At 70.5% G+C, this 115,343-nt stretch carries 96 protein-coding genes, 1 other RNA gene and 3 pseudogenes (1 of these 100 running past the window's edge); 50 read left to right on the plus strand and 50 right to left on the minus strand.

Going from position 1 to position 115,343, the window contains the following annotated elements; all coding sequences use genetic code 11:
- Positions 1 to 76: 76 nt before the first annotated feature.
- From OO68_RS00005 to OO68_RS00025, 5 genes are all read right to left on the minus strand, one after another.
- Complete coding sequence (locus OO68_RS00005; RefSeq protein WP_033305981.1) at positions 77 to 577, minus strand: hypothetical protein; 501 nt, start codon at positions 575 to 577, stop codon at positions 77 to 79.
- A 633-nt stretch (positions 578 to 1,210) separates the two neighbouring features.
- Positions 1,211 to 2,875, minus strand: coding sequence for a recombinase family protein (locus tag OO68_RS00010; protein ID WP_033305982.1), 1,665 nt, complete (start codon positions 2,873 to 2,875; stop codon positions 1,211 to 1,213).
- A 131-nt stretch (positions 2,876 to 3,006) separates the two neighbouring features.
- Entirely contained in the window at positions 3,007 to 3,186 is a 180-nt protein-coding gene (locus tag OO68_RS00015; protein ID WP_033305983.1) for a hypothetical protein, read from the minus strand.
- A gap of 74 nt (positions 3,187 to 3,260) precedes the next feature.
- Positions 3,261 to 3,980, minus strand: coding sequence for an NADPH-dependent F420 reductase (npdG, locus tag OO68_RS00020; protein WP_033305984.1), 720 nt, complete (start codon positions 3,978 to 3,980; stop codon positions 3,261 to 3,263).
- 38 nt (positions 3,981 to 4,018) lie between these two features.
- Positions 4,019 to 5,092 carry a sialidase family protein gene (locus OO68_RS00025; protein WP_033305985.1) on the minus strand — a complete coding sequence of 358 codons (1,074 nt, stop codon included), beginning with the start codon at positions 5,090 to 5,092 and terminating at the stop codon, positions 4,019 to 4,021.
- Positions 5,093 to 5,210: 118 nt separating this feature from the next.
- Between OO68_RS00025 and OO68_RS00030 the strand changes: the two genes are divergently transcribed.
- On the plus strand, positions 5,211 to 5,813 hold the full coding sequence (locus tag OO68_RS00030) for a hypothetical protein (RefSeq protein ID WP_033305986.1): 603 nt from the start codon (positions 5,211 to 5,213) through the stop codon (positions 5,811 to 5,813).
- Positions 5,814 to 5,890: 77 nt separating this feature from the next.
- Here OO68_RS00030 and OO68_RS00035 read toward each other — a convergent pair whose 3' ends face one another.
- Entirely contained in the window at positions 5,891 to 6,124 is a 234-nt protein-coding gene (locus tag OO68_RS00035) for a hypothetical protein (RefSeq protein ID WP_031105401.1), read from the minus strand.
- 58 nt (positions 6,125 to 6,182) lie between these two features.
- Here OO68_RS00035 and map point away from each other — a divergent pair, with 58 nt between their 5' ends.
- On the plus strand, positions 6,183 to 7,040 hold the full coding sequence (map, locus tag OO68_RS00040) for a type I methionyl aminopeptidase (protein WP_033305987.1): 858 nt from the start codon (positions 6,183 to 6,185) through the stop codon (positions 7,038 to 7,040).
- 105 nt (positions 7,041 to 7,145) lie between these two features.
- On the plus strand, positions 7,146 to 7,793 hold the full coding sequence (locus OO68_RS00045; protein WP_033305988.1) for a biliverdin-producing heme oxygenase: 648 nt from the start codon (positions 7,146 to 7,148) through the stop codon (positions 7,791 to 7,793).
- Positions 7,794 to 7,853: 60 nt separating this feature from the next.
- On the opposite strand, the gene OO68_RS00050 is transcribed toward OO68_RS00045, so the two are convergent.
- Positions 7,854 to 8,498, minus strand: coding sequence for a PhzF family phenazine biosynthesis protein (locus OO68_RS00050; protein ID WP_033306410.1), 645 nt, complete (start codon positions 8,496 to 8,498; stop codon positions 7,854 to 7,856).
- A 145-nt stretch (positions 8,499 to 8,643) separates the two neighbouring features.
- Here OO68_RS00050 and OO68_RS00055 point away from each other — a divergent pair.
- Both OO68_RS00055 and OO68_RS00060 read left to right on the plus strand, forming a co-directional pair.
- Positions 8,644 to 8,835, plus strand: a pseudogene (locus OO68_RS00055) (iron transporter); the annotation flags it as partial.
- A 336-nt stretch (positions 8,836 to 9,171) separates the two neighbouring features.
- On the plus strand, positions 9,172 to 10,164 hold the full coding sequence (locus OO68_RS00060) for an SCO2278 family lipoprotein (protein WP_051814207.1): 993 nt from the start codon (positions 9,172 to 9,174) through the stop codon (positions 10,162 to 10,164).
- 6 nt (positions 10,165 to 10,170) lie between these two features.
- Here OO68_RS00060 and OO68_RS00065 read toward each other — a convergent pair whose 3' ends face one another.
- Positions 10,171 to 10,911, minus strand: coding sequence for a bifunctional DNA primase/polymerase (locus OO68_RS00065; protein ID WP_033305991.1), 741 nt, complete (start codon positions 10,909 to 10,911; stop codon positions 10,171 to 10,173).
- Positions 10,912 to 11,120: 209 nt separating this feature from the next.
- On the opposite strand from OO68_RS00065, the gene OO68_RS00070 reads away from it, so the two are divergent.
- The gene (locus tag OO68_RS00070) at positions 11,121 to 11,978 is read left to right on the plus strand and encodes a glycerophosphodiester phosphodiesterase (protein ID WP_033306411.1); all 858 of its coding nucleotides are present in this window, start codon (positions 11,121 to 11,123) and stop codon (positions 11,976 to 11,978) included.
- Here the strand turns inward: OO68_RS00070 and OO68_RS00075 are convergent.
- Positions 11,957 to 12,598, minus strand: a complete 642-nt coding sequence (locus OO68_RS00075; protein WP_033305992.1) for a TetR/AcrR family transcriptional regulator — start codon at positions 12,596 to 12,598, stop codon at positions 11,957 to 11,959. The genes OO68_RS00070 and OO68_RS00075 overlap by 22 nt on opposite strands.
- A 109-nt stretch (positions 12,599 to 12,707) precedes the next feature.
- Here OO68_RS00075 and OO68_RS00080 point away from each other — a divergent pair, with 109 nt between their 5' ends.
- Together OO68_RS00080 and OO68_RS00085 are read left to right on the plus strand one after the other, a co-directional pair.
- Positions 12,708 to 12,914, plus strand: coding sequence for a DUF6243 family protein (locus OO68_RS00080; RefSeq protein ID WP_209442525.1), 207 nt, complete (start codon positions 12,708 to 12,710; stop codon positions 12,912 to 12,914).
- A gap of 131 nt (positions 12,915 to 13,045) precedes the next feature.
- Positions 13,046 to 14,422 carry a S28 family serine protease gene (locus OO68_RS00085; RefSeq protein WP_033305993.1) on the plus strand — a complete coding sequence of 459 codons (1,377 nt, stop codon included), beginning with the start codon at positions 13,046 to 13,048 and terminating at the stop codon, positions 14,420 to 14,422.
- 70 nt (positions 14,423 to 14,492) lie between these two features.
- Here the strand turns inward: OO68_RS00085 and OO68_RS00090 are convergent, their stop codons facing one another.
- The 3 genes from OO68_RS00090 to OO68_RS00100 all read right to left on the minus strand — a co-directional run bounded on the left by OO68_RS00090 (position 14,493) and on the right by OO68_RS00100 (position 18,032).
- Positions 14,493 to 15,476 carry a small ribosomal subunit Rsm22 family protein gene (locus OO68_RS00090; RefSeq protein WP_033305994.1) on the minus strand — a complete coding sequence of 328 codons (984 nt, stop codon included), beginning with the start codon at positions 15,474 to 15,476 and terminating at the stop codon, positions 14,493 to 14,495.
- Between the two features lie 85 nt (positions 15,477 to 15,561).
- Positions 15,562 to 16,740 carry a serine hydrolase domain-containing protein gene (locus tag OO68_RS00095; RefSeq protein ID WP_033305995.1) on the minus strand — a complete coding sequence of 393 codons (1,179 nt, stop codon included), beginning with the start codon at positions 16,738 to 16,740 and terminating at the stop codon, positions 15,562 to 15,564.
- A complete protein-coding gene (locus OO68_RS00100) occupies positions 16,683 to 18,032 on the minus strand; it encodes a multidrug effflux MFS transporter (protein ID WP_033305996.1) in 1,350 nt (449 codons plus the stop codon). The genes OO68_RS00095 and OO68_RS00100 overlap by 58 nt, the downstream gene beginning before the upstream one ends.
- An 85-nt stretch (positions 18,033 to 18,117) precedes the next feature.
- Here OO68_RS00100 and OO68_RS00105 point away from each other — a divergent pair, with 85 nt between their 5' ends.
- Together OO68_RS00105 and OO68_RS00110 are read left to right on the plus strand one after the other, a co-directional pair.
- Complete coding sequence (locus OO68_RS00105; protein ID WP_033305997.1) at positions 18,118 to 19,140, plus strand: Gfo/Idh/MocA family protein; 1,023 nt, start codon at positions 18,118 to 18,120, stop codon at positions 19,138 to 19,140.
- A 51-nt stretch (positions 19,141 to 19,191) separates the two neighbouring features.
- Entirely contained in the window at positions 19,192 to 19,950 is a 759-nt protein-coding gene (locus tag OO68_RS00110) for an SDR family oxidoreductase (RefSeq protein ID WP_033305998.1), read from the plus strand.
- A gap of 306 nt (positions 19,951 to 20,256) precedes the next feature.
- Here OO68_RS00110 and OO68_RS00115 read toward each other — a convergent pair whose 3' ends face one another.
- Positions 20,257 to 22,176, minus strand: a complete 1,920-nt coding sequence (locus OO68_RS00115; RefSeq protein ID WP_245236862.1) for a CocE/NonD family hydrolase — start codon at positions 22,174 to 22,176, stop codon at positions 20,257 to 20,259.
- Between the two features lie 214 nt (positions 22,177 to 22,390).
- Between OO68_RS00115 and OO68_RS00120 the strand changes: the two genes are divergently transcribed.
- Together OO68_RS00120 and OO68_RS00125 are read left to right on the plus strand one after the other, a co-directional pair.
- Positions 22,391 to 23,965: an AbgT family transporter gene (locus OO68_RS00120; protein WP_078625109.1), complete on the plus strand. Its 1,575-nt coding sequence runs from the start codon at positions 22,391 to 22,393 to the stop codon at positions 23,963 to 23,965.
- Between the two features lie 20 nt (positions 23,966 to 23,985).
- Positions 23,986 to 25,080, plus strand: coding sequence for an ArsR/SmtB family transcription factor (locus OO68_RS00125; protein ID WP_033305999.1), 1,095 nt, complete (start codon positions 23,986 to 23,988; stop codon positions 25,078 to 25,080).
- A 21-nt stretch (positions 25,081 to 25,101) separates the two neighbouring features.
- Here OO68_RS00125 and OO68_RS00130 read toward each other — a convergent pair whose 3' ends face one another.
- The gene (locus OO68_RS00130) at positions 25,102 to 25,428 is read right to left on the minus strand and encodes a hypothetical protein (RefSeq protein WP_033306000.1); all 327 of its coding nucleotides are present in this window, start codon (positions 25,426 to 25,428) and stop codon (positions 25,102 to 25,104) included.
- Between the two features lie 172 nt (positions 25,429 to 25,600).
- On the opposite strand from OO68_RS00130, the gene OO68_RS00135 reads away from it, so the two are divergent.
- Positions 25,601 to 26,158, plus strand: coding sequence for a DoxX family protein (locus OO68_RS00135; protein ID WP_033306001.1), 558 nt, complete (start codon positions 25,601 to 25,603; stop codon positions 26,156 to 26,158).
- Between the two features lie 57 nt (positions 26,159 to 26,215).
- The gene (locus OO68_RS00140) at positions 26,216 to 26,581 is read left to right on the plus strand and encodes a MazG-like family protein (protein WP_033306415.1); all 366 of its coding nucleotides are present in this window, start codon (positions 26,216 to 26,218) and stop codon (positions 26,579 to 26,581) included.
- 39 nt (positions 26,582 to 26,620) lie between these two features.
- Here the strand turns inward: OO68_RS00140 and OO68_RS00145 are convergent, their stop codons facing one another.
- The 13 genes from OO68_RS00145 to OO68_RS00205 form a co-directional block, all read right to left on the minus strand.
- The gene (locus tag OO68_RS00145; protein ID WP_033306002.1) at positions 26,621 to 27,403 is read right to left on the minus strand and encodes an Rv1363c family protein; all 783 of its coding nucleotides are present in this window, start codon (positions 27,401 to 27,403) and stop codon (positions 26,621 to 26,623) included.
- Between the two features lie 48 nt (positions 27,404 to 27,451).
- The gene (locus tag OO68_RS00150; RefSeq protein WP_051814208.1) at positions 27,452 to 27,964 is read right to left on the minus strand and encodes an Rv1363c family protein; all 513 of its coding nucleotides are present in this window, start codon (positions 27,962 to 27,964) and stop codon (positions 27,452 to 27,454) included.
- Positions 27,937 to 29,214 carry an MCE family protein gene (locus OO68_RS00155; RefSeq protein ID WP_033306004.1) on the minus strand — a complete coding sequence of 426 codons (1,278 nt, stop codon included), beginning with the start codon at positions 29,212 to 29,214 and terminating at the stop codon, positions 27,937 to 27,939. The genes OO68_RS00150 and OO68_RS00155 overlap by 28 nt, the downstream gene beginning before the upstream one ends.
- Complete coding sequence (locus OO68_RS00160) at positions 29,211 to 30,518, minus strand: MCE family protein (protein ID WP_033306005.1); 1,308 nt, start codon at positions 30,516 to 30,518, stop codon at positions 29,211 to 29,213. Before OO68_RS00160 ends, OO68_RS00155 begins: the two co-directional genes overlap by 4 nt.
- Positions 30,515 to 31,630 (minus strand): MCE family protein, encoded by a 1,116-nt coding sequence (locus OO68_RS00165; RefSeq protein WP_033306006.1) that lies wholly within the window; start codon positions 31,628 to 31,630, stop codon positions 30,515 to 30,517. The genes OO68_RS00160 and OO68_RS00165 overlap by 4 nt, the downstream gene beginning before the upstream one ends.
- Positions 31,627 to 32,787 carry an MCE family protein gene (locus OO68_RS00170; RefSeq protein WP_245236863.1) on the minus strand — a complete coding sequence of 387 codons (1,161 nt, stop codon included), beginning with the start codon at positions 32,785 to 32,787 and terminating at the stop codon, positions 31,627 to 31,629. The genes OO68_RS00165 and OO68_RS00170 overlap by 4 nt, the downstream gene beginning before the upstream one ends.
- Complete coding sequence (locus OO68_RS00175) at positions 32,784 to 33,821, minus strand: MCE family protein (protein WP_033306007.1); 1,038 nt, start codon at positions 33,819 to 33,821, stop codon at positions 32,784 to 32,786. The genes OO68_RS00170 and OO68_RS00175 overlap by 4 nt, the downstream gene beginning before the upstream one ends.
- Positions 33,818 to 35,059, minus strand: coding sequence for an MCE family protein (locus tag OO68_RS00180; protein WP_033306008.1), 1,242 nt, complete (start codon positions 35,057 to 35,059; stop codon positions 33,818 to 33,820). The genes OO68_RS00175 and OO68_RS00180 overlap by 4 nt, the downstream gene beginning before the upstream one ends.
- 8 nt (positions 35,060 to 35,067) lie before the next feature.
- The gene (locus OO68_RS00185) at positions 35,068 to 35,871 is read right to left on the minus strand and encodes an MlaE family ABC transporter permease (RefSeq protein ID WP_033306009.1); all 804 of its coding nucleotides are present in this window, start codon (positions 35,869 to 35,871) and stop codon (positions 35,068 to 35,070) included.
- A gap of 3 nt (positions 35,872 to 35,874) precedes the next feature.
- On the minus strand, positions 35,875 to 36,645 hold the full coding sequence (locus OO68_RS00190) for an MlaE family ABC transporter permease (RefSeq protein WP_033306010.1): 771 nt from the start codon (positions 36,643 to 36,645) through the stop codon (positions 35,875 to 35,877).
- Between the two features lie 46 nt (positions 36,646 to 36,691).
- Entirely contained in the window at positions 36,692 to 37,621 is a 930-nt protein-coding gene (locus OO68_RS00195; RefSeq protein ID WP_033306011.1) for an ABC transporter ATP-binding protein, read from the minus strand.
- Between the two features lie 284 nt (positions 37,622 to 37,905).
- Positions 37,906 to 39,021, minus strand: a complete 1,116-nt coding sequence (locus tag OO68_RS00200) for an RNA polymerase sigma factor (protein ID WP_033306012.1) — start codon at positions 39,019 to 39,021, stop codon at positions 37,906 to 37,908.
- 54 nt (positions 39,022 to 39,075) lie between these two features.
- Positions 39,076 to 40,164 carry a lytic transglycosylase domain-containing protein gene (locus OO68_RS00205; protein ID WP_033306013.1) on the minus strand — a complete coding sequence of 363 codons (1,089 nt, stop codon included), beginning with the start codon at positions 40,162 to 40,164 and terminating at the stop codon, positions 39,076 to 39,078.
- Between the two features lie 504 nt (positions 40,165 to 40,668).
- Between OO68_RS00205 and OO68_RS00210 the strand changes: the two genes are divergently transcribed.
- The 5 genes from OO68_RS00210 to OO68_RS00230 all read left to right on the plus strand — a co-directional run bounded on the left by OO68_RS00210 (position 40,669) and on the right by OO68_RS00230 (position 52,364).
- Entirely contained in the window at positions 40,669 to 41,937 is a 1,269-nt protein-coding gene (locus tag OO68_RS00210; protein ID WP_033306014.1) for a serine/threonine protein kinase, read from the plus strand.
- A gap of 209 nt (positions 41,938 to 42,146) precedes the next feature.
- Positions 42,147 to 45,059 carry a DEAD/DEAH box helicase gene (locus OO68_RS00215; RefSeq protein WP_078625111.1) on the plus strand — a complete coding sequence of 971 codons (2,913 nt, stop codon included), beginning with the start codon at positions 42,147 to 42,149 and terminating at the stop codon, positions 45,057 to 45,059.
- Between the two features lie 82 nt (positions 45,060 to 45,141).
- Positions 45,142 to 50,388, plus strand: coding sequence for a hypothetical protein (locus tag OO68_RS00220; protein ID WP_033306015.1), 5,247 nt, complete (start codon positions 45,142 to 45,144; stop codon positions 50,386 to 50,388).
- 72 nt (positions 50,389 to 50,460) lie between these two features.
- Entirely contained in the window at positions 50,461 to 51,690 is a 1,230-nt protein-coding gene (locus OO68_RS00225) for an AAA family ATPase (protein ID WP_033306016.1), read from the plus strand.
- Positions 51,691 to 51,695: 5 nt separating this feature from the next.
- Positions 51,696 to 52,364 (plus strand): hypothetical protein, encoded by a 669-nt coding sequence (locus tag OO68_RS00230; RefSeq protein WP_245236864.1) that lies wholly within the window; start codon positions 51,696 to 51,698, stop codon positions 52,362 to 52,364.
- A gap of 25 nt (positions 52,365 to 52,389) precedes the next feature.
- Here OO68_RS00230 and OO68_RS43545 read toward each other — a convergent pair whose 3' ends face one another.
- From OO68_RS43545 to OO68_RS43550, 4 genes and pseudogenes are all read right to left on the minus strand, one after another.
- The gene (locus tag OO68_RS43545; protein ID WP_078625112.1) at positions 52,390 to 52,602 is read right to left on the minus strand and encodes a DUF397 domain-containing protein; all 213 of its coding nucleotides are present in this window, start codon (positions 52,600 to 52,602) and stop codon (positions 52,390 to 52,392) included.
- Positions 52,599 to 53,438, minus strand: coding sequence for a helix-turn-helix domain-containing protein (locus OO68_RS00235; protein ID WP_033306017.1), 840 nt, complete (start codon positions 53,436 to 53,438; stop codon positions 52,599 to 52,601). Before OO68_RS00235 ends, OO68_RS43545 begins: the two co-directional genes overlap by 4 nt.
- Before the next feature lie 144 nt (positions 53,439 to 53,582).
- The gene (locus OO68_RS00240) at positions 53,583 to 54,575 is read right to left on the minus strand and encodes a hypothetical protein (protein ID WP_033306018.1); all 993 of its coding nucleotides are present in this window, start codon (positions 54,573 to 54,575) and stop codon (positions 53,583 to 53,585) included.
- A gap of 335 nt (positions 54,576 to 54,910) precedes the next feature.
- Positions 54,911 to 55,062: pseudogene (locus OO68_RS43550) on the minus strand (transcriptional regulator); the annotation flags it as partial.
- Between the two features lie 245 nt (positions 55,063 to 55,307).
- Between OO68_RS43550 and OO68_RS00245 the strand changes: the two are divergent.
- From OO68_RS00245 to OO68_RS00295, 11 genes are all read left to right on the plus strand, one after another.
- Positions 55,308 to 57,089 carry a hypothetical protein gene (locus OO68_RS00245; RefSeq protein ID WP_033306019.1) on the plus strand — a complete coding sequence of 594 codons (1,782 nt, stop codon included), beginning with the start codon at positions 55,308 to 55,310 and terminating at the stop codon, positions 57,087 to 57,089.
- Between the two features lie 100 nt (positions 57,090 to 57,189).
- Positions 57,190 to 58,893: a hypothetical protein gene (locus OO68_RS00250; protein WP_033306020.1), complete on the plus strand. Its 1,704-nt coding sequence runs from the start codon at positions 57,190 to 57,192 to the stop codon at positions 58,891 to 58,893.
- A 252-nt stretch (positions 58,894 to 59,145) separates the two neighbouring features.
- Positions 59,146 to 59,568 (plus strand): hypothetical protein, encoded by a 423-nt coding sequence (locus OO68_RS43385; RefSeq protein WP_245236865.1) that lies wholly within the window; start codon positions 59,146 to 59,148, stop codon positions 59,566 to 59,568.
- On the plus strand, positions 59,565 to 61,637 hold the full coding sequence (locus OO68_RS48220; protein ID WP_033306021.1) for an Hsp70 family protein: 2,073 nt from the start codon (positions 59,565 to 59,567) through the stop codon (positions 61,635 to 61,637). The genes OO68_RS43385 and OO68_RS48220 overlap by 4 nt, the downstream gene beginning before the upstream one ends.
- Before the next feature lie 135 nt (positions 61,638 to 61,772).
- A complete protein-coding gene (locus OO68_RS00265) occupies positions 61,773 to 62,504 on the plus strand; it encodes a DUF3761 domain-containing protein (protein ID WP_157852638.1) in 732 nt (243 codons plus the stop codon).
- A gap of 109 nt (positions 62,505 to 62,613) precedes the next feature.
- Positions 62,614 to 63,840 carry a DUF262 domain-containing protein gene (locus OO68_RS00270; RefSeq protein ID WP_157852639.1) on the plus strand — a complete coding sequence of 409 codons (1,227 nt, stop codon included), beginning with the start codon at positions 62,614 to 62,616 and terminating at the stop codon, positions 63,838 to 63,840.
- A complete protein-coding gene (locus OO68_RS00275; RefSeq protein WP_033306023.1) occupies positions 63,833 to 64,972 on the plus strand; it encodes an AAA family ATPase in 1,140 nt (379 codons plus the stop codon). Before OO68_RS00270 ends, OO68_RS00275 begins: the two co-directional genes overlap by 8 nt.
- Before the next feature lie 144 nt (positions 64,973 to 65,116).
- Positions 65,117 to 65,971 (plus strand): hypothetical protein, encoded by an 855-nt coding sequence (locus OO68_RS00280; protein ID WP_157852640.1) that lies wholly within the window; start codon positions 65,117 to 65,119, stop codon positions 65,969 to 65,971.
- A 45-nt stretch (positions 65,972 to 66,016) separates the two neighbouring features.
- Positions 66,017 to 67,429 carry a CBS domain-containing anti-phage protein gene (locus OO68_RS00285; RefSeq protein WP_033306025.1) on the plus strand — a complete coding sequence of 471 codons (1,413 nt, stop codon included), beginning with the start codon at positions 66,017 to 66,019 and terminating at the stop codon, positions 67,427 to 67,429.
- Between the two features lie 115 nt (positions 67,430 to 67,544).
- On the plus strand, positions 67,545 to 68,057 hold the full coding sequence (locus OO68_RS00290) for an ATP-binding protein (RefSeq protein ID WP_033306026.1): 513 nt from the start codon (positions 67,545 to 67,547) through the stop codon (positions 68,055 to 68,057).
- 18 nt (positions 68,058 to 68,075) lie between these two features.
- Entirely contained in the window at positions 68,076 to 69,530 is a 1,455-nt protein-coding gene (locus OO68_RS00295; protein WP_051814213.1) for a hypothetical protein, read from the plus strand.
- A gap of 43 nt (positions 69,531 to 69,573) precedes the next feature.
- Here OO68_RS00295 and OO68_RS00300 read toward each other — a convergent pair whose 3' ends face one another.
- A complete protein-coding gene (locus tag OO68_RS00300; RefSeq protein ID WP_033306027.1) occupies positions 69,574 to 70,614 on the minus strand; it encodes a beta family protein in 1,041 nt (346 codons plus the stop codon).
- 260 nt (positions 70,615 to 70,874) lie between these two features.
- On the opposite strand from OO68_RS00300, the gene OO68_RS00305 reads away from it, so the two are divergent.
- Both OO68_RS00305 and OO68_RS00310 read left to right on the plus strand, forming a co-directional pair.
- Complete coding sequence (locus tag OO68_RS00305) at positions 70,875 to 77,927, plus strand: DEAD/DEAH box helicase (RefSeq protein ID WP_033306028.1); 7,053 nt, start codon at positions 70,875 to 70,877, stop codon at positions 77,925 to 77,927.
- Entirely contained in the window at positions 77,924 to 80,185 is a 2,262-nt protein-coding gene (locus OO68_RS00310) for a UvrD-helicase domain-containing protein (protein WP_033306029.1), read from the plus strand. The genes OO68_RS00305 and OO68_RS00310 overlap by 4 nt, the downstream gene beginning before the upstream one ends.
- A gap of 337 nt (positions 80,186 to 80,522) precedes the next feature.
- Here OO68_RS00310 and rnpB read toward each other — a convergent pair.
- The 4 genes and pseudogenes from rnpB to OO68_RS00325 all read right to left on the minus strand — a co-directional run bounded on the left by rnpB (position 80,523) and on the right by OO68_RS00325 (position 83,272).
- Positions 80,523 to 80,934, minus strand: an RNA gene (gene rnpB, locus OO68_RS42925) — RNase P RNA component class A.
- Between the two features lie 124 nt (positions 80,935 to 81,058).
- Positions 81,059 to 81,838: pseudogene (locus OO68_RS48565) on the minus strand (DMT family transporter); the annotation flags it as partial.
- A gap of 19 nt (positions 81,839 to 81,857) precedes the next feature.
- Positions 81,858 to 82,685: an AraC family transcriptional regulator gene (locus OO68_RS00320; RefSeq protein WP_033306031.1), complete on the minus strand. Its 828-nt coding sequence runs from the start codon at positions 82,683 to 82,685 to the stop codon at positions 81,858 to 81,860.
- Positions 82,686 to 82,708: 23 nt separating this feature from the next.
- Entirely contained in the window at positions 82,709 to 83,272 is a 564-nt protein-coding gene (locus tag OO68_RS00325) for a Uma2 family endonuclease (RefSeq protein ID WP_033306032.1), read from the minus strand.
- Between the two features lie 134 nt (positions 83,273 to 83,406).
- On the opposite strand from OO68_RS00325, the gene OO68_RS00330 reads away from it, so the two are divergent.
- The 4 genes from OO68_RS00330 to eda all read left to right on the plus strand — a co-directional run bounded on the left by OO68_RS00330 (position 83,407) and on the right by eda (position 86,299).
- Complete coding sequence (locus OO68_RS00330; protein WP_033306033.1) at positions 83,407 to 84,162, plus strand: MerR family transcriptional regulator; 756 nt, start codon at positions 83,407 to 83,409, stop codon at positions 84,160 to 84,162.
- The gene (locus OO68_RS00335) at positions 84,159 to 84,737 is read left to right on the plus strand and encodes a hypothetical protein (protein ID WP_033306034.1); all 579 of its coding nucleotides are present in this window, start codon (positions 84,159 to 84,161) and stop codon (positions 84,735 to 84,737) included. Before OO68_RS00330 ends, OO68_RS00335 begins: the two co-directional genes overlap by 4 nt.
- Positions 84,738 to 84,790: 53 nt before the next feature.
- Positions 84,791 to 85,573 (plus strand): peroxide stress protein YaaA, encoded by a 783-nt coding sequence (yaaA, locus tag OO68_RS00340; protein WP_033306035.1) that lies wholly within the window; start codon positions 84,791 to 84,793, stop codon positions 85,571 to 85,573.
- Between the two features lie 75 nt (positions 85,574 to 85,648).
- On the plus strand, positions 85,649 to 86,299 hold the full coding sequence (eda, locus tag OO68_RS00345) for a bifunctional 4-hydroxy-2-oxoglutarate aldolase/2-dehydro-3-deoxy-phosphogluconate aldolase (protein ID WP_033306036.1): 651 nt from the start codon (positions 85,649 to 85,651) through the stop codon (positions 86,297 to 86,299).
- Here eda and OO68_RS00350 read toward each other — a convergent pair.
- The 3 genes from OO68_RS00350 to OO68_RS00360 are packed head-to-tail and all read right to left on the minus strand — an operon-like array spanning position 86,274 to position 89,500.
- Positions 86,274 to 87,884: a bifunctional RNase H/acid phosphatase gene (locus OO68_RS00350; protein ID WP_033306037.1), complete on the minus strand. Its 1,611-nt coding sequence runs from the start codon at positions 87,882 to 87,884 to the stop codon at positions 86,274 to 86,276. The genes eda and OO68_RS00350 overlap by 26 nt on opposite strands.
- Positions 87,885 to 87,905: 21 nt before the next feature.
- Positions 87,906 to 88,649, minus strand: coding sequence for a zinc ribbon domain-containing protein (locus tag OO68_RS00355; RefSeq protein WP_033306421.1), 744 nt, complete (start codon positions 88,647 to 88,649; stop codon positions 87,906 to 87,908).
- On the minus strand, positions 88,646 to 89,500 hold the full coding sequence (locus OO68_RS00360; protein WP_033306038.1) for a Nif3-like dinuclear metal center hexameric protein: 855 nt from the start codon (positions 89,498 to 89,500) through the stop codon (positions 88,646 to 88,648). The genes OO68_RS00355 and OO68_RS00360 overlap by 4 nt, the downstream gene beginning before the upstream one ends.
- Positions 89,501 to 89,699: 199 nt before the next feature.
- On the opposite strand from OO68_RS00360, the gene OO68_RS00365 reads away from it, so the two are divergent.
- Together OO68_RS00365 and OO68_RS46660 are read left to right on the plus strand one after the other, a co-directional pair.
- The gene (locus OO68_RS00365) at positions 89,700 to 90,947 is read left to right on the plus strand and encodes a hypothetical protein (RefSeq protein ID WP_033306039.1); all 1,248 of its coding nucleotides are present in this window, start codon (positions 89,700 to 89,702) and stop codon (positions 90,945 to 90,947) included.
- A gap of 96 nt (positions 90,948 to 91,043) precedes the next feature.
- Positions 91,044 to 91,211, plus strand: coding sequence for a hypothetical protein (locus OO68_RS46660; protein WP_167345863.1), 168 nt, complete (start codon positions 91,044 to 91,046; stop codon positions 91,209 to 91,211).
- Positions 91,212 to 91,289: 78 nt separating this feature from the next.
- On the opposite strand, the gene OO68_RS00370 is transcribed toward OO68_RS46660, so the two are convergent.
- From OO68_RS00370 to OO68_RS00390, 5 genes are all read right to left on the minus strand, one after another.
- On the minus strand, positions 91,290 to 92,234 hold the full coding sequence (locus OO68_RS00370) for a 3-oxoacyl-ACP reductase (RefSeq protein ID WP_033306040.1): 945 nt from the start codon (positions 92,232 to 92,234) through the stop codon (positions 91,290 to 91,292).
- 11 nt (positions 92,235 to 92,245) lie between these two features.
- Positions 92,246 to 93,322, minus strand: coding sequence for a Zn-dependent alcohol dehydrogenase (locus tag OO68_RS00375; protein WP_033306041.1), 1,077 nt, complete (start codon positions 93,320 to 93,322; stop codon positions 92,246 to 92,248).
- Positions 93,323 to 93,354: 32 nt separating this feature from the next.
- Complete coding sequence (gene chsH3, locus OO68_RS00380; RefSeq protein ID WP_033306042.1) at positions 93,355 to 94,212, minus strand: enoyl-CoA hydratase ChsH3; 858 nt, start codon at positions 94,210 to 94,212, stop codon at positions 93,355 to 93,357.
- A 218-nt stretch (positions 94,213 to 94,430) separates the two neighbouring features.
- Positions 94,431 to 95,171 carry a class I SAM-dependent methyltransferase gene (locus OO68_RS00385; protein WP_033306043.1) on the minus strand — a complete coding sequence of 247 codons (741 nt, stop codon included), beginning with the start codon at positions 95,169 to 95,171 and terminating at the stop codon, positions 94,431 to 94,433.
- 218 nt (positions 95,172 to 95,389) lie between these two features.
- Complete coding sequence (locus OO68_RS00390) at positions 95,390 to 96,829, minus strand: MFS transporter (RefSeq protein ID WP_033306044.1); 1,440 nt, start codon at positions 96,827 to 96,829, stop codon at positions 95,390 to 95,392.
- A gap of 188 nt (positions 96,830 to 97,017) precedes the next feature.
- Between OO68_RS00390 and OO68_RS00395 the strand changes: the two genes are divergently transcribed.
- From OO68_RS00395 to OO68_RS00420, 6 genes are all read left to right on the plus strand, one after another.
- Complete coding sequence (locus OO68_RS00395) at positions 97,018 to 98,757, plus strand: MFS transporter (protein ID WP_033306045.1); 1,740 nt, start codon at positions 97,018 to 97,020, stop codon at positions 98,755 to 98,757.
- Between the two features lie 102 nt (positions 98,758 to 98,859).
- On the plus strand, positions 98,860 to 99,510 hold the full coding sequence (locus tag OO68_RS00400) for a class I SAM-dependent methyltransferase (protein ID WP_033306046.1): 651 nt from the start codon (positions 98,860 to 98,862) through the stop codon (positions 99,508 to 99,510).
- Between the two features lie 106 nt (positions 99,511 to 99,616).
- Positions 99,617 to 99,904: a hypothetical protein gene (locus OO68_RS00405; RefSeq protein WP_031112703.1), complete on the plus strand. Its 288-nt coding sequence runs from the start codon at positions 99,617 to 99,619 to the stop codon at positions 99,902 to 99,904.
- Positions 99,905 to 99,966: 62 nt separating this feature from the next.
- Complete coding sequence (locus OO68_RS00410) at positions 99,967 to 100,917, plus strand: N-acetylmuramoyl-L-alanine amidase (protein ID WP_033306047.1); 951 nt, start codon at positions 99,967 to 99,969, stop codon at positions 100,915 to 100,917.
- Positions 100,918 to 101,075: 158 nt separating this feature from the next.
- Positions 101,076 to 101,921, plus strand: coding sequence for a hypothetical protein (locus tag OO68_RS00415; protein WP_033306048.1), 846 nt, complete (start codon positions 101,076 to 101,078; stop codon positions 101,919 to 101,921).
- A 97-nt stretch (positions 101,922 to 102,018) separates the two neighbouring features.
- Positions 102,019 to 103,032 (plus strand): LLM class F420-dependent oxidoreductase, encoded by a 1,014-nt coding sequence (locus tag OO68_RS00420; RefSeq protein ID WP_033306049.1) that lies wholly within the window; start codon positions 102,019 to 102,021, stop codon positions 103,030 to 103,032.
- A 7-nt stretch (positions 103,033 to 103,039) separates the two neighbouring features.
- Here the strand turns inward: OO68_RS00420 and OO68_RS00425 are convergent, their stop codons facing one another.
- The 3 genes from OO68_RS00425 to OO68_RS00435 are packed head-to-tail and all read right to left on the minus strand — an operon-like array spanning position 103,040 to position 106,585.
- Positions 103,040 to 103,789, minus strand: a complete 750-nt coding sequence (locus OO68_RS00425) for a hypothetical protein (RefSeq protein WP_157852641.1) — start codon at positions 103,787 to 103,789, stop codon at positions 103,040 to 103,042.
- Positions 103,776 to 105,341 carry a substrate-binding and vWA domain-containing protein gene (locus OO68_RS00430; RefSeq protein ID WP_033306051.1) on the minus strand — a complete coding sequence of 522 codons (1,566 nt, stop codon included), beginning with the start codon at positions 105,339 to 105,341 and terminating at the stop codon, positions 103,776 to 103,778. Before OO68_RS00430 ends, OO68_RS00425 begins: the two co-directional genes overlap by 14 nt.
- The gene (locus OO68_RS00435; protein ID WP_033306052.1) at positions 105,338 to 106,585 is read right to left on the minus strand and encodes a hypothetical protein; all 1,248 of its coding nucleotides are present in this window, start codon (positions 106,583 to 106,585) and stop codon (positions 105,338 to 105,340) included. The genes OO68_RS00430 and OO68_RS00435 overlap by 4 nt, the downstream gene beginning before the upstream one ends.
- Before the next feature lie 184 nt (positions 106,586 to 106,769).
- Between OO68_RS00435 and OO68_RS00440 the strand changes: the two genes are divergently transcribed.
- The 6 genes from OO68_RS00440 (at position 106,770) to OO68_RS00465 (ending at position 113,041) form a co-directional block, all read left to right on the plus strand.
- A complete protein-coding gene (locus OO68_RS00440) occupies positions 106,770 to 107,063 on the plus strand; it encodes a hypothetical protein (protein ID WP_033306053.1) in 294 nt (97 codons plus the stop codon).
- 523 nt (positions 107,064 to 107,586) lie between these two features.
- Complete coding sequence (locus OO68_RS00445) at positions 107,587 to 107,988, plus strand: cytochrome P450 family protein (protein WP_033306054.1); 402 nt, start codon at positions 107,587 to 107,589, stop codon at positions 107,986 to 107,988.
- Positions 107,989 to 108,233: 245 nt separating this feature from the next.
- Entirely contained in the window at positions 108,234 to 109,301 is a 1,068-nt protein-coding gene (locus OO68_RS00450) for a polyprenyl synthetase family protein (protein WP_033306055.1), read from the plus strand.
- Positions 109,298 to 110,215 carry a terpene synthase family protein gene (locus OO68_RS00455; protein ID WP_033306056.1) on the plus strand — a complete coding sequence of 306 codons (918 nt, stop codon included), beginning with the start codon at positions 109,298 to 109,300 and terminating at the stop codon, positions 110,213 to 110,215. Before OO68_RS00450 ends, OO68_RS00455 begins: the two co-directional genes overlap by 4 nt.
- Before the next feature lie 10 nt (positions 110,216 to 110,225).
- Positions 110,226 to 111,587, plus strand: coding sequence for a cytochrome P450 (locus OO68_RS00460; protein ID WP_051814215.1), 1,362 nt, complete (start codon positions 110,226 to 110,228; stop codon positions 111,585 to 111,587).
- Between the two features lie 89 nt (positions 111,588 to 111,676).
- Positions 111,677 to 113,041 (plus strand): cytochrome P450, encoded by a 1,365-nt coding sequence (locus OO68_RS00465; RefSeq protein WP_033306057.1) that lies wholly within the window; start codon positions 111,677 to 111,679, stop codon positions 113,039 to 113,041.
- 178 nt (positions 113,042 to 113,219) lie between these two features.
- Here the strand turns inward: OO68_RS00465 and OO68_RS00470 are convergent, their stop codons facing one another.
- The 3 genes in view from OO68_RS00470 to OO68_RS00480 are tightly spaced (each overlapping or abutting the next) and all read right to left on the minus strand, a layout consistent with a single transcriptional unit that may run on beyond the window.
- On the minus strand, positions 113,220 to 114,290 hold the full coding sequence (locus OO68_RS00470) for a prenyltransferase/squalene oxidase repeat-containing protein (protein WP_033306058.1): 1,071 nt from the start codon (positions 114,288 to 114,290) through the stop codon (positions 113,220 to 113,222).
- Positions 114,287 to 115,042 carry a class I SAM-dependent methyltransferase gene (locus tag OO68_RS00475; RefSeq protein ID WP_033306059.1) on the minus strand — a complete coding sequence of 252 codons (756 nt, stop codon included), beginning with the start codon at positions 115,040 to 115,042 and terminating at the stop codon, positions 114,287 to 114,289. The genes OO68_RS00470 and OO68_RS00475 overlap by 4 nt, the downstream gene beginning before the upstream one ends.
- Positions 115,036 to 115,343, minus strand: the end of a protein-coding gene (locus tag OO68_RS00480) for a glycosyltransferase family 4 protein (RefSeq protein ID WP_033306060.1). Its footprint extends 1,138 nt past the window's final position; the window shows 308 of its 1,446 coding nt (coding positions 1,139-1,446); its start codon lies off the right edge, out of view; the stop codon is at positions 115,036 to 115,038. Before OO68_RS00480 ends, OO68_RS00475 begins: the two co-directional genes overlap by 7 nt.

Consider the following 115,343-nt stretch of genomic DNA (forward strand, 5'->3'; position numbering starts at 1 on the left):
ACCCGCTGAAACAGTTCCCACAGCCCGTCCGGAACCAGACGTCCCACCCACTCCATCGCGGCAGACAGCCTAGTGATCAAGCCAGTTGAGACGACCTCTTAAGGAGCGACGTGAGGCGACGCCAGGCGTCCAGGACATCCCCGCCCGCGTCGATAACCTGCTCTGCCGTGGTGACGTCGCCCAGGGTCTCTCCGGCGCTCCTCGCGGCGTCCAGGATCTCCGCCAGGCGGCCGTGGAGGTGCTCCAGGACGTCAGCGGACAGGGAGTCTCGCAGGAACTCCGCAGCCGCCTTCGTGACGTCCTCCAGGCGACGCAGGGCGACTGCCTCCGCCTCCCACATGAGGGCGTCAGCGTGTGCCTTCGCGGCGTCCTTCGCGAACGTCGACAGCCACTTGCCGGTGTCGGAGAACACCGCCACCGCCTCCGCCTGGACGTCCGCCAGAGCCTCCGCGGGCGCCTTCCCACGGGGGAGGTCCCGGCGGAGCTTCACAGCCGCCTCGTGGTGCTCCTGCGCCTTCGCGACATCAGGCACGGTCGCCCACGCTGCCGTGAGTTCGGGGTTCGTACTGGCTCGCATATCTACCTCTCTGGCGACACAAGAAAGGCGACCGACCCATGTTGGTCAGTCGCCGTGTGGCGCTCTGTCGGCTGCCACTGGGGGGAGTTCTTCAGAGGCTCCGCGCGCTCCGCACGTCGCTGCCGCACACGGGCGCGAATGGACTCTGCTGACGCCTCATAGCGAGCACGCTCAGCAGCGTTGACGCAGTCTCGGCAACGGCGCTTCAAGCCCTGCCGCCCTAACGCGTCCTTGTGGAAGTAGAGAGTCGTCCTCGGGAGTTGGCGCCCGCCCGCACCCGGGGCACGGATGGTGCTCACGCGGAGGCGTCGGGATGTCGCACATCGACATGGCATCCTCCGGTCTGTCGATCTGGCGAATCAGGGGCAAATAGAAATGGCGCCACCCGCAGGCAGCGCCATGGAAGATTGTTTGAGGTCCGGGCGACGGAGCGTCGGCCGTGGAGGCTGCGGAGGAGAGAGCGCTACTCAGCACAGCCGGCTCGACGTCGCCCGGACCTAGCACCGCTGAGAGGGAAAAGCGGCGCAGCATGCGAGGGGCCACGGCCCACAGCTCGTGATTCCCGGAGTACGCCGCCGCAGACATGACGAAAGCCACCTCCAGACTGGCCGGAGGGGGCTTTGTCGTGCGCTGTCAGTTGGCCAACTCAGCCGCTAGGCCGTCATGCTCCGCGGCAGCGTCGGCGAAGAACTCGGCAGTCACGTCGAACGACACCCGCGACTCGTCGAGCTTCCGCCACCCTCCACGGGTGCCCCTCTTGACGCGGACGACGACCCCGCAGTCCAGAAGCAGTGAGCGGCGTTCCAGGTCGTCACTCGCCTCCCACGTCTGCGCGTAAGTGGTCGACAGCTCCTTTACAACGGTCTGCGGCTCTGTCTTCGGCCGGGCCTCCAGTTCGACCAAGCGAGCGTCCAGGATGTCGTGGAGCTCCTGCCATGCTGCGATGGCTGCACGAGACTTCTGCTTGCCACGCTCCGCCAGGTGCGCCTTGAACTCCACCTCTGCCTCCTCGATCTCCGGCGCAGGGTCGTAGCCAGGGATCGTGATGTGTTCCTGAACCCGGACGCCCCCGAGCCGGCGCAGGAACTCCCGCTCCACGTACTCCTCTGCCCACGTCTGCTTGATCGACGAGGGGGCGGAGCATTGCATGCCGGGGCTGAAGGCCTGACACACGTAGTTCTGCGCCTTCGCCCGTCGTTGGAGGTACATGCGCCCGCCGCACCCGTCGCAGAGGAGCACGCCCAACAGGGGCGCGTTCGTGTCCTTGCGCTCGACGGGCTGTCGGGATCGAGCTTCGAACAGCGCGGAGACGTGGTCGAACTCCTCGCGGGTGAGGATCGGCTCGTCTGTGAAAGGCACGGGGACGCCGGTTTGCGTCTTACGGACTACCTGACCGTTGTACGTCTTCCACCCGAGCATGGCGTGATCAGTCAGCATCGCCTTAATGATCGCCCCCGTCCACCCTCGACGGTTTTGCGATGACTCTTCCTTCTCCGCCTCGTCCTCAGCGTCGTTGCTCAATTCTGCGTCGGCCGACGTTGCGGTCTGAGCCTGCCTGAGCTCCTGCCGCTTTTTCGCCCAGTAGCGCCGGGGCGTGAGAATGCCTTCCGCAGTCAATTCGATGGCGATAGCCGTCGGAGACTTCCCCTTCCCCGCTACGCTGCCTTCGCCCTTCAGGTCTCGGATGATCCGCTGTATCACCGACACCGCATACTCGTCGGGCTTGAGCGTCCACCCTCCGGATTCCAGGCGCGCAGGCTCGTAGCCATACGGAGGCCGACCGCCCTTCCATCGGTTCTCCATCTGCCGAATGGCAGCGTGCGCACCCGTAACGCGCTCTTTCGTGCTGACGCGCTCGACTTGTGCGGCGAAAGCGAACAACATCATCATCAATTCCGCCATGGGATCCATGGGGTTGCGGAAGTCGAAGATGAGTCGGCCGGCGTTACCCACGCCCTCGTCGAAGACGAGCATCTTCCGATGCTCCTTCGCCCACTTCGCCAGGTCATGCATATCCGACATAGATGCGATGGCTCGGTCAAAGCGCCACCACACAATGGCGTCGTACTCGTCGGGACGCGCAAGCCACTTGCCCAGTTGCGGACGGTTGAACGGGCTGAACTTCAGCGCTGAGACGTCGAGGTCGACGGCTTCACGAAGGCCGTCTCCCTCCCCGAAGTCGATGTCCAATGCTGCCGCTGACTTGTCGCCCGCCTCCCTCTGACGCTCCACGCTCGTGGTGGAGTCAGTGAGTACAGACAGACGGATAGCGCGCAGGCCGCGCAGTGGCTTCGCCATGAGGCCCCCCTCTAAAGGGCAGCATGGTACTGCACAGAGTTCGTAGTCGTGTACGTACTGCGGTCAGGAGCTGTACCGCTTCTGGCAGGGCTCGAACGAGTTCTGCTCGGCGGCTCCCTGACGGGCGCGGGTCAGCCGGCGACGGACTTCCGCTGCTTGGCGCGCTTGGCGTAGTACCAGCACATGTTGGACGACAGGCCCGCCAGCAGCACCCACACGATCCCGAGGAAGCTGCCCCGCGTGAAGGAGACCACGGCGGCGGCCACGGAGAGCACGCAGACGATCAGGGCGTAGAGGGCAAGGCGGGGCATCTCGGTCGACTCCTGTCGGGGGACACTTCGGGCACTGCTGGTGCCGTCCAGTGTCCCCCATGCCCGTCACCGGCTCACACGTCGGTGACGCGCAGGCCCGCGTGTGCCTTGTACCGGCGGTTCACGGAGATCAGGTTCGCCACCAGCGACTCCACCTGGTGGGCGTTGCGCAGCCGTCCGGCGAAGATGCCGCGCATGCCGGGGATGCGGCCGGCGAGGGCCTGGACGATCTCGACGTCGGCGCGGACCTCGCCGAGCACCATCACGTCGGTGTCGATCTCGTCGATCTCCGGGTCCTGGAGCAGCACCGCCGACAGGTGGTGGAAGGCGGCCGTGACGCGCGAGTCCGGCAGCAGGGCGGCGGCCTGCTCGGCGGCGCTGCCCTCCTCGGGCTTGAGGGCGTAGGCGCCCTTCTTGTCGAAGCCGAGCGGGTTGACGCAGTCGACGACGAGCTTGCCGGCCAGTTCCCCGCGCAGGGATTCGAGGGTCTTGCCGTGGCCGTCCCAGGGCACGGCGACGATCACGATGTCGCTGCGGCGGGCGGTCTCGGCGTTGTCGGCGCCCTCGACGCCGTGGCCGAGCTCCTCCGCGGCCGCTTGAGCGCGGTCGGCGGCACGCGATCCGATGATCACCTTCTGGCCGGCCTTGGCGAGCCGGTAGGCCAGGCCCTTGCCCTGCGGCCCGGTCCCGCCGAGCACCCCCACCACGAGTCCGGAGACGTCGGGCAGGTCCCAGGGGTCCTTGGCGGGGGCCTTCTGGGCGTTGTCGGCGGCAGCACTGTCGGTAGAGGTCATGGCCCCGACTCTACGACCGCGTCAGCGCGCCGGGAGGCTCAGGTCAGCTCCGTCACGGGCACCCGCCGGAAGGTGATCGTCTCGTAGGCGCCGAAGTCCCCGGTCTCGTAGAGCAGGCCCACGGTGCCGGCGTCGACGCGCACGAGGTCCGAGTAGGCGGCGGGCAGGCCGTCCACGGTGTGCGCCGGGCGCCAGGTGGTGCCGGCGTCGGTGGAGGCGCGGATCGTCATCAGGGCGCGGAAGCCCGGGTCGGCGGGGCCGGAGTACAGGAGCAGGTCGGGGTCGCGCAGGTGCAGGACGGCGGCCTGGCAGACCGGGGCGGCGAGACCGGCCTGGGGGCGGAAGGGCTTCACCAGGGTCTGTCCGCCGTCGGCCGAGTGGGCGTCGGCGCGGGTGCCGGGTGAAGGCGAGTCGTTGCGGGTGTTGAGGTAGACGCGGCCGTCGGGGAGTTCGGCGGCGGTGGTCTCGTTGGCGTTGATGTAGCCGTCGGTGTTGTCGTCGACGTAGCCGATCCGCCAGGTGGTGCCCTCGTCGTCGCTGAGCAGGCAGTGGCCGCCGTTGTACTTGCCCTCGGTGCCGTTGTCGGTGCCGGTGGGCGGCAGGGAGTGGTTGGCGGGGACGACGACCCGGCCGGTGCCCAGCTGGATCGCGTGGCCGGGGGTGGTGGCGTACCAGCGCCACTCGGGCCGCTTGGCCTGCTGGGTGATCTCCCTCGGCGCGGACCAGGTCCGGCCCTCGTCGTCGCTGTGCTGCACCCACACGCGGCGCCCGTCCGCCGCGCTCACCTTGCCGCGCCGGATGGCGTCCTCGGTGGCGAGGGCCGCGTTGCGCACGTGCACGAGGAGGACCCGGCCGGTGCCGAGGACGACGGGCGCGGGGTTGCCGGCGAGGGCGTCGCCGTTGCGGGCGGCGACCTGGAGCGGGCCCCAGGTGCGGCCGCCGTCCGTGGAGCGCTTCAGCACGATGTCGATGTTCCCGAAGTCGTCCCGGGAGCCGACCCGGCCTTCGCAGAAGGCGAGCAGGTCACCGGTGCCGGTGGCGACGACGGCGGGGATACGGAAACTGGCGTACCCCTCCTGTCCGGCGCGGAAGGGGACGCTGGTCTCGGTCATCGGCGGGTTCCTCCGGTCGTTCGACTGCGGTACGGGTGACCGGTCGGCCTACCCGGCCCGGGCGAATACGGGGTGAACCGCACGTCACGAGTGACCGTTCGGGGCAGGATGCGCTCCCATGGATGCGGTTCGGGTCGCTTTGCTGCGGGAAGTGCTCGCCGGGACGGAGTGGCTGGGGGCGACGCGGCGGTTCGCCGGGGCGCTGCGCGGCTCGGTGGTGTCGCACGGGGGCGGGCTGCTGCTGGTCGGCACGCCGGAGTACGAGCCGTGGCATCTCGCGGCGCACCTGGTGGACGAGGCGGCCTGGTCGGGCACTCCCGAGCTGGCCCCGACGCTGGTGCGGCACGACGCGCGCCCTTCGGATCCGGCACATCTGGCGGTCGGTCTGGGCCGGCTGGAGGCGGCCCGGCGGGGCGAGACGCTGCTGGTGGTCGCCCCCGCGACGCCCGCCGCACCGCTGGTGGAGCGGGTGTCCGACGCCCGTCGGGCGGGAGCGACGGTCCTGTCCCTCGGCCCCGGGCAGGGCGAGCTGCCGTCCGTGGCGCACGAGGTCCTGGCCGTGCCCGACGGTTCGGAACTGGACCTCGACACGGTGCAGCACCTGGTCAGCGCGGCGGCCGGGGAGAACGCCCTGCCGACCCCGCGCGGGCGGCGCCGCTTCCGGGACCGGGTGGCGCGCCTGGCGGAGCACCTGACGGCACCGCCGCCGGCCCGCTGGTGACGTCCGGGCGTCCTACGGTGAGCCTGAGCGAACGCCCGGGTCCGCGGCTGTCGCGGGCCCGGGCGTCGGAGGGGGGATCAGCTCTCGTCGTCCCGGCTGCCCGCCGGGGCGTCGTGCCACTTGGGGTCGTTCTCCCACTGGAGGTTGCGCTCGCGGGCGGTCGCCATCGCGTGTTCGGCCTCCGTGCGGGAGGCGTACGGCCCGAACCGGTCCTTGTTGGGGCACTCCGGCCCCTCCTCGACCTTCTTGTGCTCCAGGCAGTAGTACCACTCACCCGGCTTGCCGACCGTGCGCTTCTTGAACAGGGCCATGACCAGCTCCTCTCGCCATCGACATGTTCCCCCATGGCCGCTGGTTAGACTCGCTGGCATGTCTGGCCAGTCGCTGCTCGTACCGGGGGAGCTGTCCCCCACCCGTCCCGTGCCCGGAAACATCCGCCGCCCCGAATACGTCGGCAAGCCCGCGCCGACGCCGTACACCGGACCGGAGGTGCAGACGCCCGAGACGATCGAGGCGATGCGCGTGGCCGGCCGGATCGCGGCCCGGGCGATGGCGGAGGCCGCGAAGCTGATCGCCCCCGGGGTGACCACGGACGAGCTGGACAGGGTGGCGCACGAGTACATGTGCGACCACGGCGCCTACCCCTCGACGCTGGGCTACCGGGGCTTCCCGAAGTCGCTGTGCTCGTCGGTCAACGAGGTCATCTGCCACGGCATCCCGGACTCGACGGTGCTGCGCGACGGCGACATCGTCAACCTCGACGTGACGGCGTACATCGGCGGGGTGCACGGCGACAACAACGCCACCTACCTGGTGGGTGACGTCGACGAGGAGTCGCGGCTGCTGGTGGAGCGGACCCGGGAGTCCCTGGAGCGGGCGATCAAGGCGGTGAAGCCGGGCCGGCAGATCAACATCATCGGCCGGGTCATCGAGTCGTACGCCAAGCGCTTCGGCTACGGGGTGGTCCGCGACTTCACCGGGCACGGCATCAACTCGTCGTTCCACTCGGGCCTGATCATCCCGCACTACGACAGCCCGCACGCGACGACGGTCATCCAGCCCGGCATGACGTTCACGATCGAGCCGATGCTGACGCTCGGGACGCACGAGTACGACATGTGGGACGACGGCTGGACGGTTGTCACGAAGGACCGGAAGCGGACGGCCCAGTTCGAGCACACGCTGGTGGTGACGGACTCGGGCGCGGAGATCCTCACGCTGCCGTAACCCCGCCGCCCGCACACCGCCACCCGGCCCGTCCTCTCCTGCGAGGGCGGGCCGTTCCTTTCACCCCGGGGTTTTTACCGACAGCCCGTCGGGAAAAGAACGCCCATGGAATCCTTCTCCACGCTCCTTCGGACCACCTCTCGCGAGCAGCACGAGGAGGTCAGGGGCTCGGCCTTCATCGGCGACCTGCTGGGCCACAAGCTGGGGGTCGACGCGTTCGCGCGCTACACGGAGCAGCTGTGGTTCGTGTACGGCTCGCTGGAGGCCGGTGCCCGCCGGCTCGCCGCGGACCCGGTGGCCGGCCCCTTCGTCCGGCCGGAGCTGTTCCGCATGGCGGCCCTGGAGCAGGACCTGGAGTACCTGCGCGGCCCCGGCTGGCGGAGCACGGTCAGCGCGCTGCCGGCCACCCTGGAGTACGCGGAGCGGATCACGGAGTGCACCCGCGACTGGCCGGCCGGCTACATCGCCCACCACTACACCCGCTACCTCGGCGACCTGTCCGGCGGTCAGATCATCCGCGACACGGCCGAGAAGAACTGGGGCTTTTCGAAGAAGGGCGACGGCGTCCGCTTCTACGTCTTCGAGGAGATCCCCAACCCGGCCGCCTTCAAGCGGACTTACGCGCAGCTGCTGGACGCGGTGCCCGGCGACGAGCTGGAGCGGCAGCGGGTCGTGGCCGAGTGCAAGCGGGCGTACGGGCTGAACAACGCGGTGTTCGAGGCGCTGGGCGAGGAGTTCCCCCTGACGGCGTGAAGGGGCGGGGCAGATTCCTCTCGCACACTGTTCCACCCGTACGGACGCGCTCCGTCCGGGTCAGCGTTCGAGGTGGACCCGCCCGCCGACCTCGGTCCATCCGCCCGGCTGGGGCGCGGTCAGGATCTGGGAGCCCGCGCCCTGGGTGATGTTCAGGGCCCGGCCCAGCCGGTCGGTGAGCAGCAGGGCCGCGGCCCCGGTCGCCTCGTCCTCGTCGATGCCGTCGCCCCGGCCGGGGAAGGCCCGGGCCCGGATCCGCCCGGCGGGCTCGTCCTCCCACGCCCAGGCGTACACCCACTCCCCCGGCGGCGGCACGGCCAGGTCGTCGACCTCGGCGGCACTGCCGTACCGGCGCAGCGTCCGCGGGGGCACCCACTCCGCCCGGGCCTCGATCCAGCAGAACTCCCCGTCCTGCCGGGCGCCGACGACGCCCGCGGGCGTGACCAGTTCGGGCACGTCGAGCAGCCATGCCGTGCCGACGCAGGGGTGCCCGGCGAAGGGCAGCCGCAGCGTCGGGGTGTAGATGTCGATCACTCCGCGCTCGGGATCGTCGACGAACACGGTCTCGCTGAAGCCGACCTTCGCGGCGAACGCCTGCCGTTCGTCCCGCCCGGGCATCACGGATCCCTCACGCACGACCCCGAGTTCGTTGCCGTACCCGCCGTTCGGCCCGCAGAAGACGCGGAGCACGTCGTAGTCAGTCACGAGGAGCATTCTCGCCGGTCAAGGACGCACGCCGGTGCGCCAGGGGGCGTGAGGCGACCTTTGACCTTCCCTTGACGCAACCATGGGGGCGATTTTGAGCCACTTAGGCCATCCTTATGCCGTCTTAGGTGAGCCTCACCACAAGGCCTTCGACATCTCCGGCACGATCCCTCCGGACAGCTGGTACGGCACGCTCCTCAAGGGCGTCTTCAACTTCCAGCCCGACCCCACCACACTCCAAGTCACGGTGTGGCTCCTGTACTTGATCCCGACCCTGGCCTTGTTCCTGGCACCGACCCGGACCCCCGCAAAGGAGCCGGTACGCGACGGGGCGTGAAGCCGAGGCCGGGGCGTTCCGCAACCCGGCGGTGCGGGGCGCCGCCCCCAGCGGCACGCATGCCCGCAGGCGGCGCGGACCCGCACCCGCACCCGCGTACGGCGAGAAGGGGTCGTGTCGGGGGGTGTCCGCCCGCAGCGGTTGGCGCGTCAACGGACAGTCAGTCGGTGAAGGGGTCCATCGCGCCGTTCCGAGGACGGACACCCCCCGGCACGGCCCCGACCCACCACCCGGCGTCAGGCGAACCGGACGCGCACCCCCACCGCAACCCCCCGCCCAACCGCCGGAGGCACCCGGTAGGGTTCGCCTCCGGAAAGGGGAAGGTGAAGGTACCCGATGAGCAGGGATCGCGACCCTCGATCGCTCCGCAGGCCCGCCCGGAGCGCCCTCATAGCAACCTCGGTGACCGCTTTGTCACTGACGGCCAGTGGATGCGTCGTCGTGCACGGCGAACGTGAGATCCTCCCGTCCACGACCCGCGCCGAAGCCGCCAAGGCCCTCCAGGAGTTCACGGCCGCGTACAACGAGGCCGACAAGGCCTACGACGGCACCCTGGACGCCGACCACACCACCGGCGCCCTCGCCGACATCGACTCGGCCCGCCTCAAGGCCGGGAAGGCGAACAACCCGGACGGCAACCCGAACCACACCCCGCTGACGCTGACGGACGCGAAGTTCACCATCCCCAAGAAGGCCGGCTGGCCCCGCTGGTTCGTCGCCGACGCGGCCGGCAACAAGGGCGGCACCGCCCGCTGGCTGCTGGTGTTCACCCGCAGCAGCCTGGACGACCCGTTCCAGGTGGCGTACCTGACGCTCGTCGCCCCGGGCAAGGTCCCGCAGTTCAAGAAGGACGCCGACGGCTGGGCCGAGCCCGTCCCCGTGAACTCCACCGACCTGGCCACGGACCCCGGCGACCTGAGCCGGACGTACACGACGTATCTGAAGGACGGCGGAGAGACCTTCACGGACGGCCCCCACACCAGCCAGTGGCGTGCCGCGCGCCAGAAGAACTCCAAGAAGCCGGGCATGGTCACCCAGTACATCGACGAGCCGCTGACGAACGGCGACTACGCCCCCCTGGCGCTGCGCACGGCGGACGGCGGGGCGCTCGTGTTCTTCACCACCCGCCACTTCGAGAAGCAGACCGCCTACGCGGGCACGTCCGTCCCCACCCCCAACAAGGACGTCCTCGCCCTGACGAAGGGCGAGATCAAGCAGTCCTTCATGATGGAGTTCGTCTCCAACGAGGTGGCGCTGGACCCCAAGGGCCGGGGCAAGGTGACGATCCTGGGCAGGATCCAGGGCCTGACGTCGGCGGAGGGCTCGTAGCGGGCCTCAGTGCCGCAGGGGCCAGCCCGCCCCGGCGGAGTGGTCCGCGTCCTCACCGATGTAGCGCGCACAGACCTCCGTGAGCACCTCCAGCAGGCTCAGCGGATCCGGCAGCGCGTGCTCCGGCCCGCGCACCCACCGCACCGCCTGGTCCTCACCGGGCAGCCGCGCCGGCGGTACGAGGACGTAGGAGCCCCGGCAGTGCCAGCGCAGCCCGGGGTGCTCGTCCGCCGTCTCGGGGTGGCAGTCCAGTTCGCACGGCCACCACTCGTCCTCGTCCTCGGGCGTGCCGCGGGTGAGCGTGAAGAAGAGGAGGCGGCCGTCGTCGCTCTCGGCGACCGGACCGACCTCGATACCGGCGGCGAGCAGCCGCTCCAACGCGTCGCGACCGGCGTCGAGGGGCACGTCGAGGACGTCGTGCACCATGCCGGTCGCGGTGATGAAGTTGGCCTGGGGCTGGTGGCGGGCCCAGCGCTCGATCTGGCCGCGGTCGGTGGTCGACTGCGTCTGCCAGGCGAAGGACACCGGGTGCCGGGCGGGGGTGGGACAGCCGACCCGGTCGCAGGAGCAGCGGTACCCGTCCGCGGGGTGGGCCGCTGGCGCGAGGGGCAGTCCCGCCCCGGCGGCGGCGAGCAGCAGGGCCTCACGGCCGCCGTCCCCGGCGGTCTCCTTCGGCCGGCGCCCGGCGCGCAGCCACTGGGTGAGTTTGCCCTGCAGGCCGGTCCGGCCGCCGAACTCCGCGCTCATCTATCCCCTCGCCTCGCCGTCGTGCGGAACAGCATGCCTCATGGTCCCATCTTCCCGCGCACCGGGGGGCCAGTGCCCACCATCCAGGACAGGAAGGGCGCAACGTACAGCGGGCGTCCGAAGGGAGAAGAAACGGCGAACGCCACTTCCCACCATGATCGGGTGTCATTGCCCGCTTTGCCATGACATGGCGTCCTACCGTGGTCGCCATGGTCACATGGATCGCGCTGACGGGTCTGGCCTCCGCGGCTTCCGTGGTCTCACTGACCCTCATGGGCCCCGGCGGCAGTGCCCCGGCCCCGCTGGAGTGGGGCGCGGGTCCGCTGACCGTGGCGGCCCTGCCCCGGATCACGTACGTCGCGCACCGCGGTGGCGCCCGTGAGGTCCCCGAGAACAGCATGGCGGGGCTGACGACGGCCTACGAGCGCGGGACGGCGCAGGTGCTGGACTTCGACACACGGCTGCTGCGCGACGGCACGCCGGTGGTGTTCCACGACGAGACCCTGAACCGCACCACCTACCTGGGCGGCGCGGTGGGAGGCCTGGACGCCCGGGAGTGGCGGGGCGTACGGCTGCGCCCGAAGGACTGGCTCCCGGGGAGCTGGCGGTCGGAGCGGCCGCCGACGGTCGCCGAGGTGCTGGATCGTTTCGGCGGGCGGATCGTGCTGATGCTGGAGGCGAAGGACCCGCGGAGCCTGGACCGGCTGGCCCGGCTGATCCGCGCCCGCGGCCTGACCCGCTCGGTGTTCGTGAACACCAACGACCCCGAGGTGGCCAGGCGCGTCCACCGCATGGGGCTGCTCTCCCAGTTGTGGCGCTCGGCGCAGCAGCTGCGCACGGACCGCCCGGAGCGCTGGCGGTCGTTCGTGGACCTGCTGGACGTGGACCACCGGGCGCGCGACGCGGACCTGGTGCGGGCGGTGAACTCGGGGATCGCGCGGGTGTGGGCGCACACCGTGCTGACGGACGCGCAGCGGGACCGGGTGCTGGCGCTGGGCTGTTCCGGCGTGATCACGGACGCGCCGGGACGCCTGGCCCGGGCCGCTCAGCGCGGAGCCAGGCCGTGAAGGGCGTAGTCCACGAGGGTGTCGGTGTACTCGTGGGAGATCGGGCCGGTGTGCTGGAGCCAGCGCTGGGCGAGCGGGGAGATGAAGAACTCCAGGGCGATGCGCGGGTCGATCTCGGGCCGCACCTGGCCGGCCTCCTGCGCGGCGCGCAGCCGGCCGATGTAGAGGTCGAGTGAGGGCTGCATCAGCTTGGCGACGAGCTCGCGCCCGAGCTGCTCGTTGACGACGCCCTCGGCGGCCAGCGCGCGGGACGGCACATCGAATTTCGGGTCGCGCATCTGGTCGACGGTGGCGCGCAGGACGCTCTTGACGTCGGCGGCGAGGTCGCCGGTGTCCGGGAAGACGTACGGCTCCGGCCCGGCCTCCGGCACGGCCTGCTCGGCCAGGTCGAGGAACGCCTCCATCAGGACGTCCGCCTTGGACGACCACCACCGGTAGATCGTCTGCTTGCCGACACCGGCGCGGGCGGCGATGCCCTCGATGGTGGTCTTGGGGTAGCCCACCTCGACGACGAGCGCGAGGGCTGCGTCGTAGATGGCGCGGCGGGACTTCTCGCTGCGCCGGGTGGAGTCGGGGGCGGGCTTGCCGGGGGCGGGCTGAACGGATTTCTGGGCGGCCATGCGTCGAATTTATCAGGTTGACAAGACGGAGCGTCTCGCGGACAGTGGAGCAGTACGCACGAGACGAACCGTCTCGTCGCGACATGTGAAATCAGGGAAGGAGCCCGGGATGACCCGAGGCGGAGCCGGAAACCTGCTGGGTGTCGGCGGATCGCGCAGGAACCTCGGCCGCAAGGCGCTGCGCGGCGGCGGCCGGGCCGGCCGGATCGGCGGCGGTCTCGACCCGCAGGCACAGAAGCGCGAACTGCTGCGCAAGCTCCAGGAGCAACGACAGCAGCGGGAAGGGCGGGAGGGCACGGCCGGCGAGGAGTCGTGAGCCTCCCCCGCGCGAGGGAGACCGGACCCCCGCGCGCGGGATCCTCCCGGGACGTGCGGCGGATGTACTGAGGCGGTCGCGGCCCGCGACCGGCGCACACCGCCGCACGGACACCCGGGAGGACTCGGCTCATGACCGCATGGACCAGACGACGGCTGCTCACCTCGGCGGCGGCCACGGCCCTCCCGGCAGCGGCCACGGCCCTCCCGGCGGCGGGCCTCGCCACCGCGGCGGCCCCGCCCGCGCGGGCGGCGGCAGCGACGGCCCGCTCCGCCGAAGCCGACGTGGCCGACGCCTTGAGGGCCCTGCCCGGAGTGCGTCTGATCGAGGAGCGGCAGGACGCCGAACCGGGGTACCGGCACTTCGTCCTGGGCCTGCGCCAGCCGGTCGACCACACGAACCCCGCCGCGGGCACCTTCGAACAGCGCCTCACCCTGCTCCACACCGCCGCCGACCGCCCCACCGTGCTGTTCAGCACGGGCTACCAGGCGGTCCTCACCCCCCGGCGGACCGAACCGGCCGTGCTGCTCGGCGCCAACCAGCTCCAGGTCGAACACCGTTACTTCGGCGCATCACGCCCCGCGGACCCCGGTTACGCCCACCTCACGATCCGCCAGGCCGCCGACGACCACCACCGTGTCGTGCGGCTCTTCCGCCGGCTCTACCCCGGCGCGTGGATCTCCACCGGCGGCAGCAAGGGCGGCATGGCGAGCGTCTACCACCGCCGTTTCCATCCCCACGACGTCAACGGCACGCTGGTCTATTCGGCCCCGAACAACGCCGACGACCGCGACGACTCCGCGTACCTCCGCTTCCTGGAGACGGTCGGCACCCCAGCGGCGCGGGAGGCCCTGAAGGCGGCCCAGCGGGCGATCCTGCTGCGCCGGGCCGGGCTGGTCGCCCGCTACGACGCCTGGGCGGCCGCCTCCGGCGACACCTTCCGGCTCGTGGGCGGCGCCGACAGGGCACTCGAAATCGCCGTCCTGCGTGCGCCGTTCATGTTCTGGCAGCGCGGTACACCGGCCGACATCGCGGCGATCCCCGGCCCCGGGGCGACGTCCGAGGAGCTGTACACCTGGCTGGACGACACCGCGGGCCTGGCCCTGTACGCCGACACGACCGCCCGGAACTACATCCCGTACTGGTACCAGATCGGCACCCAACTGGGGTACGGCAGCTTCCCCACCGCGCACCTAGCGGACCTGCTCCGCCACCCGGGCGCCGCCGAGCCGCGCAGTTTCGTCCCCCGGGACGTCCCCCTGCGCTTCGACCGGGCCGCCATGCCCGACATCGACCGCTGGGTCCGGCGGCGCGGCAGCCGGCTGCTGTTCGTCAACGGCACCCGGGACCCCGCCGTCGCCGAGCACTTCCGCCCCGGCGGCCCGGGCTCACGGCTGCTGTGGGCACCGGGCGCGAATCACGGCGCCGACATCGCGGACCTGTCCCCCGCCGACCGGGCCTCGGCGGAGGACACGCTGGTCCGCTGGGCGGGTCAGGAGCCGCTGTAGCCGACCTCGCGCCGAGGCGCGGGCCGGGGCAGGGCGCCGGTCTCCGTGCGGCGTGAACGGCGGCAGCTGCTCAGGAGGGCGGCCAGGCGTCTCCCCAGTCGGCGTCCCGTGCGGCCCTGTACAGGTCGCCGTGGCGCTTGGTGACGGTGGCGCGGCGCAGGGACGGTTCGCTCTCGCACAGGTCCAGGAGGACCTGGCCCTTGCGGATCTGGGGGCGCCGGACGACCCGGTTGGCAGCCGGTTCGGCGGGGAAGCGGGCGGCGGCGACGTAGGCGAACTTCTCGTCCTCGTAGGCGAGCGAGCCGCCCTTGACCTGGCGGTGCAGCGAGGAGCGGCTGACCCGGGCGGAGAAGTGGCACCAGTCCGTGCCGGGGGCGATGGGGCAGGCGGCGCTGTGCGGGCAGGGGGCGGCGATGCGGAAACCGGCCGTGATCAGCCGGTCGCGCGCCTCGATGAGGCGGGCGTAGCCGTCGGGGGTGCCGGGTTCGACGATCACGACGGCCTGCGCGGCGGCCGCGGCGGCGTCGACGAGGGCGGTGCGGTCGGCGGCGGTCAGCTCGTTGAGGACGTAGGAGACGGTGACGAGGTCCGTGCTGTCGAGGGTGAGAGCCGCTCCGAGCCGGGAGCGCTGCCAGCGTACGTCCCGCAGTTCCGGGTTGGCCGCGGCGATCTCCCGCCCCAGGGCGAGCGCGGGCTCGGCCCAGTCGAGCACGGTGACGGGCCGCTCCCCGCCCCAGACCGCGTTCACGGCCCAGGCGGCGGCGCCCGTGCCCCCACCGAGGTCGGTGTGCCCGCCCGGCACCCACGCGGGCACGGCGTCCGCGAACGCCTCCAGCGCGGCGCGCACGGCCTCGAAGGTCGCGGGCATCCGGTAGGCGGCGTAGGCGGCGACGTCGGCCCGGTCCCGGAGGATGGGAGCGTCGGTCGGGGTGGCCCCCCGGTAGCTGGCGATCAGCCGCTCGACCGCCTGCGAGGCCTGCCGCGGCGGCAGCCCGTCGAGCAGACCGGCAAGAGCGGCACGGAGATTTTCGGCCGGGGGTGCGGGGGCGTTCACCCGGCGATTCTACGAGGCGGGCGGGGCGGGCGCGGCGCTCCCCGGACGCCCCCTGCTCGCTCCTGGCCGGAGCGGCCGGCAGAAGTCACCGCACCGCCCGAGCCACCCGTGACCCCGCTGCCGCCCTGGGTGCGCTGTCCGGGTGGCGGCGGCGGGGATGGACCGCGTTGGTGAGGAGGATCAGAAACGTGTCCGTGGCCGGGTCGAGGACGAGGGACGTGCCGGTGAAGCCCGTGTGGCCGGCCGCGCCGCGGCCCGCCAGGTCGCCCATGAACCAGGGCTGGTCGAGGGAGAAGCCGAGGCCGGGCGGTGTGAAGAGGAGCTCGACGAAGTCGGGGCCGAGGATGCGGGCGGGGCCGTGGGAGCCGCCGGCGAGGAGGGTGCGGCAGAACACCGCGAGGTCCCGGCCGGTGGAGAACAGGCCCGCGTGGCCGGCCACGCCCCCGAGGGCCCAGGCGTTCTCGTCGTGGACCTCGCCCCGCAGCATCCCCCGGTCCGCCTTGGCCCACGGGCGCCGCTGGTCCTCCGTCGCCGCGGCGCCCGGGCAGGGCCCGAAGTCCGTCGCCGTCATGCCCAGCGGCCGGGTGATGCCGTCGTGGACGAGGACGTCGAGGGTGCGGCCGGTGACGCGCTCCAGGACGTACTGGAGCAGGAGCATGTTGAGGTCGGAGTAGCGGTACGTGCCCGGTACGCCGACCGGCTGCTCCGCCTGGAGCGCGGCGAGCCGCTGCGCGTCGTCGGCGTAGTCGTAGAGGGGCAGTTCGGGCCGCAGCCCCGACGTGTGGGTGAGCAGCTGCCGCACCGTGATGCCGTGCCGGACGGCCGCCGTGAAGTCGGGCAGGTACGCCCCGACCTTCGCGTCGATGCCGAGCGTGCCGCGCTCGATCTGCTGCACGGCGGCCACGGACGTGAACAGTTTGGTCAGGGACGCCAGGTCGAAGGGCGTGCCGACGGTCATCGGGACCCGGTCCTCGGGGGGCAGTTCCACCCCGGCGTCGGCCTCCGGGTCGTAGGCCGCGTAGCGCACGGCCCACCCCGCGGCCTCCTCGACCGCGATCACCGGGCCGCGCCCGACGACCAGGACGGCTCCGGGCGCCCAGGGGCGCTGCCCGGTGGTCAGGACGTGGACCTCCCGGACGAGGTGACGCAGCTCCGCGGGGTCGAGTCCGGCCCGTTCCGGCGTGCCGTCGCGCAGTCTGGGTGCGCTCAGCTGACTGCTCCCTCCACGCTCGGGCGGCTGCTCTCCTTCTTCCAGGGTCGGCACATTCCCATGAAGCAGGCAAGTGCCACCAGTGCGGCGGCCAGTTGGACGACGGCCATCGGGAGGGCGGTGTCCTCCCCGGCGACGCCGACGAGCGGGGAGGCGATCGCGCCGATGAGGAACGAGGTGGTGCCGAGCAGGGCCGATGCGGAGCCCGCGGCGTGCTTGGTGCGCATCAGGGCGAGGGCCTGGGTGTTGGGCAGGGTGATGCCCATCGCGGACATCAGCACGAACAGCGCGGCGGCGACGGGCACGAGCCCGACCTCGCCGAAGACGCCCAGGGACATCAGCAGCAGCGCGGTCGCGGCGGTGATGACGATCGCGAGGCCGATGCCCAGCACCCGGTCGAGGCTGACCCGGCCGACCAGGACCTTGCCGTTGATCTGGCCGACGAGGACCAGCCCGACGGAGTTGACGCCGAACAGCAGGCTGAACGTCTGCGGGGAGGCGCCGTAGATCTCCTGGATGACGAACGGGGAGGCCGAGATGTAGGCGAACAAGGACGCGAAGGCGAAGCCGCCGGCGAGGGTGTAGCCGGCGAAGGAGCGGTCGGCGAGCAGGCCGCGCATCGAGCGCAGGGCCTCGCCGACGCCGCCGCTGTGCCGATCGGCGGGCGCCAGCGTCTCGGGCAGCCGCGCCCACACCAGGACCCCGATCAGCACGCCGATGACCGTGAGGACGGCGAACACGCCCCGCCAGTCCGTGACGCGCAGGACCTGCCCGCCGATCAGCGGCGCCACGATGGGGGCGACCCCGGAGATCAGCATCAGGGTGGAGAAGAAGCGGGCCATGGCCATGCCGTCGTAGAGGTCGCGGACGACGGCCCGGGCGATCACGATGGCGGCCGCGCCCGCCAGGCCCTGGGCCAGCCGGAAGGCCACCAGCAGCTCGACGGTGGGGGCGAGCGCGCACAGGACGGTCGCGACGACGAAGACGGCGAGCCCGGCGAGCAGCGGACGGCGGCGCCCCCACCGGTCGCTCATCGGCCCGACCACGAGCTGCCCGAGCGCCATGCCGGCCAGGCAGGCCGTGAGGGTGAGCTGCACGGTCGCTGCGGGCGCGTGCAGGGAACGGGTGACCTCCGGCAGGGACGGGAGGTACATGTCCATCGCCAGCGGCGGCACGGCGGTCAGGCTTCCGAGGAGGAAGGTGACCAGGAGCCCGGTGCGGCGGTGCGGTGTGCGGTCGGGCCGCTCCGTCCCTGCTGCGGCCTCCTGCGCGGTGTCCGATGCCTCCTGCGCGGTCTTCGATGCCTCCTGTGCGGTCTTCGATATGGACGCCCCACCCTCGGGCATGAGTCCCTCCCTCTGCGTTCGATCGCCACCTATGCTCTCAGCTCGTACGCAGTGCTCGGGGTCACGAGGTGGAGGCGGGGCGGCAATGACGGCGGACACGGTGCGGTGGGGGATCCTGGCGACCGGCGGGATAGCGGGCGCGTTCACCGCGGATCTGATCGACCTGCCGGACGCGGAGGTCGTGGCGGTGGCGTCCCGGTCGGAGGCGTCGGCGAAGACGTTCGCGGAGCGGTTCGGGATCCCCCGGGCCTACGGCGACTGGAACGCCCTCGCGCAGGACGAGGACATCGATGTCGTCTACGTCGCCACCCCGCACACGGCGCACCGGACCGCCGCCGGGCTGTGTCTGGCGGCCGGGCGGCACGTGCTGTGCGAGAAGCCCTTCACGCTGAACGTGCGCGAGGCGGAGGAACTCGTCGCGCTGGCGCGGGAGCACGACCGCTTCCTGATGGAGGCGATGTGGATGTACTGCAACCCGCTGATCCGGCGGCTGAAGGCGCTCGTCGACGACGGCGTGATCGGCGAGGTGCGCAGCGTCCAGGCCGACTTCGGGCTGGCCGGCCCGTTCCCGCCCTCGCACCGGCTGCGCAACCCGGAGCTGGGCGGCGGCGCGCTGCTCGATCTGGGCGTGTATCCGGTGTCGTTCGCGCAGCTGCTGCTCGGGGAGCCGTCGGACGTCGTGGCGCGGGCGGTGCTCTCCGAGGAGGGCGTCGACCTCCAGACGGCGGCGGTGCTCTCCTTCGACAGCGGCGCGCTCGGCTCGGTGCACTGCTCCATCGTGGGCGGTACGGCGACCTCCGCGTCGGTCACCGGCTCCAAGGGCCGGATCGACATCCCGCACGGGTTCTTCTTCCCGGACCGTTTCGTCCTGCACCGGGACGGCCGTGACGCCGAGGAGTTCACCGCCGACCCGGCGGACGGCCCGCGCAACAGCATGCGCCACGAGGCGCTGGAGGTCATGCGGGCGGTGCGCGCCGGCGAGACGGAGTCCCCGCTGGTGCCGCTGGACGGCACGCTGGCCGTGATGCGGACGCTCGACGCGATCCGCGAGCGCGTCGGCGTCCGCTATCCCGACGAGACGGGCGAGCCGGAGCTCATGCCGGCCTGACGCGCTCGTACCCCGGGGGGCCACCGTGAGGGTCCCGTACGCTGCGGGGCCATGAATGCCAAGGAAAATGCGATCGCGGTGGTGACCGGGGCGGGTTCCGGCATCGGCCGGGCGGTCGCCGTGGAACTGCTGCGCTCGGGCTGGTCGGTGGCGCTGGCGGGCCGGCGCGTGGAGACACTGGAGGAGACGGCGGCCCGGGCATCCGGGGCCGCGTCCCTGGCGGTACGCACGGACGTCTCCCGCCCCGAGGACGTGAACGCCCTGTTCGCCGCGACCGTCGGGCGTTTCGGCCGGGTCGACCTGCTGTTCAACAACGCCGGCACGTTCGGCCCCGGCGGTGTCCCGGTCGAGGAACTGCCCTACGAGGCCTGGCGGCACGTGGTGGACACCAACCTCAACGGGGCGTTCCTGTGCGCGCAGGCGGCGTACCGGCAGATGAAGGAGCAGGACCCGCAGGGCGGCCGGATCATCAACAACGGCTCCATCTCCGCGCACACGCCCCGCCCGCAGTCGGTGGCCTACACGGCGACCAAGCACGCCCTGACCGGCCTGACGAAGTCCCTCTCCCTGGACGGCCGGCCGTACGGAATCGCCGTCGGGCAGATCGACATCGGCAACGCGGCCACCGACATGACGTCCCGTATGCAGACGGGAGCGCTCCAGGCGAATGGGGAAGTCGCCCCGGAACCCGTGATGGACGTCGCGGACGTGGCCCGCACGGTGCGGCACATGGCGGAGCTGCCGCTGGAGGCGAACGTGCAGTTCGCGACGGTGCTGGCGACGGCGATGCCGTACGTCGGACGCGGCTGAGCGCGCGACGCAATTCGTCAACTCGTCAACCTGCACAAACGGAATACCAACGTCCGCCCCATTGCGGCCGGTAGGGGACTTATGCTCAACTCTCCTACACCAAAGCTTCACAGTTGGAGCAGACCGCTTCCGTCGGCCACATCCAGGGGGGAGGCGGCAGTCGTTCCACCGCACCGGGTGGGGGTGGACTCCGCGAGGGACCGCGGAGTACGCACCGGTGCGCGTGGAACGACTGCCGCACAGGCCGGACGGTGACCGCGGTACGGACGGCCACCGCGGTACAGGCGGTCATCGCCGTGCAGACGGTCATCGCAGTACGGACGGTCCCCCTTCCACCCAGATCCTCACGTGGGACGGACGCCCCGCGTCCATGTGGACCGTGTTGGTGGCCGAGACCGTACGGCGGGCCGTCGCCTCCGGTTCGCCCGTGTTGCTGTTGACGTCGAAGCGGGGGAAATTGCTCGACGAGACGTCCAGACGGATGCGGTGGCCGGCGGCGAAGAGGTTGGCCGTGTCGGGGGCCGTCACCTCTATCTCGTACACCTCGCCCGGTACGAGCAGCTCCGGGTGTTCCCGTGAGCGGTGGAAGCGGCAGCGCACTATGCCGTCGGTGAGATTCATGGCGAAGCCGTGCGGATAGTCCGCGTTGGGCGGGTGGACGTCTATGAGTTTGATGGTGAAGTCGGTGTCCGGAGCCGAGGTGGAGATGTGGAGTGTCGCCGAGACCGGACCGGCGAGGACCACGTCCCGTTCCAGTGGTGGTGTGGTCAGGGTGATCACATCGGGGCGGGAGTCCAGGGGCAGGTAGGGGGCGTGGGCGCCGTGGATGCGGGCGTCCGGGGCGTTCTGGTCGAATGCGCCGCCCGACATCACCGGTTCGCCCGAAGTGACTTGGCCGCCCATGGTGGGGACCGGGTGGCGTGGGTCGAAGTCGTAGGTCACCGAGGCAGTGGGTGTGGTGGGCGGGGCGGTGGACAGACCGCCGTCGGCGCTGAAGTAGAGGACCACCGGTGCGGTCGACGCCGGCGGCCAGCGCGTGTCCGCGCGCCACGTACCGCCGTGACGCATCCTGCCCGCCGCGTTCCGCCTGCCGTCGCCTCCGCCCATGAGGAAGTACTGCACGACCGGGAGGTCGTCCCCGTCCGTCACCTCCCGTCCGAGCGCTCTGTCGAACCAGCGGCGGCGGAAGTCCAGGTACGAGGGCGCCAGGTTGCCGTCGAGTGTCGAGCGCGGGCCGAAGTCCACGTCCCCCGCGTGCGTCTCGCAGCGGTGACCGTGTGTCCAGGGCCCCATGACCAGGTAGGAGGGGGCCGACTTCCGTTCCCGCAGCGCGGTGAAGTTCTCGATCGTGGAGCGGACGTAGGGGTCGTACCAGCTGCCCATGTGCAGGCTCGGCGCGTCCGGGAAACGGTGGTAGAAGCCACGGCCGTAGATCGCCGGGGCGCGGTAGTAGTCACCGAAGGCGTCCTGTCGCCACTGTTCCAGTAGATAGGCCTCGTACGCCGGCAGGTGGCGCAGAGGTGTGCAGCCGGGGCGCCACGGCATCGCGCCGAACCAGCCCGCCACGTCCACCCGCAGCAGCGCCTCCGTCAGCACCGGGTCCGCCGCCGCCTCCGGGCTGTGCAGTGCGTGGCGCAGCGCCCAGGTCACCTGTTTCAGCTCGAAGGCGCCGCCCATCCGCAGTCCCGCGTCGTAGGCGGAGGAGAAGCCGCCCGAGTCCTGGAACATGGCCGCCAGACCCTCGGGCCCTTCGGCCGCCGCGGCCGACTGGCAGTGCGCCGAGTAGGAGACCCCGGTCATCACCACCCGGCCGTCGCACCAGGGCCGGTTCCTGATCCAGGCGATGGTGTCCGCACCGTCCGGGCCCTCACTCAGATACTTCACGAACGTTCCCTCGGAGTCGCCGCGCCCCCGGCAGTCCTGCCGTACGACGTGGTAGCCCGCGTCAGTGAAGTGGCGGGCGATGTCCTCCGGACGCGGGAGCGGCGCGTCGGCGCGGTCCTGGTCCGAGCCCCGCTGGGCGCGCCGGCCGTACGGGGTGCGCTCGAGGAGCACCGGGAGTGCGGTCGCCTCCGGCGTGGGCGAGGCCGAGTACAGGTCGGCGGCGAGCGCGACTCCGTCCCGCGTCGGGACGCGCAGGGTGTGGCGCCACAGGGCGCCGTCCTGAAGGGGTTCCGGCCCATCGGGGCGGGCGGCGGTGTCGGGGGGCACATCGTACGAGGTCACGTCCGTGACGCTAGGCATGCGCCCGGCTCAGGGGCGATCACTTGACGTCATGAGGTCAACTGTGGCTCCGGACGGTGACGGGGGCGGTTCCGGGCCCTACTGTGCAGCGCAAGCCGGACCTCCCGTCCCGCTTTCTCCTTTTCCTCCCCTTCCTGCCCTTCGCCCGTCTCCTCCCGCCCCTTTTCTTCCTCCCCCGCCCTCACAGGAGGCCGCCATGAGCACACCCATCCGTCACACCCCGGAGGTGCAGGGCCCCGAGCCCGGCGAGGAGGGACGTGGTTCCCGGCTTCTCGACCTGGTGGAGCGTGCGGGGAACGCGTTGCCGCATCCGTTCTGGCTGTTCTGGATCCTGTGCGGCGGCGTCGCCGTCCTCAGCTGGGCGTTGCACGCGTCCGGGCTGCGGGTCGAGGATCCGTCCTCGGGTGACCTGGTGGGCGTGCGCAGCGCGCTGTCGGCGGATGCCGTGCGGGACCTCGTCACGGGCGCCGAGGAATCCTTCGTCACCTTCGGGCCGCTCGGTGTGGTGCTGATGGTGATGCTCGGCGTGGCGGTCGCCGAGCGCTCCGGGCTCTTCGAGGCGCTGGCCCGCCGCATGCTCTCGGGGCTTTCCCCGCGTTCGGTCGTCCTGGGGGTGGCGCTGGGCGGCGTGCTGGGGAAGTTCCTGTCGGACTCCGCCTACGTGGTCCTGATTCCGCTGGGGGCGGTGGCCTTCCGTGCCGTGGGCCGCTCCCCCATGCTCGGCATGATCGTCGCGTTCGTCTCTATCAACGCCGCGGGCGACGCCAACCCCCTGATCGCCCCGGGGGACGCGTTGTTCGCCTCCGTGGCCACGGAGGCCGCGCAGCTGGTCGACAAGGACGTGGTGGTCCGTGCGACGGACAACATGTACTTCACCACCGTCTCGGCGTTCGTCCTGGCCGGCACCATCGCCCTGGTCGTGGACAAGATCCTCGCCAAGCGTGAGCACCGGCTGATCCCCGACGCGGACCTGGAGGCGGCCGCGGCCGGACGAACCGTCGCGACCGGAACCGACGACACCACCGAGCGCCGGGCACTGAAGCTGACCGGCGTGGCCGTGCTCGGCTACGCCGCGCTGATCGTGCTCGCGATGCTGCCGGACTCGTCACCACTGCGCGGCGAGGGCGGAGCCATCGTGGAGTCCACCTTCATGAACGCCATCGCCGTCTTCCTCACCGTCTTCTTCCTGCTCACCGGCACCGTCTACGGGCGTCTCACCGGACGGATCAGCGGGAGCCGCGCGATACCGGAGTTCATGGCGGACGGAGTGCGCTCCATCGCACCGCTGCTGGTGCTCTTCTTCGCCGTGTCCCAGTTCCTCGCCCTGTTCAAGTGGACCAACATCGCCACGGTCGTCGCGGTCGAGGGCGCGGACTTCCTCAAGCGGCTGGGTGCGCCAACACTGCTGCTGTTCACGCTGCTGATCGTCGCGGTCGCGCTGATGAACCTGCTCATCACCTCCGGCTCCGCCCTGTGGACGCTGGTCGCCCCGGCACTGGTGCCGATGCTGATGCTGCTCGGCACCAGCCCGGCCACGACCATGGCGCTCTACCGCATCGCCGACTCCTGCACGAACTCCATCACCCCGATGAGCACCTCGTTCATGCTCTGCGTCGGCTATCTCCAGACGCTGCGCCGCAAGGCCGGCATCGGCACGCTGGTCTCCTTCACCCTGCCCGTCGCCATGATCATGCTGGCGGTGTGGGTGCTGCTGTTCTTCGCCTGGTACCTGCTGGGCATTCCGCTCGGCCCCGGGGCGCCGGTGCGGTAGTTCCGCCGTACGGTGACAGCGTGAGCATCGTCCTCGACCTCGGAGGACTCGGCCCCGCGGATCTCGCGGCCGGGTCCTCCCCGCTGTCGGAACTGATGGCGAGCCTGCATGTGCTCGCCGAACCCGAGCACCACCCCGAGGCCGCCGGCTGGGCGGCCCACGCCACCCCGGCGGCCCCCGAGCTGCGCGACGAGCTGACCTTCTTCGCCCCGCTCTGGGCCCGCTTCCGCTGCCGCCTGTTCTTCCCCCGTACCCTGCCGCTCGCGGCGAACCTGGACGAGGAACTGACCGCGATCGAGGCGCTGCCGACCGAGGAGTTCCTGGACCTGGTGGCACCCGGAGTCCTCGGCACCACGGCGCTGCCCGTGCCACCGGCCCGGGAGCTGCGCGCCGGCACCTGGGCCGCGGAGGACTTCGCCCGCAGCTGTCTGCGCCGCTCCTACGCCCGAGGGGAACTGGCGCGACACCTGGTGGCGGCCCCGCTCGAGCTGCGGGACAGGCTGCTGGCGGTGCTGCGGGCCGCCGACGCGGCGTTCTTCGCGGAGGACTGGCGAAGCCTGCGGCCGGTCCTGGAGGAGCACGCGCGGGAAGTCCGCCGCAGACTGGCGGTCCGCTCCCCTACCGACGTGCTCAGTGAGTTGCTGCCGACGGCGGCCCGGGTGGTCGGGCCGGGGGAACGCGTCCGGCTGGACAAGTTGCAGACCGACGAGGTGAAGGTGGCCCCGCGGCCCCTCGTCCTGGTGCCGTCCGCCCGGGTGTGGCCCCACCTCACGGTCAAACACGAGCACCCGTCGTGCGTGGCGGTGCAGTACCCGGTGCCCGCCGCGACCCCGGGCGGCCAGCTGACCCTGCGCGATCTCCAGGACCGCCTGATGGCGCTGACCTCACCGGCCCGGATGGAGCTGTGCCGTCATCTGATGGGCGAGCCCATCACGACCTCGGAGCTCGCCGCTCGGCTGGGCTCCAGCGAACCGCAGGTCTCCCGTGCCCTCAGGACCCTGCGTGAAGCGGGGCTGGTGCGCTCGACGCGCGAGGGCAAGCTGGTGCGGCACCGTCTCGCGACGGATGTGATCCGGCGGCTGGGGCATGACGTACTGGCGACGGTGGCGCGGTGAATCGCCCGGTCCGGGCGGGGTTCAGGCCTGCCCGGTCTCGAAGCGGCTGATCCGGCCGTCCTCGTCCACGGTGAAGCTCCACCGGGTGCGCATCTCTCCCCAGGTGTCGTTGCTGTAGCGGGCGATGAGGGAACGGCCGCCGTTGGACTCGTTGTCGACCTCCATGTGGCCGTGGGTGGAGAAGATCTCCCGGTCCACCCAGTCGGCGAGGTCCCGGTCGGAGCCGTCGTCCGCCATGGTCGCGCCCGGCGCGAGGAGCGCCATGAAGCTCTCGCGGTCGTGGTTGTTCACGGCGGCCACGAAGGCCCGGACGGCCGGATCGCTCAGGCGCGTGATCTGAATCGTCATGCGAGCCAGCCTCGTACCGGCCACCCCCGCCCGCCACCCGTGCCACCCGAACGGCGTCCCGGACGGGTCCGCCGGGTGTCGCGGGGTGTGAGGGATGCGACGGTGGAAATGCGAAGAGGAGAGTTCCTCTGTTCCTGCTGGCTGTTTCCTGCTGTCTGCTCCGGGAGTCGACGTGAAGCGTACCGACCGACGTGATCTGGGCCTGCTGCTGCTCCGGCTGGGGGCGGGCGGTGTGCTGGTGGCGCACGGCACGCAGAAGCTGTTCGGCTGGTTCGGCGGACACGGCATCGAGGGCACCGGCCAGTTCATGGAGTCCGTCGGCTACTCCCCCGGCAAGCAGAGCGCGACGGCGGCGGGCCTCGCGGAGACCGGCGGCGGCACGCTGCTGGCCCTGGGCCTGGCCACCCCGGCCGCGGGCGCGGCGGCGGCCGGCGCGATGGCGGGCGCGGCGGCGGTGCACGCCCCGAACGGCTTCTTCAACCAGGGCGGCGGCTACGAGTACGCCGCGACGCTCGGCCTGACGGCAGCGGGCCTGGCCATCACCGGCCCGGGCCGCCTCTCCCTGGACCATCTGCTCGGCCACGCGGTGAACCGCGGCTGGATGATCCCGGCGGCCTTCGCGGCGACGGCGGCGGGTACGGCGGTGGTGGTGGGGGCCAGGGCGAGGCGCCTGCGGAAGGCGAAGGAGGGGGAGCAGGAGGCGTTGTTCGAGGAGGAGTACATGGAGTAGGGGGCGGGGGCCGGGACTGGAGGCCGTTGTCAGTCCCGCATGGCAGGCTGCGCGCCCATGAACGAACAGCCCCCCGCCCCTGAGCTCTGGTCCACCATCGACGCCTTGCACGAGTGGCTCGACACCAACCGCCCGGTCGAGGGCCGCGAGGGCCTCCTTCTGCGCATCCTGAAACTGTCGGAGGAGGTCGGCGAGGTCTCACAGGCGGTGATCGGAGCGACGGGGCAGAACCCGCGCAAGGGCGTCACGCACACGTGGGAGGACGTGGAGGCGGAGTTGTGCGACGTCGTCATCACGGCGCTGCTGGCGTTGCGGACGCTCACGCCGGAGGCGCGAGAGGTCTTGGCACGGCACCTGGAGCGGGTGACACGACGGGCCACGGCGCACTCGGCACCGGCGGACGTTCCTCGTCAGTCGCTCTGATCCCGGACCGGTGTCATCGACGGGTTCCCGGTCCTGCCGTCACAGCGCGTCCACCGCGCTCACCTTCCACTCGCCACCCGTACGGTCCATCGTCATCCGCACCCGGTTCTGGTCCACGCGGGACCCCGACACCTGAGTGCTCTCGGTGACCTGGTTGACGAACAGCAGGACGACGACCTTGTCGGGGGAGGCCGAGACGACGGAAGCGGCCGGGGCGCCGCCGGAGCCGGGGGCGGCGACCCTTGCCTTCACGATGCCGTGGTACTTCTCGGCCGTCGGGGCGACCACGGTCTTCGTGGTCTTGCCGTACTCGTCCCGGAAGTCGCCGGTCAGGTGGGCGCGGGCCCTCGAGAAGTCCTTCTCCAGGTGACGGTAGTCGTACGACAGGACGACTGGCGCCGCCTTCCGCGCGGCCGCGAGTGCCTCGGTCCGGGCGGTCTCCGTCAGGCGGCCCTCGCGGTACTGCCATCCCAGGGCGGCGAGCGCGGCCAGGCCGACGACGAGCAGGACGGCCAGGACCGCGGTGAGCAGCTTGCCATGCCCGCCGGGACCGGGGTCGCTCCGCTCTTGCGGCCCGTCCTCCTCGAACGACTCCGCCGACGGCTCCGGCGGGTCGTCCCAGCCGTGCTTCGGGGCCTGGACGAGGACGGTGCGTCCGGCGAGTGGCCGCTCGGCCCGGCGCGGGGCCCTCTCGTCGATGGACGTCGCGGCCCCAGCTTCGCGGTGGCCGCGCTCCGCGCGCTTCGCCGCCGCGCGGGCGGCCGCCGTCATGGTGCGGCGGGTGCCGGGACCGGGGGCGCGGCCGGTGGTCGTCTTCGGCATGGTGGTACTCCTCGTCGGTGCTTGTCGGTAGGCGGATCGGCCCGTGGATCAGCCGACGAACTCGACGTCGGACGTCAGCCAGCGGCCGTCCTTGTGTACGAGGTCGAGCTGGAGCCGGTACGTGCGCGCCTCTCCCCCGGGCACGGCGGTGTTGGTCACCTTGCTGTCGGCGACCACCAGCACACGGGCCGAGTTCTCGTCGGAGCGGACGATGCCCGCCTCCAGGATCTGGCCCTCCGACACGGACTTGTTCTGGGCGACGAGCTTCGTCAACTGCTCCGTCTGGGCGGTGAACTGCCTCTTGAACTCGCCGGTCGCGCCCGCCAGTACGTTCGCGCTGTCGCGGTCGTAGTGCCGGTAGTCGAGGGAGGTGAAGTTGAGGGCCGACTGGCGGGCGGCGGCCAGAATGCCCTGGCGTCGCTGGTCCGCCTCCCGCTGTTCGTAGAGGCCGAAGGCCAGCCAGAGCGCCACTACCGTGGTGCTGACGGTCGCCGCGACGAGTCCCGCTGTCTTCACTCGGGGTCGTCCCTGCCTCATGCCATGGGGCCGACGAGCAGCCATTGCCACGACTCCTTTCCGAACACGGCCTGCTGGCCGCCCGCCGAGCCGATCTCGACGTTCCTTCCGTCCGGGCCGGTCGTGGTGCCGGTCTCCGGGTCGTACGGGGTGACGTAGGTCGCCTGGTTCGCGCCCACGCCGGGGCTCGACGCGCCCGGGGCGTTCTGCGCGCCCCGTACCGACGACTGGCTGCCGCGCGGGAGCGTGCAGCGGGCGCCGGTGTTCGCCTCGCGTGTGCTGGTGTCCGCGGGGTCGCGGCGTGCCGTGCCGTACCCCTGGGTGCAAGCCGGTGGGTCGTCGGCGTTCAGCACCAGGCCGAAGTGGGTGGTGCCGTCGCCCGGGACGACCGTGTAACTGCCCGCGACCATCAGCGGGAAGGTGACCAGGGCCTGCTCCACGCCGGGGAGGCGGGCCACCGTGACCTGGCCGCCGCTGATCAGGTTGGCCAGCAGGACCGACAGCTCCGGCCCGGCCGACTTCAGCAGCGAGTTCAGCTCCTGCGCCGCCGGCCGCGCGTTGCCGATCAGCTTGCGCAGGTCCCCGTCGCTGGCCTTCAACTGGGCTGAGAGCGCCGCCAGATCGCGAGAGAACGACTTGATCGACGAGCCCTGGTCGGCCTGTGTCTTCAGGACCTTCCGTGAGTCCTCGATCAGGGCGATCGTCTCCGGCAGTGCCTCGGTCGCCGACTCGACCAGGGTGTTGCCCGAGTCCACCAGGCGCCCCAGGTTCGGGCCGGTGCCGGCGAACGCCTTGCCCAGCTCGTCGACGGTGACGAGCAGGTCGTCCTTGCCGACCGAGTTCACCAGGCGGTCCAGGCTGAGGACCATGTCCGTCGTCGACAGCGGCACCCGTGTGCTCTCGCGCGGGATCGTGCTGCCCTCCAGCAGATACGGGCCGCGGGAGGCCCGGGGCTGGAGATCGACGTACTGCTCGCCCACCGCCGAGCGGTTCGCCACCACCGCCAGCGTGTCCGCGGGGATGCGCGGCGCACCGTCCTCGATGTCGAGCGTGACCGAGACCCCGTCCGGGCCGGCCAGGCTCAGTGCACCGACCTTGCCCACCGGCACCCCGCGGTAGGTGACCTCGGCACCGGGGAACACGCCCCCGGAGTCGGCGAAGTCGGCCCGCACGGTGTAGCCGCGGTCGAGGACCTCGTCCACCAAGCCCGTGTACTCGGCGCCGACGTACGACACGCCCACGGCGGTGAGGGTGGCGAAGGCGATCAGTTGTGCCTTGACCGTACGGGTGATCACGGCTGGACCCCCTTCAGCAGCAGCTCGGCGAGTTCGAGGTTGATCCCCTCGGGCCAGTCATCCCCGGTGCGGTGCCCGCCGGAGCCGTAGCCGGCGGTGCACACCGGCGGGCACAGCGGGTCGTCGTCGCCGCCCGAGGGGGCCGACGGGCGCGACGGCACGGTCGGACTGCTCGGCAGCGCGGTGGGCTTCGGTACGCCCGGCACGTCCGGGAGATCCGGTGCGTCCGGCAGGTCGGGGGGCTCGGGAAGCCCGGGAAGCTCGGGCACCCGGGGGTCCCCGCCGTTCCCGCCGCCCGGCTCGTCCGTCAGGTTGCCGTAGATGCCGGCCAGATCAAGGTCCGCCGTGATGTGCAGGTTGACGTAGTCACCCTTGATGGCGTCCACCACGTTGCGCGGGAACGGGTAGGTCGTCAGCAGCTCCAGGGAGTTGGGCAGGTCGCTGCCCGCCTTGTTGAGCTGGTGCAGGATCGGCCGGAGCTTCCTGAGGTTGGCGACCGTGTCGTCGTGCGAGGCGTTGACCACCTTGGTGCCGGTCTTGCCCAGCTTGGACAGGGCGGTGAGCATCCTCGTCAGGTCGCGGCGCTGGTCGGCCAGGACCTTCAGGGCGGGCGGCATCGTGTCGACGGCCTCGGCGATCGTCGTCTTCTCCTTGCCCAGCCGTCTGGCCAGCCGGTCCACGGCCTTCAGCGCGCGGACGATGTCCCGGCGCTGGTCGTCCAGGCCGCCGATGAAGGTGTCGAGCTCCTTGAGCAGGGACTTGACCCGGTTCTCCCGGCCTTCCAGGGCCTTGTTCAGCTCCGTGGTGATCGTCTTGAGCTGGGCCACGCCACCGCCGTTGAGCAGGGCGGACAGCGCGGACAGCACCTCCTCGACCTCCGGGTTGCGGCCGCTGCGGGACAGGGGGATCACGTCGCCGTCGCGGAGCCGGCCGACCGGCGTGCCTTCCGGCGGCGCGGCCAGCGCCACGTACTTCTCGCCGAGCATGCTGGTCTGCCGCAGCCCGGCCACGGCGTTGGCGGGCAGCTTCACCGAGTCGGCGACCCGGAGGCGGACCCTCGCGTGCCAGCCCTCCAGCTCCACCTTCTCCACCGCGCCCACGGTGACGTTGTCGACTTTGACCGACGACTGCGGAACCAGGTCCAGGACGTCGCGGAACTCGACGGTGACGTGGTAGGCGCGGCCGTCGGCGGCGGCTCCGCCGGGGAGCGGGACGTCGTACCAGCCGTTGAACTCGCAGCCGGACAGGAGCACCGTTGCGACGGCCGTCCACGTGACGGCCCCGCTCTTGCGCGGGGGCCTCATGCGCTCGCCCCCAGGATTCCGCCGAGGGTGCGGTCGACCGTGCCGGTGCCCGACGTGCCCTGGGGCACTTCGGGCAGGGAGTCGAAGAGGTCCCTCAGGTCCCCGCAGTCGGCCTTCTCCCCGGTCGTCTTCAGGATCGAGCACAGCAGTGCGGCCGGGTCCTGCGGATGGTCCGGGTTGTTGCGGGTGTCGAGGGTGCCGGCGGACGGGTTGTAGGCGTTGTGCAGGTTCGACATGCCCGTCGGCGCGACCTCCAGCAGTTCCTCCAGCGCCGCCCGTTGGGTGACGAGCACCTTGGTCACCTTGCTCAGGCCCTCCACGTTCGACGTCAGCGACTTCTTGTTCTTCTTCACGAAGGCGGACACGTCACCGAGGGCCGTGCCGAGGTGTTTCAGCGCCGCCGCCAGGTCCTTGCGCTCGCCCGCGAGTTGTCCGGCAACCTTGGCGAGGCTGCTGTTGAACGACCGCACGCTCTTGTCGTCCGCCGCCAGCGCCGCCGTGAACACCTGAAGGTTGCGGACCGTGCCGAACAGGTCCGTGCGGCCGTCGGACAGGGTCGTGACCGCCTCCGAGAGGTCCTTCACCGTCCGGTGCAGGTTCTCGCCCTGGCCGTCGAGGTTGTCGGCGCTGACGCCGAGCAGCCGTGACAGGGCGCCGTCCTTGTTGGCGCCCGTGGGTCCCAGCGCCTCGGCCGTGGTGTGCAGGCTGTCGAAGACACGGTCCAGTTCTACCGGCACGGCCGTGCGCGACTCGGGGATCTCGTCCCCGTCCCGCAGGACCGGGCCGCTCCGGTACACCGGCAGCAGCTGCACGTAACGGTCGCTGACCACCGAGGAGTTGATGATCGCGGCCTGTGCGTCCGCCGGGACCTTCCGGTCCGCGTCGTACTCCAGCTCCACCCGCACCCGGCCGCCCTCCGGCGTGATCTTCTTGACCTCGCCGATCCGCACACCCAGGACGCGGACGTCCGAGCCCGGGTAGATGCCGACGGTGCGCGGGAAGTAAGCCGTGACGCGGGCCGGCTCGGTCCGCGGCCACAGGACGTACGTGAGCGCGGCGACCAGGGTCAGGGCGGTCAGCAGGGCCGCGCCCTTCTTCCAACGGTTGCTCACTGCGCGCCCCCCGTCCGCGTCCGCGGCACCACCGGGGCGGCGACCAGGTTCTGGACGTAGGAGTCGAACCAGCGGCCGTTGCCGAGGGTGTTGGTGAAGACCCGCACGTAGGGCGCCAGGAGCTCGATGCTCCGGTCGAGGCCGGCTTGGTTGCGTTCGAGCATCTTCACGACGGTGTTGAGGCCCTTGAGCGCGGGCCCGATCTCCTTGTCGTTGTCCTGGACCAGGCCGGAGAGCTGGATGCCGAGCGCGGCGGAGGTCTTCAGCAGCTTGTGGATCGCCGCACGCCGCTTGCTGATCTCCTTGAACAGCTTGTCGCCGTCCTCGACCAGGGCGGTGAAGTCGCCCGACCGGTCGGCGAGTACTCCCGTCACGCCTCTCGCGTGGTCGAGGAGCTCCTTGAGGGCCTTGTCGCGCGAGGCCACCGTCCGGGAGATCTTCGACAGGCCCTTGATGGACGCCCGTACCTCTTGCGGTGAGTCCTCGAAGGTGGTGGAGATGGTGTCCAGGGCCTTGGCCAGCCGGTCGGTGTCGACCTTCTCCGTCGTGGTGGTGAGATCGCTGAACGCCTGCACGACGTCGTACGCGGGGACGGTCCGCTCCAGCGGGATCTCGCTGCCGGGCTCCAGCCGGCCCCGCCCCCTGGGGTGCAGGGCGAGGTACTTGGCGCCGAGGATCGTCTTGACCCGGATCGACGCGCCGGTCCCGGTGCCGAACGCCGGCTCGTCCTTGATCTTGAAGATGACCTTCACGTGGTCGCCGTCCAAGTCGACCTCCTCGACCTTGCCGACCTTGACCCCGGCGATGCGCACCTCGTCACCCGGCTTGAGACCGCCCGCCTCCGCGAAGGCGGCGCTGTACGTCTCGCCGTCGCCGATCACCGGCAGGCGGTCGGCGTTGAACGCGGCCACGGCCAGCAGCGCGAGGACGGTGAGTCCGACGGCGCCGATGACGAGGGGATTGCGTTCGCGGAAGGGCCCGAGGTGCGGACGGCGCAGCCGTATCCTCGGCAGCTTCGGCGGGTCGACGCGGACCTTCATCAACGGCTGTGGACGCGGCTTGCGGCGGGCCCGGATACGCGGGAGCCTCAGGCTCGGCAGCTTCGGCGGTTCCACGCGCACCTTGAACAGCGGCTCCGGGCGGCGCTTGCGGCTCATGCCCCGCACCTCGCCCTCGCCACGTGCATCTCGGGCGTGAGCACCTGCTTCGTCTTCGGCAGCACGATCCGGCCGTCGAAGTCGCACAGATAGAAGTTGAACCACGAGCCGTAGGACGCCGTCCCCGTCAGCTCGCCCAGCTTGTTCGGCAGCCTCTTCAGCACGCCCTCCACGGTCTTCTCGTTGTCGTTCAGCGTCCCGGTGAGGTCGGTCAGTTCCGCGATGTCGTCCTTGAGCGGCGGGCGCGCGTCCTTCAGCAGGCCCGAGGTGGCCTCCGTCAGGTCGCCGATGCTCACCAGCGACTTCCCGATGGGCTTGCGGTCGGCGGACAGGCCGGAGATGACCCGGCGCAGCTGCTTGAGCAGGCCGGAGAAGCGGGCGCCGCGCTTGTCGAGCGTCTTCAGCACGGTGTTGAGGTTGTCGATCACCGAGCCGATCAGCTTGTCGCGGCCGGCCAGTGTCGTGGTGAGCGATGCCGTGTGCGTCAGCAGGCTGTTGACGGTGCCGCCCTCTCCCTGGAGGGTCTTGATGATCTCGGTGGCCAGCTGGTTGACGTCCTTCGGGCTGAGCGCGGCGAACAGCGGCTTGAAGCCGTTCAGCAGCGCGTTCAGGTCGAGGGCAGGCTGGGTGCGCGCGAGCGGGATCGTGCCGCCGGGGCGCAGCCGGGTGCTGTCGCCGGCGCCCTCGGTCAACGCGACGTAGCGCTGACCGACCAGGTTGCGGTAGCGGATGACGGCGCCGGTGCTGGTGAGCAGGGGCCGGTCCCGGCTGACCGTGAAGGTGACCTCGGCCAGCGTCCGGTCCTTGATCCGGATGCCCGCGACCTCGCCGACCCGCACTCCGGCCACCCGGATGTCGTCACCCTCCTCCAGCCCGGTGACGTCGCTGAAGACCGCGCGGTACTCGTGCTCGGGAGTGAAGGAGATGTTCACGATGGTCGCGGCGAGCAGGGCTGTCGCCACCACCGTCACCAGCGCGAACAGACTGAACTTGATCAGCGGCGCGGCCGTCTGCCGGGCACCTTGGGTGCTCATGCGACGCTCACCGCCGTCCCGCGCGCCATCGGCCCGAACAGCAGCGTCGCGACCGGCGGCACCTCGTCGGCGGGCACGCCCAGCACCGGCGCCACGAGCGAGCCGACGGCCCGCTGCTCGGCCCGGGTGGCGGAGACGCCGAGCGGACCGCCCGAGGCCGTACCCGGCTTCTCGGTACCGTCATCGAGGTGGGCGTCGGGCGCCGGCACCGGAGGATGCGGCAGATCACGGCAGTTCGGACCCGACCGCTCGCCGTAGCGCGGTTCCTCACCCGGTTCGTACGCACCCCGCGGCCGTACGACCTCCAGCGTGATGTGCATCTTCCCGCCCCGGAACGCCTCCTCGGACGCCTTCTCCTGCCGGACCAGGCCGGCCAGCAGGCAGGGGTACTGGGGCGAGTAGCGGGCGAACAGCTCCAGCGTGGGCCGGGAGACCCGGCCGAGGGTGATCAGCCGGTCGCCATTGGCGTCGAGGAAGTCCTCGGCGGTGCCCGCGACGGTCGCCGTGGTCGTCAGAGCCGCCGCCAGCCGGTCCTTCTGCTCGACGATCGTGCGGCTGGTGGTGACGGTGTTGCGCAGGATCTCCATCAGGTCGGGCGCCGCGTCGCCGTAGACCTCGGCGACGTCGGCGAAGCGTGCGATGTCCTCTTTCAGGGACGGCAGGTGCGGATTGAGGCGGCGCAGGTAGGCCTCCACTCGCGTGAGGTTGTCGCCGATCCGGTCGCCGCGTCCCTCCAGGGCGGTGGCGAACGCGGAGAGCGTGGCGTTGAGCTTGCCGGGCTGGACCGTCCGCAGCAGGGGCAGCAGGTCGTTCATCAGCTGCTGGACCTCGATGCCGACGCGGGTGCGGTCCTGGGTGATGACGTCACCGGCGCGGATGGGCCGGGCCGATGAGCCGCGCGGTGCGACCAGGTCGACGTACTTCTCACCGAACAGCGTCTTGGGCAGCAGGCGCGCGTGCACGTCGGAGGGGATCTCGGCGACGTGCTCCGGCTTCAGCGCGATGTCGAGCGTCGCCTTCGTCCCGTCGGCCCGCACCTCGCGCACCTCGCCGACCAGCAGCCCGCGCAGTTTGACGTCGGCGCGCGGATCGAGCTGGTTGCCGAGGCGGTCGGCCTCCAGCGTGATCCGCACGACCGGTGTGAACACCTGGCGGTAGACGGCGACGGACAGGGACAGCAGCAGGGCGAGTACGGCGATGAAGACGACGCCGTACAACCGCAGTCTCAGCACTCTCATCCGGCGGCTCACCCCGCTATCCGTACGGTCGTGCTGGCGCCCCAGATGGCCAGCGACAGGAAGAAGTCCAGGACGTTGATCGCCACGATCGAGGTCCGCACCGCACGGCCCACCGCGACGCCGACCCCCGCCGGGCCGCCGCTCGCGTAGTAGCCGTAGAAGCAGTGCACCAGGATGATCAGGACGGCGAAGACCAGCACCTTCCCGAAGGACCACAGCACGTCCACCGGGGGCAGGTACTGCTGGAAGTAGTGGTCGTACGTGCCCGTGGACTGCCCGTAGTAGCCGGTGGTGATGGTGCGGGCGGCCAGGTACGAGGAGAGCAGGCCGATCACGTACAGCGGGACGACGGCCACGAACCCGGCGATCATCCGGGTCGTCACGAGGAACGGCAGCGAGGGCACGCCCATGACCTCCAGCGCGTCGGTCTCCTCGCTGATCCGCATCGCGCCCAACTGGGCGGTGAACCCGGCGCCGACGGTCGCGGAGAGGGCGAGCCCGGCCACCAGCGGGGCGATCTCACGGGTGTTGAAGTACGCCGACAGGAACGCCACGAAGTTGGAGGTGCCGAGCTGGTTGAGCGCGGCGTACCCCTGCAACCCCACTTCCGTGCCGGTGAAGAACGACAGGAAGGCGATCACTCCGACCGTGCCGCCCACGACGGCGAGCGCGCCCCGGCCGAAGCTCACCTCGGCGAGCAACCGCAGGATCTCCTTCTTGTAGCGGCGCAGGGTGCGGCCGGTCCAGACCAGCGACCGCCCGTAGAAGGACAGCTGTGCTCCCAGCTCCTCCAGGCCTTTCAACAGCGCCATGCCTCAGCCCCTCTGGGGAACGACTTGGAAGTACACGGCGGTCATCACGAAGTTCGTCACGAACAGCAACATGAAAGTGATCACCACCGACTGGTTCACCGCGTCGCCCACACCCTTGGGCCCGCCCTTCGCGGTCAGCCCCTTGTAGGAGGCGACGATCCCGGCGATCGCACCGAACACCAGCGCCTTGACCTCGGCCGCCCACAGGTCGGAGAGCTGGGCGAGCGTGGTGAAGGAGGCCAGGTAGGCGCCGGGAGTGCCGTTCTGGAGGACGACGTTGAAGAAGTAGCCGCCCGCCACGCCGACCACCGACACCAGGCCGTTGAGCAGCACCGCCACCAGCATCGACGCCAGCACGCGGGGAACGACCAGCCGGTGGATGGGGTCGATGCCCAGCACCTGCATCGCGTCGATCTCGTCGCGGATCTTCCGGGCCCCGAGGTCGGCGCAGATCGCCGTGCCGCCGGCGCCCGCGATCAGCAGCGCGGTCACGATCGGCGAGGCCTCGCGCAGCACGGCGAGCACGGAGGCGGCCCCGGCGAAGGACTGGGCGCCCAGCTGCCGGGTCAGACTGCCGATCTGGAGCGCGATGACCGCCCCGAACGGGATGGAGACCAGGGCCGTCGGCAGGATCGTCACGCTCGCGACGAACCACGCCTGCTGGATGAACTCCCGCGCCTGGAAGGGCCGTCGGGGGATCGTCCGGACGACGTCCAGCGCCATCGCGAAGAGGCTGCCGGAGTGCCGCAGCGCCCCGGCCGGTGACAGGCTCATGCGCCGGCCACCTCCTTGTGGTGGAGCTGGGCGGCCGGTGACAGGCTCATGCGCCGGCCACCTCCTTCTGGTGGAGCTCGGCCTCGCGCCGTGCGATCGCCTGCCAGCGGGGCGGCCGGGTGATGCCCGGTCCCGGCAGCAGGCGGGGAGTCAGCTGCTGTACGCGCGCGCTGTCGTCGATCTGCGCGAGCTCTTGCTCGACCTGCGCCGCGTCCTTCTCCTCCGCCATGCCGATCGGGCCCTGCATCCGGCCGTTCAGGAACTGCCGTACGACGGGCTCGTCGCTGCTCAGCAGCTCCGCGCGCGGCCCGAACATCACCAGCTCGCGGCGGAACAGCAGCCCGATGTTGTCCGGCACCTGGCGGGCGGAGGCGATGTCGTGCGTGACGATCAGGAAGGTCGCGTCGATCTGCGCGTTGAGGTCGACGATGAGCTGGTTGAGGTAGGCGACGCGGACGGGGTCGAGGCCGGAGTCGGGCTCGTCGAAGAGGATGATCTCCGGGTCGAGCACGAGCGCCCGGGCGAGCCCCGCCCGCTTGCGCATCCCGCCGGAGATCTCACCGGGCAGCTTCCCCTCCGCGCCGATCAGCCCGACCATGTCCATCTTCTCCAGCACGATGCGCCGGATCTCGCTCTCGGACTTACGGGTGTGCTCGCGCAGCGGGAAGGCGATGTTGTCGTACAGGTTCATCGAGCCGAACAGCGCGCCGTCCTGGAACAACACGCCGAACAGCTTGCGCACCTCGTACAGGTCGTGCTCGCGGAGCTTGGTGATGTCCCGGCCCTGGATCGTGATCGAGCCGCGCTCCGGCTTCAGCAGTCCGACGAGCGTCTTGAGGAACACGGACTTGCCCGTGCCCGAGGGGCCGAGCATGACCGAGACCTCCCCGGCTGGCAGTGTCAGCGAGACGTCCTGCCAGATGACCTGGTGACCGAAGGACTTGGTCAGTCCTTCCACACAGATCTCGACACCCATCCGGTCCACCCTTCAGCCCGCGCCTTCGTCGGTGAGCAGCTCTGACATCTGCTCTACGGGGAGGGGCGGGGGGTCCGTCGCTCGGGTGGCGGATTTTTTTCGGGCGGGTTGCGGGCGCGCTCTCGGGTCGGTTCCAGGCAGCGCTTGCGGGCGGGGCCGGGCAGCGCTACCGGACAGGTTTTCCGGCAGCACTTCCGGGCGGGCCGGGCAGCGCTACCGGACAGGTTTTCCGGCAGCACTTCCGGGCGGGCCGGGCAGCGCTACCGGGCAGGTTTCTGGCAGCGCTACGGAAGCGGGCTCGCCGTGAGCTCGGGGAACGGGGAGGTGGACGGCGCGTCGGATGTCTCAGGAGCTTCCGGGACGGCCGTGGCCGCCGTGTCCGTCGGAACGGCGGAGAGCTCCACCGGCAAATCGGGTACGTCGGATACCCGCGGGGCCTCCGGCGCGGACAGCCCGGGCAGCGGGGCCTCCGGGACCTCAGGAAGGTCCGGGACATCCGGAACGCCCGGAACATCCGGGACCTGCGCGACGGCCGGGACCTCCGGCAATGACGGCACGGACAGCGGGAGGAACGATTCGCCGCCGACGGAATCGGCCGCTGGGCGCTCGGCCGCCGCAGCCGTGGGCTCATTCCCCCGGGGTGTACGGCCCCCGCTACCACCGTCCGGCCGTACCGCCTCCGCACCCGGAGAGGCGACGACGGGCCGAGGCACCGCCCCGCCCCCGCCTCCGCTGCCGTCGAGGGCGTACGGCAGCACGAACCCCGCCACCGCCAAGGACGCCGCCGTCGAGGCGACCGCCACGGCCTGTGCCCTGCCGACCCCGCGCGGCCGCCTCCATCCGATCAGGAACAGCGCGCACCCGAGCGTGGCGGCCAGCGACTGCCGCAGCGTCCGCCGGGCCCGGGCCAGCAGCGACTCGACGGTCCGGTAGCTCAGCCCCATCCGGACGGCGACCTGGCCGACGTCCAGGTCCTGCGACTTCAGCCGCAGCGCCTCGGCCTGCCGCGCGGGCAGCTCACCACTGCGCACCGCCAGCCACTTCGCCTCGGCCCGGTCGCACACCGCCTCCTCGACGGGCACCGGACCGGGGGCGATGAGCGTCGGGCTGGTCCGCACCTCGGCCTCGCGGTTCACCTGCCGGTAGCGGTCGACGCACAGGCGCATCGTCACCGTCGTCAGCCAGGCCGCGAGCCGTTCCTCGTCCAGGTCGGGCCGCTCGGCGGCGCGCAGCATCGCCTCATGCACCGCGTCCTCGGCGTCCTCCGGGCTCATCGACCGGCGCCGGGCCACCTTGAGCAGGTGCTCACGGTGGCTCCACATGCGCCGCCACCGCTCGTCGGCCGCGGTCACCTCCGCAGGTGTCTCTGCGGGCATGTCCGCAGGCGTGTCCGTCGCCATGAGGGCCCCTTCGCGCTCACCCACCGGTCTCGTGCTGTCCGGCGGGGGGCGACATTACCGCCCAGTATCGGCGGTTGTGGAGGGGGAGACGGTCATCGAGTCCGCGCTGTTACTGGTGAGTGGGGCGGTGCTGGGCAGCAGGTTCTCGCCGGGGAGCTCCATGTCGGGGGCGGGGGCGGGGAGTTGCGGCTCGTCCGGGTTCTCGGGTTCGGTGGCCGGGCCGGTTCCGGCCGGGGCCGGAGAGACGGGGGTCGACGGAGTACGGGACGGCGTGGCAGTCGGCCGGGCGGAGGGTGTCCGCGACGGCTTGGGTGTGGCGGCCGGCCGCGACGGCTCCGGGTGCGCGGAGGAGGACCCGGCGGAGGAGGACTCTGAGGACCCGTCCGGCACCACCCGGTGCCCTTCCAGGAAGTACGCGTACCAGGCCCTGACCGTGCGCAGATAGGCCGCCGAGTGGTTGTAGCCGAGGATCGCCCGGTCCAGCTGGGCGGGGACGGAGAGGTCCCGGCCACCGGCACACAGATACCGTCCGGCGGCGAGTGCCGCGTCGAAGACGTTGTTCGGATCCGTACGCCCGTCGCCGTTGCCGTCCGCACCCCAGCGGGCCCAGGTCGACGGGATGAACTGCATCGGCCCGACCGCACGGTCGTACGCCGTGTCCCCGTCGTGGACACCGCCGTCGGTGTCCCGGATCAGCGCGAAGGCCACGCCGTCCAGCCGCGGCCCGAGGATCGGCGCCACGGTCGTACCGTCCGACGTCACCCTTCCGCCCCGCGCCTGCCCCGACTCCACCTGCCCGATCGCCGCCAGCAGCTGCCAGCGCAGCCGACAGCCGGGCGCCTCACGCGCGAGCCGGTCCTCGGCGCTCCGGTAGGCGGCGAGGACACTCGCCGGCAGTGCGCCGCCCACCTCCACGGCCGCCGCCCCGCCACCCGCGTGCTTCCGGGCCCGCAGCGGCGGAAGCTCCGTGCGGTACGGGGCGTCGCCGGACACGCTCGGTCCGTGCTCGGCCGGTGCCTGAGCGGGCTCCGGTACGGAGGCCCGCGCCGGGATCACCCCCGGCGCCTGCGACGCGGTGAGCGCCGCCATCGCCACCACGGCGGCCGCCGTACCTCTGACACGCCTGCCTCTGTGCCCTGCCACGTCCTGTTCCCCTCCCGGTGAGCTTCCTGTCGTCTGCTCTACGGGGGAGGGTGGGGGGTCCGTCGCGGGAATTGCGTACGGTGCCTACGGGGTTCCGGTACCTCGATCGTCTGGAGAAGTCCAGGGGCAGACGAGTCGGGCTGTACGCCGGGGAGAGTCATCGCAGCGCTATGACTTGCGTAAACATTCCAATTGACCGCGCCCACGGCTACTCTGACGGCTACGCAAGCGCAGGTAGGCCCCCTCATCGGAAGTCGCGAGGACGGGGCAAGACGCGGCACGGTTCCCCGTTTACGGAATCAGCCTTCGTGCAGGGGTCGCGGACCTCCACGCCTGCTGCAGATCGGCAGGACTAGCCGCCGTCGTTCCCAAGCATTCCGGGCCGGGAGGCCTCATCGCCATCGGGGCTTCAGGGTCCGCTCGATGTGCTCAGGTTGTCGGCCGGATCGGCTAGCTTGTTGCGGAGCCGCTTCGACAGCTCCCGACCGAAGGACAGACACAGACGTGCAGACCACGCCCCTCAGCCCCGAGGATCCGGCACAGATCGGCGGCTTCGAGCTGCTGGGCCGGATCGGCCAGGGCGGCATGGGACAGGTGTACCTGGGCGAGTCTCCAGGCGGTGAGCCGGCCGCGGTGAAGATCATCAAGACGTCGGTCGTCGATTCGACCGCCCGGCTGCGCTTCGCGCAAGAGATCGACATCCTGAAGACAGTCTGGGGCGCGCGGATCGCGCAACTCCTCGACGCGGACGCGGACGCGGAACAGCCCTGGCTGGCCACCGAATACGTCGAGGGACCGGACCTCGGCAAACATGTGGTGACCCATGGCCCGCTGCCCGCGCTCCTCGTCCTGTCGCTCGGCGCCACCCTCGCCGAGGGCCTGGGTTATGTGCACAAGCAGGGACTGCTGCACCGGGACCTGAAGCCCGCGAACATCCTGCTCGGCCCTAACGGCCCCAAGATCATCGACTTCGGCCTCGCGGTTTTCGCCGAGTCGAGCGCTTCCCTCACCGCCGCCAACACGGTCGTGGGCACCCCGTCGTGCATGCCGCCCGAGCAGGCCAACGGCGTGAAGCCGCTGACGAGCGCCGTCGACGTGTACGCACTGGGTACGGTTCTGCTGTTCGCCGCGACGGGCCACCTGCCGTACCACGCGAACAACATCCACGTGCTGTTCCACATGGTGACCGATCCGACGACCGCCCCCGATCTGACGGGAGCGCCACCCGAGCTGGTCCCCCTCCTGACGGCCATGCTGTCCCACCACGCTCAGGACCGGCCCACGATCACCGAGGTCGTCCAGCAGTGCCGTGGCCTGGTCGAGGCGCAGGGGCTGAAGCTCGCGCAGGCACGCCGGCGTCTCACCACCTACACGGCCGCGCCCCCTCAGGATTTCCCGACGCTGCTACCGGCGCCGCCGGAAAGCGCCCTTCCTGCTCCCGTCCCTGCCATGTCCTACCCGGCAGCCACGCCGCGTCGTGACGAACCGTCGACCGTACCCACGGTCGTGGACGGGCCCGCTCCGGATACCCAGCCCACCATGGATCTCGCCGCGCCACAGCAGACGGCGCAGGCCGAGCCACCCGCTCAATCGGCGCCAACGGCCCCGGTGCCTCCGAACGCGGAGCACCAGCAGAGCGCTCCGAACGAGGACGTGCCACGGCGGGCCCGCCCCACCGGTCGGACCCCGGCTCGTTCCCTGCGCCATTCCGCCCAGGCCCGCCGCACCGCCCAGCAGCTGCGCGAGGCGTACGCGGCGCGCGCCGCGTTCTGACCACATCCCGCGCACCTCTGCAGGTGCCTCCCCCCGGCACGCCCTCACCGCGCACCATTGACCTGCGGGTCTGCCCCGGTGAGGGTGGTTCACGCGCTTTACCGCCCATACGGCACAGTGGAGCGGTACAACAGCGTGAGCGGCAGGTCTGCGCGAGCCGGGAGCCGGCCGCGATAACAGCACAGCATGACGGACATGGGAGGCAGCGGGTGACCGCCCAGCAGAGCAGCACCGCACCGGTGGACCCTCGCCCCGACGGGGAGGACCAGTTCCCGGCAGGCGCGCAGGTCTTCGTGCGCGACGAGGTGTGGCTCGTGCGGAACTCCGTGCGCACCGAGCACGACGGCGCGAAGGTCGACGTCGTCGGCGTGTCCGACTTCGTACGGGACCAGGAAGCCGTGTTCTTCACCGGCCTGGACACGATCGAGCTGATCGACCCCCGCCGTACGAAGCTGGTCCGGGACGAGTCGTCGAACTTCCGCCGCTCCCGTCTCTTCCTGGAGGCGGTCCTGCGCAAGACCGCACTCCCCCAGTCCGAGCGCCGACTGGCCCTCGCCGACTCGTTCCTCCTCGACTCCCTGCCCTACCAGCGCCGCCCCGCCGAGCTGGCCCTGTCGGGCCGCAACCTGCGCCCGCGGCTGCTGATCGCCGACGTCGTGGGGCTCGGCAAGACCCTGGAGATCGGTCTGACGCTTGCCGAGCTAATCCGTCGGGGGCGCGGTGAGCGCATCCTGGTGGTCACGCCGCAGCACGTCCTGGAGCAGTTCCAGCACGAGCTGTGGACCCGGTTCGCGATTCCTCTCGTACGGCTGGACTCGGTCGGCATCGAGCGGATCCAGCGGGAGATCCCGGCGGGCCGGAACCCGTTCACGTACTTCAAGCGGGTCATCGTCTCGATCGACACCCTGAAGAACACCGACCAGTACAAGCACCACCTGGAGCGCATCAACTGGGACGCGGTCGTCATCGACGAGTCGCACAACCTGATCAACCGCGGCTCCCTGCGCAACCAGCTCGCGCAGATCCTCGCTCCGCGCACGGACGCCCTGATCCTGGCCTCGGCGACCCCGCACAACGGTGACGCGAAGTCGTTCGCGGAGCTGATCGGCCTCCTCGACCCGGCGGCGATCCGCGACCCGGAGCACTACCGCGCCGAGGACATCGAGCACCTCTTCATCCGCCGTACGAAGATCAGCCCCGAGGTCCGCGAGCAGATGAAGGGCCAGTGGGCGGACCGGGGCCCCTCGCAGTCAGTACGGTGTGCGGCGACACCCGCCGAGGAGAAGATCTTCGAGGAGCTGGCGGCCGTCTGGCTGCCCGGAGAGAACGGCACCTCGGTGAGCGGTGTCCCCCTCTTCCCGTACACGCTGCTCAAGTCGTTCCTGTCCTCGCACGCCGCCCTGAAGGCGACGGTCAGCGCACGTATCAAGACGCTGGAGAAGAAGAACGAACCGACGGCGACCCGCGCCGAACTCGCCGCGCTGCGCACGCTCCAGGAGCTGGTGGCACCGATGACGGAGGCGGACTCGGCGAAGTTCGCTGCGCTGGTCGAGCAGCTGAAGGCGATCGGTGTCGGCCCCAAGTCGGACATGCGGGTTGTGGTCTTCTCCGAGCGGGTGCAGACCCTGGAGTGGCTGCGTACAGCGCTCCCGGCGGCACTCGGTTTCCGGGGCCGGGCGGCCGAGGAGTCGACACGGGTGATGCACGGCGGCCTGTCGGACGAGCAGCAGATGCAGTGCGTGGAGGACTTCGGCCTGGCGGACACGCCCGTACGCGTGCTGCTGACCGGCGATGTGGCGTCCGAGGGCGTCAACCTGCACCGCCAGTGCCACCAGCTGATCCACTACGACGTGCCGTGGTCGCTGATCCGCATCGAGCAGCGCAACGGCCGTATCGATCGGTACGGGCAGGCGCACCAGCCGCAGTTCCGCGCGCTGATCCTCACCAGCGAGGTGGAGGGCGCCAAGGACGACACGGTGGTGGCAGAGCGCCTGCTGGACCGGGAGGACCAGGCACACCGGGCGCTGGGCACGGCCGAAGCGGTGACGGGCCTGTACCGGGCGGAGGCCGAGGAGAAGTCCCTCATCCAGGATCTGTTGCGTGGCCGTACGGTGGACGAGTCGCTGGACGCGCACCGGGCGGAGGCCGAGGCGGACGCGGCCATGGACGATTTCCTGGCGGACTTCTTCGGTTCGGTGGGTGACGCCGGACCGGGCGCGGAGAACGCCGATCCACAGAACACCGAAGGAAAGGGCGCCGGCACGTCCGCACCGGGCAACGCGGCGGTACCCCGGCTGTTCACGTCGACCGCCGAGTTCCTCGACGAGGCGCTGAGCGAGGTGTTCCCCGACGCGACCACCAGCCTGGACCTGCACCGCGACACCGAGTCGGGCCTGCTGTCGTTCCGCCCGCCCACCGACCTGGTGCACCGCCTCAAGGCGCTCCCGCTGGACTACGTACGCGAACAGCGCCTGCGCGAACGGCTGTTGGTGACCTTCAACCGCCGGCTCGCCGAGCACTCCCTGAAGCGGGCCCGCGAGTCGTCCACGTCCAGCTGGCCGGAGATCTCCCTGCTTACGGATCTGCATCCGGTGGTGGAGTGGCTCACGGACAAGGTCCTGGTACGCCTGGGCCGGCAGGAGGCGCTGATCATAACGGCGGACGTGCCCGAGCCCACGTACCTCGTGCAGGGCGTCTACTCCAACGCGCTGGGCCGTCCGACCGTCGTCAAGTGGATGGGCGTGACGCGGGGCGGCACGGTCGAGGACGACATGGTCGGCCTGCTGCGCCGCTCCGGAGTCGGACCGACCATGGCCAACCCGATGCGCCACAGCGAACCGGCGACGGCGCTGGAGGCCGGCATTCCCGACGCCCTGGCCGCCGCCGAGCAATTCCTCGACCGGCACCGCGACGCCTGGGACGAGCCGCTGCGCAAGCCGATCGACGACTACAAGGCCCGCCTGGGCGACTGGGAACAGCCCACCCTCGCCGGGGAGCGGACGAAGAAGTCGCTCGCCTCGCTCGCGGACTCGCTGCTGACCACCGGCCGCCCCCTGATGCGGGTCCTCGCCGTCCTGGTCCCCGACCCGGAAGCGCCCGCGCGTCCGCCATCCACGGCCTGAGCCCACACCCGCCCACGGCCCGGCCCGCCGCCCCGTCGCCGCCAGACCTCCCGACCTGAGATTCCCTGAGAAGAGACCGGACATGACGTACGACTCCCTGGTCAACCGAGGAGACTACTTCTCGGCGCACTACCTCGCCGAGGTGCTGCCCAAGGACCTCAAGTCGGGCCTGCTGGCCGCCTGGAAGCAGCGCGAGGACGAGGCGAGGGCGGAGGCCGAGCGGGCGGCCGCGGCGGGAGCCGACGGAACGGCCGAAGCGGTGCCGGGAGAACCGGACGCCGACGCCCTGCCGGTCACCCCGCGCGCGGGCCTGCGTGAGCTGCGCCGCCGCTACTTCCGGGCCCGTCCCTCCTTCGCGCTCCCCGAGGACGACGAGGACGGCACGGCGGCCGCCCAGGACACCGAGGACGACTCGGCGACATACGACTCCCCTGCCTGGTGCGAGCGGGTCCGCGCCCTGAACGCGGAGGTGCTGCGCGCGCTCGGCTACGACGCCAAGCCGCGCACGATGACGGTCACGCGCGCCGACCAGCCCTACGAGGTCCGGGTCGCGCACGCCGAGAAGGGCCTGGTCGCGGTCGACTGCGGCTGGGCCGCCGAACCGGACGCCGCCCTCGACCCGGAGGGCCCCGGCCGCCTCCTGGAGCCGGTTCCGCTGGACGGCCGCAACACCGTGCCTACGGGCTCGAAGCTCGCCTCGTTCCTCTTCGCCTGCGAGGACGCGCCCCGTTACGTGCTGCTGCTCGTCGGCGGGGTCGTCGTCCTCGCGGACCGGATGGTGTGGGGCGAGGGCCGCTACCTCGCGGTCTCCCTCGACGCGGCCCTCCAGCGCAACGACACCAAGGCGGGCGGCGAACTCGACACGATCGCCGCCCTGTTCGGCGCGGACTCGCTGCGCACGCCGGAAGAGGGCGGCGAGAACCCCCTCGCGGAACTCGTCGGCAAGTCCACCAAGCACGCGGTGGGCGTCTCCAGCGAGCTGCGCGACGGTCTGCGGCTCAGCGTCGAGCTGATCGCGGGCGAGGTCCTGGCCCGGCTGCGCGAGCAGGGCGTACGCCCCGAGGACATCGGCGAACTGCCCGACCTCGGCAAGCAGTTGACCCGCGAGTCTCTCCGCTACCTCTACCGCGTCCTGTTCCTTCTCTACGCGGAGGCCCGCCCCGAGCTGGGCATCCTGCCCGCCGACTATCCCGAGTACCAGCAGGGCTACGGCCTCGGCCGCCTCGGCGAACTGATCGCCGAACGGGACCTCGTCGACGAGAAGTCCCGGCAGGGCACGTACCTGTACGAGTCACTGGACCTGCTCTTCCGCAAGGTGCAGGAGGGCTACCGCTCGCGGCGGACGCACGGCCCCGCGGGGGCGGAAGCGGACGGCGTGGAGGCCGCCCCCAAGGCCAGCGAGGACGTGGGCCTGCGTTTCGAGCCGCTGCACTCCAAGCTGTTCGAACCGGAGTCGATCCGGCTGATCGGCCTCGGCACGATCCCGCACCCCCACGACGACACCGACGACGATGACGACGAGGCCGGCCTTGAGGGCTCGGGCGGCGTCCTGGACACCCGGCTGCGGAACGCCACGCTTTACAAGGTGCTGCGCCTGCTGATGATCACGCGCGGCAAGAAGGGCGAGCGCGGCGGCTTCATCTCGTACGCCCAGCTCGGCATCAACCAGCTCGGGGCCGTGTACGAGGGCCTGATGTCGTACAGCGGGTTCATCGCGGGCGACGAGGAGCTGTACGAGGTCGCGAAGAACGGCGACCCGAAGGACGGTTCCTGGCTCATCCCGAAGTCGAAGGTCGACGACTATCCGGGCAACGTGTTCGTGTACCGCCGCGACGAGGAGACCGGCGAGGACGTCCGCGTCAAGTACGCCCCCGGCTCGTTCGTCTACCGCCTGTCCGGCCGCGACCGCCAGACCTCCGCCTCGTACTACACCCCCGAGTCCCTGACCAAGGTCACGGTCCAACTGGCCCTCCAGCACCGCCTGGACCAGGACGGTACGACGACCGAGGCGCGCGAGCTGCTCGACTGGAAGATCTGCGAGCCGGCGCTCGGGTCCGGGGCCTTCCTCAACGAGGCCATCAACCAGGTCGCGGCGGAGTACCTGCGCCGCCGCCAGGAGGAGCTGGGCACGCCGATCGACACGGAGAAGTACGCCGTCGAGTTCCAGAAGGCGAAGGCGTACGTCGCCCTGCACAACTCCTATGGCGTCGACCTCAACGAGACGGCCGTGGAGCTGGCGGAGGTGTCGCTGTGGCTCAACACCATGCACCCCGGCATGGAGGCCCCGTGGTTCGGCCTGCACCTGCGACGCGGCAACTCCCTGATCGGCGGCCGCCGTGAGGTGTACCCGCCGGAGAAGCTGAAGAAGGCGGCCTGGCTGGGGACAACCCCGGAACGCTTCCCCCTGACGGAGGCCGCGAACGGCCTCCCGGTGACGGTGACCGAGCGCACCACCCGAAGCGGCTCGGTGCAGCGGGTCACCGAGAACGCCGTGCACCATTTCCTCCTCCCCGCGAAGGAGTGGGGCGCGGTCGCCGCAGAGAAGGAGGCGAAGGCGCTGGCCCCGGAGGCGGCGCGGGCGCTGGGCAACTGGCGCAAGATGATCACGCGCACGCCAACTGCCAAGCAGGCGGAGCGACTTCAGGCAGCGGCCCGGAGGGTCGAGTTCCTGTGGGGGCTGGTTGTACGGCGCCTGGAGATCTCCGAGCGGGACATCTCGCGCCGGATCGACGTGTGGGGCGCGGAGGACGGCTGGCTGCGGTCGCCTGAGGTCGCGGTGCAGCGGGACAAGGTCGTCGCTGATTTGACGGCTCCGGACACTCCCTACTGGCGCCTGAAGACGCTGATGGACGCGTGGTGCGCGTTGTGGTTCTGGCCGGTGCAGGAGGCCGGGCTGCTGGACGGTACGGCAGCGGTGTACGAGCGGGGGGCTGAGGAAATTCCCTCGGGTGCAGTGGCGGAGGGGCTGCGGGCTGCGGACGAGTCCGGGGTGCTGATGTCCTGGGAGACGGAGGATCTGTTCGGCGAGATCACGGGGGGCGGCGAGCTGACGGCGGCCTCGGTGGAGCGCCGACGGACGGGGCGGCGCAAGGAGGCCATCGGGGGCACGCGCAAGCGGGCAGTGGTTCCGCTGGCGGGGCTGGACGACTGGCTGGAGTTCGCGGAGGCGTTGGTCGGCACGGAGGATGTTCCGGCTGACTCGCTGGTGGCGGAGTTCGGGTCGCTGGCGGAGCTTGAGCCTTATGAGGATGCGCTGCCGGACCTGATGGGGATGGAGCATTTCCAGCAGCTCGAGCTGCGGTTCCCTTGGGCTGGGGTTGCGAGGGATGTGGCGCGGGCGCAGGGGTTCTTCCACTGGGAGTTGGACTTCGCGCAGGTGTTCGCCAAGGGCGGGTATGACTTGCAGGTGGGGAATCCGCCTTGGGTGAGGCCTGACTGGCAGGAGGATTTGGTTTTTGCGGAACTTGAGCCTTGGTTCAAATTGAGCGAGAAGCCGACCGCGGAGGAATGGCGGCTCCGCAAGGAGCAGACCCTTGCCAGTGGAAGGCAACATCCTGCGTTCGTGCTCAGCGAACTGGCCACAACTACTGGCATGGTCGCGACACTCGGAAGCCCTGCAACATATCCATTGCTCGTAGGTACACGGGGCGATCTCTACCGAGCGTTCATGGCACAGGTTTGGCGCCACCTTGGCCCAACTGGACGAGGAGGGCTAATCCACCCAGACACTCATTTCGGCGGCGTACATGAAGGTGGCATCAGGGAGTCCGCATATCGCCATTTGCGCGTGCACGCGCACTTCATGAATTCTGCTAACTGGGCTTTCGAAGATCTGGGTCGCACGCAAGAATTTGGAGTTCACATCTACGGTTCGGACGGAGAACCGAATTTCCTGCACCTCAGTGAACTCCGTGGCGCTGACGTACTACCAGCTTCACTGGCCCACGACGGGCGTGGAGAGGTACCCGGAATCAAACACAACGGAACCTGGGACGTTCGCCCCCACCTCAATCGAGTGGTGCACGTCAACAATGCGCTGCTGTCCGGATGGCAGCGCCTCACTGGATTCGAAGGGCCCCTTTCACAGACCCCTTTGCTTTATCCGGTCCTGAGAATGGAACAGGGCGCAATCGAGGCAATTTCCGCCCACACTCCGCGCCTTTCCTCTTTTGAGCCCATGATCACCATCGGGTTCCTCGAAACCAACGCCAAGAAAGATGGCCTGATCCGCTGGAACACCCAAGCTCCACAAGAACTTGCTGACGTGATCCTACAAGGACCTCATATCTCGGTTTCTCATCCGTTCTCGAAGGAACCCAGAATTCCCTGCAAAAGTCATCGAGACTGGAATCCCGTCTCGCCAGAGAAAATGTCCGTTGACTACGTTCCGGTAACCAACTACGTCCGGTCCACCAATCGAGAAACCTACCTGACTGCACAGAGTTCATGGCTCGGGAAACCAGCCACCTCATACTTTCGCTTGGCGTGGAGGGCGATGATCCCGTTTATCACCGAGCGCAGTCTCTTCGCCGCTCTAATTCCGCCAGGCCCCGCACATGTCCACACAGTGCAGTCCATGGCTATGGCTGACAATCGCCTCACCGCCCTCAATGCCGGCTTCTGGGCGGCTTTGCCTTTCGACTACCTCCTGCGCATTACTGGCCGCTCTCACCTGCAGGTTGCTGAGGCTCGCAAAATGCCCGCCCCGGACCCGAAACACCCTCTCGCCCCCGCCCTACTCCTCCGAACCCTTCGCCTCAATGCCTTGACCGCTCACTATTCACCCCTGTGGGAGGAACTCTACGACCCCCGCTGGGCGGGCTACGAACAGTGGGCCAACCCTGGCTGGCCGAACCTTGCCCCACTTACCGTCGGCCTTACCCCTACCTGGTCATGCAACATGGCCCTCCGCACCGAGTACGAGCGTCGCGCCGCCCTTGTCGAACTCGACGCGCTCGTCTCAGTCTGGCTAGGCATCAGCGCCGACCAGCTTGTCGCCATCTACAAAACCCGCTTCCCGATCCTCCACGACTACGAAGCTGAAACCTACTTCGACGCCAACGGACGGAAAATCGCGGCCAACTACAACACATTCGGCCACGGCCAAACTAAGCAGGATTATCTCGACCTCGTTACCCATTTGGAAGACCCAGAGAATACCCCACCTGCGGTCCGCTACAGTGCCCCCTTCTATAAGGCCGACCGCGAAGCCGAGATGCGCGCTGCCCATGCCTACTTCCAAGCTCGCCTCGACGCCGAGATCGCCGCAGGCCGCTGGGCCCCGCCCGAACTCGCGCCCCACCTCACTGAAACAGCGGCGAAAGTCTGACCGTCAACACCCAACGGCACACCACACCTGCTACACCTCACTGCGGCCCAGCCCACCCGATAGGTTCCGTCCATGCCAGGACAGTTGCTCGAACTGCACGTGGAGAATTTCCGCAGCCTGCGGGACGTGACGATCCCGTTAGGTCCGCTGACGGTCCTCGTCGGTGCGAACGGTGTCGGCAAGTCGAACGTCCTCAAGGTCTTCGACCTGCTCGCCGACATCATCCGCACCGATCTCGAACCCGCCCTCGAAAGCCGGGGAGGGTTCGACGAGGTCGCGTTCTGGGGCGGGCCCAAGCCGCCGACCACCCTCCGGATCCGGCTCAAGGCCACCTGGACCACCCACTCCAGCCCCAACGCCCCCGACGAATACGATCTCAAGGTCCGTCGCTACTCGGCCCCTAGCGCCAAGGGCCGTGACCTCTACCGACTCACCCGCAGCGAGAGCTTCCAGTTCAAGCGGACCAAGGGGCGCGGCCGTCGCATCACCGTGTCGGGCGAGCGCGCCACAGTGATCGATACACGCCCCAGTAGCGAGCTTGAGGACAGCAGCGAGTTCGGTATTCAACGGTTCAGCAGTGGCCTGTCCACACTGCCTCGGCTGGCAAGTACCGAGGGCGGTTTTGAAGTAGGGATGGTGGCGGACCGGCTGTCATCATTCCGCGTCTTCGACGTGGATGTGGATGCGGCCCGTCAGCCGTCCCGCCTGAATCGCGACTACGCCTATCTGTCGTCCAGTGCCGACAACCTGGCCGTCTTCCTGAACTTCCTCAGCGAGGATTCCGCCCTCTGGGAACGGCTTCTGGACGACGCTCGTTCCGTGCTTCCACAACTTGAGGACATCCAGTTCGAGGCGGTCGGCGGTCCTGCCGCTCAAACTGCTGTCCAACTGGTGGAACGCGGCCTGCGTCGGCCCACCCCTCTGGCTGACGCTTCCTACGGAACCGTACGACTCCTCGGTCTCCTGGCTCTGCTCTACGATCCCGCGCCCCCTGCACTGACCTGTATCGAGGAGATCGACCACGGTCTGCACCCCCAGGCATTGAATCTGATCGTCAATCGACTGCGCGAGGCGAGCGCGCTCACTCAGTTCATCGTCGCCACCCACTCCCCCGCTCTCGCGGATCGCCTTTTGCCCGAGGAAATCGTGATCTGTGAGCGTGACGACGACGGTGCCTCCCTCATCCCCGCCATCACCACGGGTGACGTACGCGCGATCGTCGAGGAGAGCGGAGACCTGCCGCTCGGTGAGCTGTGGTTCTCAGGTGTTCTCGGAGGCGACCTGACGGGAGACGAGCTGTAGTGGCCGTGAGCAGAGGCCCCCTGGGGCGTGGCGTCATCGTGCTGGCCGGCGAGGACTCCAACGACTGCCGGATCGTCGCCGAGATCATCAAGCAGCACCATCCAGATCTGGGCAACGCCCGCCTGGTCGAGATCAGCGACAAAACCCGCCTCAAGACGGCCACCGGGCCTGACCTCGCGGCCCGCGTCCGCACCATCGTCGGCAAAGCGAAGGGCCGCGCGCTCCGGGCGAAGGGCCCACTCGTCGGCCTGGTGATCCACGAAGACTTGGACGGCTACACGGACGGCGAGTACACCCGTGTCCGCGCGAACGTCGCCGGAGCACTCTCCCGCGAGAGCCCATGCAACTCGGCGTTGGCGCTTGCCGCTTGGGAGTCGGAAGCCTGGCTCTTACTCTTTCCGGACGCCTTCCCGGCCGTCCGGCCCAACTGGAAGGTTCCCGCGCAGCTCCAAGGCCGCGACACCGGAACCATCAAGAGCCCGAAGGAAGACCTGAAGCGCAAGCTCGGTTCCCCGGCGTTCCGGGAGTGCGACGGGCCCAAGGTCGCCGAGCAGGCCCGATCGCTTGGGCTATTGGCCTCGGGCCCGACCGGCACCAACCGCTCCTACAAGGACTTCGTCCACGAACTCGGCCAGTGGTCCGCAGTTTCCGTCCCAAGTCCGCGCCGTAAGTGAGCCGTTCAAAACTCGGCCCTACAGCTCAGTTGATCTGGTCTGCGGCGTACCCAACAAACGTTGCCCAGGCATCCGGGCCAACAGCCAGTCCAGCGTGGGCCGTGTCCTTGGAGTCCCGCACGTGGATCGAGTGAGGGCAGGTGGCCACCTCTACGCACTCCCCGCCAGCTCCACTGCTGTAGCTGCTCTTGATCCAAACAAGATCAGGTACAGCACCTTCAGGCATCGCGGTCGTCATGTCGCTCCAAGAAGCTTCTCTACAAAGGTCAGCGAATCGTGAGGAGTCATCCCCTGTGCTCGCAGGATGCCGTACTGCTCCTCGAACTCGCGAACTGCACGTCGCTCCGTATGCAGGCGGCTGTCCTGATGCGCCTCCACGTAAGCGATCCTGCGCCCTTCCCTCGTCTCAATCAAGGTGAAGGGCCCGCCAAGCGCCGCGTGTGACTCGCGGCACGTCGGCATCACCTGGATCTCCACGTTCCTCGACTGACCAACCAAGAGAATTTGCTCCAGTTGTCCCTGCATCACAGAGGGGCCTCCGAGAGGTCGGCGGAGCATGGTCTCTTCGATAACGAAGCTGATTGTGGGCATGGGCCGCCGGAAGAGGATCTCCTGCCGGACGAGGCGAGCAGCAACCCGTTGCTCGATGGTGTCGTCATCCAGCAAAGGACGCCACATCCCGAACACTGCCCGCGCGTACTCCTTCGTCTGCAACAACCCCGGTACAGCCTGGTTCGCGTACACATGCAGCTCAACCGCCTCAGCCTCCAACCGCGCCGCATCCCGAAAGAACGCCGGGAACTGCGCCCGCGCCACCTCCTCCTTCATCTCCTGGAGAACCCCGCCCGCATCAAGCAGCCCGTCCGCCACATCGATGAACCGAGGCGGCGGTACCCGCCTCCCCTGTTCGAACGCCGCGATGGTGGACGCCGAGTAGCCGGTCCGCGAACCGAACTCGGCCCGCTCCAGCCCCGCCCGCAGCCGGAAGCGTTTCAACTGCCGTCCGAACACCCGGAGGATGCCCGAGTCCGGCTCGGGCGGCCCCGGAGACTCCGTCCCGACGTCAGAGCCCATGCCCGCAGCCGCGGTTCCGTCCGGCTCCCCTGCCAGTTCGCTCACCCGCCCGCTCACCTCCACCGCCCGTACCAATCAACGAACACCGTAGAAAGCACACGCTGACCACGCCGCCGAACCTCGAAAGTTCACCCGCACAAGCGTTCAGGCGGCCGAGTGGACCGCTCCGGCCGTGCGGCGGTCATGGCTTTCCCTGCACTCGCGGCACAATGCGCGCGGATCATGCGTACGGATCGCGCGTTCGCAGCCGTCGCAGGTAACCAGCGGCGCCCGCTGTGCTGCGGGCGTCGCCGCCGTCGCCGTACGGAGAGGCGCCGTCGGCAATGGCGGCGGGAGAAGAGTCGTCAGGCGGTATTCGACGAAGCTCGCCGGGTGGCGGATGGGGTCGGCCTCGGGCGGCAGGCCCGCGGTGAGCATGCGGGTGATCTGGTCCGGCGTCGCGGCACGGCCGAGCCAGGTCTCGACGGCGGGCACGAGCCGCGCGACGTCCCGTTCGGACAGCAACAGCCGGGTGTCGACGAGCCGTAGACGCGCGAGCAGGTCAGCCGCCGGGCCGGTGGGCACCGTGACGGGTTCGGAAGCGGCACTTCTCGTACGTGCGGAAGCCGGCACCGAGACCTCCGCCGCCACCGGAACGGCCACCGGCCCAGGTACAGACGGAACCTCAGGTTCAGGCCCGGCAGCCGCCCCAGGATTAACGGCCTCCAAGCTGCCGCCCGCCACCGAGGCGCGTACAACAGCCCTCGGATGATCGAGAAAGAACGTACGCGTGGCGATCCGGCCACCCCCGAGCGGCACCCGGCGACGCACGAGGTACCCGGCCTCCTCCAGCTCCCTCAACGCCCTGCCGATCGTCACCTCGCCCTCCGGGAAGCGCAGGGTCAGCGCCTTGATGGTGACCGAGGCGCCATCGGGCAGGGACTGGATGTGGACGCCGATGCCGATCGCCGTGGCGGAGAGGCGGGGATGCTGGGCGAGGTGGTTACCGACGACGGTGTAGCGCTCGGTGTGGCGGTGCCGTACGTGGAGGACTCCGGCGCGGGGCGCGTCCGGCGGGAGTTCCGGAGGCGCGGGCGGCGATTGCCGCTCGGGCAACGGGGACGCGGGCACGGCCGCGTTAGACTGCGGATCAGCCATTGGGAAGGGCGAATCTTCCTGTGTGGTCAGGCCCTCGCCGGGATTGCCGTCCTGCCGGGGGCCGTTCTCTGTTTGCGGTTGTGTGCGGCGACCGTACCCCACCCGCCCGACGAGCCGACGCCCCCATCACTCGAACGAGTGGCGCCCCAACTCGCGGGCGAACAAGCCGGGTTTGGTGGGGTTGGTAGTTTCCCCAAGGACTTTCAAGAACATCGCGCACCACCGCGTCGCGGCATCCCGTGCCCCGGTGCCGACCTGGGGAGACAGTCGGCCACTGGGCCGCCCGGCTGCCCCTCGACAGCTGCCGTCTCTGGCCTCGGCGCCCATGCAACCCGTCAACTTGGGTTCAGGGCAGACCTGGCCGCGTTGATCACGTTCTGGACGTCGGCCCGTACACCACCGACTCGCGCAGGGTGCGCCAGACCTTCGCGTACAAGGCGATGTTGTCGGCGTCGTCCAACCACATCTCGGCGTGCCAGTCCTCGGCATGCCGACGTGGCCGCTCGCCTGACACAAGCACTTCAGCCAGGGAGCGGGGAATGCGGCAGAGGCGGAGGAGCTGCCAGAGGGCATGTTGGCCACCGACACCCAGAGGAACAAGCCGGGTCCACCGGACGGCTGCGCGCCTCCGCCTCGTGGATTCGGGCTCGACCACAGGGCGTCGAACCGTAGACTTCGGCGGCGAACGCCGACGAGGTATGGCCGTCGCGCGCTCTTGGGGGAGGACATCACATGCAGAACCCTTCGGACTCATCGGACTCGATGGAGATCGCCGATCCTGAGGAGAACGGCCGGAGCGATACCGCCGACTCACCTGTCGTGGACGATCCGACACCCGACTCGGACATCGACTCAGGGACGGCATCGACGGTCCTGGTGGAGGTGCTGCCAGGGGTTGCTGTCGTCTGCGGCGCTGAGGTTCCGGCGGAACTCAGGCCCGATCTGCTCGACTTCGGGATCGTGTCGGCCGCCGACCGCAAGCAGATCTCCACAGTCCTGGCCGCGATCGGGAACACGGCGACCGTGGCCGGCAATCTAGGAAACGCATTCGCCAGCGTGCAGGGGCTCTACAGGCTCAGCGCCGCGACACAGGCCTGGCTGAATGCCGGTGCAACGCTCGCCGTCAAGGACGGCGCGAACCTCGGAGCGGTGTTCGCCAACGGAAAGATTGTCCACCAGGCCCGCCTCCTCCCTGTGGCTTCCGTGAGCGCGGCGCAGAACGCCGCCTCGATCGGGCCCGCGCTGGCCATGGTCGGTCTTCAGATGCAGCTGAATGAGGTCACGGACCTCGTCAGGACCAACATCGCGCTGACGAGCCAGGTACTCACAGCCATTCGCAACGAGCAGTGGACCGAACTGACGGGGCTCGTCGCCACCATCGATCGCGCGATCGACCAGGCGCGGGAGATCGAATCGGTCCCCGCCTCCTTGTGGGACAACGTCGCGGGTAGTGAAGCGTCGCTGCGTAAACAGCTCGACCTGTACCGGCTGAACGTCCGTGGCCACGTCGGGCAGATCGACCGCGCCGACGCGAGTCGCCGCCGCGAGTATCTCCAGATGAACGCCGAGGCGATCGTCTTCGACGCCAACGCCCTGTTGTCCTCCCTCAAGGCATGGACCGGGTATCAGACACTCCGCGCCGGCAGGGCTAGAGCCGCTGGACGCGAAGACGCTGACGAGGCACGGCTCGTCGAGGTCATCGCGCGCGACACTCGCGCGGAGCTCGACTCCGCTCTCACCGAGGCGACGAGCCTCGCCGACTCGCTGACGCGGGAGCTGCGCATCATCGCCGAGCTCCCCGGACGCGACACACTGCCACTGCCGGGGAAGCGGAAAGAGTCGATCGCAGCCCGCCAAGCCTCGGCCCGTCTTCTGGAGGCGATCGAGCCGCTTACCGATGCTCTCCTTCCGCCGGCCCCTCCGCTGGAGGCTCCGGGCGTCGTCTGCGCACCCACATCGCTGGATCTCGAGCCGCACCTTCGCATCCTGCGATGGTTCCTCGAGGACGGTGAGACCCTGCGTGTCCTCGGCTTCCCCGATCAGCTCGATGCTCTCGGTCCCATTTCCGCGATCTTCGGCGGAGCGAAGGAGAAGCTGACCGCCGGGTGGGACAAGATGGCGGCAAAGACGCTGGTCGCCGTCACGGATCGCCGCATCATCACCGCCAAGTCGAACGCGTTCCTTGAACAAGGCGAGATCCGTCAAGTCATCCCGATCGACCAAGTGCGATACGTCCGGACAGCGACCACCCAGGACAAGAACGCGCGCTTGGCGATCGACCTCATCACACGCGACGAGAACATCCGGTGGCTCTTCCAGGCAGACATGGACGCCACTCAAGTGGACGCGCTCGCCGCCGTGCTCGCCGAGTCGATGAAGATCCCTGACGCGGAACGCGATGAGCTGCAACGGCGGCGCCACGTGCCCATCGAGGCGGGTGAGAAGATCGAGACCACGAGCACAAGGTCTACGAAATCAACTGGGTCCGAGGCCACTGCCGACGATGCCGAGTAGCTACCGAGCCAGTCGACCGTGGTTGTATCCGCTCATCATCCATGGTCACGAAACGTGCGAGACGATATGGATTGTCAGACGGCGCGGATAATCTGTCGGGGTGTACGACACGACGGACCCGGTAGCCGCTCGTCAGGCGGCGAAAGCCGCTGAAAAAGAACGCCTGCGGCGTGCGCGTGAACGCCGGGAGAGGCAAGGCTCCTCAGGCGTGAGCGGTTTCGTCCAGCGCAAGTGGCGCTGGCTCGGCGTCGGAGGCAGCGACGCAGTCGAAGCCGTGCAGGCCATGCTCACGGAGGCAACAGCCGCCGTTGGCATGCCGCAGGCAGAGCGGGCAGTCCTCACGCAGGCCCTCGAAGGCGATCCGGACCGCGAGAGCCTACTGCCCGCAGTGCAAGCGGGGTTGTTGCTCCTGCCGCCGGAGTCGGTCCTGGGCCATCTGCGAAGCCTCTGGGCCAACGGCGTGCGGTGGCTCAACGAGGCGGGCCTGGAGCGGTGCAGGGTGTTGTGTTCGACAGCGCCCAGCCTGGATCTTGTCAGCAAGCGTTCCCAGGCGATCTCGGGCGGCCCCGCCTTCAGCCTCTTCGCAACCGCGGCCACGCGCGGCGCGATACCTGTGCCGAACCGCTTTCTCGACGATCTTCTCGCTTGGGCGCCGCTGTCCGTCATCGACGATCTGATCGACCACGGTGGCCTCATGCCCGAGGACGCACCCTGGACAAGACGGGACGCGGAGGAGGGCCTTTATCTGCGGGCGCGTCTCACCCCCGCCAACATCACCGGTGAGCAGGCCGAACGTCTCGCGTGGCAGGCCTATCTACGCCGGCAGTCGTTCCTCTGCGGAGAGACCCTTGTCCGACAGGAACCGGACGATGTGTGGGACCTGCTGTACGACGTCGTGATGGACGGCGACGTGACGGCCATGAACGCACTCGACGCGGCCCTGCCCCGGACTCAGCAGATCGAGCTACGCAACCTCAAGTCCGGTGCGTTGTCCGGCCAGTGGCCGCCGAGTATGACCGAGGACCGGGGGCTCTGGCTGCTGATGGCCACCCTGTGGCGCCCCGGGAGTCTTGTCGACGCCGGACGCAGTCCGTTCTACGCTCTCGTAGCCCTGAACCGCGCCTATGACCTCGTGAAGGCCGGTGATCTGGATGCGGCAGCACAACAGGCCTACTCCCTCACCCGGGGCAGCGTGAGCAACCGCAAGGTTCCCGCCGAGCTGGCACAGGAGGCCCTCGCCCTCGCGGCGTACGTGGCCGTGGCGCAGAGCGAACAGCACGATTCGCCCGCCGGACGGGACAGGCTTCTCGACTCCGCCGAGGAGTACGCCGGTAAGGCCGCCGCGCAGGGAGGAGCCGTCGCCGAACGCAACCTCCGGCTCTTTCGCGCCTGGCGGGGGACGAGAAGGAATGACCGTGGGCCGTTCAACAATCCCTTCCTCGACATCGGCCTCGATCACGGAGCCGACGGGTGGGAGGAACGCTGCCGGGACATCTTCCGGGAGCGCGAAGGTGACGCCAAAGCGCAGTCGGACTTGAACATGGCCGAGGAACGCATTCGGGGCGCGCTGCGCGGCGAGGCGGGCTGGGACGTCTTCTACCAGTTGCCGCTCGACCCGTCGCGATACGTCATGCCCTGTCAGGTGCCGAACCATCTGGTGCCCTCGGTGGAGGCCCTGCCACGCCATACTCCGGTCACCAGTGGCGGCGAGCTGGAAGCCATCCGTGCCCGTGCCGCCGTCGAGCTGCTCGAAGACTTCCGGACCACTGCCCCACGCCTCGACCGCCACAGTTCCGCGCCGTAGTCCTGACCAACCGTCCGAGCCGAACGAAGCCGAGCAGCACTGATGCCTTCGAAGAAGAAGACTCCGAAGAGACAGCGAGCACACCGCCCGTGTCCCGCGTGCGGCCAGACGCAACCCGGGACGCAGGGCGCGCCGTCACCGCACAAACCCGGAGGTCTGAAACGCCGCCGGGCGCGGCACACGGACACCGAGGTCAAGCCCGCGGAGACCGGTGTCGTCGAAGCTCCTCCTGGTCCTGATCCGATCGACGCGATGACGGTCATCAAAGGGGTGGCGGCCCGCGTGCCGGAGGCTCTGGAGGCCGCCGGGGCCGACGAGGTGCCCCCGGCCGGCGCGCTCACCGCGGCGGTGCGCAGGGCGGTCCTGGACGAGTTCCGCACCCGCGCCCAGTTTGCCGGTCGTCTCGCCGAGATCGACGCGCTGCTCTGGTCCCGGGCGGGAGACAGCCGCGAGACCGTCGAGGGCGCGATGACGGCGCACCTGCGGGAACTGCGGCTGCTGCGGGTGACAGAGCCCGAGGAGAGCGACCGGTTCGTGGTGACGGAGGGCAAGGGAGACGCCTTCGAACTGCTGAGTCCGGCGTACGTGGATGAGTTGACAGGAAAGGTCATTCTCGCAGGGCAGCTCCGGCGCATCGCCGGGCCCGCGGGTGTGAGGGCGGGGGAGGAAGCATGACGGCTGCCGGAATCGACTTCGGGACCACCAACTCGGTCGCCGCCCAGTGGAACGGCGAATACGTCGAGTTGCTGGAGATCGGCGGACAGGGCCTGGACGCCAACTGGAGGCGCGAGGGATTCGAGCTGCTCTACCCGTCAGTCGTCGGCACGAGTTCCCTGCGGCCGGGCACCCTGTTCGGCTGGGAGGCGAAACTCCGTTCCGAGCGGGCCGTAGAGGCGTGCAAGCGGATGCTGCGCGAGGAGCCGTTCGTCAAACTGGGCGGTGAACGCTTCGCCGCGACCACCGCTGCCGCCGGGGTCTTCCACGCCATCGCGGGGGCGGCGGAGGAGGAGGCCGCTACCGAGATCCGCGAGGCCGTCATCACTGTGCCCGCCAACGCGACCGGCGCGGCCCGTTTCCGGACCCGCGAGGCCGCCCGTGCCGCGGGCATCACGGTCCGCACCCTGCTGAACGAGCCGACGGCGGCGGCGATCGCATACGCGCACGAGATGGAGATCGACGGCGAGTTTCTGGTCTTCGACTGGGGTGGCGGCACGATGGACGCTACTCTCCTCCTTCACGACGACGGGTTCTTCGACGAGAAGGCGAGCCGGGGCGTCAACCGCCTCGGCGGCCTGGAGATCGACGCCCGGCTCCGCCGGATGGTCCTCGACCAGGCGCCCGCCCGCGGGCGTTGGAGCGATTCCGAGAAGCGGATGTTCGCCCTGGAGATCGAGCGGGCCAAAATCCTCCTCTCCCACCAGGGATCGGTCCGCATCCAAACGCCCGACGACGTCACCGTCGAGATCGGGCAGGACGAGTTCTCCGAGGCCATCCAGGACCTCATCAACCGGGCCCTCGATCCGGTTGAGGAATGCCTGGAGCAGGCTCGGATCGACCCGCAGGACCTCACCGCGGTACTGATGATCGGCGGCAGCAGCCAGATCCCCGCAGTGCGCGCCGCGGTTTCGGAGGCACTCGACTGCGAACTTGTGGACACCTCCCTGTGCGACCCGATGACCGCGGTCGCCGAGGGAGCGGCGATCAGCGCCGCCGCCATGGACGGCGAGCTGAAGAGCATCATCCGGGTGGTCAACACGCACGCCCTGGGCACGATCACCAAGGACCGCGAGGGCAGGCGGAAGTTCAGCGCCCTCATCGACCGCAACCAGCGCCTTCCGCAGCAGCGCGTGAAGTCGTACGAGCCGACGAAGGACAACGTCTCCCAACTGACTGTCGAGGTCTGGGAGGGAGACCCGGACCGCGAGGTCGGCCATCCGGACAACGTCAAACTGACCGAACTCGTTCTGACCTACCCCCGACACTGCACAGCCGAGGACGGTGTCTTCGACCTGGAGTACACCTACAGCAAGGAAGGCCTGCTGACCGTCCGGGCGACCCTGCAGAAGACCGGCGAGGTCGTCCTCGACGGCGAAGTGAAGGTATTCGGGGACGGGAACGTCCTGCCGGAGGTGAAGAAGGAGCTCGACCGGCTGCTCGCCCTCGCCCCGGCCTCCCGGCCCGCGACCACCCCGACCCATCCCCAGCAGGTCCGGCCCCAAGGCCAGGGCAGCAACGGGGCGCCCAAGCCCGCCCCGCCTCGCTCCGCGCCCCAGTCCGCCGGCGCGAACACGGCCGCGCCGCCGCTCGTGATCGACGGATCCAACCTCGCCTGGAACGGACGCCCGCCGCGTGCAGCGGGCGGAAAGCCGAGCTTCGCGGCATTGCAGGCCGCTGTCCGATCGCTGCGGTTCAAGCACCCCGATCGCGACATCCACGTGGTGGTCGACGCCACCCTGCGCCACGACGTATCCGCCGAGGAGAGGCCCCTCGTGGAGGCAGCCATCGCCGACGGCACCGTCGTACAGCCTCCGGCCGGGACCGAGGGACGGGGCGACGCCCTGGTGATCAGCATCGCCGAGGAGGTCAGCGGAGTCATCATCTCGAACGACAACTTCGCGCCCTTCCAGAAGGCGAATCCGTGGCTGCGGGTCGCTGGACGGGTCATGGGGGCGACTCAGTCACAGGGTGTGTGGGTGTTCAACCGCCGCGTACCCAATCCGGCGCCGTCTGCCCAGCGACGGTGACACGCTCGGGGCGGATCCGCGCGGACGAGAACACGTCTAGGCAGACAGAGACATGGAGATCCGCGCCCTGGCGCCGACGTTCGCAAGCGTCGTCCGGGGCGGCCGGACAGCGATGGGGGATCGCCAGTGGAGAGCATGAGGTTGTCAGTCGTCGCGGTAGTCGCGTTGCTTCTCGCCACCGGCTGCTCGGCTCAGCCGCGCACCGGCCAGGCGCAGAGCGACGTCTGTCCGCCCGTCGCGTCCGACGTCTCAGCTACTCCCACGCGCGCTTCCGGGCCCGTACGCCAGGTCGAGCTGAGCGACGTGCGGTGCTCGGACGAGGACTCGGGCATGAGCTCCGTGGACATCACGGTGAAGAACACCGGCACGGGCGAAGCCAACTACTACGTCACCGTCGAGTTCCTCGACTCCGAGCAGCACTCGCTCGCCACTGAGCACACCTACTTCGGCCACGTGAGCGCCTCGGCGACCATGTCGAGGACGGCCTACGGGGTACTGCCGACCGACGGCCGCGGGCTGGCCGTCCGCCTCGTCGAGGTGAAGCGTGAGTCCGTTCCGACGAAAGCCCCCGCAAGTGCTCTGGACACCGCGGTGGACCTCTTCGTGGAACAGGGCCTCGTACCGGCCGGCACTCCGTACGGGGATTGCCCTGACACCGCACCCCAGGCCTATTGGATCGGTGACCGAGGAAACTGCTGGACCGCCGTCAACACCTTGCCGCCACTGCCCGCCACATCAGCTCCACCTCCCACCCTCGCAGTTCCGACGCCCACGGCCGCGCTCCCCGGGACCGTTTGCCGCGACGGCTGGGTCTCCGGCTCCACCGGCCGCGGAATCTGCTCCCACCATGGGGGCATCGGCCGCTGAGTTCGGCCGGGGCTACGGGTGGAATGCAGGGCGCTGGCCGTAGTCGATCAGCTACTGTACGGGCACGTTCGATTCGTGGGCGGTTTCTACGTATGCGGAGGCGTACATCTTGGTCGGCAGCGCTCCCGTGCCGGAGCCGGAACAGTCGCCGGACGTTCCCTCCGTCAAGCAAACGGCACATCAGGCGGACGAGCCATCGGTCGAGTTCACCGACACCGGACGCAGTACCGGTATCGAAGCCGAGGACATCGGTGAATCCGGACGGACGCCCTTCGACCCGGAGCTCATCGAGGTCCATCCCCGCAACCCGACGGTCGACCTCGTCATCCAGCGGCTGAAGCGGGGCCTGATCGACCTCCAACCCGACTTCCAGCGGAAGTCCGGTATCTGGAACGAGAGGGCGCAGAGCCGACTGATCGAGTCGCTCCTGCTACGTATCGCGCTGCCTACGCTCTACGTGGCAGAGGAGGACGACGAGTCCTGGTCCGTGGTCGACGGAGTTCAACGGCTCACCACCATCGTCAGATTCGTCAAGCCCGATGTCTCCGGTCTGGAGCCGCTTCAATTGGGGGGCCTGGAGTACCTCACCCAGTTCGACGGCAGCCGCTTTGAGGACCTGCCCGGTCGGATGCAGACCCGCATCCTGGAAACCGAGCTCTCTGTGCTGGTGATCCGGCGGGGAACGCCCGAAGAGGCCAAGTTCAACATTTTCGCGCGGATCAACACCGGTGGCCAGCCGCTCACCCGGCAGGAACTGCGACACGCGCTGATCCCCGGTTCCGCGCGCAAGCTGCTGGCCACACTGGCTGAGAGCGAGTTCTTCTTGTCGGCGACGGCTCGCAGCGTCTCCCCCGCCCGCATGGCAGAGCGGGAACTGTGTCTGCGCTTCCTCGCGTTCGCGATGACTCCGCCCGAGCGGTACGTCACGCAGGACTTCGACGGCTTCCTCCGCAAAGCCATGCACCGCATCAACGCCCTGCCGATTGAAGTGCTGATAGGACTGGAGCGGCGTTTCTATCTCACGATGGTGGACTGCAGACGGATCTTCGGAGACCAGGCGTTCCGCAAACAGTTCAGCGGAGTCAGCCGCCGGTATCCCATCAACAAGGCACTGTTCGAGACGCAATCGGTGATCGTGGAGCGGTGCACGTCCAAGGAGATCGACATCCTGTGCGAGCGGGCACCGGTTCTCCAGAAGAAGTTCCAGAAACTGATGGACGACCCTGCCTTCTACGACGCCATCTCCTCCGGCACCGGCGATGCCAACAAAATCAACTACCGCTTCCAGTCCATGAAAGAGCTGTTCCGCGAGGTGTTGGAGTCCCCGGATGCTTGAGTCGCTCACTCTCACCAACTTCAAGGCGTTCGCCCACCAGGAACTCCGCCTGGCCCCCTTCACCCTGCTGACCGGACTCAACTCCTCCGGCAAGAGCTCCGTACTCCAGTCCCTGGCCCTGCTGCGGCAGTCGTACGAGTCGGGAGACCTCGCACCCGTGGGCGACCGTGAGGCCGGGCTGCTCCTCAACGAGGAGCTGGTCCAGCTCGGTACCGGGCAGGACGTACGGCACGAGTCGTACGACGACACGGGTCCGCACATCGCGTTCGCCCTACGGGGGGACGGAGGATCGGAGCAGTGGACGGCGCTCTACGAGCGTGAGGCCGACCATCTCAAGCTGCTTCAGCAGGTGGACGGGGAGATGGTGGAGAGGTTCGTCGAACCGGCGGCGCTGCTGCCGACGTTGTTCGGACCGGGCTTCCAGTACCTCAAGGCGGACCGGGTCTCCCCGCAGGTCAGTTACCCCCGTTCGCACCACGCCGTCACCACGCGCGGATTTCTCGGCGCGCACGGCGAGCACACCGTCAACTACCTGCGCATTCACCAGGACGAACCAGTCGCGGCAGACCCGCTCATCCTCTCGGACACCTCCTCCAACAGTCTCCTCGGGCAGACCCAAGCTTGGATGCAAAAGCTCTGCCCGGGGGTGACACTCAAGGCGGAGGACATCGCCGGCACGGATGCCGTCCGCCTCAGCTATCGATTCGGCTCCGGTGCGTTGGCCTCCAACAGCTTCCGTCCCACCAACGTCGGCTTCGGACTCACGTACGTCCTGCCGATCGTCGTGGCCTGCCTGTCGGCCAAGCCTGGGACGCTGATCCTGCTGGAAAACCCGGAGGCGCACCTGCATCCGCAGGGCCAGACCTGGATGGCGTACCTGGCGAGCGCGGCGGCGGCGAGCGGGGCGCAGATCGTGATGGAGACGCACAGCGACCACGTACTCAACGGCCTGCGGCTACGGGTCAAGCAGGAGCTGCTGAGCGCCGACGCGACCGCCGTGCACTACTTCCGTCGCAAGGATCAGACCTCGGAGGTCGTCAGCCCGGTCATCGGGCCGGACGGGCGGCTCTCCGAGTGGCCCGAGGGCTTCTTCGACGAGTGGGAGAACTCCCTCGACCAACTGCTCGACTGAGTTGCAGCACGGAGTCATTGAAGCGCCCCGGGGGGTCGGGGTGATCGGTGCGGAACGAGAATGGGGTGGGGCGTGCCGCTGCACGTGTTTCTCAACGAACAGTCATGTGCGTCCGATTGCGGAGCGGACGAGGTCTCGGAGGGCATGCGCACCTTCGTGGACGTGCTGAGGCGGTTACAGCGTCTGCGCGGCATCAGCCTCGCTACGCAGAATCCGTTCGACGAGACGGAACTCGCACGAGGTTATTACTACGCGCAGTGGCGCAATGACGCCCGCAACAAGGAAGAAGCTCTCTACTTCCAGCGAATGCGCGACCGCTGTGTCACCTTCACAGCGGCTCTGCACGCGGCGGCGACGGAGGAGCGGGACGACATATGGCACCGCTTCAAGGGAGTCGACGTCCATGGACTTCGCGCGGCCTTGATGGCGGACGGACTCGCCCTCAGTCTCCCGCTGGCCCCGGAGTGGGACACCGCCTGGCTGGATCTGGACATCGAGGAGCTGTCTGAGGGCCCCGAGCCCGGCGACGTCGTCGCCGACGAGTACACGGATCAGGTCCGGCACACCTCCCGGAAGGCGCACCTTGCCGAACACGAGGAGTGGATCCTCAGGGAAGGACTGGACCGCGTCTCCAGTGGAGCCGAACTCTGGGCGGGACGAGCGGACTTCTTCCCCCACCTCCAATTTCTCGACCGGGTGAAGGACGATCTGGAAAACCTCGACCCGCGGTGGTTCAAGGGAGCCCGCCAATTGCTGCGACAGCTTGAGGCCACCGCGGCCCAGTGGGACCCGGCTTCCCCCACCGGGCCGCACTGGGAAGCCCCGAACATCAGAGGCGAGCACGAGAACGCCCGCAAGGACCGGATGTGGGAGGACAACGGCAAGGACGAGTGTTTCCAGTTGCACGGAAACCTCAACCGAGGAGCCGGCCGCATTTACTTCCGGCTCGTTCACGACGAGAAGGCCATTCGCATCGCCCACATCGGGCGCCACCTCTGAAACAGACACTCCCGCCCCTCCCCCACTGACAAAGACGCAGGTGACATGACTGATTCCACTACCGGCCCCGTAGAGACGCAGTCCCGCGCCCGCTACCTCCTGGACGGACGACGGGTGACACTCACCGACCTCCTCAGCGCCGGGCTGCTCACAGAAGGCGAGCACCTGAAGTTCGTACGGCCCCGGATGGGCGAGTCGCACGACGCCACGGTCACGCCCCGGGGATGGATCCGGCTGGCGGACGGCGAGGAGTTCCGCTCGCCCTCCAAGGCGGCCACGGTCGCTGTCGGGTACGGAACGTTCGACGGATGGGAGGCGTGGCAGGTGGACGACGGCAGATTCCTGACGCAGTTGCGCCAGGAGCTGCTGGACCGGGCCGCCGAGGAAGCCGAGCCCACGGAACCGGAGGAGGAGCGACAGATGTCGCTGTCGCCCAGCGAACGCCATGCCCGGCTGAAGAAGGCACGTGAGTCGGCCGAGGCAGGCAGCCCGTTCACCCTCACCGTGCAGGAGCTGCTGGGCTGGTGGGGTGCGACCGGCCGGGGACTGGTCAATGAACAGATCGAGGCCGACCTCGCCAATCACAGCCTCATCACCTCACCCGAGTTCGACAAGGTCCCCCTGACCGCCACGGTCCAGCTGGTCAAGGCTGCGGAAGAGGACGCCGAGGACATTCCTCTCGCCGGGTCTTCAGCGCCCCTCACAGCGTCGGCCGGCACGTCCGAGGAACAGGAGTCACGCGAGACCGGGCTCACCGTAGGCACCCTGCCGTCCGCCCTCGGCGGTGTCGTCAGCGTCAAGCCGACCGCCACCTTCGAGGAGGTCATCACGCTGATGGTGCTCCACGACTTCTCGCAGCTGCCCGTCCTCGCCGGTCCGCACAACCTGCGGGGATCCGTCTCGTGGAAGTCGATAGCGCGTGCCCGGCACGCCGACCCCGGCGCCCATCTCTCCCAGGCCATAGTGGACGCCCGGGACGTACGCTACGACCACGACCTGATCGATGTCCTTCCCACACTGGCCGAACACGACTTCGTCCTCGTCCGTGACCAGAGGAACGCCATCGCCGGCATCGTCACCGCCGCCGACGTGGCCCAGGCCTACGGCGATCTGGCCGGACACTTCCTCCTGATCGGGGAGATGGACCGCAGGCTGCGGCAGGTCATCGCGGGCGCCTTCACCCTGCCCGAGGTCACAAAACTCTGCGACCCGAAGGGAGAACGCATCACCTCCTTCGGAGACATGAGCGTCGGCGACTACAAACGCGTATTGGAGAACCCCGACCTGTGGCAGCAACTGGGATGGCCACTCGACCGCAAGGTGTTCATCGACCGGCTTGAGGAGATCCGCAGGATCCGCAACAACGTCATGCACTTCAACAGCAGCGATCCCCTGCCGAAGGACGACGTGGACAAGATCCGCAACCTCAACAAGCTGCTGCGGGAGTACGGGGAGTAGATCCAGGGATCTGCCGCACACCGCCGCCTACACGCCACACACCGTCGCCTACGGCGGCTCGCTGTGCGCGCGTCGGCCCTGGGCACGGCCGCGTGCGCCCGGCAGCGTAGGCGCCATGAACAGGAAGCACTCACCCACCTCCATGACGGCGGCCGCAACACGCGACGCGGCAGAAGTGGGCGCCAGGACCGCCGAGTTCACGATGCGCTTCAGCTCCACTCCGCGCGGCGCCCACCTCGCCCGCCGCCTGGTCGCGGACCGGCTCGACGCGTGGGGCCATCCTCATACGTCCACCGCCAACGAGACGCTGACCCTCATCACGGCGGAGCTGGCCGCCAACGCCGTACGCCACGGGCACGTACAAGGACGCGACTTCGAGGTGCGACTCGTCGCTACCGGCGAGACGCTGTGCGTGGAGGTCTCCGACACGCGTGCGGAGCGCGTGCCACCGCTCTCCCCGCGCGAGGCTCCCGGTGACGCCGAGACCGGTCGTGGGCTGATGCTCGTAGCCACTCTGGCCGACCGGTGGGGCATCGAGCCCCGGGCGATGGGCCCCGGGAAGACCGTGTGGGCGGAGACGGGCTGTCCCCTCAGCAGCCGCTTGCCCGCCCTAGGGATGCCGCGATGACTCGCGTACTCTCCGTGCATGGTTTACGTCATAGCGCTCAGCGAGAAGGAACTTGACCGTATTGACATGGACCTACGGCTGAAGCGGTCCATCACCAAGACTGTCGCCGCCGAGTCCTTGCCTAATGGTTCCGAGCCGCAGATCACTCTACTCGTCAGACGGTCGTCCGTGGCCGGGCAGGCTCCGCTGGTTTGGCTGGGGGTCGTACGACAGCCACGCGGAGAGAAGGTGGCCGCAGTCGACTCCCGGGTCAACGTGGAACTGCTACGAGAGTGCCCCGTCTCGGTCTCGTTACGGGCCATCGAAGCGAAATTGCCCCTTGATGTCCGCCACGTGATCGTTGCTGCTTCGGACAGGGAATTCACCATCCTCGACGCCGTTGCGTCCGAAGCTCTCCTTTCGGCCCTCGCCCAGCACCATGAGAAGCTGCGCCAGCTGCTCGACTTTCTGGGTGAGGCCGCCGAGCCAGAACGCCTCGATCCGCTGAGTCGGGCCGAGGACGCCTCTTGGCAGGAGCAACTCGAAGCTGCCCGGCTGGCAATGGCAACCGTGGGGATTCCGCCTGCTCGGCTTGCCGCTTGGCGCCGTCCGACCGATCGCCACGCGCCGGCTTTGGCTGGTTTGATCGCCGAACCCTACGAACCGTCGCTACTCGACTACGACATGCATCACTTCTTCGACGGAGACGACGTCTTCCAGGCCATGGGGCCTCCGTATGTCGGCGGCTCTCTCGGATCCGCCTTTCGATGCGATATCCAAGTCTTCGAACACCTCGGCCGCCGAATCGAAATCGCGAACGTCAACGCATCACCGGTCGAAACCCGCCTCGGCACCGACCTGATTTTCTACCACGAGCCGACGCAAAGCTTCGTGCTGGTGCAGTACAAGCGCCTGCCACACGAGGCCGGAAATCGCTGGATTCGCGTTGACAAGAAACTGCTGAGTCAGCTGGACCGACTGGAGCGCGTGGCCGCCCTCAGCCGCCCAGCGGGCCTTCCCCACGAATGGCGGCTCGGCCCTGATCCATGCTTTGTGAAGCTCTCCTACTGGCCCCTGACGGAAACCATCGATCCAGGCCCCTCGCCCGGCATGTATTTGCCCGTACCGTACGTGCGGCTTCTACTGGAAGACGACGTCACGCGGGGCCCCAATGGCGGACGGATGCTCGGGTACCCCCAGATCGACCGGTATCTGACGAACACCGAGTTCACCACGCTCATCAAGAATGGATTGGTGGGCACCGTCGGCACAACGATCGAGGAACTCGCGGCAATCGGTGCGCAACGGGCCGAGGAGGACAAAATGTCCGTAGTCCTCGCCGTCGAGAGGGCCACGGGCCCACTGCGGGAGACGGTCAAGGAGCGGCACAAGCGCAACCACGCTCAGGGGTACGACAAGGCGCTCGCCAACCGCTTGCGCAGGCAGCGTCGTTACGCCCCCATGCCCGGTCAGCAGACGTTCCCCGAAGCGTAGGGCTTGGCAGTCTCGGGCCCGGTCCGACTCGGCTCGGGAACACTCACAAGCCCAGGCTCCGCAACACGAAACTCATGTGCTGGATGTTGCCCACCTTGTTCCACGTCGAGTGGCTGCCCGTACTGACTGAGCCTTCGGTCCGATCGCGCAACCACCTCTCTCCTGTTCCCGCCTCCGCGCCCCGGAAGTCCGCGAGCCCGGTGAGGCAGCACGCGGCCTCCCGGTTGGCGTCGTCGTACTGCCTGCCGTGCGGCACCTTGGACAGGTGGTAGGAGCGGGCGGTGGTGTAGCGGAGGATGCCCCACGGCGGGCCTCCGCCGCGCGCGGGCGGGGTCTGGGTGACGTACGTGGCGGGGTGGATGCCGTAGTCGCCGTAGCGGAGTCGGGGGAGGTACGGGCGTTCGCCGTGCTGGATCTCGTGCCAGGTTTCCCAGTCCGTACGCGGGGCCTCGTACGGGAGGCCTTCCCGGAAATCGGCCGGCGGTTCGGGGAAGCCGCCCGCCACCACGGTCACGGTGCGCCACGAGGTGAGCGGGATCAGGGAGTCCAGGGCGCGCAGCGCCTCCTTGGCGGCTTCGGGGCGGTCGGGCAGGACCGTGCAGAGGTCGAGGAAAAGGGCGGCCGGGTGGTGCGCGGGAAGCCGGTCCAGCAACTCGCGGACGTCCGAGGCCGTGCCGTCGTTCCACTCGCCGGGGAGACGCACGCGGATACCGAGCACGTCCTCGCGTCGCCGAGCCACGGCGAGGGCGAGTGCCTGCTGCGCGACGGGGCGCCCGGGTCCGGTTACGGGCCGCAGGTTGCGGTGGTCCCACCAGTCGAGGGGGAGAGCCTCGGCCAGGACCGCGGCTTCGGTGGCGTCGGCGAACGGCGCGTCCAGCCACGCGGATCCGTGGCGCTGTGCGGCGGTGACGCCGTCGGCGTCCTTGCCAATCCGTTCGGCCAGCGGCTTCGGCAACATGCCGGGGCGAGGAGGCAGTGTCCACAGGGGAGCGACCCGGCGTTGTACGTCCGGCGTCAGCTCACGGTAGGCGGCCGTGGCGTGCGGCCGGGTCGCCAGGACTGGAACGTACAGCGGTACGGACATGGCGTCCCCCTCGGCGCTGCCCGTGCACGGTGTTTTCCTTCAGGGTGAAACCATTGGCCGGGGCCGGAAAGGGCGCCAATCAGCCATCGGTTCGCGGCTGGGCACGTCCGATGCCGCAGCGGGCCGGCGCCGGATCACCCGGACCGGGTGTACCCGTCCCCTCACACACTGTCCGACCTGCGCTATACGGTTGATCCGCACCACACGAGGCGACCGTTGCCACGCGCGCGTCTCGGGATCCACGGACGAAGGGGAGCGTCGTGAAGCCCACTCTGGCCGCCGCGCAACTGCGGGGCAGTCTGACGCAGTACCTCACGACGACCTACGCGCTGGCCGACGACGACACCCGGCGGGCCCTGGAGCGGTTCCTGGGGGACCCGGAGTCGGGGATCTTCCGGGGGCCGTATCTGCGGATCAGGACGCCGTTCCACAAGGCGGACGACGGGTGGGAACGGCATCTGGAGTGGCGGCCCGGGTTCACACCGTGGCGGCACCAGGCCAAGGCGTGGCAGCGGCTCAGCACGCTGGGCGGCAGGGAGGCCGAGCCGACGCTCGTGACGACCGGCACGGGTTCCGGCAAGACGGAGTCGTTCCTGGTGCCGGTTCTCGACCATTGCCGACGGCAGAAGGCTCTCGGGCGGCGCGGTGTGAAGGCCGTACTCCTGTATCCGATGAACGCGCTGGCCACCGACCAGGCGGGCCGCATCAGCGACTACCTGACCGCGACCGACCTCGCCCAGGTCACCGCGGGTCTGTACATCGGCGACCGGCCGGACACCGACTTCCGCCGGGTCATGACCCGGCGCGAGGAGATGCGTGTCTCCCCGCCGGACGTGCTGATCACCAACTACAAGATGCTGGACCTGCTGCTGCAGCGCGGTGAGGACCGGGCTCTGTGGGAGGGCGCGGACGTCGCGTACGTGGTACTGGACGAGTTCCACACCTACGACGGCGCGCAGGGCACCGACGTGGCCATGCTGCTGCGCCGGCTGGCGACGGCGGTCGGCGCGACGCGGCCGGAGCGTCCGCTGGGGCGGATCTGCCCGGTGGCGACCTCCGCGACGCTCGGGGCGGGGCGAGCGGGCACGTCGGCCGGGGGCATCCTGGACGTGGCGGCGCAGGTGTTCGGCATGCCGTTCACAGCGGACGCGGTCATCGGCGAGGAACGTATGACCGCCGAGGAGTTCACCGGCGAGGTCGACTACGCGCTTCCCGAGCCGCCCACTCCGCAGGAGGTCATCGCGGTGTCGGGCGGCGTCGGCGTGGAGGCGAAGCCGGACCTGCTGGACCTGGACGGGCTCGCCGCCCGCATGCTGGGGCGGCAGGGCCTCGACGCGTTTCGTATCGGCCGTCTGTTGAAGCGGCACGACTTCACGCAGGGCGTGCTCGCGCTGCTCGACGGCGAGCCGCTGGACGAGTGGGGTCTGCGGGACCGGCTCGCGCGCTTCGGATACGCCTGGGGGCGCACCGCCCGGGAGAATCCGCAGCTGGTGCTGCAAGCCCTGTCCCGTTTCGTGGCCCTGCTGTCCGCCGCCCGGGACCCCGACTCCGACGAACGGCGACCGCGTCCGCTGCTGCACGTGGAGGCCCACCTCTGGGTGCGGCCGGTGACGCGTGTGCTGCGCGGGGTCGGCCGGACACCAGAATTCCGCTGGTACGAGGACGACCGCGCGCAGGCGCGGCGCGCCGCCCTGGCCGCGGCTCCCCCCTCGGACGAGGAAGACGGGGCCTCCTCGGGCAACGGGTTCTCGGGCGGGGCGAACCGGCCGCAGCCCCTGGCAGGCACGGATACGGCGGTGCGGCCCGCGCAGGTGCATCTGCCCGCCGTCTACTGTCGCGCGTGCGGGCGATCCGGCTGGGCCGCGCTGTCCCCGGAGTCCGATCCGCAGCAGCTCGTCATGGCGCAGGACCGGATCTGGCGGGCCGGCGTCGGCCGTGACAAGCGCCGCATCCGCTACTTCATCTCCGCGACCGAGCCGGAGCGGCGCCAGGCACTCGACGCGCTGGCCGGGCGACTGCCCGCGGGCAGCGGCGTCGATCCGCTCTCCGTGGTGGTACTCGACGGGGCGCAGGGCACCTACCGGCTACCGACGGAGGGAGACGACGGGGACCTGGTGGACGCCTGGTTCGCGCTAGCGCTGCTCGACAAGAAGACCGCCGACAAGGCGGCCAGGGACGACCGCTGTCCGGCGTGCAACACCGACAACAGCATCCGGTTCCTCGGTACGGCGCAGGCGGCGCTCGCCTCGGCCACGGTCACCCAGCTCTTCACGGGCGGGGACATCGCGCTGGTACCGGAGGAACGCAAGACACTGCTGTTCAACGACTCGACGCAGGACGCCGCGCACCGCGCCGGGTATGTCGCCAACGCCTCGTACAAGTTCTCGCTGAGGTCGCTGCTCGCGCACAACCTCGACGACTCGGGCGCGGCGACCGCGCTCAACGACCTGATCGGCAACGTACTCGACTCGGTGGACGACCCCGAGGCGCTGGCCGCCGTCGTACCGCCGGATCTGCACGACGAGCCGGGTGTCGACCGGGTGTTGTCGGGGCGCGGTACCGGAGACGCCCCTACCTGGCGGCTGATCGGTGAACGGCTGGCGTTCGCCACGGTCATGGAGTTCGGGCTGCGGTCACGGCTCGGTCGCACCCTGGAGCTCACGCGGACGGCCGCCGCCGAGGTCGTCGTCGAGAACCCTGAGCGGGTCACCGACCTCGCCCGTGATCTGCACCTCGCGCTGCCGGGCCAGATGGTGATGACGGGCGGACTCCCGACACCTGAGCGGTATCTCGCCTATGTGCGTGGCCTTCTGGAGCGGCTGCGGCTGCGCGGCGCGGTCCGGCACCGGTGGCTGGAGCAGTGGATGCGGGAGGCCGGTGCCGACCGGTTCCTCATCAGTGGGCGGCGACCGGATGGCATGCCTGCGTTCCCGGAAGGGGTCGCCCCGCCGAGGTTTCTGCTGGACGGCCAGAAGGACAGGACAGAGTTCGACGTGGTCACCGGTCGGCAGGCCTGGTTCCAGGACTGGACCCGCCGCTGTCTGGGGCTGGACGCCGTCGGGGCCACCGAGTACCTCCGTCGGCTGCTACCCGCCCTGGCCGACGAGCACGTGCTCAGCGTGCGGACGGCGAAGGACCGCACCACACGCGTCTACGGTCTCCAGCCCGGCCACATCCAGGTACGGCTGCTGGACGACTCGATCGTCAACAAGGCGTTCGTGGCGTGCGAGGACTGCGGCTGGCAGCAGGTCGTGCCGCCGGAACGGCGTACTCGCTGGTACGGCCATCCGTGCCCGCGCTACCGGTGCAAGGGGTACCTCACACCGCCACAACCGGGGATGCGCCTCTCAGCACCGTCCGAACCGGACGGCGGCAGCGGGGGCGTCACCGGGGTGGGCTTCGGTGCTCTGCAGGAGCGGGACTACACGAACGACTACTACCGGCGGCTCTACCTGACCGGTGGCACATTCCGTGTCGTGACGGCCGAGCACACCGGCATGCTGACCCGTGCGCAGCGCGAGCAAGTCGAGCGGACCTTCCGCGCCGGCACGCACTACACCGACCCGAACGTGCTGTCCTGCACTCCCACGCTGGAACTCGGCATCGACATCGGTGACCTGTCGGCCGTGCTGATCGGCTCACTGCCGAAGGGGCCCGCGAACTATGTGCAGCAGTCGGGCCGCGCGGGACGTAAGACGGGCAACGCGCTGGTCGTCGCGTTCGGCGGACGCCGGGCTCGGGACCTGTACTACCTGGACCAGCCGCGAGAGATGATCGCTGGCGACATCGTGCCGCCGGGCTGCTATCTGTCAGCGGTGGAGATCCTGCGCCGCCAGTACACCGCGTGGCTCCTGGACCTTGCCGCGCGGGGCGGGCTCAGGACGGCGGACGGCGAGCAGTTGCAGCCGGTGCCCCGACTGGCGTCCGCTCTCTTCGGAACGACGGGTTGGTGCCAGGACCTCGCGGATGCCGCACAGACATATGGGGCGACACTCGTCAAACAGTTCCTGGCCCTGTTCCCCGAAGGTGGGTCCCCCGTGCAAGGCCCAGGTGACTCCCCCTCGCGGGACGGTGACGACGCCGGGGTGTCCGCGCACGCCGCCGACGCACTCCGGGAGTACGCGAAGGGCGGCATCGTGCGCGCGCTCCAGGAGGCGGAGGAGGACTGGACGGGACGGCGAGAGGAGTTGCGGCGCAGGATCGCCGCGATCGACGAGGCGGTCGACGCGCTTGCTCGCACGGACGAGGTCCAGGACCGCGAACGGCGGGAGCTGCTCGCCGAGCGCCGCAGCACCGGCGATCTGCTGCGGGACCTGAGCCGGACCAGCGCACACGGCACGCTCGTCGAGCTGGGTCTCCTGCCGAACTACAGCCTGGCCGACACCACGACCCAGCTGGAGGCCACGCTGTACTGGTCCGAGGTCCCCTCGGACACCGACGAAACCGCCCAGACGCCGGGCGGAACCGACGCGCCGAAGGAACACCGCACCCCCGCCGGTACGCCTCGCGTCTACCGCAGCGAGACCCGCGACTACGAGCGTTCCCGCAAGATCGCCCTTACCGAACTCGCCCCGGGCAACAGCTTCTACGTCAACGGCTACAAGCACGTGGTACGCGCCCTCGACATCGGCAGCCCGGAACGCCGGGCCTGGTCGGTGTGGCGGCTGTGCCCGGCCTGCGGGTACGTGCGCACACGCGACGCACAGACCGACACCTCGCCCTGTCCGCGCTGCGACGGACGTGAGATCGCGGACGCGGGGTGTGTCCAGTACGTGCTCCAGCCGCGTCGGGTCGTGGCGCGCGACAAACGGGACGACGCACGGGTGCGCGACGACCGCGACGAGCGCGCCCGTCGGCAATACGCGGTCCTCACCACCGTGGACATCGACCCCGCGCACCTGGCGACCGGTTCCTGGCGGCACGACACGGCGACCTTCGGCGTGGACTTCTCCCGCCGGGCCGTCATCAGAACGCTGAACCTGGGACTCGACCGGCAGGACGGCAGCTCCACGGTTCCGCTGGCGGGCGAGGACGTCCGGATCAACCCGTTCTACGTCTGCACGAGTTGCGGCGGCGCGACGGCGGACGGCCGCCCGGTCGTCGACCAGTCGCAGCACGCGCTGACCGAATCGGGGGCCGCAGCGACGAAGGGGAGCGCCCACCATCTGCTGTGGTGCCCCCGGCGACGCACCCAGGGCTCCGGGCACGACGAGAGGCGAGGGCCGGGTCAGGACGTACCGCTGCTGCTGGCCCACGAGTTGACCACGGAAGCCGTACGCATTCTGCTGCCCGCCTCCGTGACACGAGCCCGGGAGCGGCTCGCCTCGTTCACCGCGGCGCTGTTCGCCGGTATCGCGGCGCGCTACGGCGGCGACCCCGACCACATCGAGATCGCCGCGGCCTCGATGCCGGACAGTCCGGAACAGCTCGGCTCCGACTTCCCGCGGCGCTTCCTCGTCGTCTACGACCGGCTGCCCGGCGGCACCGGCTATCTGCACCGGCTGGCATCCGCGGCCGGGTTCCGCGAGGTGCTGCTGAAGGCACGCGAGGTCATCGAGAACTGCCCGTGCCAGCAGAAGGAGCTGGACGGCTGCCACCAGTGCCTCCTGCGCAGGGTACCCCCGTCGGACTACGACCGGGTCTCCCGCCGCGAAGTCCAGTCCATGCTGGACGAACTGCTGGGAGCCGATGGCGAACGCTGGCGGACCTCACCGGTCTCGACGACCCGCCAGATCCCGCTGGAACAGCAGGCGGAGAGCGACCTGGAGGTCATGTTCGTCGACACGCTGGAGGAGTGGGCCAAGCAGCCGGAGTCCCGTGCGGCGGCGGACACGTACACCACCCCGGCGGGCACCCGGGCGCTGGACCTGCGGCTGACGACCGGCGACGGAGCCACCGTGAGCTGGCGGGTCTCGCAGCAACGCGTCCTGGACGGAACCCGACCCGACGTGCTCTTCGAGCGACTCGACGCTCCCGGACCACGGCTCGCCGTCTACCTGGACGGATACCGGTATCACGCGAGCCCCGAGCACAACCGTCTCGCGGACGACGCGACGAAACGGGCCCGGCTGCGGGCCGACGGGCTGAGGGTGTTCCAACTGACGTACTACGACGTCAAGGAGTGGCGACGCCGCGTCCGCGACACCGGATATGCCGGAGTCCCCCCCGTCGATCCGGTCTGGATGCCGTACGACCGGACCGCCCAGGACCGGGCGCGCTCCTACTACGCCCAGACCCGGGGTGGGCTGCCCGGAGAACTGTCGGAAACCGTCTGGGTCAACCCGGCCGAGCTGCTGCTCGCCTACCTTCGTGACCCTGACGCGCGACGGTGGCACCATCGCGCCGAAGCCACCGTGGCCGGGCTCATCGGCGCGCCCGGCCTGCGGGACGCACCGGTCGGGGCGGAAGCGGTCGGCCGAGCCGTCGAGGCGGCATTGCGCGACGAGGTCGTGGCCGAGCCGAAGGGCCCTGTGCGTGTCCTCGCGGCGACGGACAGGTCCGGATGCCGCCTCGTCCTGGTCGCCGACGTGCGGCACCGGCCCCCAACCTGGACGGGGCTGACAGTCCTGGACGACAGTACCCAAGCCGTCACGGAGGAAAAGACCCACAAAAGGCGTTGGCAGGCCTGGCTGTACTGGAGCAACGTGCTGCAGTTCCTGGAGCACGGCGGGGGCGACAGCGCCCAGCTCACCACCACGCTGCTCCACGGCTTCACCGCCGACGTGCTGACCGTGACCGGCGGCCAGGGATGGCTGTCATCGACGCGGGTCACGCCAGTCGTCAACGGCCAGCCACAGCGGGCCCCGGACAGCCTGCCATCGGTTGCCGTGACCGCCGGACTGCCCGCAGTACCGGCGCGAACAACCGAGGAACCGCCGTCCGACACCCGTTCCCGGCGGGACGGCGCCTGGGACGCGGTACTGGAGTACGTGGACCCCGACGAAGCCGGCCTGGCCGAACTGGCTCACGCGCTCGCGGACCTGGGCGTTCCCGCGCCTGAGGACGGCTTCGAACTCGACGAACACGGCTGGCAGGCCGAACTGGCCTGGCCGGACGCCCGGCTCGGCGTGGTGCTGGCGCCGCAAGGGACGCCCGAGGAGCCCGATCACGAGGCACAGGACCGTGACCGCGCTTTCGCCGCCGCCCATTGGGACGTACGTCCGGCGGGCGCATGGACCGCGGAGGAGATCGCCGGACGCCTCGGCGTCGCTGCCGCCCGGACAAGCGACGGCGGTCCTACGGGAGCGGGGCGGCCGGAAACCGGCACGACCAGGAACGACAAGAACGAGAACGAAGACGGGGAGTTGGCATGACGAGGACCGGGGGCGTGACGCTGCGCCTGCTCGACAAGGCGGACAAGGAGATCCTCCGGCTCCCGCGCACGGTCAAGGGCGCGCTGTTCGACTTCCAGCACAAGTTCAAGGAGAACCCGCGGACCCCGGGGCTCAAGCTGAAGCAGCTCAAGGGCGACAGCCGCATCTGGTCCGCTCGGATCAACGACGAGTACCGCGCCCTCCTGCTCAGACTGGCCGAGGACGACTGGCTCATCGTCTCGGTCAAGCACCGCAAGGAGGTCTACGACCGGCTGGCGTACGGAATCAACACCGTCACCGGTGGTATCGAGTACGTCGACCTCCAGGTGGTGGAGGACAGCGTGCTGCGGCGCATCCCTCCGCCGGAGTCACCGACAGCCGCCCCGGCCGTTCCAGCCCCATCCGTCGAAGCCCAACCCCTCGCTCCCGAGCCGCTGTTCGCCGCCTGGACCGACGGGCAGCTGATCGAACTGGGCGTGGCCGAGCCCCTGGTTCCGGTCATCCGCTCACTCACCACCGATGAACAGCTCCTCGGTCTGATCGAGTACGCGCCGCAGCTCACCGGCGAAGTCCTGCTCGCGCTCTACGACGGAAAGCCCTTCGAAGAGGTACGGGACGAGGTCACCGCCCCCGTCGCCGCTCCGGAGCCCGTCGACACCGAGGACTTCCAGACGGCAGCCGAACGGCCGGCCACCGTTGTCACCACGTCCGACGACGCGCTGCGCGAGGCCCTGGAGGCAGGGGACTTCGGCCGTTGGAAGGTCTTCCTCCACCCTGCTCAGTCCAAGCTGGTCGAGCGCCGCTACTCAGGTCCCGCACGGGTCGGTGGCGGCCCAGGCACCGGGAAGACCATCGTCGCCCTGCACCGCGTCCGCCACCTCGTGTCCCAACTGCCGTCCGGTCACAGCAAGCCGGTGCTGCTGACCACCTACAACAAGAATCTCGCTGCCGACCTGCGCTCCCGCCTCCTGGAACTGGGCGGTGAGCAGTTGCTGTCGCGGGTGGAGGTGAGCCACGTCGACCAGCTCGCGCTACGCGTCGTGAGGGAGGCCGAGCCCGGCAGCCGTAAGCAGACCATCGACGACAGCCAGGCCGTACGGGAATGGCGTGCGATGCTCGACGAACTCGGCGAGAGCGGCTGGGACGCAGAGTTCCTGCACGACGAGTGGACGCAGGTGATCCTCGGGCAGGCCGTCGGTACCCGCACCGACTACTTCCGGGCCCGCCGGGCCGGACGCGGCAAGAACATCGGCCGGGCCGAAAGGGCCGCCATCTGGCAGCTAGCCGAACGCTTCACGCAGCGTCTGGACCGGCTCGGGCGCCAGACATGGGACCAGGTCGCTGAACGGGCCGCCCGTCTGGAGATAGGGCGCGAGCAGCGCATCCGCGCCATCGAACGGCAGCGGGAGGAAGCGGGCGGCCTGGACAACGTCCACCTCCAGGACGGCTCGGGGGGCTGGCTCCGCTACCGGTACCGGCACATCGTGGTCGACGAGGCCCAGGACTTGCGCCCCGCTCACTGGAAGATGCTGCGCGCCATGACAGCCCGCGACCCGGATGACCTCTTCCTGGTGGGCGACACCCACCAGCGCATCTACAAGAACCAGGTGACGTTGGGCAGCCTTGGCATCAACATCCGGGGTCGGTCGGCGAAGCTCAGCCTCAGCTATCGCACAACACGGCAAATCCTGCGCTCCGCCCTGGAGGTGCTGGGCGAGGAGACGTACGACGACCTCGACGGAAGCTCGGAGACCCTCGCCGGATACCGTTCCGTGCTCAGTGGCAGCGCGCCCGGCATGCACCCATGCACGGACTGGCAGACGGAACGCGAGGCGATCGCCGCACACATCCTGGCCTGGGACGCCCACCCGGACGAGCGGATCGCACACGAGCAGATCGCCATCTGCGTTCCCACCAATGTGATGGCGAGCGAGCTGGGAAACACACTCGGGGAACACGGCATCCGGGCCCTGGAGATCGGCGCCGACGGCGCCCGGGGCGAGCGCGGAGTCCACATCGGGACCATGTTCCGGTTCAAGGGGTTGGAGTACCAGCGCATGATCATCGCCGGGGTCAGCGACGGTCTGGTCCCCCGGGAGCAGGTCAACCGATTGCGTCAGCTGGACCCAGCCCGCTACCGGAGGGAACTCCAACGGGCTCGATCCCTGTTGTTCGTCGCGGTGACCCGGGCACGCGACAGCCTCGACATCTTCTGGCACGGCACCCCGAGCCCGTTCCTGCGTCGTTTGCCATCCTGAGCGGCGCGCAGCAGCGGATAATCTCAAGGAGTTGACACTTGGGAAGGTCGGATCGGTCACGCTCTGGTCCGAAAATGACAGCATCCAACCCCTGACACCCACCACCAGCCTTCCGCTGGTGGTGGGTGTCAGGGGTTTGGGCAAGCCGGGCTGCAGGGCACAGAGAATCACCGCAGCTCAGCGATCCGGAGGAGTGCCCGCAGTGGCTACCTTGGTGGCTACGCTCACAGCCGAGAGGTCCGGGTTGAGCCGGTATGTACCGTGGTTCGACCAAGCTCACGATCCCGCAGAAAAGAACCCCTGACCAGCAGGTTCCCTGGTCAGGGGTCCTTGGCGGCAGACGAGTCGGGCTGTACGCCGGGTTCTGTTCCCGGGGTTCCTCGCGGAGCCCCGGGCGACGGCCATCCATCTAGGGCCGGCGTTGCCACCGGCCTCGTGCGGTCTACCCGCGGACTCGGGCGGGCAGCCCTCGAACGTCCGCGCAGAAGCACCTCCGAAGGGGTGCTCCCTCTTGACCTTGCTCCGGGTGGGGTTTACCTAGCTGCCTGAGTCACCTCAAGCACTGGTGGTCTCTTACACCACCGTTTCACCCTTACCCAGCACCTAGGTGCTGGGCGGTCTGCTTTCTGTGGCACTGTCCCGCGGGTCACCCCGGGTGGCCGTTAGCCACCACCCTGCCCTGTGGAGCCCGGACGTTCCTCGGGAAGCTCCCCGTCAGGGGGACTCCACGCGGCCGTCCGCCCGGCTCGTCTGCCGTGTGGACCATGGTACCCGTACCCGGCGGACGTCCCGCTTCGGCGCCGCGGCCGCCGTGGCCAGCACCGAGCCCGCGAGGATCAGCGTGAAGGCGACGCCGATGCCGAGGGTCAGCTCCTCGTCCAGGAAGAGCGCGCCCGCGGCGACCGCTACCGCCGGGTTGACGTACGTGATCACGCCGGCCCGGGTCGGACCGACCTCCTTGATCAGCTCCAGGAACGCCACGAACGCCATCGCGGTGCAGATCACGCCCAGGCCGGCGAGGGCCGCCAGGACCTCGCCGGAGGGCATCGTCGCGGGCCTGGTCAGAAAGGCCGCGGGGGCGTACACAACCGCGGCCAGCGTGAGGCACGGGGTGATCAGCTGGAGGGTCGGGACGTCCTTGAGGTACCGGGCGGCGATCAGCGGGGCCGTGGCGTAGCCGACGACCGTCACCAGCACCTCGGCCATCGACAGGGCGTCGCCGCCGGTGAGGTGCGGCAGGGTTAGGACCGTGACGCCCGCGAGGCCGAGGGTCAGGCCTGCGATGCGGCGGGCGCCCACACGTTCCGCCGCGCCGAAGAAGCGCGCCAGGAGGAGGGCGACGATCGGTACGCCCGCGATGAGGAGTCCGGCGGTGGAGCTGGACAGGTGGCGTTCGGCGTCGGTCAGCGTCCACCACGGGCCGATGATCTCGATGACGGCGAAGGCCAGCATCGGCTTCCAGTGCGTCCGCACGGTGCGGCCGAAGCCGCCCTGGCGCAGGGCGAAGGGGAGCAGGAGTGCGGCGCCGAGGGCGCAGCGCGCGAACACCACCATGGACGGGGACAGTTCGTCCACCGCCACCTTGATCATCAGGTAGGGGACGCCCCAGATCACTCCCATGAGGGAGAAGAGGAACCAACCGCGTGCAGTCATGCGACGAGTCTCGGCCGTGTCACCCCCTGCTGTCTTGAACGCTGTTGCGGTACGCCGCCGGGGTCACCCCCAGCACCCGGCGGAACCAGCGGGTGAGGTGCGCCTGGTCGGCGAAGCCGACGAGGCCCGCGACCTCGGCGGGGCGCAGTCCGGCTTCCAGGAGGCCGCGGGCCCTGGCCACCCGGTGCTGGGCGAGCCAGGCGTACGGCGGTACGCCCATCGTCGTGCGGAAGGCGCGGAGCAGTTGGTAGCGGGACAGGCCCAGGTCCGTGGCGAGCAGAGCCAGGGAGGGAGGGTCCAGCAGCTCGTCGGCGAGGCGATCGCGTACGGTCCTGGCGATGCCGTCGGCGCCGGTGACGGCATCGCTCGTCGCCCGGGCCGTGGAGTGGCGGCGGGCCAGGGCCGTGAGCAGCCAGGGCAGCCGGGACTCGGCTTCCAGGGGGTCGGGGCAGGCGCTGATGTCGGTGTGGGCGGCGCGCAGGGCTGTCGCCAGTTCTGGGTCGTGGAGGACGGGGTCGCGGAAGTGGGGGAGGCCGCCGAGGGTGCCGTCGGTGAGGAGGGCCGGTTCGGCGTAGAGGGCTCGGTAGGCGTAGCCGTCGCAGGCGGCCGGGCCGCCGGTGTGCATCTCGCCGGGCTCCAGGACGACGATCGAGCCGGGGTAGGAGTGGATGTGCCCGCCCCGGTACGCGATGACCTCCGAGCCGCCGACCGTGACGCCGATGGTGAATTCGTCGTGGGCGTGGGGTGCGTAGACGTGCTGGTCGAAGTGGGCGGTGAGGAGGTCGAGGGGCGGGCCGGACCGGCCCAGGCGTGCCCTGGTCCAGCTGGTCTGTTCACGCGTCCCCATGTCGCACCCCCGCCCACAGGGGATCAGAGGAAGTCCGTGGTGTCCAGGTCGAAGGCGAAGGGGTCAGGGAGAGTGAGTGATCTGCCGAAGGCCGCGGTGCGGGAACGGAGGTAGTCGCCGTCCGGCTCGGTGAACAGCGTCGTCGAGGACGTGCCGCGGTCGACGAGCAGGTAGAAGGGGATGCCGCCGCGGGCGTAGCAACGCCGCTTGGCAATTCTGTCGATCTTCGGCCTGGTGAACGTCACCTCCAGCACCATGGTGACCCCCTCGCAGGACATCCATGGGGGAGCGCCCCGAAAGGCCCTTGCCTCCTGGGCGACGATCGTGCCGTCGGGGATCACGTGATCCGGGGGGTGACTGTGCGCAGCGCTCAGTCGCAAACCTTTGTTTCCCGAAAACAGGACGTCGAGCTGCGAGCGCCGGTGGAGCTGTCTGACGATCCGGCTGATGCAGTGCTCGTGGTGACCGTCCGGCTGTGGAGTGAGGACGAACTCGCCCTCGATCAACTCGGCGCGGAAGCCCTCCGGAGTGTCCAGTTCGAGGAACCAGTCCAGTAGTAGCTTCTGCGTGTACGGGTCCAGGCCCATGAGGTTGACACTCCTTTGCCGCGGTCACCGGCAAGACTGAGACCTGACCCGGATCACGGGGGCGGGAACCGGCTGCAGTTCCACCGATCGTGGGCTCTTGACCCTGCCGCAGCGTCAACGTCTTCACTGGTGGCATGCGGATCGGAGAACTCGCCGCGGTCGTCGGCGTCACCACGCGGGCCGTGCGGCATTACCACCATCTGGGGCTGTTGCCCGAGCCCGAGCGGCGGGCCAACGGGTATCGGGAGTACGGGTTGCGGCATGCCGTCGTGCTGGCGCGGATCCGGCGGCTGACGGAGCTGGGGCTGGGGCTCGCGGAGGTGCGGGACGTGCTCGCGGACGACGCGGGGAAGGACCTTGTCGAGGTGCTGACCGAGCTGGACGAGGATCTGGCGCGGCAGGAGGAGGCGCTCCGGGAGCGGCGGGCGCGGTTGCGGACGCTGCTGGACGCGGAGGGCGGGGTGCCCGCCGAGGGGCCCGTGTCGCCCCGGCTGGCCGCGCTGTTCGCCGGGACCGCGCATCTGTCGGACTCGCCCATGGCCGTCAAGGACCGCGAGATCATCGCGTTCCTGGAGACCGCCATGCCGGCCGGGGCCCGGGAGCAGATGGTGTCCTCGATCGGGGAGGCGCTGGGCAGCCCGGCGGCCGTCGCCCGGGCCGGGGAGGCCTACGCCCTGCTCGACGCGCTGGCCGGTGCCGAGCCCGGTGACCCGCGCGTCGACGAGGCGGCCCGGGCACTCGCCGGCTGTATCCCGCCGGGGCTGTTTCCGGAGGCCGGCGAGATCGACCAGGACGACGGTTTCCTGCGCGCCTTCTACGACGACCTCTCCCCGGCCCAGGCTGAGGCCATCCGCCGGACGCTGCGGATCCTCATGGAGGAGCGGCGATGAGGGTCGGGTGGCTGCTGGTGCGGCACGAGGTGCGGTTGCTCGCGAGTCTCGCCCTGTGGGTGGCGCGGCGTACGCACGGGGCGGGCGGGGGCCGGGCCTTCGGGTACGCGAGCGGGCAGGGGGCGATGATGGCCGGGTTCGGCTTCGTGTGCCTGGTCGAGACGGTGGCGATGTCCGTGCTGCTGCGCGACTGGCCGGCCGTGCACGCCGTGGTTCTCTTCCTGGACGTGTACACGATCGTGTTCGTGGTCGCGCTGCACGCCTCCTCCGTCGTGCGTCCGCATGTGCTGGACGCGGACCGCGGCTCGCTGCGGATCCGGCGGTACGTCCATGTCGACCTGTGCGTGCCGCTGGAGCGGATCGCTTCCGTGCGGCGTGAGCTGCGGATGACGCACCAGCGGGCCGAGGGGGAGCTCGACGTCGAGGTGGGTTCGCAGACCAGCGTCACGCTCGAACTGACGGAACCCGTCACGCACGTCACCTTCCTCGGGCGGCGCCGCGAGGTGCGCATCGTCCGCTTCCACGCCGACGACGCCGACGGGCTCGTGCGCGCCCTCGGCCGGGCGCGCGTCTGAGCTCCGCGTACACCCCCGTACGCTGTCGGCGGAGTTCGATCGAAGGAGTACGCGTGCTTGTCCTGCTGCCGCCGTCCGAAGGAAAGGCATCGTCCGGCCGTGGTGCGCCGCTGAAGCCGGAGTCGCTGTCGCTGCCGGGGCTCGCCGAGGCCCGGGAGGCCGTGCTCGGCGAGCTGGTGGAGTTGTGCGCCGGCGACGAGGACAAGGCACGTGAGGTGCTGGGGCTGAGCGAGGGGCTGCGGGGCGAGGTCGCGAAGAACGCGGAACTGCGGACCGCGGGCACCCGGCCGGCCGGTGAGATCTACACCGGCGTGCTCTACGACGCCCTGGACCTGGCGAGCCTGGACAGCGCCGCCAAGCGGCGTGCCGCGCGCTCGCTGCTCGTGTTCTCCGGGCTGTGGGGTGCCGTGCGGGTGACGGACCGGATTCCGTCCTACCGGTGCTCGATGGGCGTGAAGCTGCCGGGGCTCGGGGCGCTGGGCGCGCACTGGCGTAGGCCGATGGCGTCGGTGCTGCCGGAGGTGGCCGGGGGCGGGCTGGTGCTGGATCTGCGGTCCGCCGCGTACGCCGCCGCCTGGAAGCCGAAGGGCGAGGTCGCCGGGCGTACGGCGTCGGTGCGGGTGCTGCACGCGCCCACGCGGAAGGTGGTCAGCCACTTCAACAAGGCGACGAAGGGGCGGATCGTGCGCAGTCTGCTGACCGCCGGGGCCGATCCGAAGGGACCCGCCGAGCTGGTGGAGGCGCTCAAGGATCTCGGGTACGTCGTGGAGGCGCAGGCGCCCGCGAAGGCGAGCCAGGCGTGGTCGCTGGACGTGCTGGTGGACGAGGTGCACTGACGCGCATTGCCCACGCCTGTTGCATGCTGCGCAATGGCCTTTGCGGAGTCTGCATGCCGACGGCAGGATGACGCCATGGCCTCCCCTCCCCTGCCCGCCTCCGTGCTGGACCTCGCGCCCGTCGTCCCCGTCGTCGTCGTCGAGGACGTCGCCGACGCCGTACCGCTGGCGCGTGCCCTGGTCGCGGGCGGTCTGCCCGCGATCGAGGTGACGTTGCGGACGCCGGCGGCTCTGGAGGCGATCCGGGAGATCGCGCGGGAGGTGCCCGGGGCCGTGGTCGGGGCCGGGACGGTGATCCGTCCCGGGCAGGTGGCGGAGGCGGTGGCCGCGGGCTCCCGCTTCCTGGTCAGCCCCGGCTGGACGGACGTCCTGCTGGAGGCGATGCGGGCCTCCGGGGTGCCGTTCCTGCCGGGGGTGTCGACCACGTCGGAGGTCGTGGCGCTGCTGGAGCGCGGGGTGCGGGAGATGAAGTTCTTCCCGGCGCAGGCCGCGGGCGGCACGGCGTATCTGAAGTCGCTGTCGGGGCCGCTGCCGCAGGCCCGGTTCTGCCCCACGGGCGGGATCGGCCCGGACTCGGCCCCGGACTACCTGGCCCTGCCCAACGTGGGCTGTGTGGGCGGGAGCTGGATGCTGCCGCAGGATGCCGTCGCGGCCCGCGACTGGGGGCGCGTCGAGGCGCTGGCCCGTGCGGCCTCCGCGCTCAGCGCAGGTGGGACGTGTCGTTGAGGAGGCGGACGCTGGCGTTGCCGTCCGCGTAGTAGGCGACGACCGAGAGGGACGCGGCCGACAGTTCCATGCGGAACAGGGACTCCGGCGGGGCGCCCAGGGCGAGCCGGACGAGCGTCTTGATCGGGGTGACGTGCGTGACGAGCAGGATCGTTCGGCCCGCGTGGGCCGCGACCAGCTTGTCACGGGTGGCGGCGAGGCGGGTGGCCGTCGCGGCGAAGCTCTCGCCGCCGCCGGTGGGTTCGGCGTCCGGTGAGGCCAGCCAGGCGTTCAGGTCGTCGGGGTGGCGCTCGCGCACCTCGGCGAAGGTCAGCCCCTCCCAGGCACCGAAGTCGGTCTCGCGCAGCCCGTCGTCGATGGCCACGTCGAGTCCGAGCCGGGCGGCGACGATCCCGGCGGTCTCCCGCGTACGGGCCAGCGGCGACGACACGACGGCCTGGATCGTGCCCCGCCGGGCCAGCATCGCGGCGGCCCGCTCGGCCTGCTCCCGGCCGGCGTCGGAGAGGGAGGGGTCGGTTCCGCCACTGCCGGAGAACCGCTTCTGAGGCGTCAACGGCGTCTCGCCGTGGCGCAGCAGGACGAAGGTGGCTGGGGCGCCCATGTCCGCGGGCGCCCAGCCGGGGGCAGTGACGGCCTTGGCGGCCCAAGTGTCGGCGACGGCCTTGGCTGCCCGGGCGTCGGCGTCAACTTTGGCGGCACGGGTGTCGGCATTCTCGGCGGATGTGCCGGCTTTGGCAGCGGGGCGGACATCGGCTTCGGCCTTCACCACGGGCGTCCCGGCCGCCGCAGCGCGGATATCGGCGTCGGTCCTCGTGATGCCGCCCTCCGCCACGGCCTGCGCGGCACGCGCATCGGCGGCAGCCTCCGCCGGGCGGACGGCAGTCACGTGCTCGCCGGTCTCCGCGTCCACCTCGACCTGCGCCTCCGCGTCCGCCCCGACCCGCGTCGCCGGAGTCCGTGCCGCGTCGCCGCCCGACGGGCTCGTCGCCTCACGGGCGGAAGCCGGCGCGGCATCCGGGCCGGGGCCGGCCGGCCCGGCGGCGGCCTGGCCTGCCGCCAGAGCGTCGCGCACCCGCGCCGCACCCGCCGCCGCATCGCCGGGCGGTTCCGGAGTCGCCGCCGCGCGGGGTGCCGCGTGCAGCTCCGCCGTCGACGCCGCCTCCGACCACCGCTCCCCCTTGGCCCCCGCGTCCATCGCCTCGTTGGCCAGCCGGTCCGCGTGCTTGTTCTGGGCCCTCGGGATCCACTCGTACGTGACCCGGCCGGGCGGGAAGACCCGGGACGCCTGCGTCGCCAGTGGCTTCATGTCGGGGTGCTTGATCTTCCAGCGGCCCGACATCTGCTCGACGACGAGCTTGGAGTCCATCCGGACGTGGACCGTCGCGTCGGGGTCCAGCTCGTGGGCGGCGCGCAGGCCGGCGAGGAGGCCGCGGTACTCGGCGACGTTGTTCGTGGCGACGCCGATGTACTCGGCGGTCTCCCGCAGGGTCTCCCCCGTCACCGCGTCCCTGACCACGGCCCCGTAGCCGGCGGGCCCCGGGTTGCCCCGTGAGCCGCCGTCGGCCTCGACGATGAACTCCCGCACCGGAAAGGCTCCCCTGAAGGCCTAGAGACCGGACTCGGACGTGCGCACCAGGATGCGGCGGCAGTTCTCGCAGCGGACGACCGTGTCGGGCGCCGCCTTGCGGATCTCGGCCAGCTCGGTGATGGCGAGCTCCTGCCGGCAGCCCTGGCAGCTGCGCGCGTACAGCTTCGCCGCGCCGACGCCGCCCTGCTGCCCGCGCAGCTTGTCGTAGAGCTTGAGGAGATCGGCCGGGATCGAGCCGGCGACGACCTCGCGCTCCTTGGTGACCGTGGCGACCTCGCCGTCGATCTGCTCGAAGGCCGCGTCGCGGCGCGCGGTCGCGTCGTCGATCTTCGACTGGACGGCGGTGACGCGCTCGGTCAGCTCGGCGACCCGCTCCTGGGCGGACTCGCGGCGCTCCATGACCTCCAGCACCACGTCCTCCAGATCTCCCTGCCGCTTGGCGAGGGAGGTGATCTCGCGCTGGAGGTTCTCCAGGTCCTTGGGGGAGGTGACGGCACCCGAGTCGAGGCGCTGCTGGTCGCGGGCGGCGCGCTGGCGCACCTGGTCCACGTCCTGCTCGGCCTTGGTCTGCTCGCGGGCGGTGTCGCTCTCCTCGGTCTGCGCGGCCACGAGCAGGTCGCGCAGCTGGGTGTGGTCCTTGGTGAGCGACTCGATCTCGGCGTGCTCGGGCAGCGACTTGCGCTTGTGCGCGAGCTGCTGGAGGCGGACGTCGAGGTCCTGGACGTCGAGGAGGCGGATCTGGTCGGCGGGCGCGGCGTTCAGTTCGGGGCTCCAAGGGGATCGGAAGTGGCAGAGGCCGCGTGCGCGGTCCAGGGGTCGGTGACCGTCTTCGAGACGTGGACGCGCAGGTCCCATCCGTGCCGGTCGGAGATCTCGTCGAGCTGGCTCGCGGCCAGCTCGCACCAGGGCCACTCGGTGGCCCAGTGCGCCGCGTCGAGCAGCGCGAGGGGGCTGTGGGCGCGGGCCTCCGACACCGGGTGGTGGCGCAGGTCCGCGGTGAGGAAGGCGTCGACGCCGGCCGCGCGCACGTGGTCGAAGAGGCTGTCGCCGGAGCCGCCGCTGACGGCGACCGTGCGCACGGGCGCCTCGGGGTCGCCGGCGACGCGGATGCCCTGCGCGGTGGCGGGCAGCCGCTCGGCGGCGCGGGCGGCGAACTCGCGGACGGTCAGCGGGTGGTCCAGTGCGCAGAGCCGGCCGAGGCCGCGGCGGCCCTCCGGGTCGGTGGGGTCGGGCACGAGCGGCCCGGTGACGCGCAGGTCCAGGGCGCCGGCGAGGGCGTCGGAGACGCCCGGGTCGGCGGTGTCGGCGTTGGTGTGGGCGACGTGCAGCGCGATGTCGTTCTTGATGAGGGTGTGGACGACACGGCCCTTGAAGTGCGTCGCCGCGACCGTCGTCGTGCCGCGCAGGTAGAGCGGGTGGTGGGTGACGAGCAGGTCGGCGCCCAGCTTCACCGCCTCGTCGACGATCTCCTGGACCGGGTCGACGGCGAACAGGACCCGCGTGACCTCCTGGTCCGGGTCGCCCGCGACGGTGCCGACCGCGTCCCAGGACTCGGCCCGCTCGGCGGGCCACAGGGTCTCCAGCGCGGCGATGACTTCAGACAGACGGGGCACGGAAGCAAGGCTACCCGCCTGATCTGTGGCGTTGCACCGCCACCGCCCGCTCCCGGCACCCTCGGCCCCGCTCAGCACAATCGCCCCCTTTCCCTCAGGCGAATCGTTCCTGGAACACCCTTATGTGTGAAGTCTGCCGCCGTGGAATTCCCCGCCCGCGCGTGCGAAACCTACGTTCGTCACTGGAGGTGACCGAACGATGACGGCCTGTGCGATCGAGCCTTCGGCGGGACACGAGGACGGGGACGCGGACGAGGAGGGGCCCCGGCCAGGCTGCGCGCTCACCGCGGACGGTGCCTACGGCGCGCGTCTCGCGTCGGCCGGCGACTCCTGGTTCCCGGAGCGCTGGACCCTGGACGGCCATGAGCCGTACGCGGTGCCCCTGCCACGCAACCAGCCGGAGGAGCCCGGCACCGAGGTGCAGCCGATGGGTGACGGCCGGGTCCTCATCCACCGGGTGGTGGCCGGGCGGCACGCCTTCGCGCTGCTGTACCCGACCGGGCCCGGCACCGGTGAACTGCCCCTGGGCGCGGTCGAGTGCCGGGACGGGACCGCCCGGCTGCGGCTGCTGCCGCCCGCCCCGGGTGGCGAGCGGGCCTATGCCCTGGCCGTCGGGCCGCGTACGACGTCGGTGTGGCTGGTGGCGGGCGGCGCCTTCGGGCCCGAGCGGCTGGCCGAGCTGCCGGGCCGCTGCTCGGGCGGGGTCTGGCTGGACCGGACGGCGCGGCTGCTGGCGCTGGACCGGGAGAGCGGCGGCCGCGTCAAGACCGTCGTGGTGGACCTGGAGTGCGGCGAGGTGTCGCCGCTGCTGCAGATCGCCGCGGAGAGCGACGACCGGCTGCTGCTCGCCGACCACGACAGCGGGCTGCTGATCGTCCGCTCGGACGCGCCCTCTCCGGGGCAGGGCCGGCTGGGCTGGGGCGTCCTCGGCAGCACCCTGCCGGTGCGCTTCCCGGAGTGCCTGCGGGTGGAGGACTGCTCCCTCACGCCGTTCGCAATCCAGCCGGGGCAGGTGCTGACGCCGGAGAGCTGCGCGGTGGCGCTGCGGGTGGACGGGCCGCGGGGCAGCTGGGTCGGGGTCTGGCGGCCCGCCGAGCGGCGGGTGCACCATCTGCGGGCGCCCGAGGGGTGGCTGGCGGGTACGGGCCTGTGGACGCCGGAGGGGGTGCTGCGGCTGCCGTACGCGACGGAGGCCGTGCCGTGCGGTGTGGCGCGGGTGAGTCCGCCGCCGGCCGCCGTACCGGAGTCCGGGGTGGCGACGGAACCGCTTCCGGAGCCCGAGCCGGCGGCCCCGCACGCGCAATACTCCGTACAGCCCGCGGAACACTCCGTACCGCCCGCGCAAGCGTCGGCTCAGCCCGCCGAGCCTCCGGCGCCCTCCGCTCCCTCCGCTCCCCGCCCTGTGCCCCTTCAGGAAGCGCCGTTGGGACGCCTTGTAACGAACTAGTGCCGGTTGGCGTGGCCGCCTGGATCCGAGGTCAGGGGTGCCGGTTAGACTCACCCGGCTGTAAAAAAGATCATGTTGACGGGGTGAATTCCACCGATGAGTGACGCCAGCACGAACCAGTCGCGTGATGCCGACGTCCAGCAGACCTCCTCCGGCCCCGGCCGGCACCGTGGTGAGGTCTCCACGCAGGACAGTGAGGCGACTCCGCGCGGACGCCACCGCAAGCCGGTGGCGGAGACCGAGCAGGCCGTGACCGCGGCCTGACGGGCACGCCGGTCACCGGACGGCGAACGGCCCTCCCCGCCACAAGCGGGGAGGGCCGTTCCGTGCTTTCGGTATCTCTCACCCTCGTTTCAGACCCAGCACCTCCGCCGCCGCGAACGTCTCCCCCGCCGGCCGGTCCGCGTAGTACGGCCCGAGGACGGCCTCCAGTTCGTCGTAGGTGAAGGTGTCTTGCTTGCTGTCGAACTTCGCGGCGACCCGCGGCCGTTCGACGACCGCGACCATCCCGCCGTGCACCACGAGGAGCTGCCCGTTGACGTGGCTCGCGGCGGGCGAGGCCAGATAGCCGACCAGCGGGGCGACGTGCTCGGGGGCGAGCGGGTCGATGGCGGTGCCGGAGGGCTGCTCGATGCCCGCGAAGACGTCCTCGGTCATGCGGGTGCGGGCGCGGGGACAGATGGCGTTGGCGGTGACGCCGTACTTGCCGAGGGCGAGGGCGGTGGAGGTGGTGAGGCCGACGATGCCGCCCTTGGCCGCCGCGTAGTTGGGCTGCCCGGCGGAACCGGCGAGGAACGCCTCCGAGGAGGTGTTCACGATCCGTCCGAACACCGGCTCCCCGGCCCGCTTGGAACGCTCCCGCCAGTGCGCGGCGGCGAACCGGGTGGTGTTGAAGTGCCCTTTGAGGTGCACGCGGAGGACGGAATCCCATTCCTCCTCGGCCATCGAGAAGACCATGCGGTCGCGCAGGATGCCCGCGTTGTTGACGAGGATGTCGAGCCTGCCGAACGCGGCGACGGCCGTCTCGACGAGCGTGCGCGCCTGTTCGAAGTCGGAGACGTCACCGGTGTGCGCGAGGGCGGTGCCGCCCGCCGCGCGGATCTCGGCGGCGACCTCCTCGGCGGGTCCCGCGGACGCCTCCCCCGAACCGTCTCGGCCGGGCTGACCGTAGTCGTTGACGACCACGGCGGCACCGAGCCGGGCGAGTTCCAGCGCCTCGGCCCGGCCGAGCCCGCGGCCCGCGCCCGTGACGACGGCGGACAGTTCCTGGAGCGGCAGCAGCGGCATGGGGTGAGTCCTCACATCTCGATGCAGGTACGCAGGGCGGTCCCGGTCCGCATCTGGTCGAGGGCCTCGTTGACGTCGGCGAACGGGACCCGGTGGGTGATCAGGCCGGCCAGGTCGATGCGGCCGGCGCGCCACAGGGCGATGGTGCGTTCGTAGGAGCGCAGCACGTCGCCGCCGCCGTACAGGGAGGGCAGGATCCGCTTCTCGTCGAAGAACAGCTCGAACATGTTGAGCTGGAGGAAGTCGTCCATGGCTCCGGCGCCGACCACCACAAGGGTGCCGCCGCGCCGGGTGTTGTCGTAGGCGGTGCGTGCCGTGGCGGACTTGCCGACGACCTCGAAGACGTGGTCGAAGCCCTCGCCGGCGGTGATCTGCTGCTTGGCGTCGGGCAGTTCGCCGGGGGAGACGGCCCGGGTGGCGCCGAAGCGGAGGGCCGCCTCGCGGCGCGAGGGCACGGGGTCCACGGCGACGATCTCCGCGGCGCCCCGGAGCCGGGCGCCCTGGATGACGGAGATGCCGACGCCGCCGCAGCCGATGACCGCCACCGACGAACCGGCTTCCAGGTCGGCCGTGTTGAGGGCGGCGCCGAGGCCGGTGGTCACCCCGCAGCCGATGAGGGCGGCGATGTCGAAGGGCACGTCGTCGGGTATCGGCACCGCGCAGCCGGCGTCGACGACGACCTCCTCGGTGAAGGTGCCGGTGCCGGCGAAGCCGAAGACGTCCCCGCCGGGGCGCTTGAAGTTGGGGGTGCCCGCGTTCATGAACCCGGCCAGGCACAGCTCGGTCTGGCCGCGCTTGCAGGCGGGGCAGGAGCCGCAGGCGGGCAGCCAGCACACGACGACCCGGTCACCGGCCTTCAGATGACGCACGCCCTCGCCGACTTCGAGGATCTCTCCCGCCCCCTCGTGCCCGGGGACGAAGGGCGCGGGCTGCGGGAGCACCCCGCTCATCGCGGACAGGTCCGAGTGGCACAGCCCCGTGGCGCGCACCCGGATCCTCACTTTGCCGGGCCCGAACCCCACCGCCTCGACGTCGTCGAGGACCTCCAGTTTGTCCTGGCCGATCTCGTGCAGTACGGCTGCGCGCATGGTGCGGGCTCCCCTCGTACGGCGTGCTGGAGTCAGGTGTGTTCGACGACGGTGTCGGCGAGGACGGGCGCGTCGGCCCTCTCCACGGCGCTGACGGCGACCCGGGTGGATCCGGGCGTGTGCCACATGCGGATCCGCAGGGTCTCCCCCGGGTACACGACCCCGGCGAAGCGGGTGGCGTAGGACCGCACCCGCGTCACGTCCCCGCCGAGCAGCGTGTCGACGACGGCCTTGAGCGTGATGCCGTAGGTGCACAGGCCGTGCAGGATGGGCCGTTCGAATCCGGCGACCTTGGCGAACTCCGGGTCGGCGTGCAGGGGGTTCCAGTCGCCGGAGAGGCGGTAGAGCAGGGCCTGGTCGTCGCGGACCGGCCGCTCCACGGTCCGGTCGGGTTCGCCGGTGGGGGGTTCGAGGCGGGCGGAGGGGCCGCGGTCGCCGCCCCAGCCGCCCTCGCCGCGGATGAAGATCTGGGCGTCGTTGGTCCACAGCGGGCCCTCGCCGTCGGCGACTTCGGTGCGCAGCACGAGGACGGCCGCCGTGCCCTTGTCGTAGACGGCGGCGATCCTGTTGGTCGCGGTGGCGGTGCCCTTCGCCGGGATGGGCCGGTGGACGAGGAGGCTCTGGCCGCCGTGCAGGACGCGGGCCAGTTCGACCTCGATGCCGGGCATGGACAGGCCGCCGGTCACGCCGGGTTTGCCGGCGCCCGCGACGGTGGCGAAGCTCGGCAGGACGTGCAGCCGGGACTCCAGGGTGTAGCGCAGCTCGTCGGGGTCGGTGGCGGGGCTGCCCGCGCCGATGCCGAGGTGGTAGAGCTGCACGTCCTTGTGGTCCCAGGAGATCTCGCCGGTCCGGGGTCCGGCGGCGAGCGCCTTGGCTGCGTCGATGGGCATGGGGCTCCTGATCGCCGGAGGAAGGACCTCGGTACGGCCGTCCGCACCGTCGGCCGCACCGAGGCCGTCTGGGGCCGGACCGGGCCGCCAACTGAAACGCGTTCCAGTCCCGCGCCCTCTGTATAGCCGAGGCCCCGGCACTTGTGAAGGCTCCTGACGCCGTGTCAGATCGGTGTCGCGGTGACTTTGCCTGCCGCAGCCGTGGAGGAGATGGAGCCTTACGCCCGCCGGAACAACCCTGTCCAGAGGAAGGACTTCCCGAAGGACGCGGACTCCTCCGGCTCGTCGCGCATCCGCCGCAGTTCGAGCTCGGTCAGGCCGGAGAAGATCTCCCGCAGCGCTTCGGGCGTGTACGCGAGGCCGCCCCGCAGCCCGGCCCCCTCGCGGTAGAAGTCGGTGTCGGACAGCTCCGACCCCATCCCGCCGGCCCCGGCTGCGAAGCAGGTGAGGCCGAAGAGGCCTCCGGGGGCCAGGAGTCGCTCCAGGAGGGCGAGGTAGCTCACCCGGCGGTGCGGCGGCAGATGGTGGAAGCAGCCGGAGTCGTAGACGAGGTCGTAGGGGCCGGTGAGGTCCCGGCCGGCGAGCGCGAACGCGTCCCCGTGGTGGAACCGCACGTTCTCCGCCCCCATCTCGCGGGCCCGCTCCCTGGCCCAGTCGAGGGCGGTGGAGGAGAGGTCGACCGCGTCGACGTCGAATCCCCGTGCCGCCAGGTACAGCGCGTTGCGTCCCGGCCCGCATCCCAGATCCAGCGCCCGGCCTCCGCGCAGCGCCCCCCGCTCCACGGCGGCCACCAGGCTCTCGTCCGGTCGCGCCGGGAAGAACGGCACCGGCCGGGAGCGGTCGGCGTAGAAGTCGTCCCACCAGTCGGCACCGCGCCCGGTCCACCGATCGGCCTCGGGTGCGAACAGGCCGTCGAGCAGGGCGAGTACGTCGTCGACGGTGCGTATGTTCCGGTCCATCCGGTCCCCCTTCCGCTTCCGTCGACGGTAGGGCCAGAGGCGCTGAAAGACCAGGTCAGGGCGGGTTTCCCGGCAGCAGCGGGAGGCCGTGCGCGGGCCGTCACGGGGCGGGGACGCGCTGCGGGGACGGGGTGCACCACCCCCGGGCCGAAAGAGCGGCGGCGCACCCGCGGCGGGTCGTCATGCCCCTGTTCCGGGCCACGCCGGCCGCACTGTTTTCAGGCGGCGGCCTCCCGCTCCCCCGCCGTCCGCGGCAGCCACGCCCACATCAGCGCGACACCGGCCGCCAGCACCACGGCCCCCACCCGGAACGCCAGTGCGTAGCCCTCCGTCAGGGCTTGCGGCGTCGTGCTGCCCGCCGACTCGGCCGCCGCCAGGGTGGACAGGACCGCCAGGCCCAGGGAACCGCCCATCGTGCGGGACGTGTTGACGAGACCGGAGACCAGGCCCGCCTCCCCGGGGGCGGCGCCTGACGTGGCCAGGGAGGCGAGGGGGGTCGCGGCCAGCCCCGCGCCGAGCATCATGAGGACGCCGGGGACGAGGATCGCGGCGGCGTAGGAGCCGTCGGGCGCCATCGTGGACTGCCAGGCGAACCCGGCCACGGCGACCAGGGTTCCGAGCGCGGCGACGTTGCGCGGGCCGACCGGCCTCATCAGGCGGGGCGCGAGCTTGGAGCCGAGGATGACGGCGAGGGAGCTCGGGACCAGGGCGAGGCCGGCCTCCAGCGGGGTGTAGCCGAGGACGTTCTGCGCGTAGAGGGTCATGAAGAACCACATGCAGAACATCGCCGAACCACACAGGAACATCGCGACGTTGGCGGAGGAGACCGAGCGGATGCGCAGGAGTCCGAGCGGCATCAGCGGGCTCGCCGTGCGGGCCTCGACCGCGAGGAACGCCCCGAGGAGGGCCAGTCCGGCGAGCAGCGGCACCAGGGTGGCCGGTGCCGTCCAGCCGGCCGCCTCCGTCTGGGAGATGCCGTAGGCCAGCGTGGCCAGGCCGGCCGTGACCAGCAGCGCGCCGGGCAGGTCGAGGCGCCGGCCGTCCCCGGCCCGGCCCTCGGTGAGGAACCAGGCGGCGGCGCACAGCACGACGGCCCCGACGGGCACGTTGATGAGCAGCACCCAGCGCCAGGAGAGCGTCTCCACGAGCAGCCCGCCGACCAGGCCGCCGGCCGCGCCGCCGCCGGCCCCGACCGCGGTCCACGTCCCGATGGCCCGGGCCCGGGCCGCCCCCTCGGGCACGGAAGCGGTGAGGATCGTCAGCGTCGAGGGCGCCAGCACCGCCGCGCCCAGCCCCTGCACGGCCCGCGCCACCAGCAGCTGCCAGTCGTCCTGGGCCAGTCCGCCGGCCGCGGAGGCCAGGGTGAACAGGCCGAGCCCGACGAGGAACATCCGCTTGCGGCCGTAGAGGTCCCCGGCCCGGCCGCCGAGCAGCATGAACCCGGCGAAGGCGATGGCGTAGGCGTTCACGACCCATTGCAGGCCCTGCTCGCTGAGCCCGAGACCGGTCCGCATGGACGGCAGGGCCACGTTGACGACGGACACGTCCAGCACGACGAGGAACTGCCCGGCGCAGGTGAGCGTCACCACCAGCCAGGTGGGAGGGGCGGTACGGCGGGGCGTACGGGTCGTTTCGGCGGCTTCGAGCATGAGTGTCATGCTCTCAACCACTCCGAGCTCCCTGCATCGGGATTTCGACCTAGGGCCTCGTGCGGACGGGCATCCGACCCCTTCCCCAAGGAAAGGTCAAGTTTTCGTTAGGGTGCCAAAGCAACGGAATAGTTGCCTCGACATACAAGGTTGCCTCTCCACGTAACCCGACGCTCCCGGCCTGGAGGCCCTCCTCAATGACGCAGACGACGACAGACCGCTCGGCCGGCAGAGCGAGTGGGGCCGTGGTCCCGGTGCTCGCCTTCGCGGGCATCGTTGTCGCGGTGATGCAGACCCTGCTCGTTCCGGTGATCAAGGATCTGCCGCAGCTCCTGGACACCGCCCCCAGCAACGCCACCTGGGTCCTCACCTCGACCCTCCTGTCGGGCGCGGTGGCCACCCCGATCATGGGCCGCCTCGGCGACCTCTACGGCAAGCGCCGCATGCTGATCCTCAGCCTGGCCGTGATGGTCGTCGGCGCCCTGGTCAGCGCGCTCACCAGTGATCTGCTGCTCATGATCGCCGGCCGAACCCTCCAGGGCTTCGCGATGGGCGCGATCCCGCTCGGCATCGGCCTGATGCGCGACATGCTGCCCCGCGAGAAGCTCGGCTCGGCGATGGCGCTGATGAGCTCCTCCATAGGCGTCGGCGGCGGCCTCGCGCTGCCCGCCGCCGCCCTGGTCGCCCAGCACAGCGACTGGCACGCCCTGTTCTACGGCGCCGCCGGCCTCGGCGCCCTCGCCATCGCCCTGACCCTCCTCGTCGTGCCGGAGTCCCCGATGCGCGCCGAGGGCACCTTCGACCTGCCGGGCGCGCTGGGCCTGTCCGCCGGGCTCGTGCTGTTCCTGCTGCCGATCACCAAGGGCAGCGACTGGGGCTGGACCTCCGGCACCACGCTCGGCCTGTTCGCCGCCTCGGCGGTGGTGCTCGTGCTGTGGGGCGTGATGGAGCTGCGCCTGAAGGCCCCGCTGGTCGACCTGCGCACCACGGCCCGTCCGGCCGTGCTCTTCACCAACCTCGCCTCGATCATGGTCGGCGTCTCCTTCTACGTCGTCTCCCTGGTCCTGCCCCAGCTGCTCCAGCTGCCGGAGTCCACCGGCTACGGCCTCGGCCAGTCGATGGTCGTCGCGGGTCTGCTCGTGGCGCCGCTCGGCCTGACGATGATGTTCACGGCGCCCGTCTACGCCCGGCTGTCCGCGAAGTACGGCCCCAAGGTCACCCTGATCCTCGGCCTGCTGATCATCGCGATCGGCTACGGCGCCGGCCTCGGCCTGATGAGCGCCGCCTGGCAGAGCCTGGTCATCTCGGTCCTCCTGGGCGCGGGCATCGGCCTCGCCTACTCGTCGCTGCCCGCGCTGATCGTGGGCGCCGTCCCGGCGTCGGAGACGGGTGCGGCGAACGGCCTCAACACTCTTATGCGCTCCATCGGCACGTCGGTGTCGAGCGCCGTGATCGGCATGGTGCTGGCGAACACCGCGAACAACGTCGGCGGCGTCGAGATCCCGACCATGCACGGCTTCCGGGTATCCTTCCTGATCGCGACGGGCGCGGTGGCCGTGGGCCTGCTCCTGGCGCTGTTCCTGCCGGGCCGACGGCCCTCGGAGAAGCCACAGTTGCGCGCGAGCAGCGAGGAGGACGCGGCGCTGGAGCGCGCCGAGCGGGCCCTGCGCGGTTTCCAAGGCCGGGTGCTGGCCGCGGACGGTGCTCCCGTCGCCCGCGCCAAGGTCACGCTGATCGACCGCCGCGGCCGCCAGGCCGGGGCGACGCTCTCCGCCGAGGACGGCAGCTACGCGCTCGCCGTCCCCGCGCGGGGCTCCTACGTCGTGGCCGCACGCGCCGCGGGGCACGGCCCGCTCGCCTCGTCCGCGACCCACGCGGGCGACGAACGCCCGGTCGACCTGGACCTGTCGCTGCCGGGCGAGACGGTGTCGGCCTGACCCGCCGCCCGACTCCGTTACTCGCCGGTACCCCCCGTCGTCCTCCCGGCAGGGGTTACGGCACGATGGCGCCCTGACCGTCGTACGACCGAGAGGAACCCCATGCCCGCGGCGCCGAAGCCCGAGATCCTGGCCGCGTTCGAGGCGGCGAAGGGGTTCATGCCCGTCGGCGAGGGCCTGGCGCTGTACGCGGCGGCGGTGGAGGCCGGGCGGCTCGGGCTGCCGCTGCTGGAGGTCGGCACCTACTGCGGCCGGTCCACGATCCTGCTCGCCGACGCGGCCCGCGAGGCCGGGGTCAGCGCGCTCACCGTCGACCACCACCGCGGCAGCGAGGAGCAGCAGCCGGGCTGGGAGTACCACGACCCGCAGACCGTCGACCCGGAGGTCGGGCTGATGGACACGCTGCCCACGTTCCGCCGCACGCTGCACCGGGCGGGCCTGGAGGAGCACGTCGTCGCGCTGGTCGGTCGTTCCCCGCGGATCGCCGCGTTCTGGCGTACGCCGCTGGGGTTCGTCTTCATCGACGGCGGCCACACCGACGAGCACGCAGGCGCCGACTACGAGGGCTGGGCACCGCACGTCGCCGAGGGCGGCCTGCTGCTCATCCACGACGTCTTCCCCGATCCGCAGGACGAGTTCACCGGCCAGGCCCCCTACCGGATCTACCTCCGGGCCCTCGCCTCCGGCGCGTTCACCGAGGTCTCGGCGACGGACTCGCTGCGGGTGCTGCGCCGCACCGGCCCGGGCATCTGAGGGACCGGCTGGGCGGGTGAACTGCGCCCCCTCACCCCCGCCCGGTCGGCCCACGGGCGGCGTGGCGCGTCGGTGGGCGACCGTCACTGCCCAAGGATCCGGGCGCGTGGCACACACCTTCGAAGAGCTCGTGGAGAAGCAGCGCGCGGCGGACGAGGCGTACGCCCGCGTGCGTCACCTCCAGGACGCGTACGGGCCGCCCACCCAGACCAAGTGGAGCGACCAGCAGACCACCACCTGGGAGACGGCCTGGCGCGCCTGGCGCGATCTCGCCCGGGACGTCCAGGCGGCGGTGACCGGGTACGCGAAGCAGGAGGGCACACCGCGTCAGGAGGTGGAGGCGCGGGTGAAGGAGGCGGTACGGCACGGGGACGGCGGCGGGAACGGGGCGTAGCCGCCACCCGTCGGGCCGTCCTCGGCCCGCCGCCCCCGCCGACGGCCGCTAGGGTGGCAGGCGTGTCGTACGCAGGCCCGGACTTCGAACCTCCCCAGAACCGCCGCCCCCGCCGCGGCCCCCTGACCGTGGCGCTCGCCGCGCTGGTGCCGGGGGCGCTGCTCGGCTGGCTGGTGTACGAGACGGTGGGCGGCCCGGGGGACGACGGGGGGCCGGGGCAGGCGACCGTACGGTCCTCCCCTCCCGCCGCGTCGGGCGCTCCCTCCGACGACGCCAAGGAGCCGAGCGCCTCACCGGAGCCCACCGACACGCCCTCGGCCTCCGCGCCCGCCGCCTCCGGCCCGCTCAAGGGCAAGGTCGTCGTCATCGACCCGGGGCACAACCCGGGCAACTTCCAGCACGCCACCGAGATCAACCGCAAGGTGGACATCGGGACGAACTCGAAGGAGTGCGACACCACGGGCACGTCCACCAACGACGGTTACACCGAGGCGAAGTTCACGCTGGACGTGGCGCACCGGATGCGCACGCTGCTGGAGAAGCAGGGCGCCACGGTGAAGCTGACCCAGGACGGCGACCGGCCGTACGGCCCGTGCGTGGACGAGCGGGCCCGGATCGGCAACGAGGCGAAGGCCGATGCCGTGGTGTCGATCCACGCGGACGGCTCGGGCGCCGGCAACCGCGGCTTCCACGTGATCCTGCCCGGTTCGGTCGACGCGGGCGCCGCGGACACCCGGGCGATCGTCGGCCCCTCCCGCGACCTCGGCGAGCGCGTCGCCGGCCGTTTCGTCGCGGTCACCGGCAGCGCGCCCTCCAACTACATCGGCGACGGCGGCGGTCTCGTCACGCGTAAGGACCTGGGCGGTCTCAATCTGTCAACGGTTCCCAAGGTGTTCATCGAGTGCGGCAACATGCGCGATAGCAAGGACGCGGCGTTGCTCACCAGCGGCGCGTGGCGACAGAAGGCGGCGCAAGGGATCTCCGAGGGAATCGTGAGTTTTCTGCGCGGGTAGTCCCGGACCGGCAGATCCCGGCGGACACCCTGATGGGGCGGACGATAGGGTCCTCCTTACGATGAGGGGCCACCCCCGCGCTTCACACCGAGTCCGGACGGCGGCATGGTGACAGCGACGCCTCTACCGACGATGAGACGACCTACGAAGGACCTGAAGTGAATATCCGCTCCCTCACTCGGGGCGACGGCGTGGTGATCGGAGCAGCGGTATTGCTGTTGATCGCGTCGTTCCTCGACCTCTACTCGTTCGACAATGTCCCCGACAGCGTCGACCTCCCCAGCCTGTGGGGCAGCGGCCCGGTCGTGTTCAGCGTCGTGCTGGCCGGGATCATCGGCGCCGCGCTCGTCGTCGTCGGCCGGGGCCTTCCGCAGGCCCCGAAGGTCGCGGGGCTGGAACTCGTCCCGTTCGGCGTCGCCTTCACGGTGTTCGCCGCGTGGAGCGCGCTCGGCAACATCTTCGACGTGCCGGGCGGCTTCGACAACATCGGTGAGAACGGCAGCTCCGGCGCCCCGAGCCCCGGCATCGGCATGATCCTCGCCCTCGTCGCCACACTGCTGATGGCCGCCGCCGCCCTCGCCACCCCCCTCGTCCCGGCCCTCAAGGGCGCCCTGCTCCCGGCCCCCCGTCCGGCCGCCCCGCAGCCCTACGGCGCCCAGCCGCCCGGTGGTTACGGCTACCCGGGCGCGCAGCAGCCCGGCGGCTACGGCCAGCCGCAGCCGGGGCAGCCCGGGCAGCCCGGGCAGCCGTTCGGCGGCCAGCCCCAGCAGGCGCAGGCCCAGCCGCAGCCGCAGCAGCCGGCCGGGGACTTCTCCCCGTTCTGGTTCGCGGTGCCGGTGCCACGGCCGCTGTTCGCGGAGGACGGCTCGCCCACGCCGATCGCCGAACTCGCCCCGGGGACCTGGTACCTGGCCGTCGAGCAGCGCGGTGCGGCCCTGGTCGCCCAGACGCAGGACGGCCGCCGCGGTGTCCTTCAGGACACGTCGGGCATCCAGCGCGGCTGAGCCCCGCAGCGCCTCTCGGCCCCTCGCCCTTCCGGGCGGGGGGCCGTTGTCGTACAGTCGGCGTCCCCGTCAGCTGACGTACCGTCAGGAGGCAGGCATGCGGCTCGGTCTCGCGCTCGGCTACTGGGGCCGCGGCCCCTCCCCCGGCCATGTGCGCCTCGCGCAGGAGGCCGAACGGCTCGGTTACGACTCGGTCTGGACGGCGGAGTCCTGGGGCTCGGACGCGTTCACCCCGCTCACCTGGATCGCGGCCCACACCTCCCGGATCCGGCTCGGCACGGCCGTCGCGCAGATGGCGGCCCGGTCACCGGTGACGACCGCGATGCACGCCCTCACCCTGGACCACCTGTCCGGCGGCCGCATGATGCTGGGCCTCGGCCTCTCCGGCCCGCAGGTCGTCGAGGGCTGGTACGGCCGCCCGTTCCCCGCCTCGCCGCTCACCGCCACCCGCGAGTACGTCGACGTCCTGCGGCAGGTGCTGCGCCGTGAGGCCCCCGTCGAACTGGCCGGCCGCTTCCACTCCCACCCCTACCGGGGCCCGGACGCCACGGGCCTCGGCAAACCGCTCAAGCCGATCACGCACCCGCTCCGCCCGGACCTGCCGGTCCTGCTGGGCGCGGAGGGGCCGAAGAACGTCGCCCAGACGACCCGGATCGCCGACGGCTGGCTGCCGCTGTACTGGTCGCCGACCCGGCCGGAGGTCTACGGCCCGGCCCTGGGCGACCTGCCCGAGGGGTTCCTCGTCGCCCCCATGGCCCAGGCCCGGGTCTGCGACGACGTCGCCGAGGGCCTGCTGCCGGTCAAGGCGATGCTCGGCTTCTACATCGGCGGCATGGGCCACGCGGCCCGCAACTTCCACGCCGACCTGATGGCCCGCATGGGCTACGAGGCCGAGGCGCGCCGCATCCAGGAGCTGTTCCTCTCCGGCCGCAGGGAGGAGGCCGTGCTGGCGGTCCCCGACGCCTTCGCCGACGAGATCTCCCTGGTCGGCCCGCGCGAACGCATCGCCGAGCGGCTGGAGTCGTGGCGCAAGGGCCCGGTGACGGACCTCCTCGTGCTCAGCCCCGATCCGCACACGCTGCGGGTGCTCGCCGAGCTCAACTCCGGCTGAGCGGCCGTCACCAGAAGATCGCGATCGCCTCCAGCGTCACCTCGCGGGTCTCCTCACGCCAGCCGGTCATCTTGCCGAGGCAGCGGGCCGTGAAGGTGCCGGCCGGGATCGAGCGGCGCGCGTTCCCGGGAGCCACCACGCGCATGAACACCGGGGGCTGCTCCTCGCCGTACTCGGCCCGCAGCTCGAAGCCCTCCGACACGTCCGGCACCCGGGTGAACACGCCCTTGACCGAGACGAACTCACCGATGCGGCTCAGGGTCACCGCGCGGCCGTCCGCCAGGTTGGCGGAGAGGTTCCGGTTGGGGACGACCGTCAGGGTGGCCAGATCGGCGTGGACGATGGCGTCGGCCCGGTCGAAGGCCTCCATGACCACGCCGATCACGTTGATCGGCTTGTCCTTGCGCACGAACTTGCGGAACGTCTCCTGGCTGACGTCCCGCTTCAGCCGGAACCGGAACAGCCAGGTCAGCATCCGGCTCCAGAAGCCGACGCTCGTGTCGACCTTCGTCCGCAGCTCGACGGCCTCCTCCAGGGCGGACCGGTAGTTGCCGAGCTCCCACAGGTCCATCACCGCCTGCTCGTCCAGGTACAGGCAGATGCTGTACGCCGACTGCCAGCGCCGCAGGTGCCTGCGGCGCTCCCGGGCATGGCGCACCAGGACCACCGCGAGCACCACGGCGCCGGCGGCCGTCGCCAGCCAGACCGTCATCCACGGCCACCAAAGGCTCCACCACAGTGCGTCAGTGACAGCCACGGATCTCCTTGAAAGCCTCGGAAAGGGACGAGTCGGAGGCGTCCACCATCCGTCCGCCCGTCCGCGCCGCCGCGCGCCGCAGCGCTCCGGCGTCGGCCTCGCCGAAGTGGAGGGGGTAGGTGGGGACGGCGGCGCGCACGGCGGCGGGCAGCGCGTCGTGGCGGCGGACGAACTCCGCGTAGGTCAGGCCCGCGTTGTTCTCGCCGTCCGTCATCAGGACGAGGGAGACAGAGCGGTCGGGGTCGGCGGCCCGTGCGCGGGCGGCGGCGCGGTAGCCGTGGTCGAGGGCGGACCACACGGCGGTGGCGTCGCCGTAGCCGCCCCGGGCGACGGTGCCGGCGAGGGCGTCCAGGTCCTTCGGCCCGGTGACGGTGACGGTCTTCTCCCCCAGCACCCGGCCGCCGAAGCGGACGACGGTCAGCCGCTCGCCCCGGTGGAAGCGGGTGAACTTGCCGGAGGCGGAGGGGTCCGCGCCGCTGAGTCCGGCGAAGGCCTCGCGCAGGGCGGCCATCCGGGCGCCGCGCATCGAGCCGGAGAAGTCGAGCAGGAAGACCACCTGGCTGGTCGTGCGGCGGGCGGGATCGCCGTAGTCCGTCAGCAGGGTCTCGACGACGGCGGGCCGGTCGGGGTAGAAGAGCGCGTTGCCGACCGGTTCGCGCAGCCGCGCGTCCCGCGTCACGGTCGTGTTCACGGGGCGGCGCAGGGTATGCCGCATGATCTGCCGCTGTACCGAGTCGCGGCGCAGCCACTGCGTGACCTTGTCGTACGCGGTGCGCCGGGCCGGATTCAGCAGGAGCAGCGGGAAGTCCGCCAGGACCATGCCGTCCTCGGGGCGGACGACTACCAGAGGGTCGTCGAGGCGGCCGGAGGCGTTCAGGGCGAGCAGGTCGGACTCGTAGGTGATGAGGGCGTCGGCCTCGCCCTGGTGGTCGGCGTAGGAGTCGACGAGGGCGGGTCCGGTGTCGGCGGTGAGGGTCTGGCCGGAGCGGAAGCCGCGCAGCCGGTCGCAGGAGACGTCCTCGGGGCGCAGCGCGGCCCCGGTGCCGGCCGCGGCGGTGGCGACGCCGACGAGGGCGGCGAGCCCGCTGCCGGCGTGCCGGGGGTCGGCCATGCCGAAGCGGACCCCGCCGGTGGCGGCGGCGTCGGCGATGTCGGCCCAGGTGAGCCGGCCACCGGGCACCCGGGCGCGCAACTGCCGCGCCACCTCGGGCTTCAGGCCGATGACGACGGGCGACGTCATGGTGGGCGTGCGTTGCAGCCCTCTGGTCGCGTTCTTGTCGGTGAGGCGCAGATAGCTGTCGGAGGACAGCCACGCGAGGTCGTACCGGCCGCGGTCGGGGTTCCTCGTCTCGGCGTCGGGGCGGTGCTCCATGCGCAGGTCGACACCGGTCTCCTCCCGCAGCTCGTCGAGCAGCGGGGTCAGTACGGCGAGGTCGGGGCCGGCCAGTACGCGCAGCCGGACCGGGTCGTCGCCGTCGCCGCCCGAGCAGGCGGTGACGAGGGAGGTGACGAGCACGAGGCAGAGCCCCAGCAGGCCCGCGCGGCGCCTCACCGGCTGCCCGTCCGGTCCGGGCAGTCGCCGACGATCTCGATCATCTTCTCCAGCAGGGGCAGACTGGGCAGCACGGCCCGGGTGTCGTCGGAGGAGGTGGTCGGCACCGGGATCCGCCGCTCGGTGAGGAACCGGGTGAGTTCGTCACCGGCCGCGCCGCCGGTGGCGTTGCGGGCCCTGAAGCCCAACTCCATCGCCCGGTGCTGGAGTTCGGGGTCCTTGCTGACCAGCTCGCCGAGCCGGGCGCCGTCGCCGGTCAGCGCGACGAGCTGGGGTTCGGTGACGAACCGGGTGGACGGGTAGAGCAGGACGCGCTCGTCGTCCGTCGCGCCCTTCTCGGCCCGGTACCTGATCTGGTGGGCGAGGAACTGGTGCTCGTAGATGACCGAGACGGGGGCGATGCTCTGCCCGTCGGGGGACAGATACGTTTCAGCCCGTTCGGAGGACGGCAGGCCCTGCTCGACGAGGAGCGGCTTGATCGTGCGGGCGAGTCGCTCCGCCTCGGCTCCGTTGTCCGGCGCGTCGTTCCCGTGCTCGACGAAGGCCACGAGTCCGAGATAGGTGCCGGCGGAGTTGGACTCGCAGATGTCCGAGGTCTGGGCGAGGATCTTGTTGCCGTTGCGGACGCGGTCGTGGCGGTCGATCTCGTCCCAGCGGTAGCCGTTGTCGGGGTCGCGCCGGACGCCGTTCCGCTTGCCACGGGCCAGATCGATGAACTTCCGCATGTCGACGGTGTAGTACAGCGGCCGCCCGCCCGGGCCGGGCAGGCGCTGTGCGACGCCTTCCGCCGCGAGGACCTCGGCGTAGTCGCGGTAGGTGGCCAGCACGATGGGGCTGACGAAGGGGCGGTAGAGCAGCACCGGACGGTTCGCCCGGGCGCGCTCCCGGCTGATGAGGTCCGCTGCGGGCTGGCCGGAGGGGAAGACGACGTCGTACCCCTCGTGGTCCTGCTGGGCGATCTCCCGTGAGCCCATGTTGGTGATGTGCACGCGGAAGCCGTGCTTCATGAGCAGCCGCTCGACCTCGGGGTCCTGGAAGAAGTCCCTCTTCGAGGCCATCTTGGCCTCGATGGTGACCACGTGCCGCAGCGGCAGCAGGAGGTTCCCGGTGGCCACGAGCAGCGCCAGCCCGATGACCGGGACGGGCAGCGCCGACGCCAGCGCTCTGCGCAGGCGCCGGCGCGGGGGTCTGGTGACGGTTAACCGCGGCTCTTCGGCAGTGGGTCTGTTCGCGGGCACCTGCATGCTCCCCCCGTGACACCGGCGTTCTCCCCGAGTGGCCGGGCCAGGATCGTCGGTGATGCGGGTGTACCCCGAACGACCTTTGCCGGAACGTTGGTTGGCCGCACGGGGAAGCACACGGAGGAGACCGGTGCGCGCGGCTCATCCGGCCGGGTTTCATCCAGAGTTCAAGGGCAATCCGGAGAGTATGTCCCCTCGATATCGCAACGGTGCGAATCAAGTCGGCACGATCGTCGCGGTCGTGGCCGACATCATGGCCCTGATCCTGGGGCTCTGGATCCTGATGTATCTGCTGGACGCCAACCCCGGCAACTCGTTCGTCCAGTTCATCCACGACGCGGCCCGCTGGCTCGCCGGCTGGTCGCACGACCTGTTCACCTTCGACGAGGCATGGGCCCGAGTGGTCTGCGGCTACGGCCTCGCAGCGGTGGTGTACCTGTTCGTCGGCCACGCGGTAGCCAATCGCGTCCACCGGCACTGACCGACCGCGGGGGCCCGCGCCGCAGGGGCGGGCCCCCGGCTCCAGAGCCCCATCGACCTGGCGATGATGACACCGAGCCCGGAAATGCCGAGTTTGCCCGGCTTGCGCTGGAGATAGCGTGACACGCGGCCGACGGTTTCCCATTCTGAATAGACGGGTAAGAGCTCCGCCTGGATACGCCTGGATTAACTCAAACGCCCAGGTGCGGAGGCTTCGCGCTCGACCCGGAGATCGGTATCCAGAGAGGTCGGGCCTTGTCACCCGCGGCCCCCATGTGCCTAATATTCGACCAGTAAGATCCCGGCCGCTTCGGCGGACCGGCGGTCCTGCTTGCCGATTTCATGGGGGAGATGGCATGGAACGACCTGGCAACGAACCTTTATGCAATACGCGCGATCCGCGACTGCGTACCGTCCCGTATCCGCTGTACAAGCGCCCCCGGGCCGCCGAACCGAACTTATCCAGCGAAATTCCACAAGGCTCGAAACGTGCCGCACAACGGGGCGTACAGGACAGTCCGATCGTGCGGGCCACCCGGAGCCGGACACTGAAGCGGGACGGCGAGGTTCTCCGTCGGCTGCACGGACCGGCCGGCGCCGCCACCGGTGACATCGAGGTCGGGGGCGCGCCGGTCACGGCCGGCGCCAAGGTCATGATCATGCTCGGCGCCGCCGCCCGCGCCCCGCGGCGCCACACCCCGATCCCGGGCGCCGGGGCCTGCGGCGTCCCGGCATCCGAACGCCGCCCCTCGGCGGCCCTGCACCACTGCATCGGCACACTCCCGACGAAGGCCGGGGCCCGCCTGGTCCTCACCGGCCTGCCGTGCGGGCACCGCGGCATCAGACCGGCCCGCGAGAACCTCGCCCGGGGCCCCCGCGTCAACATCCGCGAAGTCGGAGAACTCCGGGGCGACCCGGCCGTCTGAAGCCGTCGGCCTGCGGTGCGCCGGTCCGTGTCGCCCCGCGGACCCCGTCAGGCCGAGACCTTCCCGGCGGGCGGCCGACCGCCCCTGTGCCCGCCCATCATCCGTCCCGTCTGACGGTATTTCGTCCGAAATGCCATTTTCGGCCACGCCCAGGTGCCCGGCGCGGCGCGGGAATCCCGGTGTATGCCGTTTTGTGCACGGAACCGATGCGATGGGCCCTACGAGTGGGGATGTAACCCAGAACCATGAGTGCCCACACCATATCTCCCGACATACTGGACCAGGTTGCCACGCGGGATGCCGTGGACACCGTCCTCTTCGATTTCCTGGAACATCAGCGAAAGAGCTCCGGGCAACGACAGTTGACCCAGCTCGTGAAATTGCTTGAAGAATTCATGGTGGGCGGCAAGAGAATCCGTCCGATTCTCACCCTGCTGGGCTGGAAGGCGGCCGGCGGAGAAAATGACTTGACGACCGTGTTACGTGTGGCCGCGTCACTCGAGATGTTTCACGCGTTCGCTCTCATCCATGACGACATCATGGACGACAGCGACACCCGGCGCGGTCGTCCGACCATCCACCGGATACTCGCCGGAAGGCGCGGCGACGACCGCACCGAGCGTTTCGGCATCGGCGGCGCCGTGCTGCTGGGTGACCTCGCCTTCGCCTGGTCCGACTACCTGCTGCACACGGCCGGCCTGACTCCCGCGCAGTCGGCGGCGGTGCTGCCCATCGTCACCGAGATGCGCACCGAGGTCATGCTCGGGCAGTACCTGGACCTGCGGGCGACCGGCGACCTCACCGACGACGTCGACGCAACCTTGACCGTCAGCCGCTACAAGACCGCCAAGTACACCGTGGAACGGCCGCTGCACATCGGCGCCGCCCTCGCGGGCGCCGACGCCCCGGCCCTGGCCGCCTGCACGGCGTTCGCGCTGCCCCTCGGGGAGGCCTTCCAACTCCGCGACGATCTGCTGGGCGTGTACGGCGAGGTCCGGGACACCGGCAAGTCCCGACTGGACGACCTGCGGGCCGGCAAGAACACCACTCTGGTCGCGCTCGCGCTGCGTGCGGGCGACGCGGCACAACGCGCCCGCCTGCGCACGCTGGTCGGCGATACGGCGCTGGAGGAGTCCGGTGCCGAGGAGGCCCGCGCGATCTTCGCTGCCACCGGCGCCCGGGACGCCGTGGAACGCATGATCGACGACCGTTACCGGCGGGCGCTGGGCGCACTCGACACCGCCCCCTTCACCGCCGACGCGGTCACCGCCCTCAAACACCTCTCCGCCACTGCCACCAGGAGGAACTCATGACCGCGGATCTGACCGCACCGGCCGCAGCGGCCCCGGCGGGGACGACCCGCCGGTGGCAGGAGTGCACCGACCGGTTCGCGGCCCTCTTCGACCGGCACGTCGGGTACGAAGCCCAGAAGGTGCCGATGACGGACGCCGAACTGCGCGAGGTCATCGACGCCTGCAACCGCGCGGTCGCCCCGCTCGGCAAGAGCGTCTCGGACAAGCGCTGGATCTCCTACATGGACGTCGTGCGCTGGTCGCAGAGCGCCCGCCACCTCAAGGACATGGAGGCGTTCAAGGCCGTCTGCGTGCTCAACTGCGTGACCTTCGTGTGGGACGACATGGACCCCGCCCTGCACGACTTCGACCTCTTCCTGCCCCAGCTGCGCGCGGTGTGCGAGCGGTACTACACCGCGGAGGACACGGAGTTCGCCTACGAGGGCGCCCGCGCCTTCGTCACCAGCGACCACATGTTCCGTGACTCGGAGCTCAAGAAGGTGCTCTGCGGCACCTCGCCGGAGCAGTACTTCCGCTTCCGTGTCACTGACGTGGGAGTGGATTTCTGGATGCGCATGTCGTACCCCATCTACCGTCACCCCGAGCTGACCGAGCACTCCAAGACGGGGCTGGCCGCCCGGATGACCACCCGTGGCCTGGCCATAGTCAACGACTTCTACTCCTACGAACGCGAGCAGGCCCTCGGGCAGATCACCAACTGCTTCCGGCTGTGCGACATGTCCGACGAGGCCGGCTTCCAGGCGTTCTTCCAGGCCCGCCTCGACGACATGGCCGAGGACATGGAGTGCATCAAGGCGTTCGACCCGCTCACCCGAGACGTGCTGCTCGACCTCATCCAGGGCAACTTCGTCTGGACCACCCGCGACCGGCGCTACCAGGCCGCTGTCAACGACGTCAACTCACGGATCCAGTAGGGGAACCGGAATGCCTCCCGCCCCCGGCTCGCCCTCGACGGAACCGTCCTGGCGGATCGGCGCCGCGCCCGGCGCCGTGCCGCTGCTCGGACACGTCCCCGCCCTGTGGCGACGCCCGTTGGAGTTCCTCGCCGCGCTTCCCGCGCACGGCGACCTGGTCGAAGTCCGGCTCGGTCCCACCCGCGCCTATCTCGCCGCCCACCCCGAACTGGTCCGGCACGTCCTGCTCCATCCGCGCGTCTTCGACAAGGGCGGCGTCTTCGACAAGGCGCGCCAACTCCTCGGCAACAGCTTGTCGGTCTCCCGCGGCGAGGAGCACCGCTTCCAGCGGCGGCTGATCCAGCCCGCCTTCCACACCACCAAGATCGCCGCCTACACCACGGCGGTGGCCGCGGACACACGTACCGTCACCGACGGGTGGCGATCCGGTGAGACCCGCGACATCGGTGACGCCATGCACGCACTGCTGATGCGGGTCGCCGCCCGCACCCTGTTCTCCACCGGGCTCGACGAGGACACCATCGAGGAGGCCCGGCAGTGCCTTCGAACGGTCTCGCAGGGCATCTACCGGCGGACCGTCGCCCCGCTGGGGGTCCTGGAGAAACTGCCCACCCCCGCAAACCGCGCCTACGACCACGCCAACACCCGGCTGCGGCAGATCGTGGCGGAGATGATCGCGCTGCGGCGCCGGTCCGGCACCGACCACGGCGACCTGCTGTCCACGCTGCTGCGGGCGGAGTCTCCCGAGACCGGGGAGAAGCTGGACGACACCCAGGTCCTGGACCAGGTCGTCACCTTCCTGGTCGCCGGCAGTGAGACCACCGCCTCCACCCTGGCGTTCGTCTTCCACCTGATGGGCACGCTCCCCGAAGTGGAGCAGCGGGTGCACGCCGAGGTGGACGACGCGCTGGGAGGCCGGACGCCGGTCTACGAGGACCTGCCCGCGCTGCCGTACACCCGTAACGTCATCACCGAGGCGCTGCGGCTGTATCCGCCCTCGTGGATGGCGATGCGGGTCGCGGCCGAGGACGTCGAACTCGGCGGCCGGGCCATCCCAGCCGGGACGATGATCCTTTACAGCGCCTACGCCCTGCACCACAATCCCGAGCTCTTCCCGGACCCCGAGACCTTCGACCCCGGGCGATGGGAGGGCGAGCGGGCGGCCCGGGTACCGCGCGGGGCACTGCTGCCGTTCGGCGCGGGCAGCCACAAGTGCATCGGCGACGTCCTCGCGCTCACCGAGACGGCGCTGATCGTCGCGACCGTCGCCGCGCGCTGGCGGCTGCGCCCGGTCCCCGGCAGCCGGCTGCGTCCCGAGCCGAAGGCCACCCTGGAGGCGGGCCCGCTGCCCATGGTGCTGGAGCGCCGCTGACCTGCTTTCCCCGGTTCTTCTCCCTTCCTTCCTTCTTCCCTCCTCTTCCTCTTCTCTCCGTCCGTACCGTCTCAGGGGGCGCATCCGGCATGAAGACCCAATCCGACCCGGTCAGGCGCAGGTGGCGGATCGTCAGGGCTCCGGGCCGGCTACCGCTGGCGGGCCACGCGCTGCACCTGGCGCGCCGCCCTCTGGAGTACCTCTCGTCGCTGCCCGCCCTGGGCGACCTGGTCGAGCTGCGGCTGGGCACCCGGCTCACCTATCTGCCCTGCCATCCGGAGCTGGTGCAGGACGTGCTGCTGAACGCGCGGGTCTACGACAGCGGAGGCCCGGTGAAGGAGAAGGCCCGTCCCATCCTCGGCAACGGGCTGATCACGTCCGACTGGGCCGACCACCGCAGACAGCGGCGGATGGTCCAGCCTGCCTTCCACCCCACGCGCATCGCAACGTACGCCGAGGTGATGCGCGAGGAGTGCGCGGCGCATGCGGAGACCTGGCTGCCGGGCCGGCCGGTCGACGTCGGTGACGCGATGCAGGCGTTGACAGCGCGGGTGACGGCACGCGCGCTGTTCTCGACGGAGATGGCGCCGCACTCCGTCGCGGAGGTCCAGCGCAGTCTGCCGGTCATGGTGCGCGGCGCGTTCCGCCGGGCGCTCGACCCCACCGGGCTGATCGCCAGACTGCCGCTGGCAGCCAATCGTGAGTTCGATGCCGCGCTCGACCGGCTGCACTCCCTCATCGACGGCATCGTCGGGGACTACCGGCGCTCCGGCGAGGACCGTGGCGACCTGCTGTCGGCGCTGCTGGCCGCGCGGGACGACGAGGACGGTGGCGCGCTGACCGACCGGGAGGTCCACGATCAGGTCATGACTCTGCTGCTGGCCGGCGTGGAGACCACCGCGAGCGCCCTGACCTGGGCGTGGCATCTGCTGGCGGCCCATCCCGAGGCCGAGGAACGGCTGCACGCCGAGGTCGACGAGGTGCTGGGCGGCCGTACGCCGACGTACGCCGACGTGCCGAGGCTCGCCCATACCCAGCGGATCTTCACCGAGACCCTGCGCCTGTACCCGCCGGCCTGGATGTTCACCAGGATGACCACCCAGCCCGTCGAACTGGCCGGTCACCGGCTTCCGGCCGGGACGGACATCCTCATCAGCCCCTACGTCATCCACCGCATCCCGGAGTTCTTCCCGCGCCCGGAGGTCTTCGACCCGGACCGGTGGCTGCCCGAGCGCGCCAAGGACGTCACCCGCGGTTCGTATCTGCCGTTCGGGGCGGGCAGCCGCAAGTGCATCGGCGACGTCTTCGGGATGACAGAGGCGACGCTCGCGCTGGCCGCCCTGGCCTCCCGCTGGCGTCTGCGGCCCATGCCGGGCGCGGCCGTCTCACCCCGAGCCGAGATGAGCCTGACGGCCGGGCCGCTCCCGATGGTGCCCGAACCGCGTCAGCGTTAGGGGGAGGCGACCGGGAGCGGCCCGACAGGGCGCGGGAGACGATCGCGCCCTGCGTGCGGTCCGGCGGGGCCCCCGGGAAGTGGTGGTGCACTCGCGCCGTGCTGAAACGCCTCGCCCAGCCGGAACCCTGCCCCGGTCTCACGCCGAAACGGACATCGCCCCATCACGAGCCGCACCCTCAGGCGCAGCACTCCGCCTCGAACCCCATGGGCAGTTGCTCCCCACCGAACACCTGGCACGTCGCCTCGTGCCCACCCAACGCGGCCACGGCCAGCAACAACGACCCCGCGGTCCACGTCGTCAACTCCTGCGGCCAGATCGCGCCGTCGTCGAAGACATACCCCGTCCAGTACAGCCCGCTCTCCGGATCCCGCAGGTGCTGGATCGACTGAAGGATCTCCAGCGCCCGGTCGGACTCCCCCATCGCCCACAGCGCGAGCGCGAGTTCGGCCGATTCACCGCCCGTCACCCACGGGTTGGGAACCACACACCGCACGCCCAGCCCGGGCACGACGAACCGTTCCCAGTCCTGCTCGATCCGGGCCTTGGCCTCCGCACCGGTCAGCGCACCGCCGAGCACCGGGTAGTACCAGTCCATGGAGTACCGGTTCTTGTCGAGGAACCGCTCGGGGTGGTGGCGTATGGCGTGCCGCAGCGCACCCGCCGCCAACTCCCAGTCGGGTTGGACCTCTTCACGCTGCTCGGCGATGGCCAGGGCGCAGCGCAGCGCGTGGTGGATGGAGGAGCTGCCCGTCAGCAGGGCGTCCGCGGTCTGCGTACCGTCGTCGTCGCGCCGCCAGCCGATCTGCCCGCCGGGCTGCTGGAGGTGCAGCACGAACTCCACCGCCGCGTACACCGCCGGCCACATCCGGTCCAGGAACGCGTCGTCGCCGGTGGAGAGGTAGTGGTGCCAGACGCCGACGGCTATGTAGGCGACGAAGTTGGTCTCCCGGCCCCGGTCGGTGACAGCGTCGGGGTCGCCGTCGGTGTAGGCGGCGTACCAGGAGCCGTCCTCGTTCTGGTGCCGGGCCAGCCACAGGTAGGCGCGTTCGGCGGCCTCGTGCTCACCGGCCGTGTCGAGTGCCATGGCCGCCTCGACGTGGTCCCACGGGTCGAGGTGGTGCCCCCGGAACCAGGGGATCGCTCCGTCCTCGCGCTGCACGGCGAGGATGCCGGCGACGGTCGCGGCGGCCTGCGCGGCGGTGAGCACCCCGGGCAGGACCAGGTGTTCCGTCCGGGGAGTGGTCACGTGGCGTCCGCCCCGGTGTCGGTGTCGGCCAGAGGCGGCAGGTGCGGCTTGGTCGCGTACGCCACGAAGCTCTTGCCGATCAACGGGTTCAGCGCCTGCTCGGCGACCCGGGTGGCCAGCGGCTTCTTCATGATGTCCCAGACGAGCAGCTTGTGGTACGCCCGCACCGGCAGCGCCTTGTCGTTGTCGACGCCGAACGCGCACTTGAGCCACCAGTAGGGCGAGTGCAGGGCGTGCGCGTGGTGCGTGCCGTACGGCTCCAGGCCGGCCTCGCGGATCTTCGCCACCAGCTCGTCGGCCTTGTAGATGCGGATGTGGCCGCCCTCGACCTCGTGGTAGGCGTCGGAGAGGGCCCAGCAGACCTTCTCGGGCCCGTAGCGCGGGACGGTGACGGCGATGCGCCCGCCGGGCTTCAGCACCCGCACCATCTCCGCGAGGACGCCCTTGTCGTCCGGGATGTGCTCCATCACCTCGGAGATGATCACGACGTCGAAGGACTCGTCGGGGAAGGGCAGCGCGAGGGCGTCGCCCTCCATGGCCGTGGCGGTGGCGCCCTCGGGGGCCTCGCCGGCCTCCTTCATCGCCGCGAACCACTTGGCGACCTCGCGGATCTCGTCGGCGTTCTGGTCCAGGGCCACGACCTGCGCGCCGCGCCGGTAGCACTCGAAGGCGTGCCGGCCGGCACCGCAGCCGAGGTCCAGGACGCGGTCGCCCGGGGCGAGCGGGAACCGGGAGAAGTCGACGGTCAGCACGTGGCCCTGCTTTCGGAGTTGACGCCTTCTACATCTGCCGGGGCTGCGGAGACAGCACCTGCGGTGCCTGCCGGGGCTACGGCCACGGCACCGGTCGAGGGGGCCGGAAGGCCGGAAGTCCGCGGGACGGCGCGCACCCCGGCGCGGTCGATCGCCTCGCGGTAGCGGGCCACCGTGCCCTCCGCGGCCCTGGCCCAGGTGAAGTGGCGCAGGACCCGTTCGCGCCCGGCCGTGCCGAGGCGGGCGCGGAGCTCCGCGTCGCCCAGCAGCCGGCCCAGGCCCGCGGCGAGCGCGCCCGCGT

The organism is Streptomyces iakyrus (genome assembly GCF_000717055.1).
Classification (GTDB): domain Bacteria; phylum Actinomycetota; class Actinomycetes; order Streptomycetales; family Streptomycetaceae; genus Streptomyces; species Streptomyces iakyrus.

Excerpts from the sequence above, each read along its gene's own strand:
- OO68_RS00005 (WP_033305981.1), bottom strand. The coding sequence starts at position 577 with ATGCGAGCCAGTACGAACCCCGAACTCACGGCAGCGTGGGCGACCGTG.
- OO68_RS00010 (WP_033305982.1), bottom strand. The coding sequence starts at position 2,875 with ATGGCGAAGCCACTGCGCGGCCTGCGCGCTATCCGTCTGTCTGTACTC.
- OO68_RS00015 (WP_033305983.1), bottom strand. The coding sequence starts at position 3,186 with ATGCCCCGCCTTGCCCTCTACGCCCTGATCGTCTGCGTGCTCTCCGTG.
- npdG (WP_033305984.1), bottom strand. The coding sequence starts at position 3,980 with ATGACCTCTACCGACAGTGCTGCCGCCGACAACGCCCAGAAGGCCCCC.
- OO68_RS00025 (WP_033305985.1), bottom strand. The coding sequence starts at position 5,092 with ATGACCGAGACCAGCGTCCCCTTCCGCGCCGGACAGGAGGGGTACGCC.
- OO68_RS00030 (WP_033305986.1), top strand. The coding sequence starts at position 5,211 with ATGGATGCGGTTCGGGTCGCTTTGCTGCGGGAAGTGCTCGCCGGGACG.
- OO68_RS00035 (WP_031105401.1), bottom strand. The coding sequence starts at position 6,124 with ATGGCCCTGTTCAAGAAGCGCACGGTCGGCAAGCCGGGTGAGTGGTAC.
- map (WP_033305987.1), top strand. The coding sequence starts at position 6,183 with ATGTCTGGCCAGTCGCTGCTCGTACCGGGGGAGCTGTCCCCCACCCGT.
- OO68_RS00045 (WP_033305988.1), top strand. The coding sequence starts at position 7,146 with ATGGAATCCTTCTCCACGCTCCTTCGGACCACCTCTCGCGAGCAGCAC.
- OO68_RS00060 (WP_051814207.1), top strand. The coding sequence starts at position 9,172 with ATGAGCAGGGATCGCGACCCTCGATCGCTCCGCAGGCCCGCCCGGAGC.
- OO68_RS00065 (WP_033305991.1), bottom strand. The coding sequence starts at position 10,911 with ATGAGCGCGGAGTTCGGCGGCCGGACCGGCCTGCAGGGCAAACTCACC.
- OO68_RS00070 (WP_033306411.1), top strand. The coding sequence starts at position 11,121 with ATGGTCACATGGATCGCGCTGACGGGTCTGGCCTCCGCGGCTTCCGTG.
- OO68_RS00075 (WP_033305992.1), bottom strand. The coding sequence starts at position 12,598 with ATGGCCGCCCAGAAATCCGTTCAGCCCGCCCCCGGCAAGCCCGCCCCC.
- OO68_RS00080 (WP_209442525.1), top strand. The coding sequence starts at position 12,708 with ATGACCCGAGGCGGAGCCGGAAACCTGCTGGGTGTCGGCGGATCGCGC.
- OO68_RS00085 (WP_033305993.1), top strand. The coding sequence starts at position 13,046 with ATGACCGCATGGACCAGACGACGGCTGCTCACCTCGGCGGCGGCCACG.
- OO68_RS00100 (WP_033305996.1), bottom strand. The coding sequence starts at position 18,032 with ATGCCCGAGGGTGGGGCGTCCATATCGAAGACCGCACAGGAGGCATCG.
- OO68_RS00105 (WP_033305997.1), top strand. The coding sequence starts at position 18,118 with ATGACGGCGGACACGGTGCGGTGGGGGATCCTGGCGACCGGCGGGATA.
- OO68_RS00110 (WP_033305998.1), top strand. The coding sequence starts at position 19,192 with ATGAATGCCAAGGAAAATGCGATCGCGGTGGTGACCGGGGCGGGTTCC.
- OO68_RS00120 (WP_078625109.1), top strand. The coding sequence starts at position 22,391 with ATGAGCACACCCATCCGTCACACCCCGGAGGTGCAGGGCCCCGAGCCC.
- OO68_RS00130 (WP_033306000.1), bottom strand. The coding sequence starts at position 25,428 with ATGACGATTCAGATCACGCGCCTGAGCGATCCGGCCGTCCGGGCCTTC.
- OO68_RS00140 (WP_033306415.1), top strand. The coding sequence starts at position 26,216 with ATGAACGAACAGCCCCCCGCCCCTGAGCTCTGGTCCACCATCGACGCC.
- OO68_RS00145 (WP_033306002.1), bottom strand. The coding sequence starts at position 27,403 with ATGCCGAAGACGACCACCGGCCGCGCCCCCGGTCCCGGCACCCGCCGC.
- OO68_RS00150 (WP_051814208.1), bottom strand. The coding sequence starts at position 27,964 with ATGGCTGCTCGTCGGCCCCATGGCATGAGGCAGGGACGACCCCGAGTG.
- OO68_RS00160 (WP_033306005.1), bottom strand. The coding sequence starts at position 30,518 with ATGAGGCCCCCGCGCAAGAGCGGGGCCGTCACGTGGACGGCCGTCGCA.
- OO68_RS00170 (WP_245236863.1), bottom strand. The coding sequence starts at position 32,787 with ATGAGCCGCAAGCGCCGCCCGGAGCCGCTGTTCAAGGTGCGCGTGGAA.
- OO68_RS00175 (WP_033306007.1), bottom strand. The coding sequence starts at position 33,821 with ATGAGCACCCAAGGTGCCCGGCAGACGGCCGCGCCGCTGATCAAGTTC.
- OO68_RS00180 (WP_033306008.1), bottom strand. The coding sequence starts at position 35,059 with ATGAGAGTGCTGAGACTGCGGTTGTACGGCGTCGTCTTCATCGCCGTA.
- OO68_RS00185 (WP_033306009.1), bottom strand. The coding sequence starts at position 35,871 with ATGGCGCTGTTGAAAGGCCTGGAGGAGCTGGGAGCACAGCTGTCCTTC.
- OO68_RS00190 (WP_033306010.1), bottom strand. The coding sequence starts at position 36,645 with ATGAGCCTGTCACCGGCCGGGGCGCTGCGGCACTCCGGCAGCCTCTTC.
- OO68_RS00195 (WP_033306011.1), bottom strand. The coding sequence starts at position 37,621 with ATGGGTGTCGAGATCTGTGTGGAAGGACTGACCAAGTCCTTCGGTCAC.
- OO68_RS00200 (WP_033306012.1), bottom strand. The coding sequence starts at position 39,021 with ATGGCGACGGACACGCCTGCGGACATGCCCGCAGAGACACCTGCGGAG.
- OO68_RS00220 (WP_033306015.1), top strand. The coding sequence starts at position 45,142 with ATGACGTACGACTCCCTGGTCAACCGAGGAGACTACTTCTCGGCGCAC.
- OO68_RS00225 (WP_033306016.1), top strand. The coding sequence starts at position 50,461 with ATGCCAGGACAGTTGCTCGAACTGCACGTGGAGAATTTCCGCAGCCTG.
- OO68_RS43545 (WP_078625112.1), bottom strand. The coding sequence starts at position 52,602 with ATGACGACCGCGATGCCTGAAGGTGCTGTACCTGATCTTGTTTGGATC.
- OO68_RS00235 (WP_033306017.1), bottom strand. The coding sequence starts at position 53,438 with ATGGGCTCTGACGTCGGGACGGAGTCTCCGGGGCCGCCCGAGCCGGAC.
- OO68_RS00240 (WP_033306018.1), bottom strand. The coding sequence starts at position 54,575 with ATGGCTGATCCGCAGTCTAACGCGGCCGTGCCCGCGTCCCCGTTGCCC.
- OO68_RS00245 (WP_033306019.1), top strand. The coding sequence starts at position 55,308 with ATGCAGAACCCTTCGGACTCATCGGACTCGATGGAGATCGCCGATCCT.
- OO68_RS43385 (WP_245236865.1), top strand. The coding sequence starts at position 59,146 with ATGACGGTCATCAAAGGGGTGGCGGCCCGCGTGCCGGAGGCTCTGGAG.
- OO68_RS48220 (WP_033306021.1), top strand. The coding sequence starts at position 59,565 with ATGACGGCTGCCGGAATCGACTTCGGGACCACCAACTCGGTCGCCGCC.
- OO68_RS00265 (WP_157852638.1), top strand. The coding sequence starts at position 61,773 with ATGAGGTTGTCAGTCGTCGCGGTAGTCGCGTTGCTTCTCGCCACCGGC.
- OO68_RS00275 (WP_033306023.1), top strand. The coding sequence starts at position 63,833 with ATGCTTGAGTCGCTCACTCTCACCAACTTCAAGGCGTTCGCCCACCAG.
- OO68_RS00280 (WP_157852640.1), top strand. The coding sequence starts at position 65,117 with ATGCGCACCTTCGTGGACGTGCTGAGGCGGTTACAGCGTCTGCGCGGC.
- OO68_RS00285 (WP_033306025.1), top strand. The coding sequence starts at position 66,017 with ATGACTGATTCCACTACCGGCCCCGTAGAGACGCAGTCCCGCGCCCGC.
- OO68_RS00290 (WP_033306026.1), top strand. The coding sequence starts at position 67,545 with ATGAACAGGAAGCACTCACCCACCTCCATGACGGCGGCCGCAACACGC.
- OO68_RS00295 (WP_051814213.1), top strand. The coding sequence starts at position 68,076 with ATGGTTTACGTCATAGCGCTCAGCGAGAAGGAACTTGACCGTATTGAC.
- OO68_RS00300 (WP_033306027.1), bottom strand. The coding sequence starts at position 70,614 with ATGTCCGTACCGCTGTACGTTCCAGTCCTGGCGACCCGGCCGCACGCC.
- OO68_RS00310 (WP_033306029.1), top strand. The coding sequence starts at position 77,924 with ATGACGAGGACCGGGGGCGTGACGCTGCGCCTGCTCGACAAGGCGGAC.
- OO68_RS00320 (WP_033306031.1), bottom strand. The coding sequence starts at position 82,685 with ATGGGGACGCGTGAACAGACCAGCTGGACCAGGGCACGCCTGGGCCGG.
- OO68_RS00325 (WP_033306032.1), bottom strand. The coding sequence starts at position 83,272 with ATGGGCCTGGACCCGTACACGCAGAAGCTACTACTGGACTGGTTCCTC.
- OO68_RS00330 (WP_033306033.1), top strand. The coding sequence starts at position 83,407 with ATGCGGATCGGAGAACTCGCCGCGGTCGTCGGCGTCACCACGCGGGCC.
- OO68_RS00335 (WP_033306034.1), top strand. The coding sequence starts at position 84,159 with ATGAGGGTCGGGTGGCTGCTGGTGCGGCACGAGGTGCGGTTGCTCGCG.
- eda (WP_033306036.1), top strand. The coding sequence starts at position 85,649 with ATGGCCTCCCCTCCCCTGCCCGCCTCCGTGCTGGACCTCGCGCCCGTC.
- OO68_RS00365 (WP_033306039.1), top strand. The coding sequence starts at position 89,700 with ATGACGGCCTGTGCGATCGAGCCTTCGGCGGGACACGAGGACGGGGAC.
- OO68_RS46660 (WP_167345863.1), top strand. The coding sequence starts at position 91,044 with ATGAGTGACGCCAGCACGAACCAGTCGCGTGATGCCGACGTCCAGCAG.
- OO68_RS00370 (WP_033306040.1), bottom strand. The coding sequence starts at position 92,234 with ATGCCGCTGCTGCCGCTCCAGGAACTGTCCGCCGTCGTCACGGGCGCG.
- OO68_RS00375 (WP_033306041.1), bottom strand. The coding sequence starts at position 93,322 with ATGCGCGCAGCCGTACTGCACGAGATCGGCCAGGACAAACTGGAGGTC.
- chsH3 (WP_033306042.1), bottom strand. The coding sequence starts at position 94,212 with ATGCCCATCGACGCAGCCAAGGCGCTCGCCGCCGGACCCCGGACCGGC.
- OO68_RS00385 (WP_033306043.1), bottom strand. The coding sequence starts at position 95,171 with ATGGACCGGAACATACGCACCGTCGACGACGTACTCGCCCTGCTCGAC.
- OO68_RS00390 (WP_033306044.1), bottom strand. The coding sequence starts at position 96,829 with ATGACACTCATGCTCGAAGCCGCCGAAACGACCCGTACGCCCCGCCGT.
- OO68_RS00395 (WP_033306045.1), top strand. The coding sequence starts at position 97,018 with ATGACGCAGACGACGACAGACCGCTCGGCCGGCAGAGCGAGTGGGGCC.
- OO68_RS00400 (WP_033306046.1), top strand. The coding sequence starts at position 98,860 with ATGCCCGCGGCGCCGAAGCCCGAGATCCTGGCCGCGTTCGAGGCGGCG.
- OO68_RS00420 (WP_033306049.1), top strand. The coding sequence starts at position 102,019 with ATGCGGCTCGGTCTCGCGCTCGGCTACTGGGGCCGCGGCCCCTCCCCC.
- OO68_RS00435 (WP_033306052.1), bottom strand. The coding sequence starts at position 106,585 with ATGCAGGTGCCCGCGAACAGACCCACTGCCGAAGAGCCGCGGTTAACC.
- OO68_RS00440 (WP_033306053.1), top strand. The coding sequence starts at position 106,770 with ATGTCCCCTCGATATCGCAACGGTGCGAATCAAGTCGGCACGATCGTC.
- OO68_RS00450 (WP_033306055.1), top strand. The coding sequence starts at position 108,234 with ATGAGTGCCCACACCATATCTCCCGACATACTGGACCAGGTTGCCACG.
- OO68_RS00455 (WP_033306056.1), top strand. The coding sequence starts at position 109,298 with ATGACCGCGGATCTGACCGCACCGGCCGCAGCGGCCCCGGCGGGGACG.
- OO68_RS00460 (WP_051814215.1), top strand. The coding sequence starts at position 110,226 with ATGCCTCCCGCCCCCGGCTCGCCCTCGACGGAACCGTCCTGGCGGATC.
- OO68_RS00465 (WP_033306057.1), top strand. The coding sequence starts at position 111,677 with ATGAAGACCCAATCCGACCCGGTCAGGCGCAGGTGGCGGATCGTCAGG.